Consider the following 115,343-nt stretch of genomic DNA (forward strand, 5'->3'; position numbering starts at 1 on the left):
TCCTCGCTTCCGTCACCGTGACGCAGGTGTTCGAGAACCCATACACCGCTCCCCTTGAAGCGCTCTACGTCTTCCCGCTGCCGGAGCTGGCCGCCGTGGACGGCATGGAGATGCACCTGGGTGAACGCGTCATCCAGGGCGTCATCCAGACCCGCGAGCAGGCCCGCGACACCTACGAGCGCGCCAAGGCCGAGGGCAAGACGGCCGCGCTGCTCGACCAGGAGCGCCCCAACATCTTCACCCAGTCCGTCGCCAACATCCTCCCCGGTGAAACCATCCGCGTCCGCATCCACTACGTGGAGCGCCTCACCTACGACGCGGGCACCTACCGCTTCAGCTTCCCCATGGTCGTCGGCCCCCGCTTCATCGGCGGCCAGCCGCTGCCCACGCGCCAGGGTGAAGGCGTTGAGCCCGACACCACCACCGTCCCCGACGCGAGCCGCATCACGCCCCCGGTGCTCACCGACACGCGCAGCGGCCACGACATCCAGATCACCGTGCGCCTGGACGCGGGCCTCCCGGTCCACTCGCTGCGCTCCACCACCCACCGCGTCGACGTGAAGCGCGACGGACAGTCCCGCGCCACCGTCAGCCTGGGCCGCGATGACCGCATCCCCAACAAGGACTTCATCCTGGAGTACGTCGTCGCCGACGCGCTCATCCGCCCCGCCGTCCTCATGCACCGCGACCCCGGCGCGGACCACGGCTACTTCCTGGTGATGCTCAACCCGCAGCTGTCCCCCACCGAGAAGGAGATCGTCCCCCGCGAGCTCTACATGGTGCTCGACACGTCCTGCTCGCAGTCCGGCCTGGCCATCGAGAAGTCCAAGGCCATCACCAAGGAAGTGCTCAACCACCTGATGCCGGAGGACACCTTCCAGGTCCTCAACTTCGACACGCAGGTGACCAAGTTCGCGCCCACCGCCGTCCCCGCCACGCCGGAGAACATCCAGAACGCCCTGCCCTACGTCGCCAACTTCTGGGGCGGTGGCGGCACCGACGTGAACATCGCCGCCCAGGAGGCCATGGTCCCGGAGAACGACCCGGCCCGCCTGCGCATGGTGCTCTTCATGACGGACGGCCTCATCGGCGCGGATGAGCAGGTGCTCGGCACGCTCCAGGAGCACCTCCGGGAAGAGACGCGCATCTTCTCCGCCGGCGTGGGCTCCAGCACGAACCGATACCTCATCACCAAGATGGGCGAGTTGGGCCGCGGCGCCTCCACCCTCGTCAACCTCAACCGCCCGGAGGAAGACGTCGCCCGCGAGTTCGAGCAGCGCATGCGCGGCCCGGTCCTCACCTCCCTCGTCGTGGACACCGACGGCCTGCCCGTCAGCGACGTGTACCCGAAGTCCGTGCCGGACCTCTTCGCCGGCCAGCCGCTGTTCCTCGTGGGCAAGTTCACTGGCACCGGTGACGGCGTCCTCCGCATCTCCGGCCGCGTGCGCGGCGAGGTCCGCCGCTTCGACGTGCCCGTGCACTTCCCCGAAGTCGCCCCGGAGCACGGCTCGCTCAAGAGCCTCTGGGCCCGCCAGCGCATCGAGGAGCTGACCGTGGCGGGCTACCGTGGCGAGACGCCGGAAATCATCCAGGGCATCACCGAGACCGCGCTCCAGTACCACCTGATGAGCCGCTACACGTCCTTCGTCGCGGTGGAGCAGGTGGCTCGCACGGCCCCCAACGGTGAGACGGTCCGCGAGATGGTCCCCGTGCAGCTCCCTGACGGCATGGTGGCGGGTGCGCTCAGCCGCGAGGAGATTCCCCCCGGCGACCCCATCATCTCCGTGCGCGCCCCGCGCAACGCCCGCCGCGTCACCGCCTACTTCCCCTTCGGACTGGTGAAGCCGCTCACGTTCGACACGCTCACGAAGTCCTGGCGCGGCCGCTTCCTCGTGCCGCTGGGCATCGCGGATGGCTACTACACGGTGTTCATCATCGCGGAGCTGGCGGACGGCCGCGTGGAGCGCAGCGAGGTGCGCTACCGCCTGGACTCCCAGGGCAACGACTTCGACGTCGTCCTCTCCCAGAAGGAAGTGGCCCCCGGTGACACGCTGACGCTGGACGTGGACGCGGTGGAGGCCACGCAGGAGGTCAGCGTGTACGGCGACCTCTTCGGCGAGGACCAGCAGCTCCTCGACACGCAGGACCGCCTGCGCTTCACCAAGGCCCTGGTCATCCCCGAGGGCACACCGGCCGGGACATATGAGCTGGTGTTCGTCGCCCGCGACGCCGCCGGCAACCGCTTCGAGCGCCGGGAGACGCTGCGCGTCATCCACGCCCGGCATGACTGACCCGCGAATCAATCTCGGGTACCCTGGCGGTCCGTTTCTGGCCCCGCGCCTCACCGGCGCGGGGCTGTTTCTTTCGCCCAGGCCGCGAGGAGTCTTCCGATGTCGTCGTCGTCCCTGCACTACACGCCCAACCTCCGCGATATTGAGTTCAACCTCTTCGAGTTCCTGGACATCGGCCGCACGTCGTTGGGCAAGGGCCCCTTCGGGGACCTGGACGAGACGGCGGCCCGGCAGACGCTGGAGACCTTCGCCCAGCTGTGCACGCAGGAACTGGCGAAGAGCTTCGACGAGTCCGAGCACAACCCGCCGAAGCTGGTGAACGGCGAGGTGAAGCTGCCCCCCGGCCTCAAGGCCGCGATGGGCGCCTACTACGACGCGGGCATGCACCTCTTGGAGACGCCCACGCACCTGGGCGGCCTGGGCGCGCCGCCGTCGCTGGGCTGGGCCGCGTTCGAGCTGCTCCTGGGCAGCAACCCCGCGCTGGCGTTCTTCACGCTGGGCAACCTGCTCGCGCGCGTCATCGACAAGCTGGGCACGGAGTCGCAGAAGCAGCGCTTCCTGCCGCACATCCTGGACAAGCGTTGGAGCGGGTCCATGGTGCTGACGGAGCCGGACGCGGGCAGCGACGTGGGCGCCGCGCGCACCAAGGCCCGTCAGGTGAACGGCGACGTCTGGGAGATTGAAGGCGTCAAGCGCTTCATCACCAACGGCGAGTCGGACATCGCGGAGAACATCATCCACATGGTGCTCGCGCGGCCGGACGGCGCGGCGCCGGGCACCAAGGGCCTGTCGCTGTTCGTGGTGCCCAAGTTCTGGGTGAACGAGGACGGCAGCCTGGGCGAGCACAACAACGTCGTCTGCACGAAGCTGGAGAAGAAGATGGGCCTGAAGGGGTCCGTCACGTGCGAGCTGACGTTCGGCGACGGCAAGCCCACGCGCGGCCTGCTGCTGGGCGACGTGCACGACGGCATCCGGCAGATGTTCCACATCATCGAGAACGCGCGCATGGCGGTGGGCCTCAAGTCCATGGCCGCGCTGTCCGCGGGCTACTTCCGCGCGCTGTCGTTCGCGAAGGACCGCGTGCAGGGCAGCGACCTGGCGAAGGCGCGCGACAAGTCCGCGCCGCGCGTGAGCATCCTCCAGCACCCGGACGTGCGCCGCATGCTGATGGCGCAGAAGGCGCACGCGGAGGGCCTGCGCGCGCTGGCGCTGTTCACCGCGTCCGTGCAGGACCAGGTGGAGCTGCAGGGCGGCCACCGCTCCACGGCGGCGGGCGAGGCGGACGTGCTCAACGACATGCTGCTGCCGCTGGTGAAGGGGTACAGCTCGGAGAAGGCGTATGAGCTGTTGTCCCTGTCGCTCCAGGTGCACGGCGGTTCAGGCTTCCTGACGGACTACCCGGTGGAGCAGTACATCCGGGACCAGAAGATCGACTCGCTCTACGAGGGCACCACGCACATCCAGGCGTTGGACCTGCTGATGCGCAAGGTGGCGCGCGACGGCGGCGCGACGCTGTCCGGCCTGCTGGGCCGCATCCGCGAGACGGCGGAAGGCAACGAGGGCGGCCCGGAGCTGAAGACCGAGCGCGCCGCGCTGGCGGAGGCGCTGGGGCACCTGGAGACGCTGCTCGGCACGCTGATGGGCAAGCTGGGCGAGTCCGTCTACCACGTGGGCTTCCAGGGCAACCGCGTGCTGTTCGCCGTGGCGGAGGTGGTCATCGGCTGGCTGCTGGTGCGCCACGCGGCCGTGGCGCTGGAGCGGATGAAGTCGAACCCCGGCGACAAGGCGTTCTACAGCGGCAAGGTGGCCAGCGCCCGGTGGTTCTGCCACGAGGTGCTGCCCGGCATCGCCCACGCCGCGCGCATGGTGGAGAACGGCAACCTGGACCTGATGGACGTGGCGGAAGAGTCGTTCTAGGCGCGCTGGCTCCGGGCCTCGGGTGTGGCTCCGGGGAGACACACGGCCCTGGCCCGGAGTTCGCAGTGGGGGTGGAGCATGATGCTCTCCACCCTCACCGCGCTGACCCTGGCGGCCACCGTCACCAACACCGAGACCGTGCACGACCTGGAGCCGTTCGGCGGCCACGTCGTCGCGTGCACCGAAGGCGGCCTGGAGCTGTTCACTCCGGCCGGCCGGCCGGTGCGGGTGCTCACGGTGGAGGACGGGCTGCCCAGCCACTTCTGCCGCGCGCTGGAGTCCACGGGCGACCGGCTCTTCGTGGCCACGGATGAAGGGCTCGTGTCGCTGGACACGCGCTTCCACGTGACGCCGGTGCTGGACGTGCGCTGGCAGGCGCTGCCCGCCGCCGAGGACGCGAGCACCCCGGACTACGTGAGCCGGCTGGAGTCACTGGCCGCGGTGCTGACGCCGGGCCCCGCGTACACGGCGTTCTCGCCCCGCTTCGCGGGCACGGCGGAGGGGCGCCTGTTCGAACTGGGCACCGGGCGCGCGTGGTCACTGCCGGGACCGGTGCGGTTCATCTCCGACACGCGCGACGGCGTGGACGTGGGCACCACCGAGGGCGCGTTCTCCATCAACGCCAGCGGGCGGCTCACCGCGCTGCGCGACCTGCCCACCGGGCCGCTGTCGTTCGCCATGACGGAGCAGGGCGTGCGCATCGTGGGCAGTCACGGCGAGGTACACGCGTGGGAGACGGAGTCCGTGCCACTCCAGGCCGTGAGCGTTCCCAAGGGCGCCACCGTGCTGCGCGATGGCTGGGCGGGCACGCGGGCCTCTGGCGTGTTCCTCCAGGGCAAGAAGGGGTGGCGCCGTATCACCCCCACCGGGCAGCTCTGCGGCAATCACATCACCGCGCTGGCCCGGCATCAGAACCAGCTCGTGGTGGGCACGTTCGACCGGGGCGTCTGCATCCAGCGTGAGGATGGCCGGTGGCAGACCGTCCGCGCGCCTTCGCTCCCCAGCGACCAGGTGCTGGGCATCACCAGCGACGGCGTGAACCTCTACGTCGCCACCACGTACGGCCTGGGCTTCCATGACGGCAAGGCGTGGACGCAGGTGGCGTATGGGGCTCGCAACCCCGTGGCCCTGGGGAAGCTGTCCGTGCTCAACGTGTCACAGGTCGACGGCGGCGTGGCGCTGGTGGATGGCCGGGGCGTGTCCCTGATCACCCCCGGCGCCTCCCCCCTGTCCCTGGTGAAGCGGATGCCCCTGCCCAAGGAGTGGAGCAAGCATCCCTCCGTGGGTGAAGGCGCGGGCCGCTTCCTGTGGATGGGCAGCGAGGACCGGGGCCTGCTGCGCTGGGACGGCGAGAAGTGGCAGCGCTTCCACGACGGTCGCGACCTCACCGACAACTGGATCACCGCGCTGTCCACCGACGCGCAAGGGCGCGCCGTCGCGGGCACCTGCCAGGACGGCTTCAGCTACTTCGACGGCGCGAAGTGGACCCGCGTGCGCACGGCGTCCGGCCTGCCCTCCCCCGCCATCGTCTCCGCCGCGCTCGTGCCCGGGGGCGCGGTGGTGGGCACGCTGCTCGGCGCGTCGTACTTCGACGCGGGCACGGGCGAGGTGCACGCGCTGCCGAAGCTCGCGGATCCGCGCGTCTACGCGGTGCTCCCGGAGGGCGACTCCGCCCTCTTTGGCACCGAGGGCGGACTCTCGAGCGCTGCCTGGAAGCCCCTGACCGCTCCCGCGCTCAGCCGGCGCTGAATCGTTGAGAAGGTGAGAAGCCCACGAGGCCGCCCCGTCGGTGCCGCGCCGCCCGAACTGGTCCGACAGTCGGACCAGTTCGGAGAACCACGGCCGGGGGAGCCTCCGCCCCATCGGACAACGGAAACCTGTCCGACAGTCGGACCAGTTGGGCCAGGTCGGCCGCCCGGCCCCGTCGCTTATCCCGGTTTTGGCGCCGCGCCACGCGCCGCCAGCTCGCGCTCCACGTACAGGCGCAGGATGTGCATGAAGTCCTGCGCGTTCGTCACCACGCCGAAGGCCTGGTGCGTGCCCCGGTCCTTCAGCTTGCTCACCACGAACTCGGACGAGTCCACGCAGATGGTGGGCAGCTCGCGCAGGCTTCCGTCCTTCTCCGTCACGAACGCCGGCAGCATGTTCCCCGTCGCGATGGCGTGCAGCGCCGTGGCGATGAGCACCGCCATCGTCGCCTTCACCGCGTGCCTGCGCATCGCGTCCTGCGCCGCCAGGTTGTCCGTCACCACGTCCGGCAACGGCCCGTCATCCCGGATGGACCCCGTCAGCACGAACGGCACCCCGTGCTTCACGCACGCGTGCATGATGCCGTTGGTGATGACGCCCGCCTCCACCGCCTTCGCGATAGAGCCCGCCTGCCGCACCCGGTTGATGGCGCGCATGTGCAGCCCGTGCCCACCCGACGTCGCCTCGCCCGCGCCGCTCATCCCCAGCGTCGTGCCGTAGATGGACGCCTCGATGTCGTGCACCGCCACCGCGTTGCCCGCGAGCAGCGCCCCCACGAAGCCGTTCTCCACGAACCACGTCATGTCCGCTCGCGCCCGCGAGTGCACCAGCGCCGGCCCCGTCACCCAGATGGGATAGCCGCCCCGCTCGCGCTCCTCCACCAGCAGCCGCGCCATGTGCGCGTAGTCGATGGGCTTCTCGCGCGACACCTCGCTCGTCATGAACTTGAACTCGCCCTCCCCGCCCTCCGCCAAGTAGGCCATGTTCACGTAGACGCCTTCACTGCCGTCCTCCGCCTTCCCCACCACCACCCGCTCCCCCGCGCGCACCCGCCGGCCCTCGCGCACCCAGAGCTCCCCCTGCGCGTCCAGCACCAGCGCGCCGTCCATGCGCGGCTCGCGCGGCATCCGCCACCGCCCCTCCACCCGCACGTACGTGGGCAGGTTCGTCGTCGTGAAGAAGCCCTCCGGCAGCACGCCGTCCGCTGGCGCCGGGGTGAAGCGCGCGTCCGGGTAGCTGGCGAACCGCGCCGCCGTGAAGTCGGGATGAGCAATGGTCGTCACCCCGCCACCATGCGCGGGCCCTCCCACCCGTTCAAGCGTGGCGCATGCCGCCATCCCCTCGGAATGTTTCCCCTTTCATAAGGCCCACCCACCTGGACGCACCCCGTCAAGCGCACGCCCCGCAACCACCGCGCGAATCCCGGGTTCATTTCCTCAAGAACGACGCGCTGGCACCAACGCCCGCGCACCTGGAGGAGGACACACCATGAAGCGCAACGGACTGGGGATGCTCGCGGCGGTGCTGGGCCTGACGGTGGCGCTGCCGGCCGTGGCCGCGGAGGCCGACAAGCGGCAGGTGAACCAGCAGCAGCGCATCAAGCAGGGCGTGAAGAGCGGCGAGCTCACGGGCCGCGAGGCCGCGCGCCTGGAGCGCCAGCACCGCGCCGTCCAGCGCGAAATCCGCCAGGACCGCCGGGACGACGGCCACCTGGACGCCGCCGAGCGCGCCCGCATCGACGCGAAGCAGGACGCCCTCAGCCGCCGCATCGCCCACCAGAAGCACGACGGCCAGAGCCGCTAGCTCCCCGGGAATTGCGCACCGCGACAGGGCCTCCCCGGGCGGCCCACCGGGGTCCTGTCGCCGGTGCGCAGCTGTTTCAGGGGCCGGATTCCGCTCCGGGTGCGCTTCGTGCACGCCATGTGCGTGCCTGGGGTGAAAAGCAGGTGGGGGACGCAACCCGGGTTCTTGAATGCCGAGAATGGAAACAATCGCAGCCGGTGACCGAGGTCGGGTCACTGCTCCCCTTCCCGGAGCCCCCCATGAGCTACCGCATCCAATCTGGTGACACCCTCTCTGGTCTGGCCAAGCGCTACGGCACCTCCGTGGACGCGCTGATGAAGGCCAATCCGCAGGTCACCAACAAGGACCTCATCTACACGGGCAACACGCTGAACATCCCCGGCTCGCGCGACAGCTTCGAGCCCGGCACCCAGGGCCAGGGCGTGCGCGGCGGCGGCTCCGGCGGCTCCAGCGGCGCCGGCAACGTGACGGCGCCTCCGGGCGGCGCGGGCCCGGGCACGCGGGGCCCCGGTGGCAGCCCGTTCGACATCGCGATGTCGCACATGGGCAAGAACGCCGGCTCGCTGAAGCTGGAGACCAGCGGCGTGGGCGCGGACATGGAGGACTGGGTCCCCAACAACGTCAACTGCGCCAACTTCGTCTCCGCGTGCCTGGAGCAGGCCGGGCAGATCAAGGACAGCCAGCACAGCGCGTCCGTGATGACGCTCCAGGGGAACCTGGACCGCGACCCGAACTTCAAGCGCGTGGACCTGAAGGACGCGAAGCCCGGCGACGTCGTCTCCATGAGGGTGGGCAGCGGCCAGCACGTGGTGATGTTCGCGGGCTGGAAGGACGGCAAGCCCCAGTTCATCGGCTCCAACAACGTGAACTCGGACGGCTCGCAGCGCATCAGCCTCACGTCGATGAACTACCCCATCATGTCCGTGCACCAGTACCAGGGCTGAACAACCCCTGGAGCCGTGGTCCCCGGTGGGGCCTTCGCCTTCCGCGCCCTGGCGCCTGGAAGGGGGAGGCCCCATCCGCTTTTCCAGGGATGGGCCCCGGGTCCGGAGCGCCCGCCTGCCCTCGCGGGCACCCGGACTGGCGCCGGCCGCACATTGCACGTGGCCTAGCGTCCAGGGTTGGACGTTCCCTGGACACGGGGTCTTTGCGGCCGTGGCAAGACGGAGGGAGTCTTCCCACAGCCATGCGAAGCCTCATCCTCCTCGTGGAAGACCATGTCGACAGCCGTGAGATGCTGGAGGAGTTCCTCACGCTGGAAGGATTCGCCGTGGAGGTCGCCGGCAACGGCCTGCACGCCTGGGAGCGCCTCCGGCGCGGCCCCACGCCGGACGTGATGCTGCTGGACCTGATGATGCCGGTGATGAGCGGCTGGGAGCTGATGGAGCGCGTGCAGAAGGAGCCGCGCCTCAAGAACCTGCCCGTCATCGTCGTGTCGGGCGCGGGCGCCACCCGCCCCGTGCCCCAGGGCATCCGGGCGTCCATCCCCAAGCCGCTGGACCTGGACGACCTGATGCGCGCGCTGGAGCCGTTCCGCTCGCAGTCGCAGTTAGCCGCCGCCTACTGAGCCGGCACCGCGGGCGACGCCGGCTCGCGGGGCAGGACGACGCGGAAGACGGTGCCCTCGGACGCACGCGAGCGCACCTCGATGCGGCCCCCGTGGCCCTTCACCACCTGTTCGACGATGTAGAGCCCCAGCCCCAGGCCGCCGTGCGTGTTGCCTCCCGCGCCGCGCCGGAAGGGGTCGAACAGGCGCGGCAGCAGGTCCGGCGGGATGGGGTCTCCGCCGTTCTGCACCTCCAGCACCACGTGCGCGTCCGCGTCCGTCAGGCTGAAGCGCACGGGGGAGTCCGGCGGGCTGTACTGGAGCGCGTTGCCGCCCAGGTTGCTCACCACCTGGAGCAGCCGGTCCGCGTCCCAGGCGCCGTCGTAGCGGCCCGAGCCCACGTGCAGCGTGAGCGAGCGCTCCGGCCACGCCGCCTCCAGCTCCTCCACCGCCTGGCGCACCACCATGCGCACGTCGCCGGGCACCCGCTCGATGGGGATGCCGCCGCCCAGCCGGCTGCGGGTGAAGTCGAGCAGCTCCGAAATCATCCGCGCCATGCGCTCGCCGGAGCGCGCGATGCGGGACACCGCCTTGCGGTCACGCTCCTGGAGCGCGTCGCCGTGCAGGAGCTTGGTGACGGACAGCTGGATGGCGTTGAGGGGGTTTCTCAGGTCGTGGCTGACGATGGCGATGAGCCGCTCGCCGAACTGCGCCGCTTCCCGCGCGGCCTCTTCCGCGCGGCGGCGCTCGGTGACGTCCACCAGCGTGACGACGCCCGCGACAATCTGGTTGTCCCGGTCGCGCACGGGCGCGCTGGAGCCCAGGAGGTGCGCGGTGGTGCCGTCCGGCCGGCGCACCTGGAGCGGCTCCGCCTGGCGCGTCTCGCCGGTGCGCAGCGCACGGGCCATGGGCCACGCGTCGTCCGCCAGCGGCTCGTTCTCCGCGGAGAAGATCTGGTGTGACGACTCGTAGTCCGCGAGGCTGGCCGAGGGCCGGAACGGATGGCCCAGCAGCGACTCCAGCGCGCGGTTGCCCAACAGCAGCCGGCCGCTGGGCGCCTCCGCGATGAGCACTCCCGCGGGGAGCTGGTCCAGCACCGCCGCCAGCCGCGCGCGCTCCGCCTCGATGGTGGCCAGCAGGCGCTGGCGCTCGGCCTCCGCCTGACGGCGCTGGGTGATGTCCAGCACCGTGGCGGCGCGGCCCACGCGGCGGCCCGTCGCGTCCCGCAGGGACGTCACGTGCACGAACGCGGGGAAGCGGCTGCCGTCGCGGCGCAGGTGCAGCGCTTCGTATTCGTGGAACGGCTTGGAGCTGGCGGCGGCCATGTGCCGGGGCAGCGCGCCCCGGGACTCGGGCGCCACCAGGTCCTCCAGCTTCAGGCCCTTCAGCGCTTCGGCGGGCTGCCCGTGCATGCGCGCGAGCGCGGGGTTCGCCGCCATGAACGTGCTGTCCTCCGCGCCCATCACCGCCACGCCCACACCCAGGTGCGTGAAGATGTCCTCCCAGCGCCCGGGCCCGGCCGTGTCCGGGGCGCCCCGCTCGCGCGCCGCCTCCGCCGCCTCGCGCGACGCGAGCAGCCGGGCCTGGACGTGCGCCTCCAGCGCCGCGGCCTCCACCGCGTCCACGGCGTCGTGGAAGCGCTCCACCTGGTCCTCGTCACCCGGGCCCGCGCCGCCGCGCTCGCGCCACAGCCGCAGCACCGTGTCGCGCAGGCGCCGGAAGTTCGTCGTCGTGGGGTGCCCGTCGGAGCCCTGCACCAGGAGCGACAGCTCGCGCGCCAGGGCGTCGGCGACGCGCGCGTCCGGGTTCGCCATCCGGGCCGCCACCGCGGACAGCCCGTGGGAGAAGGTGTCGCCGGAGCCGGGCGCTTCGTGGAGCCATGCGTCCTGGAGGACGTCGCGGGACTGGAAGAGGAAGTCGGCGAGGGACAGGGGCACGGTGCGCGGACTCGGGGGCGAAGGGCCTTGGGGTGGGCAGAGCGAAAGGGCCCCACCGACTTAGGCCCCCGCTCCCGCTGCCACAAGGACCGTCTGTCCCCGTGTCAGGAGGTAGGCGAACGGACGAGTCACAGAGGCCGCAGGGCGGTCAACCGCAGGAGCCCCGTGCCTGGCTCCATGCGGTAGCGGACCTGGAAGCCGCACGCGAGCACCGCCACACCCTCGCGCCCGGACGCCGTCACCGGCAGCGACGGCATCCGGCTGACGAGCGCCCCCAGCTCCCCTTGAAGGCGCTCGCGCACGGCGGGCGGACACGCCGTGAGCGTGCGCACCACCGGGAGTTCCAGCTGGCAGCGGTAGGCCATGAGCGCCGCGAAGGGTGTGCATCTACAGCCCAACTGCAAGATGACAGTGGGGCGGTGACAAAGGCTGTCGGACGCTGAGCGTCTGGGGGGAACAGTCCCCGGGGCACACTGTCGGGCAGGCGACGCTGGGATTCCCGTCAGACCCGGGTCCACTGCAAGAAACCAAGGAAAAGCGGGTCAAATCGAGGGATGGCCCTGGGCGTCCGTCACCTGCTGCTGGTCGAGGACGATCGGACGTGGCGGGAAGGGGTGGGCCGGGCCGCGAGCGAAGCGGGCTTCCGGGTGTCGTCCGTGTCGGACGGCGCGGAGGCGCTGCACTGGCTGCGTCATCGCCCGCGCGCGCAGCACCCGGACCTCATCCTGTTGGACCTGGTGTTGCCCCGGCTGGATGGATGGGAGCTGTACGGCCAGCTGCGCACGGACTCGCGGCTGCGGCACCTGACGGTGATGATGATGTCCACGGGGAGCGGCACGCCGGACGTACCGCTGCAAGGGGTGGCGGGCTTCCTGCACAAGCCGCCGCGGCCGGAGGCGCTGGTGGAGGAGCTGGCGGAGCGGCTGCGCCAGCTGCCCGGGCGCCAGGAGCCGCCGCGCATGCCGTATTCGCTGCGGCTGCCCGACGAATCGCTCTACGCGCTGCACGCGCTGCCGGCCCCGGTCCGTCACGCGGTGCGCGTGCACCTGCTGCGCGCCGCGGAGCTGTCCGCCACGGAGCTGCCGCTGGCGTCGTCCTGGCTGATGGCGCTGCACAGCGAGCAGCCCCTGCTGCTGGTGACGGTGGAGGGCGTGCGCGTGGTGCTGGAGGTGGACGACGACGCCTGCGCGCTGACCGCGAGCATGGTCATCGTGCCCAGCCACCTGCGCTACTCCTGACGCGGGCTCACACCACCGGCACGCGGTGGACCTCACCGGACGTCAGGTCCAGCCACACCACGCGGCCGAACAGGTCGTGCACGGCGCACCACTCCTCCGTGAGGCGCACGACCTGGGGCGGGGTGCCGGAGAACTCCACCGTGGCGCGCGTGTGGCCGGCGAGGTCGCGCAGGACGGCCGTGTGCAGCTCGCCCTTCTGGAAGCGCGTCACGCTCCAGGCCTGCCCGAGCACCGCGCCCACGCGCTCCTCACCCTGCGGGGACGGGATGTGGAAGCGCCGCGCGGCGATGGGGGCCAGGTAGGACCAGGGGCCGGCCCCCGCGCCTTCGGGCACCGCGATGCGCCCGGCCACCGCCTCGCCGTCGGGCGTGAGCGCGAGGGCGTCCGGCGCTCCCGCCAGGTCCGGCATGTTCGTGCGCCCGCGCAGGGTGGGACCGCCCGCCAGCACGTAGCTCCAGCGCTCCAGCCGCTCGAAGTCCTGGCCCGGGGAGAGGTGCAGGACGAGGAAGGACAGGTGCTGCGCGTCGACGGCCAGCTTCAGCACGGTGCCGCCCACCTGGGACACGCGCCACAGGGAGCGCGGCTCGGCGGCGAGCGTGTCCACCATGCTCACGGTGTCGCGCACGGCGGTGAACCACCGCTCCCCGTCGTAGGTGGGGGCCCACGCGTCCAGCTCCGTGTCGCCCCCGCGCGTGGCCCGGCGCTCCACCAGGTCCAGCCGCGACAGGCGCCACAGGTCGCCCCGGCGCGCCAGCGCGAGCGCGCGGTCGCCCTGCGTGGACACGACGAGCGAGAACGCCGGCACGTCGAAGTTCGCGAGCGTGCGTCCGTCCGAGCCCACCAGCCGCGCGCCCGCCTCCCCCAGCGCGAGCAGCACGCGCCGTCCCGGCAGCACCACGGCGTCATGCACGGCGTGGGCGCCCGCGTCGTTGCGGTCCATCCACACGCGCACCGGAGGCAGGTCGTTCGCTTCGGCCCAGGGGCGCCGGAGGGAGGGCAGTGGCGTGGGCAGGTCCGTGCGCAGCGCGTCCATCGCCGGGTCCTTCAGGGCGCGCAGCTGCTGGAGGAGTCTGGCGTTGGAAGGGAGGACGTCCGCGGCTTCGTCGCGCATCAGCGCGCGGAGGGTGGGAACGAGGAGCGAGCTCCGCGCAGGGGAGGCGGCCTCGCGCAGCAGCTCCGTGGCGAAGGCCAGGCGCTCCGGTGCGCGTGCGGGGGCGTCGTCCGACAGCAGGTCCTGGATGTCCTCGCGCGCGGCGCCGAAGCCGTCCGGGAACCCGAGCGACAGGCGCGCCAGGAGCTTCGCGCCGCTCATGCCACCGGCCTGGATGCCTCGGTCCACCCAGGCCCGCGCGAGGTGGCGCGCGAAGCTGACGGGCCACACGGCGTCCACCGCGCGCGCCCAGTCACCGGCCTCCGCGAGCGACTCCGCCCACAGCAGGCGCAGGGCCTGGGCTTCGGCGGGGTGCGTCTTCTCCAGTCGCAGCACCGCGTCCGCGAACACGCCCGAGCGCCGTGCGATGGACACCGCGCGCGCCACGTCCTTCGCGAGGAACCACTGGCGCACCACGAGGCTCGCGGGGAGGTCGCGGCCCTCGGCGAGCTCCGCCGCGAGCTGGAGGCGGCCGTGGCGCTCCAGGAAGGACACGGCCTCCTCGGTCGCGTCCAGCAGCTCCGCGAGCACGAAGGCGGCCTCGTCGATGCGGCCTTCGCGCTCCAGGCGGCGGAAGGTCTCGCGGTAGCGCTCGCGCAGGGCCTCGAACAGGGCGGGGCCACCGCCGAACGATTGCGCGGCACCGCTGCGGCCATGAGGCTGGATGCGCAGCTCCTCACGCGGTCCGGGAACTCCGAGCGCGAGCCGGGCGCGTTCGTCCAGGTCCTTGCCCAGGGGGATGGCATGGCGCAGGGCTTCGTCGAGGTTGCCCTCCTCGAAGAGCTCGAAGAGGCGGCGAAGGTAGTCGCCCTTGCGCTGCCCCACGAGCTGCCCCAGGGGCGTGTTCTGGAGCATCCACGCCTTGAGTCGCTCCAGCGCGCCGGGGCCTTCGGGTTCGGCGGGGCGTGCGCTGGCGCCCGGTGCGGGCAGCGAGCCCTGCCGCGAAGCCGTGGCCCTGTCGCGCCCGCGCATCCCGGCGAGGAGCCGTGAGAACCAACCCGGCCGTGCATCGGCGCCCGAGGCGGACGCGGAGCCAGCGGACGCGGAGCCGGAGCCGAAGAGTCGCTGCCACAAGCCGGGGCTGGATGCGCCCGGGCCGGAGGCACCTGGAGACAACGCGCTCCGCAGCCGGTCGAGCAATCCCGCGCGCCCCACGGTCACGGTGTTCGATGCACCTTCCGTGTCCAAGCGGAAGGCCCGGCGCAGCCGTGTGAACAGGCCTTCACGGCGGACGGTCAGCGTGGCTTCACCGGGCTTCTGTGAGAAGGCCCGTCGCAGGCGCGCGAAGAGGCCCTCGCGTGCCACCGGGACTTCCCTCCCGGCCATGCGCGCCAGCATGCGCTCCGCTTCGGGCGCGAGCGCGGGCACCTTCGGTCCGAACCACTCACGCGTGGGTGGAGGCAGGGGCTCCAGCGCGCTCTGCATGGGCGGAGGCGGCGCTCCGAGTCCCTTCACCCGCACGCGCCGCCACGCCGACACGTCCAGCCACGCCCCCGGATCCACCTGGCGCAGCTCCCCGGGCACGTACATCCGCGCGACGCCCGCATGCACCAGCACGACGGCTCCCGCGGGCGGAGCCAATCGCTCGCGCTCCTTCGCGCTCAGCGGCGCGCTGGTGAGCACGCCGGCCTCCAGCACCAGGGGCAGCCCGGGCGCGGCCTCCACCGCGCACTTGCACGGCGCCGCCAGCTTCAACAGGTGCCCACCCGCCAGCGCCCAGACCGTGGCGCCGGGCCTCCACGCAGCGAGCACGCGGCGGCGTGCCTCGACCTCGCCCAGCGTTCCGGGATGGAACCACCAGGCCGCCGCCACCACGGTGCCCCGATGCACGTGGGCACGAGGACGCACGACTCCGGACACGGGGCTCACGACGTGGCCTCCGGAACGGAGCGGTACAGCACCGCCTGCTCCATCAGGTCCCACAACACGAACTCACCCGCCTGCGTCAGCCACCCGAACGCCGGCTGCCCGTGGCTCGCCGCGGCCTGCACCACGGGGCCACTGGCCACCGCGAGCACCCGTGAAGACTCGCGCGAGAAGAAGTGGAAGGTGCGTTGATCCGGAGCCAACGCGAGCAGGCCGGGCGGTGACGGAGCGGGAGGCTGCACCACGCCCATCACGCGGTATCTCTCTGGCACGGAGAGGACCGACACGCCCGTGTCCAGGAACAGCCGCCAATCCAGCTCCTTGTCACGCACCGCGAGCAACCCCGCATCGGGATGTGCCCCCGACGGCGAGTAGCCGAAGTACGCCTCGCCCTGCCGCGCATTGAGTGGAACCCTGCGGGCCGGCTCCTCGCCCAGCACCTTTATCCGCGAGATGGTGGCCCGTCCCTCGCCCTGGGGCCGCAGCACGCAGACCGGGCGCGAGTTCACCTCCGCCATCGCGGAGACCTGCTCCTCCTCCACCACGAGCGCCGAGGTCCCCTCCGAAGCAGGCGGCGGCAGTGAGAGCAACCGGTCCTTGCCATCCTTCAACCACAGGTGCTCCTGCCCTTGTGGATCCACCCAGCTCAAGAGGCTCAACGGCAGCGCGCCCGCCACGGTGTCCGGCCGCCCGAGCTCATCCGTCGCGTGGTAGCGCGCCTTCCGGAAACCCTTCGGCGTATGCACCTGCCCATGCATCACGTAGGTGCCCAGGTGACGCGCGAGCACCAGCAACCCACCCCTGGAGCGCCATCCCGCCGCGACGACACGCTGCCCGGGAGGCACCTGCACGCGCCGGGGCTTGGGCAGGGTGGCGCGCGGAGAATGCGGCACCGCCATGGCTTCGACGCCGCCATTCGAGGAGAACAGCAGCACGCGCCGGCCCTCTCCGGAGAAGGAGAACTTCACGATGCGCCGGTCGGCCGTGCGTGGCAGCCACGCCGACGGCGCGCGGTTCGAATTGAACGGGTTGCGCAGCAGGCGCAGGCAGTCGTCCGGAGGGGGAAGTTCCAGCACCACCGAACGAGGCACACGCGCCGAGGGCCGCACGTCCACGGTGAGCCGGTGCGCGCCGGGCTCCATCGGTTCGGAGACCTCCACGCGGGACATCCCCTCCGCGCCCTCCAGGCGGCCCAGGCGCGAGGAGCCCACGAGCCACACGTCCTCGGGTGCTCGTGAAAGGTCCAGGGCCTCGCGCCACGTGGCCAGGTGCTGCGCGGACGCGGGCGTGGAGCAACGGGCTTCGAGCCACGCGAGGAGCGACGTGCCGCTCAGTCCCGCATGGGTGGCACGGGCAGGGTCGGTCTGGAGGGCGCCCCAGGTGAAAGCCGCGCCCACGGCCTCCGCCCGGCGCGCGAGCACGACCAGCAGCGCGAGGTGCGCGATGCGCGGCAGGCCCAGTTGATCCGGTCCCACGTCCAGCAGCACCACGGTGCGTCGCGCGCCCTGGGGCTGACGGAACGCGGGCTTGAGGAACGACAGCTCGCCGAACGCCGCGCGGCGCACCAGTTCCTCCGGCGCCTCCAGGGCCCAGAGCCATTCACTGACGAGCAGCCGCTCGAAGCTCCCCCGGCGGGAGAGCCCGTCATATCCCTGGGGCTCACCGCCCTCGGCCTCACCGCGAGGCCGCAGCGTCCCGAGCGCCGCCGACAGCCGCGCCACATGAGGCCCCAGATGCCGCGCCAGATCCTCCGGAAAGAGGGCCAACTGCGTCGCCCACGGTCGCAGCGCGGGAGGCAGCGCGGTCGTCACGAAGCAGCCTCCACGTCCGTGGCGGACAACCACGCGGCCAGAGAGGCACGCGCAACGGGCTTGGCCGCCCCCACGGAGACGAGCACGCCGGACATGGGCAGCACCGCGAGCGGCGCATCACCCTGCCCTGCCAGCAGCGCCCGCTCCAGCAGCGAAGGCGCCACGTCCGGCTCCAGCGCGCAGGGGAGCAACAGCGCGGGCGCCAGCGGATCACGTCCCAGATACACCGCGCCGTCCACCCAGGGCAGCGACGCGGCGCTCCCCAGCAGCACGAGCACGTCCGGCCCGGCGACCCCGCTCCAAGACGCCAGCACCGCGTCCTCCGCCCGCGATGCGCGGTGTCCCAGCGCGAGCGCCACGGGCCCCACGCCCGCTACGCCCAGGGGCTCCAGGGGCAGGGCTCGCGGTCGCCAGCGCACGGGGAGCCCCGCGATGGCCGGTTCCGGTGGCGGCTCCATGACGCCCTGCTTCCGCATCCCGCGCCCGTTGATCACGCCGGCACTCTAGAACGCCTCCCACCGAGGGCGAAGCGGCGTGAGCGCTCCCGCGTGACAGTCCGCCAACCTCCCGCTGTACAGCACACGGGGCCGTTGCCCATGCTCCCCCGCATGAGCACGACCCGGATCCACCACCACCTGAAGGCGCCTCGCTCGAGCGTCTACCGCGCCCTGCTCGACGCCCGCGCGGTCGCGACGTGGATGGTGCCCGACGGCATGACCAGCCACGTGCACGAATTCGAGCCCCGCGAGGGCGGCGCGTTCCGCATCTCGCTCACCTACGACGCGCCCACGGAAACCGGCAAGACGACCGCGCACACCGACACGCATCACGGCCGCTTCGTGAAGCTCGTGCCAGACGAACAGGTCGTCGAGATTACCGAGTTCGAGACCTCCGACCCCGCGCTTCAGGGAGAGATGCGCATCACCTTCACGCTCACCGACGCGCAAGACGGCGGCACCGACCTCGTCGCCGTGCACGAAGGCCTTCCGTCCGTCGTGTCCTCCTCCGACAACGAACTGGGCTGGCGGATGTCCCTGGAGAAGCTTGCCCGGTACGTGGAGTCCCCCGCCTCAGCGTGACGGCAGCTCCCGCGCCGCGAGCTTCGGCAGGGCGCGGTACTCCTCCGTCAGCACGAACCCATCCCCCATGTTGGTGACGCGGGTGAGCGCGTAGAAGTCCTGGAAGCGGTACTCCGCGCTCGCCTGCCGCAAGAGCCCCTGCTTCAGCTCCTCGACGCTGCCCTCCCCGTCCTGCTTCAGGGGCGGGCCCGCCAGCGTCGCGAGCGTCGCGTTCGCCGCGCGGAACGTCGCGCTGATGGGCTCGGCCTCCGCCGCCCGGCTCACGGCAATCAAGGCCACCAGCCGGCCGTCCGCGCCGAACGTCACCCACAGGTTCCGGATGGCCGCCTCGCGATTCAGCCCCGGGAACAGCGACGCCGGGACGTCCGCGCAGTCCAGGTCCCCCTGGCTGCGCGGCACCGTGCACTTCACCCCGTGCGCCTGCGCCCATTCGAGCAGCGCCTCGCGCGTCGTCCGCTCCAGGTCGAACCCCAGCGCGGGCCGGGCCAGCGCCGCGTGCTCTCCCCGGTAGGCGGCAGCGAAGCGCTGCCTCGCGGCCTCCTTCTGCTCGGGGCTCTGCTTCACGTCGTACCCCAGCGGGCACCCCGCCGCGGACGCGGCCTGGGGCATGGACATCCCCATCCACTTCAGGAGCGGCCGGCCGGACGGCGTATGGGCAAAGCCCATCACCGCCGTGAACAGCCCGGCCACGCCCACGGTGGAGACCAGCACGCGGCGCATGGCGCGCGTGAAAACGAAGCGGGTCATGGTGCCCTCCAGGGTGTTGGCTACTTGCCGACGATGGACGCCTTGAACGCCGCGTCCGTCACGATGGGAGCGAAGCAGGAGGACACGTCCGCGCTCGTCACGCCGTTGTCCGTGAGCGCCGGCACCACCATGTTCGCGATGAAGTAGTCGTACTGGGAGTTGGTGATGGCCATGCCCAGGTGCGCCGCCGCCATGTTCTGCGGGCCCGCGTACGTCTTGCCATCCGTGTACATGATGGATTCCGGACCGCCATAGGCATACACGAGGAACGCCGCGAGCTTGCCCTCGAAGGTGGCCGCGTCATCCGCGTAGGCCGGGCCCTTGCTGTCGTCACCGATATGGGTGAAGGACTCGCCCAGGTTCGCCGTGCCGTTGGGGCCGTTCAGCTCCGCCAGCGTCTTCGCGACGATGGCCTTGTTCACCGCGACGAACGCGTTCGCCCCGAACGTGTCCCACGCGTTCTTGTTGCTGCTCGTGCAGCGCAGCGACGTGCCCGGGCCCGTGCCCGTGGGCATGTAGCCGGTGCCCGCGTCCGGCATGTCGTTGTCGTCGTCGCCACAGCCGGCCAGCAGGGCCGCCGAGGCAAGGGCCAGCGCCGCGAAGGTGTTTCGCATGAAGTGTCCTCCCGTGGATGGAATGCCTTCGGCACGCCGCGCCCAAGGCGGCCGTCCCGCTGGCAGCCAAAGGTACGGGCCACCGCAGGGATTGGTTTCCACCGGATTTCCGGAAGGATTTCCGGGCCGCCTCACGCCGCGCGAGTGCTCGCGTCCTCCAGCACCGCCGCCACCGCGCCGCGCAGCGCGCGCAACGCCTCCGGCAGCGCTTCCGGCGCGAAGCCCGCGTCCATCTCGCGCGCCACGCCCTCCAGCTTGAGCCGCCACGCGGCCACCGCGTCCCCGTCCTCGGGCCGGGCCGCCAGCAACGCGTGCCCCGCCTGCGCGATGCGCTGGGCCCGGGCCAGGGGCCCCGCGCTCGCCTCCAGCGCCGCGGCCGGCAGCGCGGGGTTCTCCGACGCGGACAGCACGTCGCGCAGCACGTCGCGCGCCAGCGCCTGCGCCTCCTTCGTGGGCACCGCGTAGACGAGCGGCCACAGGTCCGCCACGCCCGGCGTCGTCCGCCCCGCCAGCGCCGCCGCCGCCGCCACCAGCCGCTGCACCTTCACCGCCCGCCGGTCCGACAGCGCGATGCCCGCCGCGCGCAGCGTCCGCAGCGCCTGCGCCAGGTGCGGCCGCACCGGCCCCAGGTCCGCGCCTCGCGCCGCATGGGCCACCACGTCCAGCGACTCCAGCGACGCCACGCGCGGGGCCGCGTCCGCCCACAGCGACGCGCCCCCCTCCAGCAGCTCCTCCAGGCGCGGGTCGGGCACCGGCTCCACGAAGATGCGCGCGAGGAAGCGGTCCGCGAACGCGGCCAGCGCGTCGTCCTCCGGCAGCGCGTTGGACGCGCCCACGCACACGCGCAGCGGACACTGGATGCGCGTGTGGCCTCGCCGGAAGGTGCGCTCGTTGAGCAGGCCCAGCAGCGTGTTGAGGATGGCGGTGGAGCCCAGGAAGACCTCGTCCAGGAAGGCCACCTCCGCCTCCGGCAGCATGCCCGCCGTCTCCGTCTCCACCCGCCCCTCGCGCAGCTTGCGCAGGTCCACCGGCCCGAAGATTTCGGACGGCTCCGTGAAGCGCCCCAGCAGGTATTCGAAGTAGCCACCGCCCAGGGCGCGCGCCGTCCTGCGCACCGCCTCGCTCTTGGCCGTGCCCGGCGGCCCCACGACGAGCAGGTGCTCGCCCGCCACCGCCGACAGCGCCACCAGCTCCACCATCGCCTCGCGCTCCACCAGCCCCCGGCTTGCGTCGGTGAGCGCGTCGCGGACCTCGGCCGCCGCGACCTCGAAAGAAACGGACATGCCCGCCAGCCTAGCCTCGCCCCCGGTCCGGCATACAGTGGCGGCATGGATACGAAGTGGAAGTGGCTGGCGGTGGTGGGCGTGCTGGGCGCGGGGCCAGCGGGCGCGGACGGGTGGCACGGCTATGCGTCCGTGGGCGCGGGCATCACCCTGGATCATTTCAGCGACTGGCGGGCCAAGGGCCCCGCGCTCCAGGCCTGGCTCGCCGTGGAGACGCCGCCCGGCCTGTCCCTGGGCGCCGTCTTCGAGACGACCCAGACCTGGGGCCAGCAGTTCGCGGAGGCCAACAACCCGTCCGAGCTCAGCCACGTGCAGCTGGACTACACCGCCGTGGGGCTGGAGGCCCGCCTGCGCTTCCTGGGGGACAAGCCGGTGACGCCGTGGGTGGGCGCGCGGCTGGCGAAGAGCTGGTCACAGCCCTTCACCCCCAACAGCGCGGGCCAGCTGCGGCGCGAGGACTTCGACGTCACCAGCATGGCCTTCCGCGTGGGCGTGGACGGCTGGATTTCCGACCGGTGGGGCATCTCCATCGCCACCGCGCTCCAGTTCTGCGACGTGAAGTTCACGAAGGACGCGGACGACACCAGCGCCAGCGCGGGAGTGAGCGTGAACATGTGCGCCAAGCCGCTCCAGAGCATCGTCGCCGGGCCCGTGCTGCGCTTCTAGCGGGCGCGGGGCCGGGGACGGATACAGTGCGCGCCCATGAACGCGCCGCCCTCCACCTCCGCCTCCGGTCCCCGCTGGCTCTACCTGCACGGCTTCGCCTCCGGCCCGGCTTCCGCCAAGGGCGTCTGGCTGGACGCGCACTGGGCGAAGCAGGGCATCACGCTCACGCGCCTCAACCTGCGCGTGCCGTCACTGGAGCACCTGGGCCTGCACGCCATGCTGGACACCGTGCGGGACGCGCTGGGCGCCCCTAATGACCGCGCGGTCGTCATCGGCTCCAGCCTGGGCGGGCTCGTCGCCGCGCGCACCGCGGAAGCGGACGCACGCGTGAGCGCGCTGGTGCTGCTGGCGCCCGCCTTCCACTTCGTGGAGCAGCTCCAGCGCCGCATGGGCCCCAACGCCTGGGCGGAGTGGAAGCGCACGGGCTTCCTGGAGACGGACGACCACGCGGAGAAGCGCCGCGCGCGCGTGCACCACGGCATCGTGGAGGAGGCCCAGGCCCTGGACGCGAAGCGCGGCCCCTGGCCCGACGTGCGCGTGCCCACGCTCATCATCCACGGTCGACAGGATGACACCTGCGACGTGCGCTATTCGCGCGAGTGGGCCAGGGACAAGCGCCACGTCCGGCTGGTGGAGGTGGATGACGGCCACGAACTGACCGCGTCGCTGGAGCTCATCGCGAGGGAGGCGGATGCCTTCCTCACGCCGTGGCGGGGTGTGGAGCCCGCCCGGCAGGTGTTCACTGGCCGCTGACCCGAGCACGTCCGATGTGGCCGGCGGATTCGCGCCCCGGACGCGCCGGTTAATCTGGCGGCCATGAACCGCGAATACCACCGCTGGCACAGCCCGCGGCTGAACCGCGACATGGAAGTGCTGGTGTACGGGCACTCGGGCGAGCCCGTCATCCTGGTGCCCACGAGCAAGGGCCGCTTCTACCAGGCCGAGGACTTCGGCCTCATCGGCGCCATCGCGGACGGCATCGCCGCGGGCCGCTACGTCGTGGTGTGCGTGGACTCGGTGGATGAGGAGTCCTGGTACAACAAGGCCGTCGCCCCCGCCGTGCGCGTGGCCCGCCATGCCCAGTGGGAGGACTACCTGGTGCAGGAGGTGGTGCCGCTCGTGCGGGGCCGCGCCGCCGGAGGCCGCCTCACGCTCGCCGGGTGCAGCCTGGGCGGCTTCCACACGTACAACGTGGGCCTGCGCCACCCGGACGTCTTCCAGCGCCTCATCTCCATGGGCGGCAAGTTCGAGACGGAGGACTTCCTCGACGGCCACCACGACGAACAGGTGTACTTCCACACCGCGCCGCAGTGGCTGCCGGGCCTGAACGACCCCGGGCGCCTGTCCGCCCTGCGCCGCGTGGAGATGACCCTGGCCGTGGGCGAGCACGACTTCTGCCGCCCCTCCAACGAGAACCTCTCCAAGCTCCTCTGGCAGAAGGACATCCGCAACGACCTGTCCATCTGGGACGGCGGCACCCACGACTGGCCCGTGTGGCGGCAGATGATCCGCCAGTACCTGCCGGCCTGAGCGCCGCGCCCCGGGCTCCGGAGCCTGGGGCTCCAGACACGACGAAGCCCCCGGTCGGAAGGACCCGGAGGCTCGCGCGAGGCACCACCGTGGTGGCGCGGCTCAGTTGATGGGCATGAAGATCTTGAGGCCGGTGCGGCCGTTGTTCGTCGTGTTGCGCTCGATGAAGTCGCTGGCGGACGAGTGGCCGTCACCGCTGGTGATGGCCGTGTGGCCGTAGATGCTGCCCGCGGCCGACGAGGTCTTCTCCCACGTGAGGATGAGGCCCGGAATCTTCAGCGCCTCCTCCAGGGTCATGTCCACCTGCTTGAACTTGTCGCGCGGCAGGTTGTTGTCGATCTGGTTGCCGTTGCCCGACACGCCGATGCCCATCGCGTTGCGGATGGCCCGGCTCACGCCCGTGGCGCACAGGCCCTGGCTGTTGTAGCCGCCCATGCCCATCGCCGCCGCGCGGCCCGCTTCCGCCAGCCGGCGCATCGTGGCGCTCGCGTTGCTGGGACCCGCGCCCGTCGGGCCGCCCACGTCCACGCCGCCCGTGTTCCCCGTGCCGCCGCCGCGCACACCCTGACGTCCCCCACCGGAGTCGAAGCTGCTGGTGCCCGAGTGGCCAATCTTCAGGTTGTTGCCCGAGAAGATGAGGTCCGGGTTGGAGATGTTGTTGTCCTTCGCCAGCTTCGAGACGGTGGTGCCGAAGCGCTGCGCGAGTGCGGAGAGGGTGTCGCCAGGACGGATGCGGTAGTTGGACATGTAAGCTCCTGCGCCAATTCTCGGGACTTCCCGATCCAGGTTGCGGCCGTTTCCAAGATTCTTGGAGTTTTCAGCCGCACTGGAAGGCTACACCCTCCTTCAGCCCTCCAGGGGCCGCAGGGTGCCGGCGCTGACGCGCCAGAAGCGCCACAGCACGGCGGCGGCCACGGTGATGAGCCCCGCGCACAGGCCCCACCAGATGCCCAGCACGCCCATGCCCAGGTGGAAGCCCAGGAGCAGGGTCAGGGGCAGGCCCACGGCGTAGTGGCCCACGATGTTGGCCACGAAGGTGAAGCGCGTCTGGCCGGCGCCGCGCAGCACGCCCGCGCCCACGCCCTGCACGCCGTCGAAGACCTGGAAGATGGCGCTCACCATCAGCAGGGGCAGCAGGAGCGGCAGCACCTCCTCCGGGGCTCCGGCCAGCTTCGCCAGGCCCCGGGGGAAGAGCGCGAACACCAGACCGCCGAGCGACATCACCACCGCGCCCAGGGCGAAGGCCATCAGCCCGCTGCGCCGGGCCTGCGGCGTGTCATGCGCGCCCACGGCCCAGCCCACCCGCACGCTGCCCGCGTTGCCAATGCCCAGCGCCATGGTGAAGGTGAGGCTGGCGAAGGAGAGGGCAATCTGGTGCGCGCTCACGCTCACCGTCCCCAGCTTCGCGGCCAGCACGCCCGCGAGCGCGAAGACGCCCACCTCCGCCGCGATGTGCAGGCCAATGGGCAGCCCCACCCTGAAGGCCCGGAGCTGGTCCGCCTTCACCGGCTTGCGCGACGGCGTGCCCGGCACGGGGATGGCCTGCACCGCCCGCGCGACGATGAGCACCTCCATCGCCGTGCACAACAGCGTGGACAGCGCCGCGCCCGCCGCGCCCATGGCCGGCACGTGGGTGAGCGGCCCCGCCCACTCGGGCAGTGACGCGCCGCCGAAGACGAACAGCGGCACCAGCATCACGTTGAGCACGTTGGCCAGCACGGCGGACACCACCAGCGGCCGGGGCATCCCGATGGCCTGCAGGTACGCGCGCACCGTGAGGAAGATGAGCATCAGGGGCAGGCTGGGCGCGCGGAAGTGCAGGAAGGCGCGCACCTGGACGATCTGCTCCTCCGCCACGCCCACCCACGGCAGGCCCGCCGGGGCGGTGATGAGCACCGCCCACAGCACCACGCCCACGAAGGCGGACAGCCACACGCCCTGCCAGAGCACGTCCCGGGCGCGGCGCGGGCTGCCGGCGCCAATCGCCTGGGACACCAGCGGGTCCACGCCCATCATCAGCCCCATGCCGAAGCTGCTGACGGCGAAGAAGAGGGCGTGGCTCAGGCCCACCGCCGCCAGGGCGGACGTGCCCGCCCGGCCGACGATGAAGGTGTCCGTCACACTCATGAGGGACTGGCCCGCCTGCGCGATGCACAGGGGGATGGCCAGGTTCAGCAGGGCGCGCAGCTCCCCCCGGATGCCGCGGGCCGGGGGGGAGGACGGCAGGGAGGGTTCAGCGGCTTCGGGCGGCATGGCGGGCCTATAGGGAAGGGAGCGCGTCTGCGCAAGCGACGCGCTCCCCCCTCCCGCCTGACTGCCCCCCTCTCCGTCAGGGCGTGCTGGCCTGGAACGGCACCGTGACCAGCGGCGTCTGGAGGCTGTCCACCTTCGACACGCGCACGCCCGCGTCGCTGATGGCGTAGACGTAGTCATCCGCCATCACGCTGCGGCGCACGTCCGGCACGTAGTAGTAGCTCCACTGGGGCATCCCCGCGGACTTGAACAGGTCCGACATGGGCACCGCGCCCACCGGGGAGAGGCCCGCCGCCAAGTCCACGCGGAACACGCGCAGCTCCGTGCGGAAGCCCTGCCAGTAGTTCTCCGGGGACGAGTAGGACCCGGAGTAGTCCGTGAACGGGATGGCCACCAGCCCCTTGGCCGCGAAGTAGTTGAAGGCCTTGTGCTCGTAGAGGGCCTCGCTCCAGCCGTAGGCCTGGCCCACCAGCTGCGTGGAGACCTCCGTCGGGTGCTCCAGGTCGCCCACGTCGAAGAGGGACAGCTTCAGCGTGCTCGTGCCGCAGCAGCCGCCGTTGGGCTCCCGGTGGATGCCCAGCGTCAGCAGGTGGTGGTCGCCCACCGGGTGCATGTACGTGGAGAAGCCGGGCACCTTCAGCTCGCCCACCTTGCGCGGGTGGGCGGGGTCGCTCAGGTCGAAGGTGAAGAGCGGATCCACCTGGAGGAAGGTGACGACGTAGCCGCGGTTGCCCACGAAGCGCGCGCTGAAGATGCGCTCGCCGTCGGCCAGGTCCTCGCTGCGGCCCAGCTCCGTCAGGTGGCCGTCCTTCACGCCCAGCGTCGTCACGCGGCTGGCCGTGGTGGTGCGGCCCCACCACCAGTCCTCGTGCTCGGGCTCCGGGAGGCGCGTCGTCACCGTGGTGGCCATGCGCAGCACGCCCTCGTATTCATCCAGGGCGAACTGGTTGACGGGCGTGCCCTCCACCGTGCCGGAGCCCGCGTACACCGCGCGGCCCGGCTGGCTCAGGTCGAACTTGTGCAGGTAGGTGAAGTCCTTCTGCCCGGGCAGCGGCCACCACCAGTAATGCGGGTGCGCCAGGTACAGCGACTGCTTGGACGCGTACACCGTGCCCGGCTCCGCCACCAGGCTGGTGCGCCCCGGCGCCGCGGTGCGCGCGTCCAGGTCCAGCGAGGCCACCGTCACGAAGCCCAGCGCGGACGGCGCGTTGCTCCGGTAGAAGTCACCGCAGGACGTGGGCAGCGCCGTCGTCACGCCCGCCGCGTCCACGTGCCGGCCCGCGGGCAGCCACTGGTCCAGCGTGTTGGCGCGGATGCTCTTCTCGTTGCTCTTGATGAGCGCGTCGATGGCCTGGGTGAGCTTGTCCTCGTCCCTGTAGAGGTCCTCCGAGTAGTCCACCCAGAACTTCACGTCCTCCGGCCAGCGGAACGCGTCCGACAGCACCAGCCGCACGTTGCTGTCCACGCGGCGCGCCTGGTTGAAGACGCCGGGCAGGTAGACCTGATCCACCACCGTGGGGTGCGCCACGTCCGACACGTCCACCGTGGTCACCTTGGTGCTGTCGGCGTTGTAGTAGCCGCAGCCGAAGCCGTAGCAGGCGATGTCCGCGATGGGGGCCATGCCTCCGCCCACCCCTCCGTTCGTCTTCGCCGGGACGCCCGGCAGTGACTGGGCCACCTGCGAGATGATGACCAGCCGCTGGTGCTCGTCGAGCAGCATCTCCCGGGGCCAGCCCTCCACCTCCAGCGTCGAGGCCAGCGTGAGCTGCTCCGCGGGCCACGAGCGGTGCGCGTACAGCCGGTTGCCCGACAGCACGAAGATGCGCGTGCCGTCGTTCTGCACGAAGTCGGACTCGTGCACACCCTCCACCTGGTTGTTGGTGCCGGTGGAGTCCTTGGGCGCCTGGCTGCCGCCGCCGGACGTCACGTTCCCGCCGCCCGCCGAGTCCTCCGCGGGCATCGGGCCGAAGACGACGCCGCCGCGCCCCCGGCCGAAGCGGTCCCAATAGCCGGGCTTCTGCTGCTCCAGGCTCGCGCGCATCTGCTTCGTCGCGGTGTCCTCGATGTACCGCTCCAGCGCCGCGCACTCGTTGAAGGACTCCAGCTTCAGCGACTGCTGCACCGGTTCGTTGTCCAGGCCGTCCGGCGCCTTGTTCCCCCCGCCGCCGCACCCCACCGCCAGGAGCGTGAGCCCCACCGTTCCGAAAAGACTCCAACGCATGCGTGATTCCTCCCTCGAAAGCCTCGCGGGGCGCAGCGCTTTGCCACGCGCATGCCAGGGGGGAATCCGGTGTCCGGTGTGTGTGATTGCGGGGGGTTGGAAGGCGCGCGGAGGTACCCGCCGCTCTCAGAAACCTGAGGCGCGCACCGGACCCGCGGTGGGAAAACCGAGGGTCTGGGGCACGAAGCGCACGAAGCGCTGCTGCAGCTGCGCGTCCATGCCCTCCAGCCGCAGGCCCATGCCCGTCTGCGAGCGGAACGCGCTGCCCATCCCGGGCGGGTTGCACCACGCCACCACCGCCTGCGCCTCGCAGGGCGTGCGCTGCCCGGCCATCACCAGGCGCAGGGACAGCCGCGAGCCCTCGCGCGCGGGCGTGAGCGTGCGCACGAAGAGGCCCTGGGGGCTGGCGTCGTGGCTGAAGCCGCTGAGCGAGGGGCCGCCCTGCGTGTTGAACTCCACCACGGTGAAGAAGGGCACGCGCTCCGCGGCCCTCAGCGGCACCGTGCCCGGCGACAGGCGAGCCATCACCTTCGCCAGCAGCTCGTCCGCGCCCAGCTGCCGCTTGAGCAGCAGCGGCGCGCCGCTCAGCTCCTCCGCGCGCGCCAGCACGTCCGGCGCCTCCTCCACGCGCGACATCAGGACCAGCGGCTTGCGCGGGAACTGCTCGCGCAGGCGCGTGGCCAGCGCCAGGGCCTCGCGCGGCAGCCGCGACACGTCCACCACGAAGCCGTCCAGCCGCTCGCCCTGGGCCACGGCCTGCGTCGCCGCGTCGTCCAGGTCCTTGGCGTAGAGCACGTGCAGCCCCTCGTGCTCCAGCGCTCCGCCCAGGAAGGTGTGCAGGAAGCGGCCGCCCTCCACCAGCAGCACGCCCCGCCCACGCGGCGGGCCCGTCCAGGCGCGCTCGCGCGACAGGCGCACCGCGGCCACCTTCGCCGCCAGCGCCTCCTGGCTCACCGGCTTGGGCAGGAAGTCGTCCGCGCCCGCGCGCCCGCAGTGCATCACCTCATGCGGCTCGTCCGCGGCGGTGAACATCACCACCGGCACGTTGCGCCCGGCGGGGTGCGCCTTCACCGCGCGGCAGGCCTCGTCCCCCTGGAGCTTCTCCAGGTGCAGGTCCATCAGGATCAGCGCCGGCGTCCGCTGCGCGAGCTCCGCCAGGCACGCATCCGCCCCCTCCAGCCCCACCACGTCGCAGCCCATGCGCGACAGGTGCAGCCGCATCACGTCCCGCGCCGTCCGCGAGTCGTCCACCACGAAGACCAGGTCTCTCGGGCGGGGAGAAAAGCCGGGGGTCATCATGACTCCCGGAGATAAACGGACTCCGCGAAAGGCACCACGGACCTGGCGCCACAACGTGCGCTGGTGGACGCCTTTTTCACGTTACGCGGGATGTCAGCCTCGGGGCTCGGCGCGACCGGACAGAAGCTTCGTGAGCTGACGGGCAATCAGGGCGCACTGCGCGGCGTCACCGGCGGCCAGCGCGTCCTTGCCGCCCACCAGCAGCTGCTGCACGGTGCCCACGGCGGACTCGGCCTCCGGGCTGGGGTTCTCCCGGGCGCTCTGCTGGAGCAGGCGGGCGAGCTTCTCCCCGCGCTCCAGCAGCTTGCGGAAGGTCTCCTCCGCCTTGCGCGCGTCCACCACGCCCTGCGCCTGGGCGTAGTGGGACTGCTCCTGGCCCAGCTTCTCCGCCTCGCCCTGCGGCAGGGTGGCCCGCGCCTCCAGGCGCACCAGCTCCATGTGGCCGGAGGTCAGGTCGGTGGCCTTCACCGCGAGGATGCCCTCGCCGGACAGTTCGAAGACGACCTCCAGCGGCGTCTCCCCGCGCGCGGCGACGTGCAGGTTCTTGAGGACCACCTCGCCCAGCTTGTGGTTCTCGTCCTGGAACTCGCTCTCCCCCTGGTACACGGGGATGCGCGCCTCGGCCTGGCCGGAGGTGCCCGGGAAGAAGATGTCGCGCGCCACCACCGGCACGCCCGTGTTCTTGGGGATGAGCCGCTTCACCCGGCCCCCCATCACGCCCACGCCCAGGCTCTGGCTGGCCACGTCCAGGAGCAGCGCCTGGCCCGCCTGCCGGATGAGCTCGTCCGCCTGCACCGCGGCGCCCAGCGCCACGGCCTCGTCCGGGTGCACGTCCGTGGAGGGCGCGCGGCCGAAGAAGTCCGCAACCAGCCGGCGCACCAGCGGGACGCGCGTCATGCCGCCCACCAGCAGCACCACGTCCACCGAGCGCGGATCCATGCGCGCTTCCGCCATCACGCTCTTGCAGACGTCCAGGCACCGGCGCGACAGCGGCTCCGACAGCGTCTCGAAGAAGCTGCGCGTGAGCGCGGTGTTGATCTCCGTGAAGCGCTTCGCGCCGGAGGTGTGGTCGCCCAGGCCGGACACGGAGATGGTGGCCTCCTCGGACTCGGTCAGCTCGCGCTTGGCCGCCTCCGCCGCCACCTTCAGGCGCCTGAGCGACTGCGCGTCCTTGGAGACCGCCTCCTGGAAGGAGTCCTCCACCTGCGCGAGCAGCCACTGGACGATGCGCTGATCAAAGTCCTCGCCGCCCAGCGCGTGGTCGCCGCCGGTGGCCTTCACCTCGAAGACGCCCGCCTTCACGTCCAGGATGGACACGTCGAAGGTGCCGCCGCCCAGGTCGAACACCAGCGCGCTGCCCTCGAAGCCGCGCGACAGGCCGTACGCCAGCGCCGCCGCGGTGGGCTCGTTGACCAGCCGCACCACCTCCAGCCCCGCGATGGCCGCCGCCTCACGCGTGGCCTGGCGCTGGTTGTCGTCGAAGTTCGCGGGGACGGTGATGACGCACTTGCGCACGTCGCGCCCGAAGTGCGCCTGCGCGTCCAGGCGCAGCTCGCCCAGGATGAAGGCGGACACCTGCGCCACGGGCAGCACGCGGCCGGACAGCTTCACGCGCACGTCGCCCGTGGGGCCGGCCACCAGTGGGTAGGGCACCACCGCCTTCGCCTGCTGCACCAGCTCCGGCGTGTAGCGGCGGCCCAGGAAGCGCTTGGTGGCCCACACCACCGCGTCCGGGTGCTCCTCCGCCAGGGCCTGGGCCGGCTGCCCCACCAGGCGGTCGCCCGCCCGGGTGAGGCCCACCACCGAGGGCGTGAGGCGTCCTCCCGAGCGCGAGGGGATGAGGCGCGGACGGCCGTCTTCCACGGTCGCCACGACGCTGTTGGTGGTGCCCAGGTCGATGCCGATGACAGGTTCTTGCATGGCGAGGGGTGGGTCCCACGCTACGGGTAAGGGCCCGCTTCCGCCAAGTCCTGTCGCACCCAGGCCGTCCGTTGCCGGGCGGAGGCCTGCCTCACGGGGCCCCTGGACGGCCACCAGCACACACCCGAAGCGCCCACCCGTGCACGCTTCCCCGCCTGCCACATCCAGACCCCGGGAGGTCCCGGGCGGCCACCGCGCCGGCATCATTGCCGCCAGGGACGCCCCATGCTAAGGGCGCCAGCGTCATGGTGAACGTCTCCATCGCCCGCCGCTACGCCCGCGCCATCCTCGACGTCGCAGCGGAAGGCAACCGCACCGACGCCGTCGCGGAGCAGCTCAACGCCTTCGCCGCCGTCGTGGGCCAGAGCCCCGACCTGTCGGACGTGCTGCTCAACCCCGCCTACAGCCGCGCCCAGCGCAACAGCGTGGTGGAGGCCCTGCTCAAGGCCATGCCCTCCCCCGCGGAGCCCGCGCTGGCCAACGCGCTGCGCCTGCTGGTGGACCGCAACCGCCTGGGCTACCTGCCCGACATCGCCCGGCTCTACCGCGACATGGCGGATGCCCGCGCGGGCCGCATCCGGGGCCAGGTCACCAGCGCCGCGCCGCTGTCGCCCGACGCCGTCTCCCGCCTCCAGCAGTCGCTCCAGCAGCTCACCCAGCGCAACGTGGTGCTGGAGACCAAGGTGGACCCGTCCGTGCTCGGCGGCGTGGCCGCCCAGGTCGGTGGCACCCTCTACGACGGCACCCTGCGCACCCAGCTGGAAGAGATGCGCCGTCAGCTGAAGTAGCCGGCCCCCCTAGGACTCCCGGTGCGCCCCACGTGCCGGGTTGTCCAGGTTGCCCCGCAGTCCTAGTCAAACCTGTATTTCCCGTCGGCTCCGGGAATGGGTATACTTCTGGTCAACGCGGACAAGCCCGCGTTTTCCGAGACGACCCGCCCATGCCGCAGCCTGTGTTCCAACGGCTTCCCGGAGCCCTTCCGTCCCCGGGGATTCCCGAGGAGACCCTGCCCTTCCTGGGAGCGCTGCTCAACGCGCCGGGTTGGGGGGTGGCGCTGGTGGACGGCGACTCCCGCCTCGTGTGGATGAACGACCTGCTGGCGCAGCTTTGCGGCCGGCCGTCGGCGCTCTGCGTGGGGCGCTTCCTGTCGGAGGCGTGGCCGGGGCTGGCGCCGCCCCTGTCGCCGCTGCTCGCGCGGGCGCAGTCCGGTGAGCGCGTGGCGGAGGAGCTGGTGCAGGGCCGCTTCGGCGAGGTGGGCACGCTGCGCCACCTCACCGTGAGCGCGATGCCGGCGGGCCCGGCGGGCGTGATGCTGCTCCTGCGGGACACCTCCGCGCGCCTGCGCGAGGAGGCGGCGCTGCGCGCGAGCGAGGAGCACATGCGCTCCATCGTGGAGATCTCCTGCGACGGGTACTTCTTCCACGACCGCGGGCAGTTCCTGGAGATCAGCCCCGGCCTGGGGCGCCTGCTGGGCTACTACGAGACGGCGGAGCTGATCGGCCGGAGCATCCTGGACTGCGTGGCGCCGGAGTTCCGCGCCCCCGCCCGCGACGTGATGGAGCGCGGCGTGGAGGCCCCGTACGAGCTGGCGGTGCTCCACCGCGACGGCCGCCGCATCCCCGTGGAGGTCATGGGCAGGCACGCGACGTTCCAGGGCCGCGCGGTGCGCATGGGCGCGGTGTGGGACGTGAGCATCCGCAAGGCCGCCGAGGAGCGCCTGATGCGGATGGAGCACTTCCGCGACCAGTTCCTGGACGCGGCGGGGGACGGCTTCAAGGCCCCGCTCCAGATGCTCCACTGCGACGTGCTCGCGCTCCAGCACGCTCCGTCCCTGCCGGACGGCCTGACCGAGCAGGTGGGGCGGGTGGGCCAGGGCGTGCGCCGGGTGGAACGGCTGATCCGCCAGCTGCTGGACTTCACCCGCGCCCGGCTGTCCAACGGCCTGCCCGTGCACCCCGCCCCCGTCCACCTGGGACAGCTGGCGGAGCGCGTGGTGGCGGACCGGCGCACCGCCCACCCGGGCCGCGACCTGCGGCTCGTCACCGGCGGCGACCTGAAGGGCACCTGGGACGGCGAGCGCCTCTTCCAGCTGATGGACGCGCTGGTGGGCAACGCCCTGCACCACGGCCCGGTGTCCTCCTCCGTGGTGCTCCAACTTCAGGGGCGCTGGGACGGCGTGACGGTCCAGGTGCATGACCCGGACTGCCGGGTGCCGCCGGAGTACCAGGGCACCCTCTTCGAGCCGTTCAAGCACCGCGCCGTCTGCGCCGCGGACGACGGGCTGGGGCTGTCGCTCTTCATCGTGAGGCAGATCGCCCTGGCCCACGGCGGGCGCATCTCCGTGGAGTCGGGGGCGGCGGACGGCACCCGCTTCATCGTGTGGCTGCCCCGCGAGGACGCCCCCTCCACGTCCGGCCCCTGAGGCCGGGCGGTCCCCCTCGAGCCAAGCCGTTCCTGACTCCAAGCCGCCGGGCCTGCGGGCGGGCGGGGCCCCCCACGTCCGGGCCACCGGCTTACGTCCGCGATAAAGGGGCGCGGGGGTGGGGGAAGTCCCGGGTGCGTGGTGCGTTGCGATGGGGCCGCTGGCCGTGATAGGGGGCCACCCGGTACATCAAGCTTCGTGGCGGCCCCACCCCGTTCCTCCAGGCCGCCCCCTCCGCAAGGACGCTAGACGCCCATGGAAATCCGCGCCGACGAGATCAGCAGAATCATCCGGGAGCAGATCAAGGACTACGGCAAGAAGGTCACCGTCGCCGAGACCGGCACCGTGCTGTCCGTGGGCGACGGTATCGCCCGCGTGTACGGCCTGGAGGGCGCGCTCGCCGGCGAGCTGGTGGAGTTCTCCAACGCCGTGCAGGGCCTGGTCCTCAACCTGGAAGAGGACAACGTCGGCGTCGCCATCATGGGTGACTTCAAGGACATCCGCGAAGGCGATGTCGTGAAGCGCACCGGGCAGATCGCCTCCGTGCCGGTGGGCAAGGGCCTGCTGGGCCGCGTGGTGAACGCGCTGGGCCAGCCGCTGGACGGCAAGGGGCCCATCGAGTCCACCGAGCAGCGCCGCCTGGAGGTGAAGGCGCCCGGCATCGTGAAGCGCAAGTCCGTGCACGAGCCCCTGCAGACGGGCATCAAGGCGCTGGACGCGCTGGTGCCGGTGGGCCGCGGTCAGCGCGAGCTCATCATCGGTGACCGTCAGACGGGCAAGACGGCCGTCGCGGTGGACGCCATCATCAACCAGAAGGGCCTGGGCGTTTACTGCGTCTACGTCGCCATCGGGCAGAAGCAGTCCACCGTGGCGCAGGTGGTGGAGAAGCTGAACAAGTACGGCGCCATGGAGTACACGGTGGTCGTCGCCGCGAACGCGTCCGACCCGGCGCCCATGCAGTACTTCGCGCCGTACGCGGGCGTCGCCATCGGCGAGTACTTCCGCGACAACAAGATGCACGGCCTCATCGTGTACGACGACCTCTCCAAGCAGGCCGTGGCGTACCGCCAGCTGTCCCTGCTCCTGCGCCGCCCGCCGGGCCGCGAGGCGTACCCCGGCGACGTGTTCTACATCCACAGCCGCCTGCTGGAGCGCGCCGCCAAGCTGTCCGACGAGGAGGGCGCGGGCTCCCTCACGGCGCTCCCCATCATCGAGACGCAGGCGGGTGACGTGTCCGCCTACATCCCGACGAACGTCATCTCCATCACCGACGGGCAGATCTTCCTGGAGACGGACCTGTTCTTCTCCGGCGTCCGCCCGGCCATCAACGTGGGCCTTTCCGTGTCGCGCGTGGGTTCCGCGGCGCAGATCAAGGCCATGAAGCAGGTCGCGGGCTCCATGAAGCTGGAGCTGGCGCAGTACCGCGAGCTGGCCGCCTTCGCCCAGTTCGGCTCCGACCTGGACAAGGCCACGCAGGAGACGCTGGCGCGCGGCGCCCGCATGGTGGAGCTGCTCAAGCAGGGCCAGTACGAGCCCCTGTCCGTCGAGCGTCAGGTCATCCAGATCTACGCCGCGACGAACAAGGACGACGCCGGCAAGCGCGGGTGGATCCGCCAGGTGCCGGTGAGTGACGTGGTCCGCTGGATGAAGGAGATGCTGGAGTTCGTGGACAGCAAGTACCCGAACATCGTCCAGGACCTGGTCGCCAAGCGCGAGCTGACCGCCGACATCAAGGCGAACATCAACAAGGCGCTGGCGGAGTTCAACGACCTGTTCCAGGCGACCCCGGGCGCCAAGGTCTAGTTTCGCGCCCCACGCGCGGTGCTGTAACGACGGCCCCGTCCTCCCTTCACCGGGAGGCGGGGCTTTTCGTTTGCCTTCAGCGCAGCCGGGGCAGGATGGCGCGCAGGCTCTTGTCGGCGCTGCCGCGCGCGCCCAGGCGCTCCACCGCGGCGCGCTCGTAGGGCATCACGTTGGCGCGCTCCACCAGCTGCACGTGCGCGCCCAGCGCGGCGGGCATCGCCAGGTCCAGCTCGTAGATGTCGCCCGCGACGAGCGTGGACTCCGGGCCCGTGTGCGTGGCGTCCCAGATGCGCTTGAGCGCGGAGAAATAGCGCCCGCGCCGCAGGTACACCGGCCGGCCCAGGACGCCGTCCAGGTGGAGCGCCTCCGGCAGCGCGTCGAACCGCGCGTCCTTCGGCTGCGCGTCCTCCAACTGGAACTTGCGCGCGTCGCCGAACACCTTCAGCCGCTCGCGGCCCCTGGGGGCCAGCTTGTCCAGCTTGGCCTCCACCAGCTCCGTGTGCGCGTTCGTCACCACCGACACGGGCAGGCCCGTGGCGAGCAGCGCCTCCAGCACCTCCTTCGCCTCCGCCTTGAAGGCCGTGGCCGAGTGCCGGTACGCGTCCCGGTACAGCGTCTGCACCGTGTCCGTGCGCACCGCCTCGTCGTCGCCCTTGCCGAAGCGCTGGAGCAGCCGGTGCGCGGTGCAGGTGGCCGTCAGGTAGGGGTCCGCGGTGGCCGGCGCCACGATGCGCCCCGCCACCTCCCAGCCGTACTGGTCCACGCCCTCATGCAGGGCGGCGACCTCCTCCGCCCACGCCTGGGACGCGTCCTGCCCCAGCACCCGGTACAGCGCCTCCTGGAAGTGCCGCAGGAAGGGCTCGCCCTCCGCCAGCACGTCCGTGAAGGTCCCATCGAAGTCCAGCACCACGCAAGCAATCGCCATCCACCGGTCCTTGAAGCCCGGCCGCCCGAAGCGCGGCCGTGAACGAAAGCCCCGAATGACGCCCCGTCGGCCGCTCCGAATCAAGTCCCCTGCCCTGCCTCCGGGTGGAGGCCGGTGCCAACTCCCGGAAAGCCGGTTCCAACCCGGGTCGGGTGGTTCCCCGTCCCCACCACCCCCACCCTAGAACCTCCCGCGGGGGAGGGGGGCTCCGCGCCCATGTCCGAGCCGACTGGCACCTTTCTGGCGGAGTCCACACCCGTGCCGCACGAGTGGCTGCGCACGGTGCTGCAGCTGCTGCCCGTGGGGGTGGTCATCGTGGACACGGCGGGCCGCCTGCTCGCGGCCAACGCCGCCGCCGGCGAGCTGTGGGGACAGGCCGCGCTGGCGGGGATGCGGCTGGAGCGCTTCGGCACCTTCGAGGCGTACTGGCCCGGCACCGGCAGGCGGCTGCGCGGCGAGGAGTGGGCCGTGGCGCGCACGCTGAAGAGCCGGCAGACCGTGTCCAACGAGGAGGTGGACATCGTCGGCAGGGACGGCGCGCGCCGCACCATCCTCAACTCCGCGGCACCGCTGTACTCAACCGGGGGCCAGCTGGTGGGCGCGGTGAACATCAACGTGGACATCACCGAGCGCAAGGCCACCGAGCGCGCGGAGTTCTTCGTCAGCGAGGCGAGCCGGCTGCTCGCCGAGTCCCTGGACTGGGAGACGACGCTCAAGGCCGTGGCGCGGCTGGCCACGCTGGAGTGGGCGGACTACTGCATGGTGGACGTGCTGGGCCACGACGGCGAGCTGCACCGGCTCGCGCTCAGCGCGAAGGACCCCCGGAAGCAGGCGCTGCTCGACCAGACGCTGGGGTACCCGCCGCGAACCGGCTCGGACACGCCGCTCGCCCAGGCGTTCGCGCGGGGCAAGCCCATGCTCGTCGCGGACATCACGCCCCAGTGGCTGGACGACGTGGCCCGCTCGCCCGAGCACCGCCGGCTGCTGGAGACGCTGGCGCCGCGCTCCTCCATGCTGCTGCCCCTGGCGGTGGGCCGGCGGCGCTTCGGCATCATCAACCTGGTCTCCGCGTCTCCCGCGCGCCGCTACACCCGGCGCGACCTGGGGTACGCCACGGAGTTCGCGCGCCGCGCGGCCCTGGCGGTGGAGAGCGCCCGGCTGTACCGCGAGGCCCGCGAGGCCCTGCGCGAGCGCGACGCGTCCGCGGCCATGCTGGAGGCCTTCTTCGCCGCGTCGCCGGTGGGCATGGGCTTCGTGAACCAGGACCTGCGCTACGTGCGGCTCAACAAGGTCGTCGCGGAGAACAACGGCATCCCCCTGGAGAAGCACCTGGGCCTCACGCCCCGCGAGCTGATGGGCGAGGCGGGCGGCCCCATCGAGGACCTGCTGCGCGAGGTGCTGGAGTCGCAGGAGGCCGTGGTGGACGACCCGGTGGAGTACGTCGCGGGCCCCGAGCCGCGCACCTTCCTGGCCACGTACTTCCCCGTGCGCTCCGGCAAGGAGCTGCTGGGCGTGGGCGGCGTGGTGCGCGAAATCACCGAACAGCGCCGCATGGAGGACCACCTGCGCTTCCTCACGGACGCGACCACCCAGCTGGCCATGTCCCTGGACTGGCGCACCACCGTGAGCAACGTGGCGGAGCTGGTGGTGGCGCAGCTGGCGGACTACTGCCTGGTGGACATGCTGGCCGAGGACGGCGAACACCTGGAGCGCGTGGAGCACCGCGCCCGCAGCGACGAGCTCCAGGCCAAGCTGGAGAAGTCCATGCCCTTCGCGCCGCCGCCCGGCTCCCGCACCATCCTGCGCCGGGTGCTGGAGACGGGGCGCTCGGAGCTGGTGGGAGAGGTGGACGAGGCCGCCATGCGCGCCTTCGCCGTCAACGACGCGCACCGCAGCGCCCTGGAGGCGCTGGGCCCGCGCTCGGTGATGATCGTCCCGCTGAGGGCGCGCGGGCGCACGCTGGGCCTGGTGAGCGCCGCGACGTGCTCGCCCACGCGGCGCTTCACCATGCGGGACCTGTCGCAGCTGGAGGACCTGGCCTGGCGCGCGGCGCTGGCGGTGGACAACGCGCGGCTGTACCGGCAGGCGGAGCAGGCCGTGGCCGCGCGCGACGAGTTCGTGGCGGTGGCGACGCACGAGCTGCGCACGCCCCTGTCCGCGCTGCACCTGCAGCTGTCGTCGCTGCAGCGCACGATGGACAAGCTGCCGCCGGGGGAGTCGGAGCGGCTGGGCCAGGGGCTCGCGGGGGCGCTGCGGCAGGCGGACCGGCTGACGCGGCTGGTGGCGCACCTGTTCGACGTGGCCCGGCTGGGCACGGGGCAGATGGCACTGGAGCTGGGCGCGGTGGAGCTGTCCTCGTTGGTGCACGCGCTGGTGGCGCGGATGGAGGAGGCGCTGGCCACCGCGGGCTGCGTGGCGGTGGTGCACGCGGACGCGCCGGTGGTGGCGCTGGCGGACCGGCCGCGCGTGGAGCAGGTGCTGATGAACCTGCTCACCAACGCGATGAAGTACGCGCCGGGCCTGCCGGTGGAGCTGCACGTGGAGCGCGAAGGCGACATGGCCGTCATCGCCGTGCGGGACTGGGGCCCCGGCATCCCCCCGGAGGCTCGCGAGCGCATCTTCGAGCGCTTCGCCCGCAACACCGGCGAGCACGCGCGCGCGAGCCTGGGCCTGGGCCTCTACATCTCCCGGCAGCTCGCCCGCGCGCACGGCGGCGACCTGCTCGTGGAGGCGCCGTTGGAGGGCGGGCCCGGTTCACGCTTCGTGCTGCGCCTGCCCCGGTGGAAGAAACCGCCCGGGACGGCGCCGGACTGAGGCAGGCGGGCGCATGTCGCACGGCGCCCACCTTGCCGCCCACCCCTGGGGGGCCATTACCCTTGGGGGCCATGGACGACGCGCGGACCGAAGCAGCGCTCGGCCGCTGGCGGTGGCTGCCCTGGGGGCTGCTGGCCGTCGCGGCGGTGGTGGCCTCCACGGGCGCGTGGCTGGGCTCGCGCTCGCTCCAGGCGCTGGAGGCCCGGAGCGCGCAGCTGGAGCACGAGGCCACCGAGTCCGAGGCCCACGTCGCGCAACTGCAGACGCTGCGGCAGGCCATGGAGCGCAGGCTGCGCGCGCTGGAGCGGCAGCAGCAGGCGCAGGAGTGGGGCGGCGCCGCGGCGGAGCTCCAGGCCAAGAGCGCGGAGGCGCAGCGGACGCGTCGCGAGGCGGCGCTCGAGGCGCTGGGCAAGTCGCTGAAGGACGCGCTCAAGGCGGGCGACGTGGCGCTGGCGCTGGAGGACGACGCCCTGCGCGTGGAGGTGTCCGAACGGCTGCTCTTCGCGCCCGCGAGCACGGCGCTGACCCCGGAAGGGGCCGCCGTGTTGAAGCAGGCCGCGGCCGTGTTCCGGAGCCCGCTCGCGGACCACCGCGTGGCGGTGGAGGCCCACACCGACGAGGTGCTCCCCGCCGGGCCCGGCGGCCCCGCGACCACCGCGTGGGAGCTGTCCGCCGCGCGGGCCGTGGCGGTGGTGCGCCAGCTGGCCGAGCGCGAGAAGCTGGCCCCGGAGCGACTGAGCGCCACGGGCCACGCCGCGTACCGGCCCCTGGTCCCCAACGACAGCCCGCCCCACCGCGCCAGCAACCGGCGCGTCACGCTGCGGCTGTCCCCCACGCCGGTGACGCCGGAGGGCGCGGCCGTGGCCCGCACGGAGCCGCCGTCGCGCCCCGTGAAGCGACAGGCGAAGGCCAAGGCGAAGCAGACCGCGCACCGCTGAAGGGCCCGCGTGGGTTGGGCCTCACGGCGGCCCGGCCGCGAGGGAAGGCCCGGCGTGAATCGACCGCCCGGCGCCGCACCACGGGCGCGGGCCTCGCGGCGGTCCGGCCGTGGGGAAACGACCCGGCGTGAATAAACCGCCCGGCGCCACGTCAGGGGCGCAGTGGGGCCTCTCCCCGCCCCCGCCCCGGAGCCTCCCGTGTCCGCCTTCCGCCCCGCGCTGTGCGCCACCTTCGCCGCCGGCCTCCTCCTGGCCGCGCCCGCCGCGGAGGCCCGCTTCGGCAAGAAGTCGTCAGGCACCTCCGACAGCAAGAAGGACGACGACGACAAGGGCTCCAAGGTCCACGCCGCGACGCCCATCCGCTCCAGCTCACAAGACGAGGCCCCCTCCTATTCGCCGCCCCCGAGCGACGACGACTGCTGCGACACCGCGCCCGCGTACAGCCGGTCTTCGTACTCCGCGGAGTCCTACGGCGAGGCCCTCCTGGCGGCCTCGGAGCTGCTGGCCATCGCCGTGGACACCTCCGAAGGCGCGCGGCCCGTGGACATGGCCGTCCGCCAGCGGGCCCCCTCGCCGCCGCTCGACGTGCGCATGGGCCTCAACGTCGGCGCCATGGGCGGCGGCACCGCCGGAGACGTCTTCCTGGGCATCGAGGGCGAAGCGCTGGGCTTCGCCGTGCAGGGCACGCAACTGACGCTGCCCACCGACGACGGCACGAGCGGCACGGATGAGCTCCGCCTGGCGACCGTGCACCTCACCTGGGCCGCCGTGTCCACCGACCGCATGCGCTGGCGCGTGGAGGGCGGCGTCTCCACCGCGGTGGCGCCGGACATCACCTTCGTGGGCCCCAGCCTCGCCACGTCCCTGGAGGTCTGCGTGGCGGGCCCGCTGGACGTGGAGGCGCGCGTGCAGGGCACCGCCGGCAGCTACCGGCAGCTGGACGCGAGCGCGGGCCTGGCGGTGCACCTGGGCGCCCTCAACCTGCGCGGCGGCGTGCGCGGGCTCATCCTGGACGACGCGGGCAAGGTGGACGGCGTCCAGCACGTGGACCGCTTCGTGGGCCCCTACGCGGGCGCCGGCTTCGTCTTCTAGGACGCCCGGGTGTCCGGGGGTGCACATGCCCCCTTCCGGACACCGCCCCCCACCCCGGGGGCCCTGGTCTCCCGCGGGGTGCCAGGGGTTGAATATTCCGGGCGAGCAGGCGTCCAGATGCCGCGGCCCATCCCGTGGGCCCATGAGGAAGAGGAGGGGTCGCCGTGGGCTTCTGGAAGACGCTGTGTGCCGCGCTCGCCGTCGCTGTCCTGCTGGGGTCCGCGCCCGCGGAGGCCCGCTTCGGCAAGCGCTCCAGGCCGGGCACCTCCGACGCGAAGGGCTCCGACGACAAGGACGACGACAAGCAGGAGCACCGCGCCACCCCGGTGGGCCGCTACGCCTCGGACGCGCCGGTGCGCTCCAGCGTGCGCGCCTCCGGCGTCGGCGTGGGCTGGTTCGACGTCCTCTTCGTCAGCGGCCCGGCCAGCTACCACCGCCGCGCGCGCGTGGCGGCCCCCCGGGGGGCTCGCGCGCCCAGGCCCGCGCCGCTCGTGCACCTGAACGTGCAGGGCGACAGCTTCGGCGACACCGGCGGCGCGCTGGACTTCTTCATGGCCCTGGACGGCCAGCGCTGGGGCATGGACGCGCGCGTGAGCGGCATCGCGCTGAGCGCGGATGACGGCTCGGAGGACACGGACCGGCTGACGCTGCTGGACGCGCACCTGACCATCTCGCCGTGGTCCACCGAGCGCGGCCGCTTCCGCCTGGAGGCCGGCATCGCCAGCGCGCACGCCCCGGACGCCATCTTCGTGGGCCCCAGCTTCGCCGCATCGCTGGAGGCCTGCATCGGCCCGTCGCCCTTCGACATCGAGGCGCGCATCCAGGCGGTGCCCTTCCCGCACCGCCAGGTGGACATGCAGGCCGGGCTCGCGGTGCACCTGGGCGCTCTCAACCTGCGCGGCGGCTGGCGCACCCTGTACCTCAGCGACGCCGGCCAGCTGGACGACGGCGTGGTGCACGCGGACCTGTTCTCCGGTCCCTACCTGGGCCTGGGCCTGTCGTTCTGAAGGCCGGAAGGCTGAAGTAAAAACTCCCGGGGTCCCTCCCGCACCGTGCGGCCCCGGGAGCCTCTTCGCGCGCCGCGCTATTCCTCCGACGACGCCGCGTAGGACGTCGGGGTGGTGTCCGCCCCGGCGCCGTTGGACGCCCCCGCGCGCTTCATGCGCCGCTTGGGCGGCGGGGCCAGCTTGACCTCCGTGCTGAAGACGCGCCCGTAGATCTCCGGCGTGTTGATGTTCACGATGACGCCGGGGTCCTTGACGTTCAGGCGGCGCGGGTTCAGCGCCTTGAGCGCCGCCTCCAGGTCCTCGCCCTCCGCCTCGAACAGCTTGCGCGCCGCGCCCCGGGACAGCACCACCGGCCAGCCCGTGGCGTTGTCGTACTCCGGCCGGAGGGCCATGACGCCCTCGGTGCCGCCGCGCTCCATGTCCTTGAGCATGGACTTCACGGTGGTGACCCGCAGCGCGGGCATGTCCACCGGGTGCAGGAGCACCACGTCCGCGTCCTCGGCCATGGCCGCCTCCAGCCCGGCCTTCACGGACGCCAGCAGGCTCTTCTCCCAGTCCCTGCTCGTCACCAACTCCAGGCTCGGGTGCTGCTCGCGCACCGCGGCCTCTTCACTGCCCACCACGCCCAACACCCCGCACCCCGCCTTCCCGAAGGTGGACGCCAGCGACTGAAGGAAGCTCTTGCCTCCCTCGTGCTCGATGAGCGCCTTGGGGTGGGACATCCGCCGGGCCTTGCCCGCCGCCAGGATGATCGCCACTGCCTTCATGACCCGCCTCCTCGCCCTCGACGGAAAGCCGGGGGCACCGCCAACAGGCTGTTGACCTCCTTCCGGGATTGCAGCCCGCCCGCCAGTACGAGTCGTCAGACAGCCGCCAGTCACACGAGGAGGTGTTGGCTGGAGGCCCATTCGGCAAGGGTGGGTGTCCACCAGCGGTCAGCCGGACGGGCCACCGGGCTTCCCCTCCCCCGCGATGGATGGGCACGCGAAGGCGTTTCAGTGCAGCCAGCCGCTGGAGGCCGCCAGCCGCAGCGGGGCGGCCGTCTCCACGGTCGTTTCTTCCGGCGCCGCCAGCGCCTTGACGGTCAGAATTTCAGCCAGCCGGGCCAGCGGACGGCGGCGGGCCACGCGGTGCAGCTCGTCCTCGGTCACCTCGCCCAGCAGGTCGCCCCCGCGCCCCTCCACCACGGGCAGCACGTGCACGCCGTGGCGGTACATCTGCTGGAGCGCTCCCAGGACGGTGTCCTCCGGGAACAGGGTGATGGCGCGGGAGACGAGGTTCTGGAACTCAGGGCTGCGGCACATCGACACGTGAGGCCTCCGGTGCTCGGCGTTCGGGCGCCGTGTGCCGGAGGGCCTTAGCAATCCGCTTGCCGACGTCCGCGAGCCCCGCGGATCCGCCTGCCCGCCCCTACTTCTTCGGCGCCGGCTTCACCGACTCCAGCATCTTGCGGAAGCCCTTCTCCGCGCCGGTCACCGTCTTCTCCGGCCCGGTGAGCTTGTAGAAGAGGGCGCCCTCCGGCCCCTCCACGATGGCGCCGCGCAGCTTGAAGTTCGGCTTGGGCGTGGACGGGCCCATCATGGGGCCGCCGCCCGCGTACGTGCCCTTCACCTCCACCGTGGTGACGGGCAGCCCGTTCACCTTCTCCTGCTTCGTCTTCGCGTCCTTGTCCTCCAGGGGCTTGCCGTCGGGCTTCTGGAACTGCGCCACCCAGCGCTTCACGTTCGCGTCCACCGCGCCGCCCTGGCCCTGCCCGAAGTAGAAGACAGCCAGTTCCGCGTCTTCCGCGTCTCCCTTCGCCGCGGGCACCTTGTAGGTCGCCGCGCGCATCGGCCGCGTGGGCTGGGCGGCCCACTCCGCGGGCGCACTCCACGTCAGGCCTCCGGCCTCCTCCGCGCTCGCGCCCATCGCCACGGTCATCGCCAACACAGTCAGCAGTCGTCTCATGGGGCGGCAGCGTAGCCCCGTTCCCCCGCGCGTCACGCACCGCTCCCGCACACGCCGCGTAAGACGTCCACCCGTGTGCACGCGGCGCCGCCCCATAGCTGACTCGCCGCGTCAATCCCTCTCACTTTGTGACCGGGAGAGGGCGTGCTACTCACTGCATTGTTTCCAGCAGTTCACCTTGGGCTGGAGGGGATTCCCACCATGAAGAAATCGCTGTTCCTCGGGGCCATGGCCCTGGGAGCCGTTGCCTGCACGCCGGAGATTGCGCAGGACGCTCCGAATACGAACGTCGGCCTCGCGGAGTTCGATCCCACGGGTTCTCCCGCCGTCGTTCCCTCTCCCAACGACCTGGCCATCAACCGGGCCACGGGCCTGGTGAACGCGCCCATCAACCCGGCGGCGTCCGCGGCGGAGCAGGAGTTCACGCGCGACTACCTGAACTCGCTGAACGGCTTCCCGACGTCCGCCATCGCGTCCACGAAGGTGAAGGACCTGGACGCGTTCACGGTGAACGCGCGGACGGTCGTCTTCATCGACCTGTACGCGGGCACGCCGCTGGCGAAGAAGCCGGTGACGCCGACCATCGCGTACAACGAGGACACGGACCTCATCAACCTCATCCCCCCGGTGGATCCGAACACCGGCCTGCCGGCGTGGCCGAAGGGCGGCCGCTACGCGGTGGCGCTCATCGGCGGTGAGAACGGCCTGAAGACCACCTCCGGCCACCCCATCATCGGGTCCGCCACGTGGGCCTTCGCCAGCTCCGCCAAGCCGCTGGTCACCTGCGAGGACCTGACCTCGCCGGACTGCGCCCCGGCCACGGAGATCATCCCCTCCACGGAGACGGATCCGGCCAAGCGCCTGGCGGCCCAGACCCAGAGCGCCATCCAGCTGGAGCAGCTGCGCCGCGGCTACGCGCCCCTCATCGAGGGCCTGGTCGCCAAGGGCTTCAAGCGCGAGGACGTGGTCCTGCTGTGGACCTTCTCCATCGTCAACCAGCCGGAGGCCACCATCAACCTGGCGGCCAACGCGCGCGTCCCCACCATCATCCCCTTCCCCAACGACCTGCTGCGCGTGCCGGCCACGGCCACCACGCCGGCGCACCTGAACTTCCCCGTCCCGACGACGCCGGGCCTGCAGCAGGACCTGTTCACGGGCCTGAACACGCTGGACGGCTTCTCCACCACGGGCGCCATCGTGTCGGAGAACGGCGATGCGCAGGGCGTGCTGGACGGCACCATGTTCCGCGAGGCCGCGGACGGCCCGGTCCCCACCGTGGATCCGGCGTCGCTGGCCGCGGGCGTGAAGTTCTTCAAGCTGTCCAACCTGGACAAGGGCACCAAGCCGGACGTGGCGCCCTGCCTGGTGAACAAGACCGGTGACTGCGGCACCAGCGTGGGCACCGCGGGCGTCGTCGCCGTGCCCCAGCAGCTGCAGATCGTCCCGAAGGCGCCGCTGGATGGCGCCACCCAGTACGGCGCGGCGCTGACCACGGACCTGAAGGACACCCAGGGCCGCAACGTCGCCCCGGCCACGGCGTTCGCGCTGATGCGCCTGGCGAACCCGGTGTTCGCCAACGGCAAGAGCACCATCTCCTCCGTGCCGGACTCGCTCGCGCAGGCGCTGGAGCCGGTGCGCGCGGCCTACAAGCCGTACTTCGACGCGCTGGCCGCCGCGGGCCTGCCGCGCAGCAAGATCGCCCTGGGCTGGTCGTTCACCACCCAGAGCACCACGTCCATCCTGCAGCAGCTGTACGCGCTGCCCGGCGCGCTCGGGGCGGCGGCTTCGCCCAACTACATCCTCCCCATCACCGCGCAGGTGAAGGGCGCGATGACCGGCTCGGGGCTGCCCAGCGACAACGTCGGCGCGGTCTACGAGGTGCAGGCCAACACGCCTCTGCTGCTCACGGGTCCCTTCGGCACGCTGAACCCGGCCGAGCCGCGCCCCACGCGCTTCCCGTTCATGCTGTTCGTGCCGGCCGGCGAGGCGCCCGCCACGGGCTGGCCGGTGCTGGTGTTCGGCCACGGCCTGACGAGCAACCGCACCGCGGTGCTCGGCGTGGCCAACAAGATGAACGGCGCGGGCTACGCGGTGGTCGCGATGGACGCCGTCTACCACGGTGAGCGCACCAGCTGCGTGGGCTCCGCCACGGTGCTGGGCACCACGGGCACGGTGGGCGACGACGGCGCGTGCGCCAACCCCTCCACCCAGCGCTGCGAGAACAACCCCGCCAGCCTGTCCTACGGCCGCTGCGTGTCGCGCACGCCGACGACCGCCGCGGACTGCAGCGCCGCGGCGCTCCCGCCAGGCGTCCCGGCCGACGTGTACTGCTCCAGCGTCGTGTCCCCGTCGCAGGGCCGCTGCGTGGCGGCCACCAACCGCTGCGAGGGTGGTGACTTCACCCGCAACAGCTCCGGCGTCCCGGCCATCTCCGGCTGGAACTTCCTGAACCTGACCAACCTGTTCACCACCCGCGACAACTTCCGCCACCACGTGGTGGACTTCAGCCAGCTGCTGCGCGTGCTGGGCAGCACGGAGCTGAACGCGGCCGTGAAGCTGAACGCGGCGCAGGTGGACTACCTGGGCCAGAGCCTCGGCGGCATCATGGGCACCATGTCCACCGCGGTGTCCCCGCGCGTGCGCCGCTCGGTGCTCAACGTGGCCGGTGGCAACCTGGCCGGCGTGCTGCTGACCGCGCCTGCCTTCGCGGCGCAGCGCACCGCGTTCCTGGGCTCGCTCGCCTCCGCGGGCGTCAACCCGGGCACCCCGGCGTTCGACACGTTCATCAGCCTGGCGGGCACCATCCTGGACCCGGCGGATGCGCGCAACTACGCCTACCTGCTGGACAACGCCGCGGTGGCCGGTACGGACCCCAACGTGCACCGCACGTTCGTCCAGTACATCGAGGGTGACCAGGTCATCCCGAACGCGAACACGCTGGCGCTGATCAACGCGGCCAACCGCACGGGCGCTCCGCGCACGGTGGCCTCGTACATGTTCCCGGAGAGCGTCATCGGCGCCATCCCGGCGGCCGGCCGTCACGCGTTCCTCAACAACCCGCAGATCCCGGAGGCCGTGCGCAACGCGGCCCAGGACCAGATCATCGGCTTCCTGGCGACCGGCACCGTGGCGCAGTAACGGCAACCACTGAGAGAGGAATCAAACACCCATGAAAAAGACACTCTCCCTCGTGGCAATCCTGGCGGCCGGTACCAGCCAGGCCGCGGGCTTCCAGATCGACACCCAGGGCGCACGCGCCACCGGCACGGGCGGCGCGGCCACGGCATGGCTGGAGGACTCGTCCTCCATCTATTACAACGTGGCCAACATGGTCGGCGTGAAGACGCTGGACATCACGCTGGGCGACACGGGCATCCTCCCCAGCATCACGTTCCAGCGGCCGGGCCAGGAGGCGGAAGGGCAGCGCACCACGCTGTCGCCGCCGCCGCACCTGTTCGTCGTCTACAAGCCGTTCGAGAAGGCGGCGTTCGGCGTGGGCGTGTACACGCCCTTCGGCGCGCGCAGCCGGTGGGAAGAGGGCTTCAGCGGCCGCTTCCGCGGCTACGAGTCCTCGCTGGCGACGTACTACATCAACCCGTCGTTCGCGTATGAGCTGCACCCGCGCTTCCGCTTCGGCGCGGGTCTGGACATCGCCCGGGCCACCATCGAGCTGACGCGCGGCCTGGACTTCGTGAACAGCGAGGGCTCCATCCACCTGGGTGGCGCGGACTGGGGCTCCGGCTTCAACGTGGGCGTGCAGGCCAAGGTGCTGGACAACCTGGACATGGGCCTGCACTACCGCAGCGCCGTGGACATCCAGTTCAAGGGCAAGGCGGACTTCCAGAACATCCCGGCGGAGTTCCAGAGCCGGCTGACGGACCAGACCGCCAGCGCGGACGTCACCCTGCCGTCCACCGTGACGGCGGGCCTGGCGTACCGGCCCCTGAACAACCTGATGCTGGCGTTCGACGCGAGCTGGGTGGACTGGTCCTCGTTCGCGGAGCTGGCCATCCGCTTCGAGAACCCGGCCATCGACAACCCGCTGCCCAAGCGCTGGCACGCGAAGTGGAAGTACTCGCTGGGCGCGGAGTACGGCGTGACGGAGGCCCTGCAGGTGCGCGCGGGCTTCGTGTACGACCCGTCCCCCAGCCCCAACAGCACGCTGACGCCGGACCTGCCGGACGCCAACCGCATCAAGGTGACGGCGGGCGTGGGCTACCAGCTCAAGCCGTTCCGCGCGGACCTGGGCTACCAGTTCGTCGCGCTGTCGGACAAGGAGAGCTCCGCGCCGGGCATTCCCGGCACGTACTCCGGCTCCGCGCACGTGTTCGGCCTGACGCTGGGCTTCACCCCCCAGTAACCGGTTGAACGCATCCTGAAGCACCGGGGCGCCCGGCTCCTTCCGTTCGTGGAAGGGCCGGGCGCTTTCGCTTACGGTGCCGGGCCGTGAGCCCTTCCAAGCCCGGCCGCAACGACCCGTGCCCCTGTGGCAGCGGGAAGAAGTACAAGGCCTGTCACGCCGCCGAGGACCGCGCGAAAGCCGCGACGCCTCCTGCCTCCGCCCCCGCCCACCCGCTGAAGCAGGACCTGGAGGGCGCCATGGCCCTGCTGGGTGACGCGGACGTGTCCCGCCTGTCGCAGGCGCTGGAGCACCTGGGCGTGCTGCTCGCGGGCGCGGGGCCCCAACCGGGGCTGCGGTACGACGACAAGGCCTTCAGCGACCACGTGGGCCAGGCGCTCGCGAAGCTGGCCGCGCAGGAGGGCCTGGACGCGATGGAGGCCCGCAACAGCCTGCGCGTGGGCGTGGTGCGCGAGCTGGGCACGCGGAGCTTCCAGGAGAAATTGGGCGCCGGGCTGCTCGCGCAGGCGGCCCGCGCCGGGCGCACGACGGAGGAGCGGCGGGCGCTGTGCGTGGGCGCGCTGCTGGCCACGGCGGCGAAGAAGACGGGCAAGGTGCGGCCGGAGGACAACCCGGTGCTGGACGTCGTCTTCGACGTGCAGTTCCGCGAGTGGAGCCAGAAGCACGCGGAGGTGGTGCGCAAGTACGAGTCCCTGGTCGCCAACATGGAGCCGGAGGCCCTCACGCCGGAGGCCGCGGAGGCCCTGCGGAAGGCGGAGGCGGGCGAGCTGGACGCGCTGGTGAAGCACGTGCAGGCGGACCCCGCGCTGGTGGAGCGCATCTCCCGTGAGGCGAAGGAGCGCGCGCAGCGGGTGGAGGCGAAGCTCAGGGACGCCGCCACGCCGTCCGTCTTCTCCCCGGAGGAGGAGCTGTGGCTCACCTGCGTGCTGTGGGAGCCCCTGCGCGCGATGAAGTCCCAGCCCAAGGACCCGGAGGGCCGGCGGCAGGTCATCGCCGGGCTCTTGCGCGCCGTGAAGGGCGCCGTGGATCCGGAGTTCCTCGAAGGGATGCTGGAGCGGATGCGCGCGGGGGCGAAGGACCCGGCGGCGGACGAGCCCACGCGCGAGTGGCTCACCGACGCGGCCATCGCCTTCGAGGCGGAGCCCGCGCGGCTGGTGCTGGCGGCGCTGCTCACCGCCCGGCAGGAGGCGCGGGGACGGAGCGCGGAGGAAATGGTCGCGCTCGCGGACCTGAAGGCCCTGCCCGCGTGGACGCCGGAGCAGCTGGAGCCCTACCGGCAGCTGCTGGAGAAGGAAGGCCGCGCGGAGGGCGCGGAGCGGATCCGCCGCGCGCAGGACTGGCTGCGCGAGCACCCCGTGCGGCTGGACGCGGAGGCCTGACGCTTCAGGGTCTCAGACGAACAGCGCCTTCGCGGTCTGCTGGAGGCGCTCCGTGCCCATGCGCATGAGCTGGCCCTTGAGGCCGGGCTGGCTCACGACGTGCCGCTCGAAGGCGGCGCGCTCCAGGCGCAGCACCACGCACGCCGTCTTCGTGCGCACCGTCGCGGACACGGGCTTGTCCAGGAGCAGGGAGATTTCGCCGAACACGTCCCCTTCGCGCAGCTCCGGCAGCAACACGATGCGGCCCGGCTGCTCCAGCGACAGCTGCACCTGGCCGCGCAAGAGCAGGTAGAAGGCGTCCCCCGGCTGCCCCTGCGTGAGGAGCACCTGGCCCGCGGGGATGACGCGCAGGTCGAACTCGCGCGACATGGCCTGCTTCAGCGCGGGCGGCAGGTTGGTGAACAGGGGGCTGGTGCGCAGCAGGTTGTCCACCAGCCGGCGCTGGTAGAAGGCCTGCACCGCCGCCTCCACCTCCGGGTGCGCCGCGCTGACGCGGGCCAGGGACTGGCGCTTGAACTCCAGCAGCACGGAGCGCTCGCGCACCTCCACGCTGGCGAGCCTGGGCCCCTCGGACACCAGCGCCACCTCGCCGAAGAAGTCCCCCGGCCCCAGCGTGGCGACGACCTGGCGCGCGTTGCCCTCCACCCGCCGCGCCACCTCCGCGCGGCCCTCCACCAGCGCGAACATGGAGTCGCCCGGCTGGCCCTCCTCCACCACGCGCTGGCCCGGCCAGAAGGCGCGCACCTCCAGCGCGTCCACGAGCGCCACGAAGGCCTCGCGCCCCACGCCGGAGAGGACGGGCACGCCCGCGTCCTTGCCGTCGGGGACCCAGGCGAAGGTCGGGGCCAGCGCGCCGGGCGGCAGGGCGAAGCGCTCCGCCAGGGTGCGCACCGTCTGGGCCCGCGAACCCCTCAGGCCTCGCGACAGCACCGCGGCGGCCACCGCGCGCAAGAGGCCCCCCGCGCGGGTCCAGGCGAGCGCCGCGTCGTCGTAGGCGCGGGCGGCCTCGGGGGTGCGCTCCAGCCACTCGAGCAGCTCCGCGACGCGCTGGTGGATCTCCGCGTCCTCCGGCTCCGCGCGCAGGGCGTCCCGGTAGCCGGCCAGCGCCGCTTCCAGCTTCCCCTCCGCGGCGAGCGTCGCCGCCTGGGCCTTCAACGACCGCGCGTGTGGGGAGTCCGCCATGCGGGCCTCTGTAACCCAGCCGCGCGGCGCACGCATCCGTTCGGAGGGCCCGGCGGGTGTCACCGAACACCACCCGGCGGGGTGTCCTGGTTCACACCCGGCGGCGGGGCCGCCCCGCTGTCAGCTGCTCAAATCCCGCACGCGCTCCGCCAGGCTCTGCGTGAAGAGGCGGTAGATGCGCAGGGCCGCGGCCTCGTGCGTCTCCAGGAAGTATTGGAAGTCCGTCCGCGTGACGCGCAGGGCCCGCACCACCGTGTGCGCGCGCACGTGCGCGGACACCGGACCGTCGAGGATGAGGGAAATCTCCCCCAGGAACGCGCCCGGCCCCAGCATGTTGAGCTGGCGCGCGTCCGGGCCCGGGCCGGTGGACACGCTCACCATGCCCTCCAGCAGCACCACCAGCCCCATCCCCTTGGCGCCCTTCTCCAGCACCGTCGTCCCCGCCGGCAGCAACATGGGCCGGGCCAGGCGGTAGAGGTCGCGCATGTCCTCCAAAGACAGACCATCGAAGATGGGAATGGCTTTCAGATAGCCATAGCCATCCACCACCGGCGGCGCCTTCTCCGCCGCGGCTGCGCCCTCCGGCGCCGACGCCAGCCCCAGCTGCTGGAGCAGCCGCGCCTGCTCCGCCTGGAGCAAGAGCAGCCCCGCCCCCGTCGCGTGCTTGATGCCGTCCGCCAGGAGCACCAGCGCGCGCCACGTCGCGCCCTCCGCGTCCAGCAGCTCGCACATGCGCAGCACCGCCTCCGGCCGCTGCGCGTCGTCCGCGGGCACCGCGCGCAGCATCTCCAGCTCCGCGTGGGCGTTGCCCAGCACCCGGAACACCTGCGCGGCCTCCATGGGCCGGTGCATGCGGCCCAAGAGGTGCGCCAGCGACTCGCGCGCGCCCAGCGCCTGGTACAGCGCCAGCGCCTGCTCCAGCGAACCGGCGCGCTCGAAGGCCGCCGCCGCGCGGGCCTGCTCTCCCACCCTCAGCCACGCCTCCGCCGCCAGGAGCGGCGCTCCGGCCTGTTCGTACAGCGGCGCCGCGCCCGCGTCGTCGCCATCCGCCTCCAGGAGCCGCGCCGCGCCCGCGAAGTCGCGCGCCTGCCGCAGCACCTCCACCAGCCGGGTGCGCGTGTCCGCGGGCACCGCCAGCGCCTCCTCCAGGACCCGCTCGCGCTGCCCCGCCCCCATCGCCTCGTAGGCCCGCACCGCCTCCCCCACCGCGCCCTTCAGCACCCGCGCCCACACCCCGCGCGTGACGCTGGAGCCAGGCCCCACGGCCACGTCGCCCGCCTTCGAATCGTCTGGAGTCACGGCCTTGTCGTTCCCCCCGGACACCCTGGCGGACCATGGACGTCCCCACCGGGGTCCGGGACCTTGATTCCGTAGCATCCTGAAACAGGGAAAGCCAGTCATCACGGGTAGATGGGGCGGGCCTTGGACACACTGTCCACTGCTCGGATTGCTTGCGTGGAACCTGAGAGGTTGGGGGTCGGATGAACCCTGCGCTTCAGGGTGGCTGTCTGGATTGAGAGGGATTCCCCATATTCCGGTCTCCCTTCCCCAAGGGACTCCTACCCAAGGTGTCTTCCCCATGACGACACGCCCCGCTGCCTTCCGTTGCCTCCCGGTCCTGGAGTCGTCCTACCTCCGCCGCGCGCGGGCCGCCGCCGCGCGCGCGGGCTGCCTGCTGCTGCTCGCGTCGGGAGCCGCTGGCGCCCAGGAGCCGGAGCCGCCCGAAGCCCCGGTGCGGGCCGAGGCCCCGGCCGCGAGCGCGGAAGGGGACGCGGCCCCGGCGGAGGACGCGGTGTGGGGCGAGGAGGCGCTGGTCCAGTCGGAGCTGCCGGCGTCGATGAAGGACGCGGCGCGGACGCTGGGGGAGGCGCCGGTGGTGGTGTGCTCGGGGTCGCTCCAGCAGGCCTACCGTCCGGGCCTGCTGCTCACCACGCCCCGGGACACCGTGCAGCGCGAGTCGCTCCAGTTCAGCGGCTGCCCCGTCAACGACGGCGTGGTGGTGGCGTCCGTGGGGCTGGAGACCCTGCACCTGAAGCGCGCGACGTGCATCGGCAACACGGGCGGGGCCTCTATCGCTACGGTGACGTGGTCCACCGGGGAGAGGTCCTCCGTGCGGTTGGACCACGTGGAGGTGCGTGCGGATGGCGCCATGCGGGTCTTCACGTCCGAGGGGACCATCGACGCCGGGCGTCACGCGGGCCACGGGGTGCGCCTGGTCACCGCCGTGCCCACCCTCACCACGCTGGCGGCCTGCGTCCAGCCGTCGGGACTCACGGCGAACGTGGGGGTCGCCACCCTCACCATCCTGGACCGGCCGGGCTCCGAGCCGGAGTCGGAGCCGGAGTCGGAGCGGGAGCGGGAGCCGTGACGGGAGCCGGGAGCGCGCGGTTGCTCCGCTGCTGAGCAGGCCATCCGCGCCGCTATCCAGGCGCGGTCCGGGCGTTATCGTGGGGGGGCCATGAGGCCTGCCCCGGAGCGCCGGATGCGAATGCCACGAGTCACGGGGGGTTGGAGGGGGGCGGCGGTGGCCGGCCTCCTGGGGTCCGGCGCGGCCTGGGCGCACGCGGGCCTGCCGGAGACGTCCAACGTCACGCTGCGCAAGGGCCACCCCGAGGACTACTTCGTCGGCGCCACGTTCGGCGCGGTCATCTCGCGCGACAGTGGGCGGACGTGGCGCTGGGTGTGTCCGGATGCCATGGGGTATGGCGGCTGGCGCCCGGAGTCCTTCGTCTGGCGCGAGTCGGGGGAGCTGCTGGCGGCCACCGGCAACGCGCTGCTGTCCTCGAAGGATGGCGCGTGTTCGTGGGCGTCGCACCCGGCGTTCAAGGACACGTGGGTGACGGGGCTCGCCGTGCACCCCACGGATGACGCGGTGCTGTACGTGACCACGGGCCGATCCACGTCGGCGACGAACGGGGTGTTCCGTTCGGAGGACGGCGGGCAGACGTGGCGGCCCTTGTCGCTCCAGCGCGCCGGCGTCCTCTTCTCCTCCGTGCGCGTGTCCACCGCGGAGCCGCGCACGCTCTACGTGTCCGCGTCGGACACGGCGCACATGTACCTGTTCCGCAGCGACGACGCGGGCGAGACGTGGGAGGAGCTGCCCCAGACCTTCCCGGACCTGGTGCGCCCGTTCGACTTCGTGGTGACGGCCACGGATCCGACGCAGGCGCACGGCGTCTGGGCGCGCGTGTCCGCGCAGGGCGCCACGCACATCCTCCACAGCACGGACGGGGGACGCACCTTCGTCGCGCGCTCGGGGGCGGGCATCGATGACGTCTTCGTCAACATGGACGTCTCCGCCGACGGCGGCACCGCGTGGGTGGCCACGTACAACGCCTTCTTCCGCAGCCAGCAGGGCGGCGCCTTCTCCAAGCTGACGCTGCCCACCGGCAACGCGTGCGTGACGCGCGTGGGGGACGTCCTCTACGGCTGCGGCTCGCCGTGGCTCCATGACTGGTCGCTGGCGCGCAGCAGCGACGAGGGCACCACCTGGGAGCCCCTCTTCAGCCTGGAGCAGATTCAAGGCAGCCATCAGTGCCCGGTGGGAACGCCCGTGCGGGAGCTGTGCCCGTCACGCTGGCCACAGGTCGCGGAGACGATTGGCGCGCCCCTCTACCCGGACGGCGTGCCGGACGCGGGCGTGCCGGATGCGGGCGTGCAGCCCGTGGAAGACGCGGGCACGCCCTCTGCCCCGAAGCCTTCCTCCGGTTGCGCCGCCGCGCCCGCGAGTACGCTGCTTCCCCTGTTCCTCCTTCCCCTGTTGCGTCGCGGCCGGCGGCGCGAGGACCCATGCCCATGAAGCCGATGAAGACGTCCCTGCCGTGGAGCATCACCGCCGTCGCGCTGCTCGCCCTGAGCGCCTGCAACGGCGACGACGACACCGACGCCACGGCGTGCGACGAGCCGCTGTACGCGGGCGGCGCCACGGATGAGGCCTGGCGCACGCTGGTGGATGCGCGGAACCAGCCCCAGGACAGCTCGCGCGCGGTGACGCTCGTGTCGCCCGGGTCCGGGCAGTCGTACTTCACGGACCAGGCCGCGCCGCTGTGGCAGTGGACGTCCCCGCTGCGCGCGTCGCGGGAGCGACCCGGCCGCATGGTGCCCTCGCTGGAGGGCCACCCGCGCGAGTCGAAGCGCTCCGTCCTCGCGTGGCTGGGGAACTGGGTGCTGCCCACCGCCGAGGCCCACCTGCCGCCGTACACGGGCGACCTGTACTGGGTGAAGGTCTACGCGCAGGGGAGCGAGTGCCCCATCGCGCAGGTGTTGACGACCGAATTGCAGTGGCAACTGGATGACGGCTCCTGGCGGACGGTGAAGGACGCGGCGGGCAAGGCGTTGTCGGTGCAGGTGGAGAGCGCGTACCTGGTGCAGAACCGCATCACGGAGGGGCCCTACACGCTGGGGACGCCGGTGCCCTTCTCGATGGGGATGGCCAGGTGAGGCGCCGCGCGAGGCTCGGCGTCTGGCTTTGCGCGCTGGCGCTCGCCGCGTGCAACGACGGCGCGCTCCGGGCGGAGGGCACGCTGGAGGTGCCCGCGCTGACGTACGCGGATGCGGACCCGTGGACGCGGGGAGGCTCGGCGGTGCCGCCTCCGGGGCCTTCCGGGCGGCTGCTGGTGACGAACAGCCTGGATGACTCCGTGAGCCTGCTGGACATGGACGGGCTGGGCACGCCGGGCTGGGGCGAGCTGGCGCGCGTGCCGGTGGGGCTCAACCCGGTGGAACTGGAGGGGCCGCACCACACGGCGGTGTCCCCTGCTGGGGACTTCTATTACGTGGGCATCTCCAACTACGTGCCCGGCGGCGGCTCCGGTCCGCACGGCGCGCACGGCACGGGCACGGCGGACGGCTACTGCCTGAAGCTGAGCGCGAAGGACAACCGGCTGGTGGCGTCCGCGCGCGTGGACCGCAACCCCGGGGACGTCATCGTCAGCGCGGATGGGCGCACGCTGTACCAGACGCACTTCGACCTCTTGCGCATCGCGGACGTGGCGCGGCAGGGCGGGCCGGAGGAGGACATGGTCGCGCGCCTGGCCATCCTCGACGCGGAGACGATGACGGTGAAGGCGCGGGTGAAGGTGTGCCCCGCGCCGCACGCGGTGCGCCTGTCCGCGGACGAGCGCACGGCGTACGTGGCCTGCTGGTCGGACGAGGTCGCGGTGGTGGACCTGGCGGCGGAGGGCATGCCGGTGACGCGCGTGAAGGTGGCGTCAGGCTCCGGCACGGCGACGAACCCGCGCCACCAGCCGTACGCGCTGACGGTGTCGCCCACGACGGGAGACGTGTGGGTCAGCTCGCTGGCGAGCAAGCAGGTGCAGGTGCTGGAGCCCGGGACGCGCACGATGAACCCGGAGCGCACGGTGTACCTGCGCGGCGCGCCCATGTTCGGCGCGTTCACGCGGGACGGGCGCACGCTGTACCTGCCCTATCAGCAGGAGGACGCGGTGGCGGTCATCGACGCGGCGACGTCCACGGTGTCGCGCACGCTGCCGCTGTCGCAGGCGGGCTGTGTCAACGTGCACCAGTTCATGCTGACCCCGGACGAGCGCCACGGGCTCGCGGTCTGCGAGGGGGACCACATCGGCCCGGGCACGTTGCACGTGGTGGACCTGGCGGAGGGCACGGTGGTGTCCACGGTGCAGATGGGCCTCTTCCCGGACTCGGTGAGCCTGCTGCGGGGGCAGCCGTGATGCGGGGCCTGCGTGGGGGTGTGGCGGCGCTGCTCGTGGGCGTGCTGGCCGGGTGCGGCGGAGAGGTGGAGCCCCGGGCCGCGGCGGACTTCGGGGAGGCGCTGTTCCAGGACGCGCGGTTGTCGGAGAGCACGTTCAACCGCTTCTCGTGCGCGACGTGCCACGTGACGACGCCGGAGGCGCCGGCGGGGCGCATCGACTCCGGCCATTCGCTCTACAACGTGGCGGCGCGGCCCAGCTGGTGGGGCGGCTACGAGACGCACCTGCTGGACGCGGTGAACTTCTGCTACGTGAACTTCATGCGCGGGGTGACGAAGCTGGAGGCGGAGGATCCGCGCTCCCGCGCGCTGTACGAGTACCTGTCGCGGATCAGCCCGGACGCGCGGGCGCCCGCGCTGCCGTTCACGGTGGTGAAGGACATCCAGGACGTGCCCCGGGGGGACATCGCGCGAGGAGAAGCGGTGTACCGGGCGGCGTGCCAGAGCTGCCACGGCGCGACGCACACCGGTGAGGGACGGCTGACGGAGCTGGCGTCGCTGCTGCCGGAGGTGACGCAGGACTACGACCGGCTCTTCCCGGGCATCCCGCACGCGCAGGTCGTCATCGAGAAGGTGCGGCACGGGCAGTTCTTCGGCGTGGGAGGCAACATGCCGCCCTACGGCACGGAGGCCCTGTCCGACGCGGACCTGGGCGCGCTGCTCACGTACCTGGGGTTGTAGCCGTCCGGCCGCAGCTCCCTGACAGGTGAACGGGCAAGGAGGGAGGCGTCAGGCTCCCCGCCCCTGCCCATGCGCTCCGGGCCGCCTCACCTCTAAAGCCACTCATGGCTTCGTCGGGTTCACAGGAGCGGGGCCCTTCCGCGGAAGGGCGCACGTCCATGAGGGGCACGGCTGCCTCGTCCCTGGCCAGGTTGCTGGACACCGACCGCGAAGCGCTCGTCGGGGAGTGGGTCGCCCGCGTGACGCCCCTGTTCTCCACCCTGCGCCTGTCACGCGAGCAGATCATCGATGCCCTGCCCGCCTTCCTCGATGAGCTGCACGCCGCGCTCGTGCACGCGGAGGAGGAGCCCGACAGCGGCCCGCTCCACCACAGCGAGGCCGCCGAGGCCCATGGCCGCCAGCGCCTGCGGCTGGGCGCCGACGTGACCCTGGTCACGCGAGAATACGCCCTCCTGCGCGACTGCATCCTCGCGCGGGCCGAGCGCGCGGACGTGGACGTGCCGCTGTCGCAGGTGCGCGTGCTCTGCGCCTCCATCGACGAGGCGATGGCCCTGGCCTCGCTCCCCTTCGCGTCCGACAGCGCCGAGCGCCACCACGCGGAGGCCGAGGAGCGCGAGCGCTTCTTCCAGCTGTCCCCGGACATGTTCAGCATCGCGGGCATGGACGGGTACTTCAAGCGCGTGAACGAGCACTTCGTCCACGTGCTCGGGTGGACCCAGACGGAGCTCTACCAGCGCCCCTTCATGGAGCTCGTCCACCCCGACGACCAGGAGGCCACCCGCGCGGAGCTGCGCAAGCTCTCCCAGGGCATCCCCAGCCTGCGCTTCGAGAACCGCTTCCGCGCCCGCGACGGCCACTACCGGTGGCTCGCGTGGGCCTCGCGCCCCGTGCCCGCGCTGGGCCTCATCTACGCCGCCGCGCGCGACATCACCGAACAGAAGGCCGTCGCCCACGAGCGCGAGCGCCTGCTGGAGGCCGTGCGCGACAGCGAGGCCCGCTTCCGCAACATGGCGGACCACGCCCCCGTCATGCTCTGGGTGACGGACACGCAGGGCGCCACGACCTACATGAACCGGGGCTGGTATGCCTTCACCGGCCAGACGGAGGCCACGGGGCTGGGCTTCGGCTGGCTCGACGCCATCCACCCCGACGACCTGGAGCGCACGCGGCGGACCTTCCTGGACTCCAGCCTCGCCCGGCGGCCCTTCCGGCTGGACTACCGGCTGCGCGGCGCGGACGGCCAGTACCACTGGTCCGTGGACACCGGCTCGCCCCGCTTCGACACGGAGGGGCAGTTCCTGGGCTACATCGGCAGCGTCATCGATATCAGCGACCGCAAGCAGGCGGAGATGGAGCGCGAGGCCCTGCTCTCCCGTGAGAGCGCCGCGCGCAAGGAGGCGGAGGAGGCCAACCAGCTCAAGGACGAGTTCCTCGCCACCGTCAGCCATGAGCTGCGCACGCCGCTCACGGCCATCCTCGGCTGGGTGCAGCTCTTGCGCACCGGCCACCTGCCCGAGTCCCGCCGCGAGCGCGCGCTGGAGACCATGGAGCGCAACGCGCGCGCGCAGGGCCAGCTCATCGAGGACCTGCTCGACGTCAGCCGCATCGTGTCCGGCAAGCTCAAGCTGGACGTGGCGCCGGTGGACCTGTCCATGGTGGTGCGGCAGGCGATGGAGTCCGTGCGGCCCGCGGCGGACGCGCGCGGCATCCAGGTGCGGGCCACGGTGGACACCTCCAGCAGCGTCATGGGTGACACGCACCGGCTCCAGCAGGTGGTGTGGAACCTGCTGTCCAACGCGGTGAAGTTCACGCCCCGGGGCGGCGACGTGAGGCTGGTGGTGGCGCGGCGCAACTCCTCCGTGGAGCTCACCGTGGAGGACAGCGGCCAGGGCATCCCCGAAGCCTTCCTGCCCCACGTCTTCGAGCGCTTCCGCCAGGCCGACAGCGGCACCACGCGCAAGACGGGCGGGCTGGGGCTGGGGCTGTCCATCGTGCGGCACATCGTGGAGATGCACGGCGGCACCGTCTCCGCCGCCAGCGAGGGAGAAGGCCGGGGCGCCACCTTCACGGTGCGCCTGCCCGTGTCCGTCACGCAGCCGCGCGACCCGGCCATGCCGCCCTTGCCACGGCCTCCGGTGCCCGGCCGGGCGCCCATGCCCCCTCCGGAGCTGGGCGGCGTGAAGGTGCTCGTGGTGGACGACGAGGAGGACGCGCGCGAGCTGTTGCGCACGCTCCTGGAGGACAGCGGAGCGCACGTGGCGACGGCGGGCTCCGCGGCGGAGGGGCTCCAGGTGCTCCAGGTGGAGCACCCGGACGTGCTCGTCTCCGACATCGGCATGCCGGGCACGGATGGCTATGGCTTCATCAAGCAGGTGCGCGCGCTGCCGGATGAAAAGGGAGGCCGCACCCCGGCGGTGGCCATCACCGCCTACGCCCGCTCCGAGGACCGCACCCGCGTGCTGCGCGCCGGCTTCCAGAGCCACGTGCCCAAGCCCGTGGAGCCCGGGGAACTGCTCGCCGTGCTCGCGTCGCTCGCGGGCCGGTACCAGCCGCTCCCCAAGGCGTGACGGCCGATCACCCCCGCGCGCCACGTAGGACGCCGGACACGGCGGGCCGCATCCTCCTGGCCAGCGGGCGGGGGCAGGGCTTACCTTCCCGGCATGCGTCCGCCGCCCGGACAACTGGCGATGTTCGACGCCCCGGCGCCCGGGAGTGCCGCGGCGCGCTCGCTGCCCTCGCGCGAGGACGCGCTGCCCCGGGCCGCGGAGCTCGCCCGGCGCGTCTCCGCCCTCCTGGGCCTCCCCGTCCACCTGCGCCTCACCGACAACCGCGCCACCCTGGTGAGCTACCGCCGCCTCGCGGATGGCGTGCGCCTGCGCCTGCACCACCTCTTCCTGGAGGCTCCGGACTCCGTGGTGCGCGCCCTGGCCCTCTACGTGGCCGGCGACACCGCCGCCCGCGAGGTGCTGGAGGCCTTCAGCCACGCCCACCACGGCCAGGTGCGCCGTGAACGCAGGCCCGGCGCCCCCCTGCGCACGCGCGGCCGGTGCTTCGACCTCAAGGCCGTCCACGCCCGGCTCGACGCGACGTACTTCGACGGACGCGTGCACGGCGTGGAGGTGGGCTGGGCCCGCCGCCCCGCCCGCCGCACCCGCCGCACCATCCACCTGGGCGGCTACGACGCGCGCCTGCGCGAGGTGCGCGTCCACCCCGCGCTGGACCGGCCCACCGTGCCCGCCTTCGTCGTGGACTTCATCGTCTTCCACGCCCTGCTGCACGCGGACCTCGCCGCCGCCAATTCCGTCCATGAAGCGGGCCCTGAAGCGGGCCAGGACGCGGGCCAGGACCTCCACGACGCCGCCGGCCGCTGCGCCGCGGCACACACCCCCGCCTTCCTCGCCCGCGAGGCCGCCTTCCCCCTGCGCGAAGCCGCCTGGCGCTGGCTCCTGGAAAACCTGTCATCACTGCGACGCGGGTGACCGTCCGTCCCGTCGGCTGACATGTTTCAGACATGTCGACACCGCCGTGACACACCCACCCCGCCCCACCGGGAAGGTGGTGGTCAGCGGGGGGCGCGCACTGCATGCTGTCCCCTCGATGCGCTTTTTCAGCGTGGAAGAGGCCAGCCGGCTGGTGCCGTTGCTGACGAAGACCTTCGGGCGCGTGCGCCCCTGGGTGGAGCGCGTGCAGAAGCTGGCGGAGGTGCTGGACGCCCCCGAGGCCCCGCCCGACACCGCGGAGACCCGCGCCTTTCGCGAGGAGCGCGAGCAGCTGCTGGAGCGCATCCGCGGCGAGCTGGGCCCGCTCCAGGAGATGGGCCTGGAGATCAAGGGCGCGGACGGCCTGGTGGACTTCCACGCGCGGCGCGGCGAGGAGCCCGTCTACCTCTGCTGGCGCTACGGCGAGGACGCCGTGGCGCACTGGCACGACCTGAAGGCGGGCTTCTCCGGCCGCCGCCCCATCGACAGCCCGGACGACTTCGAGCCCACCTACCTCAGCTGACGCGGACGGCTCACGTCCCCAGGCTCTGGTGCAGCAGGCCCAGCTTGTTGCGCGCGGACAAGAGCTGCTGGCGCAGCGACTCCGCCTGCCGGCCGATGTCCGCGAACCTCGCCTCCTCCGCCGCGGTGGACAGCGTCGCCGCCTCGTCCGCCACCTCCGCCATGCGCGCCTGGAGCGACGTGAAGACCTCCGTGAGCCGCGCGTCCTCCTCCGCCGTGCGCGTGGCCTGCTGGCGCAGCGACGCGAACTCCTGCATGCGCCCGTTGAGGTCCGCCGCGCTCTGCCCCAGCGCCCCGTAGCGCGTGAGCAGGTCCTTGAACACCTCCGTGCGCTGCTGCAGCTCCTGCGCGCGCACGTTGACCGCGTCCGCCTGCGCCTGCTGCCGGTTGCGCACCCCGGTGATGGCCTGCACCAGCGCGCCCACGCGCATGCGCAAGGCGTCGTCCAGGTCCGCCAGGTCCTTGAGCGTCTTCGACGCGCGCTCCAGCTGCTTCTCCGACGTCAGGGGGGCCTCCTTGAGCTGCTCCGACAGCGCCTCGAAGCGCAGCAGCTCGGAGTCGAGCGCCTGGGCGGCGGAGACCAGTTCGGAGGCAGGGGGCGTGTCACGCTTGCTCATGGGGCCGGGAGGATGCCACGCCGCCCGCCCCTCCCCGACGGCCGCCTGCCTGCCTCGGGAGCCTGTGCTCGGGGGCGGACAGTGCGGCTCGCGGCCCTCGCCAATGGGACGGGGCGTCTCCAGTTTTCCGTGACACGTCGCGTCCGGAGGTCTGAAGCCATGCCCGTGGATTTCTCCATCACCGTGCTCGTCACTGGCGCCACCGGCCAGCAGGGCGGTGCCGTCCTCCGCAAGCTCGCCGACCGGGGGCATCACGTGGTGGCGCTGGTGCGGGACGTGGACGCCCCCGTGGCCCGCGCCCTGCGCAGGCCCGGCGTCACCCTGGCCCAGGGGGACTTCGACGACCCCGTCTCCCTGGAGAGCGCCATGCGCGGCGTGGACGCCGTCTACGCCATGGCCACGCCCTTCGGGGCCGGCGGCGTGGACGCGGAGGTCCAGCACGGCAAGAACTTGGCGGACGCGGCGAAGCGCTCCAACGTGCGGCACTTCGTCTACTCCTCCGTGGCGGGCGCGTCCGAGCTGACCGGCATCCCGCACTTCGACAGCAAGCACGCCGTGGAGCTGTACCTGAAGCGGCGGGACATGCCCTTCACCATCCTGGCCCCCACCTTCTTCATGGAGAACCTCCTCCACCCGCCCACGCGCGACCTGCTGGCGGAGGGGAGGCTGGCGCTGGGACTGCCCGCGACGCGCGGGCTCCAGATGGTGGCGGTGGAGGACCTGGCCGGCCTGGCCATGTACGTGCTGGGGGATCCGGAGCGCTTCATCGGCGAGCGCATCGAGGTCGCCTCCGACGAGGTGACGGGCCAGCAGGCCGCCGCGCTGCTCTCCATGGTGGGCGGCCACCGCATCCACTACGAACAGATTCCCCTCGCTCAGCTCCAGCAGCAGAGCGAGGACCTGGCCGCCATGTTCGAGTGGCTGGACCGCGTGGGCTACCACGCGGACATCCTCACCCTGCGCAACAACTACCTGGGCGTGGGCTGGCAGAACTTCGAGACCTGGGCGCGCCACCAGGACTGGGGCTTCGTGAAGGCACCCTCCTGGCCCGCCGCCGCCGCGGAGCCGGTGACGCCCCAGCCCTGAGGGCCCCGGCCGCCCGTCCGCACTCCGGGAGGGAGCGCGAGGCATGTCGTCCCCTGAACGCCGCGCTCCCTAGCTTCAACGCGAGGAGGCATGCGATGCGGGGAGCACTGGGACTGGGGGCGCTGGCGCTGAGCCTGATGGCGGGCTGCGCGGCGGAGACGAAGCTGCGGCCCACGCCGGAGGCGGGGATCCTCCAGAACGGCAAGAGCAGCGCCATCACGGAACAGGAGGGCGTGCGGCTGACGGCGGACGGCTCGGCGTGGAGGGGTTCGCCGTCCGACCTGGAGCGCCGCGTCACCCCCGTCTACGTCCGGCTGGAGAACCAGGGACAACACCCGCTGCGCATCCAGTACCCGGACTTCTCGCTGGTGGGGAAGGAGTCCCGCTTCCGCTACAGCGCCCTGCCACCTCTGTCGCTGCGGGGGACCGTGTCCTCCCGCGACGCGGAGGCGCCCCCGCGCTACAGCCCGGCCCTGGCCACCCGGGGCGGCCTGTGGGTGGGCGGCGGCTACCCCTACAGGCCGTGGGGCTGGGGACCGGGGTGGTACGGCGGCCCCTGGGGCAGCCCCTTCTACTCCCCCTATTACTACCCGCCGTACTACGAGCAGCCGCTGCCCACCGAGGACATGCTCAACAACGCGCTGCCGGAGGGCACGCTGGAGCCCGGCGGCACGCAGGAGGGCTTCCTCTACTTCCAGGGCGTGGCCCGCCGCGAGAACGCGGTGACGCTCCAGGTGAAGCTGGTGGACGCCCAGACGGGGGAGCCGTTCGGTTCGCTCAGCATCCCCTTCCAGGTGAGCACGAAGTAGCTAGTGCAGCAGCGTGCTGGGCGGCGCGTAGGGAGAGCGCCCCCCGTCGTGCGCCAGGTCGAGCAGCCGCGCGTCCTCCGGCTCCCCCAGCGCGCGCCGCAGGTCCGCGCCCCGCAGGGGCAGGCCCATGAGCGGCCCCAGGAGGCACAGGTCCAGCGCGCCGGCCAGCAGCGGAACCAGGCCCGTCAGCGCCACCAGCGCGCCCCGGGGCGTGCCGGAGCCCAGTCCGCCCAGGACCATGCCCGTGCCCGCCAGAATCCGAAGCCACCGTCCGTTGCGCGACGCGATGAAGCCGACCATGAACACCTCCCCACGCCGAAGATGAACACGCGGCGGGAGGCGACCACGGCCGGTGTCCACCCGGCGACCCTCACCGCCCGGGGCCTGTCCGCCCGCTCGCCGCCCGGGGGGCCAGCGGGGGGACGCCCGCGCGGGCATACTGCGGCGCCGTGAGCGAAACGGAAGCGAAGGCGCCGGTGGACGCGGGCCTGCGTGCGGCCCTGGCCGCGTGGCGGGAGGCCGTGGGCGACGCGCACGTCGTCGTGGACCCCGAGGCGCTGGAGGCCGCGCAGACGGCCACCTTCGCCACCACCCAGCGCATCCCCGCCATCGTGCGGCCCGCGGACACCGCCCAGGTGCAGGCGTGCCTGCGCATCGCGAGCGCGCACCGCGTGCCGGTGTACCCGGTGAGCGCCGGCCGCAACTGGGGCTACGGCTCGCGCGTGCCCCCCGGCGACGGCAGCGTGCTGCTGGACCTGGGGCGCATGAACCGCGTCCTCGCGCACGACGAACAGCTCGCGTACCTCACCGTGGAGCCGGGCGTGACGTTCCGCCAGGCCGCCGCGTACCTGCGCGAGCGCCAGTCCTCCAACTTCATCACCACCATCGGCGGCTCGCCGGACGCGAGCCTCGTGGGCAACGCGCTGGAGCGCGGCGACGGGCGCGGCCCCAACGCGGACATCTTCCAGCACGTCTGCGCGCTGGAGGTCGTCCTGCCCACGGGGGAGCGCATCGAGACGGGCCACGCGCGCTTCCCCGGCTCGCGCGCCGCGCCCGTCTTCCGCTGGGGCCTGGGCCCGGTGCTGGACGGGCTGTTCAGCCAGTCGTCCTTCGGCGTGGTGACGCGGATGACGTTCTGGCTGGCGCGCAAGCAGCCCTGGCTGCGCGAGTTCGTCTGCGCCGTGAACGACGACGCGCAGCTCTGGGACATGGTGGACCGGCTCCAGGCGCTGGCCCTGGACGGCACGCTCAAGGGCAGCTTCTTCTTCTGGAACGACATCAAGGCCTTCAGCGTCACCCAGCAGTACCCCTACGCCGCCGTGGGCCGCACGCCCCTGCCGGACTGGGCCCGCGAGAAGTTCCGCGAGGGCTTCGGCCGCTGGGCCATCAGCGGCACCCTCACCGCCCCGGACGCGGAGTTCGGAGCGCTGCTGGAGAAGCGGCTCGCGCGGGCCCTGGAGGGCGCCTTCCGCCCGCTGTCCTTCGGGCCGGAGGTCCTGGACGGCGACGGCGGCTTCCAGGGCGTCCCCTCCGAGGCCAACCTCGCCATGACCTACTGGCGCAAGCGCACGCCCCAGCCCGAAGACCCGAACCCGGACCGGGACCGCTGCGGCTTCATCTGGTGCTGCGTCGCCGTCCCCTTCACCGGACAGGAGGCGAAGCGCGCCACGGACATCGCCGACCGCGTCCCCCGCCTCTTCGGCTTCGAGCCCAACCTGGCCCTCCTCGCCTTCTCCCCGCGCTGCCTCTACCTCATCACCGCGCTCGCCTATGACCGCGACGCGAAGGGCGAGGACGCCCGCGCCCAGGCCTGCTACCGCGCCCTCACCCGCGAGTTGGCGGACGCCGGGTACCACCTGACCCGAGCCGGACTCCAGGCACAGGGCGCCACACCGCCCGTGCGGGACGACTCCCCGGAGGTGCGGCGGCGGCTGAAGGCGGCGCTGGACCCCGAGGGAATCCTGGCTCCCGGGAGATCCGAGTCCTGAGGGGCGGCGCGGATCATCGAAGAAAAAGAGGAGCGGAAACTTTCTGGGGAGCGCCGCCGATAAAGTCTCAAGTCACAAGATTCCCCCACCGCGCCTCGCGCCGCCGGAGCCCGCTTCCATGTCCATCGAGACCAACCGCTACCGCCCCGTGTTCCGGAACACCACGACGACGCCCCCGGAGCACGGCAAGCTGGTGCGGAAGGAGGTCCAGGCGCACAAGGAAGGCCGGGCCCAGGGCGAGGCGACCATCGACCTGAACCGCGGCGTGCAGGGCAACCGCGTCAGCACCAGCAACCAGGCGAACCCCAACACCACCGCGGACATCCACAAGCAGCTGGAGACCAGCCGCTTCGAGAAGACGGTGGCGCAGGGCGAGTGGAACAAGAGCTGGACCGCGGCCTCCGGCTCGCACACCTCCGGTGACGTGAACGGCAACTTCCACAACACGGTGGAAGGCCAGGTGCTGACGGCGGACGTGGCGGCGCAGGGCAACGTCTCCATCGACCCGCTGCACGGCAAGATTGGCGCGCAGGGCTCCGTGGACGCGCGCGCCGACCTGGTGCGCGGCTCCGTGGAAGGCCACGCGGACAGCGCGCTGGGCCGCTCCGAGTGGGGCGCGGAGGGCAACGTGGGCGCCGAGGCGACCGCCACGGGCCAGGTGGTGCTGGACCCGCTGCACGGCCAGGCCGCGGCCTCCGTGCACGGTGAGGCCTTCGCCGGCGCCCGCGCCAGCGCGGAGGTCAGCCAGGAGATTGGCCCCGCGACCGTCACGGCCGGCGCGGAGGCGTTCGCCGGCATCGGCGTGGAGTTCGAGGCCAACGTCGGCCTGAAGGACGGCAAGCTGTCCGCCAACTTCGACGTGGGCGCGGCGCTGGGCATCGGCGCCAGCCTGGAGTTCGGCTTCTCCGTGGACGTGGGCAAGATTGGCGACGCGGCGAAGCACGCCGTCGAGGGCGTGGGCAACGCGGTGCAGAACGTCGGCGAGGGCATCAAGAACGTCGGCGAGGGCATCAAGAACGTGATGAAGCACTGGTAGTCCCAGCGCCCTTCGCACCCGACGCTCCCTCCAGGGCCTCGTCCATCCGGGCGGGGCCCTTCCTTTTTCCCCGTTGCTCGACAGCCCCCGCCCCCTGGGGGACACTTTCCATCATGAACTCTCTGGAAACCCTTCTCGCGCAGGGCCAGGTGGCCCAGGCGAAGGCCGAGGCCGAGAAGCTCCTCGCGAAGAACCCCAACCACCGCGACGCGCTGGTGGTGATGGCCAAGCTGGCGCTGGTGGAGAACAAGGTCCCCCAGGCCGAAGCGCTGCTCGCCAAGGCGGAGGCCCAGGGCGCCACGGGGGAGACCGGCCTCGTGCGCGCGAACATCGCCGCCCAGAAGGGCCAGCTCGACGCCGCCCTCAAGGCCTACCAGGGCGTGCTCGCGCTGGAGCCCAACCGCCCGGAGGCGCACTTCGGCAAGGGCATGATGCTGATCAAGCAGGACAAGGCGCCCCAGGCGCTGGAGGCCCTGTCCCAGGCCGCGAAGCTCGCGCCCCAGAACCCGGTGTTCCGCTACCGGCTGGGCCAGGTGCAGCTGGAGGCGGGCAAGACGGACGCCGGCCTCGCCACGCTGCGCGAGGTCCTCACGCTGGCGCCGCGCTTCGTGCCCGCGTACCTGAGCCTGTCGCACGCGCTGTCCTCCCAGGAGAAGCTGGTGGAGGCGCGCAAGGTGCTGGAGCAGGGCCTCAAGGCGGTGCCCAACCAGCCGCGCCTGCTCGCGTCCGTGACGGTGCTGTCCATGGCGCTGCGCGACCTGCGCACGTCCTACCAGGCGGCCTCCACGCTCGCGGCCCAGCGCCCCAAGGACGCGGACGCCCAGGCGAACCTCGCGCAGCTGATGCTGGCGCGCGGTCAGATAGAACAGGCCCGGCACCTGTGCCAGACCATGGCGTCGCTGGGCGTCGCCAGCGAGTCGCTGAAGATGGCGGAGGCCACCTGCTTCGAGGCGCTGGAGCCGCCCGCGTACGACAAGGCCATCACCGCGTACGAGCAGGGCATGGGCCTGGCGCCGGACGGCTGGCGCGCGGCGAACAACCTGGGCCAGCTGCTGCTGCGCGTCCCCGCGGAGCCGGCGAACGCGAACCTGCCGCGCGCGGTGACGGTGCTGGAGGAGGCCGTGCGCCGCGCCCCGGACCGCCCGGAGCCGCTGCTCAACCTGGCGCTCGCGCAGGCGCGCCTGGGCCAGGAGGCGAAGGCGAAGGAGCTGGTGCAGAAGGTGCTCGCCATGCCGCTGGCGGAGGACACCGACCTGCATGAGGAGGCCGTGCGCCTCTCCCAGGCGCTGTCCAAGGCCTGAAGCCCCCCCGGACACCACCGGCCGGACGTGTCCCGCGCTACGCGTTGAAGTCGAGCGTGGGCACGTCCTCGTCGCCGGACGCCGCCTGGTACACGTGCCAGGCGGTGGCCAGGTCCTGGAAGGGCAGGCCCACCCCGGCGAACACCGTCACCTGCTCCTCTGACGTGCGCCCGGGCTTGAGGCCCGCGAGGACCTCGCCCAGCTCCGCGTGGATGGCGCTCTCCGTGAGCCCCACCGCGCCCGCCGCGCCGGTGGACACGGTGAGCGCGCGGTGGTCACAGATGAACAGCGCTTGCTCCAGCAGGTCCTGGGACAGCTCCGCCTTGCCCGGCTCGTCCGCGCCCAGCGCGGTGATGTGCGTGCCCGGCTTCACCATGCCCGCGTGCAGGAAGGGCTGGTGGCTCCACGTCGCCGTCACGATGATGTCCGCGTCCGCCACGGCGTCCGCCACGGACGTCTCCACGTGCACGGGCAGGCTCAGCTCCTGGTACATGCGCTGCGCGTAGGCGTTCGCGTGCGCGATGTTCGTGTCGTAGACGCGCACCTGGCTGAGTGTGCGCACCAGCCGCAGCTGCTTGAGCTGGAGCACACCCTGCTGGCCGGCGCCAATCACCGCCACGCGCGTCGCGTCCGGCCGGGCCAGCACGTCCGCGGCCAGCGCGCCCACCACGCCGGTGCGCACGGCGGTGAGGTGGCCGGAGTCCATCACCGCGAGCAGCCCTCCCGTCACGAGGTCGTGCAGGTGCACCACGCCCTGGATGGCGGGCTTCTGCCCGGGGAACTTCGCGTGCACCTTCACGGTGTACGCGGGGATGCCGGGCACGCAGCCGGGGAAGAGCACCAGCGCGGTGCCCTCCGCGTGCAGCGGCGCGCGCACGCGCTGCGGGGCCACCGTGCGGGCCAGGACGTCGGTGCGGAAGGCCTCGCGCAGGTCGTCCAGCAGGAGGAGTGCCTGGATGTTGCGGGCCACGGCGGAGCGATTGAGCAGGAGGGTGCGCATGCTTTGCCGGCCACCCTACCCGAGCGCCCGCGTGCCCTGGGGGGTGAACATCCCCGGAGGCGGCCGAGCGCACGAAGGTGAACGGCGCGCCGGGCGGTGCGTCCGGAGGGCCGCGGCGGAGGCCCGCGGCCGAGGGCTCGTGGAAGAGGCCTTCGCCAGACGAAGGGGCGAAGCGCGGCGGGGCCACCGTGCGCAGACTTTGCGCGAGGGGCGGCGCGGCCGGGCGATGGCCTGGGGAGACTGGCGATGCAGGAGCCGGATTCACACTCCGTGGACGAGCATGCGCGTGGCGGGCCCCGCCCGTCCGCGGCGGAGTTCCTGCGCGCGAACCACGACGCGCTGCTGGCGGACTGGCAGCAGGCGGTGCTCGAGCACCTGGGCGACAAGGTGCCCGCCAGCCCGCCCTGGCTCATCGACCACCTGCCGGAGCTGCTCACCACGCTGGCGGACGCGATGGAGCTGGGGCCGGAGGCGCTGGACGAACGCCTGGAGGCGGCGCACGCCGCGGCCCGCCTGGACGCGGGCTTCAACCTGGGCGAGGTGGCGCGGGAGTACGCCCTGCTGCGCCGCTGCATCCTCCACCGCCTGGAGGCACAGGAGCGGATGCTCCGGCCCGGCGACCTCACGCGGCTGGAGGAGACGCTCGACCGGGTGGTCACCCGGACGATGACGTACTTCTGGGAGATGAAGCAGCGCATCCTCCAGACGCTGGACCGCATGGCCGAGGCGACGCTGGACGACCCGGACATGGAGACGCTCCTGGAGCGCCTGCTCACCCGGCTGATGGAGTCCGCGCTCGCCGTGAACACGGCCGCGGTGATGCTGCTGGAAGGCGACGCGCTGGTGGTGCGCGCCGCGGTGGGCCTGGGCACGGACGAGGTGAAGGGCCGGCGCGTGCCGGTGGGGCGCGGCGTCACCGGCCAGGCGGCGCTGGAGCGGCGGCCCTTCTTCGTCCGCTCGGCCGCCACGGACCCGCGTGTCCTCTTCGAACCGCTGCGCAGCGCGGGGCTGCGCGCGCTGTACGGCCTGCCGCTCATGGACGGCGAGCGGCTGCTGGGCATGGCGTACATGGGCTCGCGCACGGCCTTCGCCTTCTCCGACGCGGACGTGCTGCTCTTCCACTCCGTGGCGGAGCGGGCCGCCGCGCACATCGCGCAGGCGGAGCTGCACGCGCGCGAACACGAGGCGCGACAGGAGGCCGAGCGGTCGCTGGCGCTGCTGGACTCGCTGCTGGAGGCGGCGCCCGTGGGCATCGCGTTCCTGGACCACGACCTGCGCTACCTGCGCATCAACGGCACGTTGGCGCGCCTCAACAGCAACCCCGTGGAGGCACACCGGGGCCGCACCCTGCGGGAGATGGTCCGCACCCACTCCGCGGACTCCATCGAGCGCTCGCTGCGCCAGGTGCTGGAGACCGGGCAGCCCGTGCAGGACGTGCTCCTCGAAGGGCCGGATCCGGTGCGGGGCCGCGAGGGCATCTGGCGCGCGGACTACTTCCCGGTGCGCACCCCGGACGGCGTGCTGCTCGGCGTGGGCTCCACGGTGGTGGACATCACCGACCACAAGCGCGCGGAGGCCGCGCTCCAGCAGGCCATCGACTTCCGCGAGGAGCTCATCGCCGTCCTGGGCCACGACCTGCGCAACCCCCTGCACGCGGTGAACGCGTCGGCCTTCATGCTGGGCAAGGCCCCGGACCTGGACACCCCCGCGCGCCGCTCCGTGGACCGCATCCGCAAGGCCACGGCGCGGATGACGCGGATGATCAACGACATCCTCGACTTCGCGCGCAGCCGCCTGGGCGGAGGCATCCCGGTGACGCGCCAGCGCGTGAACATGGTGGAGCTGTGCCAGGGCGTCCTGGACGAATTGCAGGTGGTGTACCCGGAGCGGCCCCTCACGCTGGAGGTGCACGGGGACGACCTGTGGGGGAACTGGGATCCGGACCGGGTGACGCAGGTGCTGGGCAACCTGGTGGTGAACGCGCTGCAACACGCGAGGAACGACACGCCCGTCCTCACCACGCTCACCAGCGAGGTGATGGACGTGGTGATGCGCGTGAGCAACGAGGGCGACCCCATCCCCGAGGAGCTGCTGCCGCACCTGTTCGACCCGTTCAAGGGGTCGCGCCTGCCGCAGCAGGGCACCAAGCACCGCAGCCTGGGCCTGGGGCTCTACATCGTCAGTGAGATCGTCCAGGTGCACCAGGGCAGCGTCCGCGTGGAGACCGCTCCGGACCAGGGCACCGCCTTCACGGTGCGCTGGCCCCGCGTCCCGCCGCCGAAGGGCTACCTGCCGCCATGACCTGGTGCCCTGGTGTCACGGCGCGGCCTTCGCCTCGGAGGCGGGCGCGATGGCGAGCGTGTGCACGGCCTCCGCGAGCATGCGCGTGCTCAGGTCCAGCGTCTCCAGCGCGATGGACTCGTCCGGCGCGTGGCCGGTGTAGGGCTCCTTGGGGAACGCGGGCCCGAAGTCCACGGCGCGGGGGAACAGCCGCGCGTAGGTGCCGCCCCGGATGGAGCCGGGCACCGCGTCCGGTTCCTTGCGCTGCCGCTGGTAGATGCCCATCAGCGTCTTCACCAGCGGGCCGGACGTGTCCGCCACGTGCGGGTCGCCCAGGTAGCGGCCGGAGCCCTCCTTCACCTGGCCGCCGGAGTCCTCGCCCACGCGCTTCGCGGCGGCGTCCAGCGCGGCGTTGAACGCGGCCGCGTCCTGGCCCTGCGGCCTGCGCATGTTGACGCCCAGGGACACGCTGCCGTCCTTCACGCGCAGCACGGTGGGCGCCACGAGCAGCGGCCCCATCAGCGTGTCCTCGTACTTCAAGCCCAGCTTGTCGCCGTGGTGGTCGCCGTCGAAGCGCTTCGCCACCACGCGCAGCAGCGCCGCGATGCCGTTGTCCTCCAATGACAGACGCGCGGCCACGGCGGACAGGTCCCAGAGCGCGTTGTGCCCCTCGTCCGCGGTGGACGAGTGCACCGCCACGCCGTGCGTGGTGAGCACCACGGTGCCGCCCTCGCGCTTCGCCTCCGCCTTCAGGTCCTTGCGCGAGGGGGCTTCGGCGGCGATGGCGGCCTTCACGGCGGCGAGCACCGCCTCCGGCGTCTGGCCCTTCACGGGCGCGAGCTTCAGCGTGGCGGTGCCGGGCACCTGGGTGAGGAACTCGCCCGCGCTCACGTCCACGGCGCGCGCGACGGTGCCTTCCTTCGGCGTCGCGAGCGCGGTGCCCACGGGCGCCTCCAGCGTCCACGCGACGAAGCCGGACTGCGCGGCCATGACCGGGTAGCCGGAGTCCACGGAGATGACGTGCGTGGGCTTGGGCTGCGTGGTCGCGTACTTCTGCATGCCGGACCAGTCGCTCTCCTCGCCGTTGCCGATGATGATCAGCACCTTGCCCTGGGGCTTGAGGCCCAGGTCCTTGGCCATGGCCAGCGCGACGAGCCCGGAGGCGATGGGGCCCTTGTCGTCCTCCACGCCGCGGCCGTACAGGCGGCCCTTCTCCACCACCGGCTTGAAGGGCGCGCGCTTCCACTCGTGGGCGGGCGCGGGCACGACGTCGCCGTGGAACACCAGGCCCAGCAGCGGCTCGCCCTCGCCCCAGGACACTTCGAAGACGTCGTTCTCGCCCACGGTGCGGAAGCCGAAGCCGTGCTGCTTCGCCCAGGCCTCCAGGGAGCGGCCCATGGCGGCCACCTCCGGGTTCTTCGCGGCGGGGGACTCGCTGCTCACCGTCTTGAAGCGGACGAGCGTCTGCGTGAGGGCCACCACGTCCTCCAGCGCACAGGCCTGGACGTAGGCGGCGTAACGCTCCGCGGCGGAGGCGCCCTTAAGGGCGGTGTCGGAGAAGCGGGCGGCGCGGGCGGCGGGCTTGCCGGCGCAGCGGGGGTCCTTGGCGGCGAGGGCGGCGGCGGGCGCCAGGAGGCAGAGGGCGGCGAGGAGGCGGGTGCGCATGGGAGACCTGGGAAACCGTCGGGCGGACGGAGCATTCCTGGTGGGACGGTGGGCAGGTGTGCGGCCGTGCGCCAGGCGTGAAAATGGGGACGGTGGAGGCTAAAGCTAGAGCATGTTCTTCACGTCCCCGAAGAAGTTGAGGCTCCCCACTCCCCAGGAGGCGCTGCCGGGCCGTCCGCAGGAGATGCCGGTTCCGCAGAAGCACACCGTGCTGGGCACCCCGCTGAAGGGTCCGGTGCCGGAAGGCTTTGAGACAGCCGTCTTCGGCATGGGCTGCTTCTGGGGCGTCGAGCGCAAGTTCTGGCAGGTGCCGGGCGTGTACTCCACCGCGGTGGGCTACGCGGGCGGGCTGACGCCGAACCCCACGTATGAAGAGGTCTGCTCGGGCCTCACCGGCCACAACGAAGTGGTGCGCGTGGTGTACGACCCGAAGAAGGTCACGTACGCGCAGCTCCTGAAGGTCTTCTGGGAGAACCACGACCCGACGCAGGGCATGCGTCAGGGCAACGACGCGGGCACCCAGTACCGCTCCGGCATCTACTACGCGAACGACGCGCAGAAGCGCGCCGCGGAGGAGACGCGCCAGACGTACCAGGCCGCGCTCAACGCGAAGGGCCTGGGCGACATCACCACGGAGCTCCTCCCGGCGCCGGACTTCTATTACGCCGAGGACTACCACCAGCAGTACCTGCAGAAGAACCCGGGCGGCTACTGCGGCGTCGGCGGCACCGGCGTGAGCTGCCCCATCGGCGTGGGCGTCAGCGCCTGAGCTTGAGTTGAGCGGCGGGGCCCGCTGTCTTCCAGACACGGGCCCCGCATGCGTCTCAACGCTGGAGCCTCACGCCCGGCGGTGGCTGCGCCGGTACGCGCCGGGAGCGTTGCCGTCCCAGCGCTTGAAGGCCCGGTTGAAGGACGCCTCGCTCCCGTAGCCGATGGCCGGAGCGACCTCGCTCAGGGGCAGCTCGCTTTCGCGCAGCAGCTGGGCGGCCTTGATCATCCGCCAGCCCGCCAGGTACTCCAGCGGCGGCTCACCGACGAGCTCGCTGAAGCGCGCGGCGAACCCGGAGCGCGACAGGGCCACGGCGGACGCCAGGCTCTCCACGGTCCAGGGCTCCTGGGGATGCTCGTGGATGAGCGCGAGCGCCTTGCCAATCTGCGGATCCGTCAGCGCCCGCATCCCGGCCTCCTGGCACCCGTCCTTCGTCATGATGTGCGCGCGCAGGGCCTGCACCAGCAGGATGTCCGCGAGCCGGCTCATGATGACGCTGGCGCCCGGCTGGGACGACGCGCTCTCCACCAGCAGCAGCTGCACCGTGGACGCCAGCGTGGGCGCCGTCACCGCGTCGTCCGCGGCCAGGTGGATGACGCGCGGGAGTTCCTTGAAGAGCAGCGTGCGCGGCGCGACGCCCAGCTCGAACGACGCCGCGACCAGCGCGGTCCGCGCGCCGTCACCGCCCAACCGGATGGGTCCGGCCCCGTGCGAGCGCGCGCAGGCGCCCGGCTCCAGCACGTGGATGGGGCTGCCCGCCGCGTCGCGCAGCGTGTGCCCTCCGCCATGCGGCAGCACGGCCAGGTCCCCCGCCGACAGCACCCGGGCCTCCGGCACGCCCTCCACCTCCAGCCGCGCCCCGCCCCGGGCGATGAGGACGATGTGCGCGCCCGGGATGGTGGGGAACTGGAGGCCCCAGGGGGCGCACAGCTCGAAGCGGCCGTGCATCCGGGTGGAGAGGCGCAGCGTGTCCAGCACGTCCGCGAGGACGTCCACGCCCTTGCACTCCGGGGGTTCTGGACGCTCGGTCAATTTGTTTGGACTGGATGCCATGGCACGTCCATAGCGGCTGGAGCATTTACCGGCCATGGCAAATACCCTCAAGCTCCTCTCCCCCTTCCGTCTGGGCCGGCTCGAACTGAAGAACCGGCTGGTGATGGCGCCCATGACCCGCAGCCGGGCGCTCGTCGACGGCAACGTCCCCAACCCGCTGGCGGTGACCTATTACGCGCAGCGGGCCTCCGCGGGCCTCATCGTCACGGAGGGCACCCAGGTCAGCCCCCAGGGTGTCGGGTACATCCGCACGCCGGGCATGCACTCGCCGGAGCAGGTGGCGGGCTGGAAGAAGGTGACGGACGCCGTGCACGCGGCGGGCGGCGTCATCTTCGCGCAGCTGTGGCACGTGGGGCGCGTCTCGCACCCGGACTTCCACGGCGGTGAGCTGCCGGTGGCGCCCTCCGCCATCGGGGTGAAACAGGACGTCTTCACGTTCCAGGGCAAGAAGCCCGCGGTGGCGCCCCGGGCGTTGGAGACGGATGAGATTCCCGGCGTCGTCGAGCAGTTCCGCCAGGCCGCCCGCAACGCGAAGGAGGCGGGCTTCGACGGCGTGGAGCTGCACGGCAGCAACGGCTACCTGTTGGATCAGTTCCTGCGGGATGGCTCCAACCAGCGCACGGACGCGTACGGCGGCAGCATCGAGAACCGCGTGCGCTTCCCGCTGGAGGTGGCGAAAGCGGTGGCGGAGGTCTGGGGCGCGGAGCGCGTGGGCTACCGGCTCCACCCGCAGAACTTCCCCTACGGCGGCATGACGGACTCCACCCCCGCGGAGACCTTCACGCACATCGCGCGGGAGCTGGGCCGGCTGGGCCTGGGCTACCTGCACGTGACGGAGGCCGTCACGGGCCCCGCAGCCGTGAGCGCCGAGCAGCGCCTCACCCCGCTCATCCGCAAGGCCTTCCCGGGAACGGTCATCGCGAACGGCGGCTACGACGCGCAGGCGGGCGAGGCGGTGCTCGAGCGCGGCGAGGCGGACCTCGTGGCGTACGGCGTGCCGTTCCTCGCCAACCCGGACCTGCCGGAGCGCTTCCAGAAGACGGCCCCGCTCAACCCGCCCGACCCCACCACCTTCTTCGCGGGCGAGGAGAAGGGCTACACGAGCTATCCGACGCTGGCCTGAAGCCGGGAAGGGAGGGAACCGTCATGAGCACGCAACGCGTGGACGTCCTGGAGCGCAGGCTGGAGCGGATCATCGACCTGCCGGAGCCGGCGCCGGGACAGTTCGGACCGGCGCACACGGTGGTGCCGGTCATCTCGCCGGAGGACTACGCGCGGTCGGATCCGTTCATCCTGTTGATGGACGACCGCATCGACGGCCAGCCCATCGGAGGGCCGCATCCGCACGCGGGCTTCGAGACGGTGACGCTCGTGGTGAAGGGCGGGATGACCCACGACAGCGGCAGGCTGGGTGAAGGCGACGTGCAGTGGATGACGGCCGGAAGTGGCGTCATCCACGGCGAGGGGCTGGAGGGCGGCATGAGTCAGGCGCGCATCCTCCAGCTCTGGCTCACGTTGCCGAAGGCACAGCGCTGGGTGCCCGCGGGCTTCCAGGACCTGTCGTACGCGGAGCTGCCGGTGCGGCGTGAGCCGGGCGTGGAGGTGCGGCTGTACAGCGGCAGTTCAGGCGCGGTGCGGTCGGCGACGAAGAACTACGTGCCCGTCACGCTGGCGGAGCTCCAGCTGGAGCCAGGCGCGTCCATCGCGCAGGACCTGCCCGCCTCGTACAACGGCTTCTTCCTCGTGCTGGAGGGCGAGGTCGCGGTGGGGCCGGACCGGAGGGCGCTGAAGCCCGGGCAGGTGGGCTGGCTGGACCGGCCGGTGTCGGGTGGGGACAGCATCGTCCACGTCACCGGGACGACGCGGGCGCGCGTGTTGCTGTACGCGGGCCAGCCGCAGCGGGACCCGCTGGTGAGCCACGGGCCGTTCATCGGGGACACCCAGGCGGACATCCTGAGGTCCATCGAGGGCTACCGCACGGGCCGCTTCGGTCCGCCGCCGCCGAGGTAGCGCAGCGACGGAGCCGCGAGCGTCAGCGGCTCTCGACGGGGGCCGGCGCCAGGGTGGCGGCGGCCGGCGCACCGGAGTTCGCGCGCTCCAGGTGCGGACCCAGCTGGCCGGTGAGCATCAGCGCGGCCATGCGGAAGTCGGAGATGAGCGACCAGAGCGGGTACTTGAAGGTCGCGGGGCGGTTGTGCTCGATCTTGAAGTGGCTGGCCCACGCGAAGCCGTAGGCGGCCACCAGCGCGGCGGGAATCAGCGCACCGCGGCCGGTGACGGCGGCGGTGACACCCAGGCCCACGCCCAGGCTGGTGCCGGCGAAGTGCAGCCAGCGTGTCGACGCATGCGCGTGCTCACGCAGGTAGAACGGCCAGAACTCGCCATAGGTCTGGATGCGGTCGGACATGAAGTGAAGTTGTGTCCAGCTGCCTGCCTCCCGTCAACCCATGCGGGGCCCCTTCGTGCCGACACCGACACCGTTCGGCCCTGGGGACTCGGCAACCCGGAGGGGGTCCGTGGGCAGGAGGGCAGCCAGGCGGTCCTCGACGCGGCCTGTCGTTTTCGGACGGACCGGGAACAATCCGGTGCGGACGGCTGGGCCCGGGAGAGGCGCGAAATACGCGTGTCGTGAAAGACTCGGGGCACGCATGAGTGACTGGACGCCCAAGCTGAACCCGACGGTGGACCTGCGGCGGCTTCCGCTGAACGCGGAGGAGGGCTTCGTGCTGTCGCGGCTGGACGGCCACACCCGCGAGAAGGACCTGCCCGCGCTGACGGGGTTCCCGCCGGACAAGCTGCGGGACATCCTCGCGAGGCTGGTGTCGCAGGGAGCGCTGCTGCCGGGCACGGAGACCGCGAGTGCCGTGAACACGGTGCGGCAGGCCGCGCCCCAGGAGGCTGATCATCCCGCGCCGTCAGTCGACGCGAGCGACACGGAGCCCTTGCCGGAAGCGGAAGCCTCGGACGGCTCCGACGACGAAGCCAGCTCCGCGGACGACGTGCCCGAAGCGGTGCTGGGAGACTTCCGCAAGCTCTTCGAGACGCGGCTGCACGGGCTGCCGGAGGACCAGCGGGCGGCGCTCGCGCACGGGGCGGAGGATCCGGAGCTGTCCGCGCTGTGCTTCGACCCGGTGCCCGCCGTCATCAAGGCCGTGCTGGAGAACTCGCGCGTGGGCCTGACGCACGCGCGGCTCATCGCGAGGCACCACCGCAACCCCGTGGGCCTGGAGGCGCTGGTGGCCCGAGCCGCCTTCGCGTCCGACACGGGAGTGCGTCGCTTCCTCGTGCGCAACCCACAGCTGCCGGTGGCCCTCTTCCGCCGCCTGTGGGCGATGCGCCGCCTGATGGAGCACCACAAGCTCACGGTGGATCGCGACGTGCCGGAGCAGACACGCCGCACCGCTCGCGAGCTCTTGCGCCAGCGCTTCTCCACCGGCCCGTCCGAGGAGAAGGTGGAGCTCATCCTCAACACGGAAGGCCGGGCCCTGGGCGCGCTCGTGGGCATGCCGGTGGACGGCAAGACGACGTCGCTCTTGTGTGGCCGCACGTACCGCTCGCCCATGCTGGTGCAGAACATCGCGCGCTGGAGCGCCGCGCCGCCCGCGCTCATCGCCCACCTGCTCAAGCAGGAGTTGGTCCGCCGTCAGCCCCAGCTGCGCATGATGCTCGCGCGCCACCCCAACGCCCCCGCTGACGCGAAGCGCGCCTGAGCCACATGCCCCACGCCGAGGCCAGGGTCGTCCATTCGCTGAAGCAACACCTGCTCAAGCATGGGCTGCGAAAGTCTCGCGTCCTGCACCTGCTGGTGGACGCGCATCCTTCGTACGTCCACAGCCCGGTCGCCCGGGACCTGGAGCCCATGACGCGGCTCACGCTGGAGGGCACAAGGCCCGACATCCTGTGCAGCGTGGCGCAGCCCGAAGGCGTCCTCGTCACGGGCATCGAGGTGAAGGTTTCCGAGAGGGATTGGGTCCAGGGCCTGGGTCAGGCGCACAGCTATCGCGCGGGCGTCCACCACGCCTACCTCGCCCTGCCCACGCCTGCGGGCGAGCTCCGCGCCCCCACGCTCGCGCAGGCGCGGCGCATCGGTGTCGGCATCCTCGCGCAGGACTCGAAGCACTGGGTGGAGGTCCTTCCGCCCGAAGACCCCTCCCCGCTGCCACGCGCCGTCAGCCAGGCCTCCGCCCTGCTCGAAGGCGTTCCCGCCGCGCGCAGCCTCCAGCTCAACCATCCGCTCAACTACCTCGCGGCCGCGTTCCTCGCGGACCGCGGAACCCCGTCCCAGTCGTTGCTGGAATCGCTTGCGGCTCATTGGGAGGCCCTGAAGAGCGAAGGAACCCGGAAGCAGGCCGCGACGGGAGCCAACACGCTCGGACTGCTGGACCTGGATTGGAAGCCGACAGTCGAGGGCCGGGCCGTGGCGGACCTCTTGGCCGCGCTCCACTTCGACCCGGACGCGCACTATGAGAAGCGCAAGCGGTTGATGGAGGTCCATCCAGCCTTCGCCGCCGTCGCGCGCTTCGTCCTCATCCGTCAGCCTGCGGTGCGCCTCATCCACCGGACGCTCATGGACCACGGAGGCAGTCTCACCCTGCCGAAGCTGGCGGTGGCCGCCGGCCGGGAGGACCTCGCACTGGCGACAGCCCTCTTCCTCGCGGATCCGTCCATCGAGCTCAAACCCGGCCTGCGCGGCCCGGACATCTATCCGTCCAATGTCTTCAAGCTGAAGCAGAACCTGTGGCACGCGGGGCTGCTCGATACCAAGGCGCACAGCTCCTCCGGCAAGAAGGCCAGCGTCTACAGGCCAGATGAAGACGTCTGGGCTCTGCCGCGCGACAAGCACGACACTCGCCACACGGCCACTTGACTACAACTGTAGCCATGACATATCGCTCCTGACTACAACTGTCGTCAGGAGGCGTGCGATGGACAGACCGCTGCGAGGACCGCCGACCTTCCGTGAGGGCCTGGGCTGGCTGCTGGCCCTCCACCTCCTGTTCGCGCTGACGCCTCCCCTGCACCTGGCTGAGACGCTGAGCACCGGGGCGCACAAGGCCCGCGTCTGGTGGAAGGTCGCGGACACCGTGCGCCGTCACGCGGCGCCACTCATGCGCGCGGAGCTGGAGTCCTGGTGGTGCGAGGCGCTGGCGGCCCGGAGCACTCCCGAGACGTCATGCGCGAGCTGAGCCTCGTCCTGGCCCTGCTGGGCGTCACGGCCTCCGCCCTGCCCCCGGACCCCTTCCTGCTCCAGTACGCCCAGACGCGCCAGTTCAACAACGGCCGCCCCACGGTGCTGCGCATCACGCCGGACGCGCGGACGGTCTTCTTCCTTCGCAGCCCGCCCACCTCCAGCGTGATGACGCTGTTCTCGTTCGACGTGGCCACCGGCCAGACGCGCGAATGGCTCACGCCGGAGCGCCTCCTCCAGGGCGCGGAGGAGACGCTGAGCGCGCAGGAGAAGGCCCGCCGCGAACGCACGCGCACCACGACGCGGGGCTTCACCACCTACGCCCTCTCCGAGGACGGCACGAAGCTGCTGCTTCCCCTGTCCGGCAGGCTCTACGTCGTGGAGCGCGCCACCGGAAGGGTCTCCGAGCTGCCCACGGGCCCCGGCGCCTTCGACGCGCAGCTCTCCCTGGACGGACAGCAGGTGGCCTACGTGCGCGGCCACGACGTCTACCGCATCGACCTCCGGACTCGCACCGAGCACGCCGTCACGCGCGGCGGCACGGCGGACGTGTCGCACGGGCTGGCGGAGTTCGTCGCCCAGGAGGAGATGGGCCGCCTGTCCGGCTTCTGGTGGAGCCCTGACGCGAAGGCCATCGCCTTCACCGAAGTGGACACGCGCGACGTCGAGAAGCTCTCCGTCGTGGACGTGATGCACCCCGAGCAGCCCGCGGACGCCTTCCCCTTCCCTCGCGCGGGCCGGGCGAACGCGAAGGTCCGGCTGGGCATCGCGTCCCTCCCCGGGAACAAGACGGTCTGGGTGAGGTGGGACGCGGAGCGCTACCCCTACCTCGCCACCGTGCGCTGGCCCGCGAAGGGCCCCCTGACGGTGCTCGTGCAGAACCGCGCGCAGACGGAGGAGTGCCTGCTCGCGGTGGACCCGCGCACGGGCGCCACGCGCACCCTGCTGGTGGAGCGGGATGACGCGTGGCTCAACCTGGATCAACGCTTCCCCTCCTGGCTGGAGGATGGCTCCGGCTTCCTCTGGCTCACCGAACGCAACGGCGCGCCCGAGGTCGAGCTGCGCCACCCGGACGGCGGCCTCGCGCGCACCTGGGTGGGCCCCGAGGCCGGCTTCCGGCACCTCGTGCAGTTCGTGGGGCGGACCCGCACGCTCTACTTCCTCGGAGGCCCCAACCCCACCGAGCGCTACCTGTACCGGATGACCGCGGACGGAAGGGCCACACGCGTCACGCAGGCGTCGGCGGGCCGCGCGCTGGAGAGCGCCGTCGTGTCCACGGACGGAGCGCTCGTCGCCCTCTCCACGGAAGGCCCCGAGCGGATGAGGCAGGTCCACCTGCTCCAGGCGGATGGGACCCGGGTGGGCCAGCTCCCGTCCGTGGCGCTGGAGCCCTCCACGCGCCTCCAGCTCGACGTGCGGCAGGTCGGCGCGGAGCGCTTCTGGGCCGCGCTCGTGAGGCCTCGCGACTTCAAGCCCGGCGTGAAGCTGCCCGTCATCGTCCAGGTGTACGGCGGGCCCACGGTCACCGTCGTCCACCAGTCCCTGGCGCAGAACCTCCTCTCGCAGTGGATCGCCGACCACGGCTTCCTGGTCGTGAAGTTCGACGGGCACGGGACGCCCCTGCGGGGCCGCGCCTGGGAGCGCGCCCTGAAGTACGACGTCTACGGCATCACGCTGGATGATCAGGTGTCCGCGCTCCGGGCGCTCGCCGCGGAGGTCCCCGAGCTGGACCTGGACCGCGTGGGCATCGAGGGCTGGAGCTTCGGCGGGGACCTGGCCGCGCTCGCGGCGCTCCACCGGCCCGACGTCTTCAAGGCCGCCGTGGCCGGGGCCGCGACCGCGGATGAGCGCGACTACGACACGCACTACACCGAGCGCTACCTGGGGCTGCCCCAGGAACATCCCGACGCCTACGCGAAGGGCTCACTGCTCACGTACATCCGGGAGGACCGGCCCATCGCCAGGCTGCTGCTCGTGCACGGCACGGCGGACGACAACGTCCTCTTCTTCCACACGCTCAAGCTGTCGGACGCGCTGCTGCGCGCGGGCAAGGACCACGACGTCCTTCCGCTCAGCGGAGCCACGCACCGGGTGACGGATCCGCTCGTCACCGCGAGGCAGTGGGAGCGCGTGATGCGGCACTTCCAGTCCGCGCTCAAGGCTTCCGCGCCGTGATGAGCGGCTGGTTGAAGCCCGTCTCCTCCGGCGTGTACCAGCGCGGATCCACGAGCCCCGCCTTCGTGAGCGCCTGCTCCAGCTCCACGGGTTGCAGCAGCCGGTAGACGCCGGTGTGCTCGGTGGTGTGCCAGACGCCGGACTCCTGGCGCAGGATGAACTGGCGCACCGTGTACTGCCTCTCATCCACCGCCCAATCCCAGACCTGGAAGAGCACGCGGCGGCCCAGCGGGGTGTCCAGCACGCGCTCGGCGGTGAAGCGCGGCCGCTTCTCCAAGAGCGCGGTGTGGTCGCGCAGGCTCGCCACCAGCAGGCCCCCGGGCACCAGGCGCGACGCCATCGCGTGCGCGGCGTCATCCAGGTCCGAGTCCTCCAGCAGGTGCGCCATCGCGTTGTCGCACGACATCACCACGTGGAAGGTGCCCGGCACCTGCCAGTCCAGCATCCGCATGTCCGCCACGCCGGTGGTGAGGCTTACGTGCATGGCGCGGGCCTCCCGCTCCGCGCGCGCCACGGCCGAAGGGCTCAGGTCCGTGGCGTGCACCGCGTAGCCCCGCGCCGCCAGCCCCAGCGCCTGCGTGCCGATGCCGCACGCGCAGTCCAGCACCCGGCGCGGCGGCGGCGCGCCCGAGCGGCGCAAGAGCGCGTCCAGCACCGCGCCCTGCCGGTCCACCGACTGCTCCCAGTCCGCGAAGAGCAGGTGGTACTCCTCGGCCAGCCCTTCGTAGAAGTCCAGGACGCTGTCAGACATGACGGCTTCCCCTTTAACACCCCCATGCGGGCCGTCACGCGCAGGGACGCCGGACGTCGGCTGTCCGTCATGTCGCTGGCGGGAGGTCTTCCCCTCTGGGAGCTGTTACCAGGAAGACGGGACTCGGGAAGCCCGCGCGGCAGGGGCGGACACCGGGCAGGATGCACCGTCGTTCCCCGCGTGAAGCCCGCGCGCACCCGAAGCAAGGAGCCCCGATGTTGATGCTGACGCCCTCGCAGGTCCGCCTGGGATGGGCCGCCGCGAACAAGGCGGAGGCCATCCGCCTGGTCGGACAGGTGATGGTGGAGTCCGGCTTCATCTCGCCCGGCTACGTGGACAGCATGCTCAAGCGCGAGCAGGTGGCCGCGACCTTCCTCGGCCACGGCATCGCCATTCCGCACGGCCTGCCGGAGGCGCGCGACCTGGTGCTGCGCACGGGCGTCGTCGTGGTGCAGTTCCCCACCGGGGTCGTCTGGAGCGAGGACGGCCACGCGCACCTCGTGGTGGGCATCGCGGCGAAGTCCGATGAACACCTCCAGGTGCTCGCCAACCTCACCGGAGTGCTGGACGACGAGGCCCAGGCCGTGGCCCTGGCCTCCACCCTGGACACGGCCGCCATCATCCAGGCGCTCAACGGCCCCGGCGCGGATCCGCGGCCGGAGCCCCAAGCCGCTCCCGTGCTCGACGGCCGCGCGCTCCAGGTCCTGTCCCCTTCACCGCATGGCCTGCATGCGCGGCCCGCCACGGTGCTGGTGGAGGTGGTGCGCCGCTTCCGCGCGGACGTCACCGTCCACCACGAAGGGCGGCAGGCGAACGCCCGCAGCCTCCTGTCGCTCCTGCGCCTGGGCGCGGGGGGCGGCTCGACGCTGACGCTCACGGCGGCGGGGGAAGACGCGGACGCGGTGCTCCGCGCGCTGCGAGACGCCTTCGACGCGGGCCTGGGCGAGACCACCACCAACGCTCCCACTCCGGAGCCAATCCCCACCGGGGTGCTCGACTACGAGGGGACGCTGGTCGCGGGCCTGTCCGCGTCGCCGGGCATCGCGGCCGGGCCCATCTGGGCCTTCCAGCGTGAACGGCTGGAGGTGGACGAGCGGGCCGCCGACGCCGCGCGGGAACACCTGCTGCTGGAGGAGGCGCTGGCCGGGGCGGCGGCGGAGCTGCGCCAGCTGCACGAGGGCTTCCTCCTGAAGGCCGGAGCGCAGCGGGCCGCCATCTTCAAGGCGCACCTGGAGCTGCTGGACGACCCGGAGATGCTGGCGGAGTCGCACGGCCTCATCGACACGGGCCTGAGCGCGGGCGCGTCCTGGCGCCGCGTCTTCGAGAGCCGCGCGGAGGCGCTGGCCGCGCTGGATGAGCCGGTGATGGCCGCGCGCTCCGCCGACCTGCGGGACGTGGGCCGGCGCGTGCTGCGGCCGCTGGCCCGGGTGCTGGAGGGCACGCCCGCCTTCCCGGACCACCCCGTGGTGCTGCTGGCGGAGGACCTGGCGCCGTCGGACACCGCGAAGCTGGACCCCGCCATGGTGCTGGGCCTGTGCACGGCGAGCGGCGGCACCACGTCGCACACGGCCATCATCGCGCGCTCGCTGGACCTGCCGGCGGTGGTGGCGGTGGGGCCGTCGGTGCTGGACCTGCGGGATGGCCAGCACTGCATCCTGGACGGGGACGCGGGCGTGCTCGTCGTGGGCCCTTCGGAGCGGGACCGGACGAAGGCCGCGCACCAGCGCGAGCGGATCCGCACGCGGCGCGAGGAGGAGAAGCTGGAGCGCTACCGGCCCGCCATCACGCTCGACGGCAAGCGCGTGGAGGTGGCCGCGAACATCAGCGAGGCCGCGGATGCGCGCAAGGCCGTGGACGCGGGCGGCGAGGGCGTGGGGCTGATGCGCACGGAGTTCCTCTTCCTCAAGCGCGACGAACCGCCCGGCGAGGAGGAGCAGTTCCACGCGTACCGCACCATGGTCCACGCGCTGAACGGCCTGCCGCTCATCCTGCGCACCCTGGACATCGGCGGGGACAAGCACGTGCCCTACCTGTCGCTGCCAGCGGAACAGAACCCGTTCCTCGGCGTGCGCGGCATCCGGCTGTGCTTCGAACGGGAGGACCTGTTCCGCACGCAGCTGCGCGCCATCCTGCGAGCGTCGAAGGAGGGGCCGGTCCGCATCATGTATCCGATGGTGGCCATGCCCGAGGAGCTGGCGAAGGCCCGCGCCATCACCGAGTCCGTGCGCCGCGAGGTCGGCGCGGCGCCGGTGGAGACGGGCATCATGATTGAAGTGCCCTCGGCGGTGATGATGGCGGAGCGGCTGGCGCGCGACGTGTCGTTCTTCTCCATCGGCACCAACGACCTGACGCAGTACGTGCTGGCCATGGACCGGCAGCACCCGGTGCTCGCGCCCCAGGCGGACGGCCTGCATCCGGCCGTCTTGCGCATGGTGGACCTCACGGTGAAGGCGGCGAGGCGGGCGGGCATCTGGGTGGGCGCGTGCGGTGGCATCGCGGGGGACCCGTCCGGCGCCGTGGTGCTGTCCGGACTGGGCGTCACGGAGCTGAGCGTGGCCATCCCCAGCATCCCAGCGGTGAAGGCGCTGCTCCGGGGCATCTCCATGGCGGACGCGGAGGGGCTGGCGCGGCTGGCGCTGGAGTGTGGCAACGCCGCCGAGGTGCGAGGCCTGGTGCGCGGCCTGCTGGCCCGGAAGGAAGCGAAGGCATGAGGCCGACGAAGCCGGGCGTGGTGACGGTCACGTTGAACGCGGCCATCGACCAGACGCTGGAGTGTCCGGGGTTCACTGCGGGCGCGGTGAACCGTGTGGTGGCGGAGACGCGCACGCCCGGAGGCAAGGGCATCAACGTGGCGGCGTTCCTCGCGGGAGGTGCCCGGCCCGTGACGGCGGCGGGCTTCCTGGGCACGGACACCGTTGCGCTGTTCGAGGCGCTGTTCCGCGAGCGCGGCATCCAGGACCACTGCCTCCGGCTGCCCGGCTCCAGCCGCGTGAACATCAAGGTCGTGGACCGCACGAGCGGCGCGGTGACGGACCTGAACCTGCCCGGCCTGCGCGTGCCGGAGGAGGCGCTGGCCGCGCTGATGGCGACGCTGGATGCATTGGCGGAGGACCACGGCTGCTTCGTGCTGTCGGGCAGCGTACCGGCGGGAGTGCCCGCGTCCATCTACGCCACGTTGACGGAGCGCCTGCGAGCGAAGGGAGCACTGGTCGCGGTCGACACCAGCGGAGAGCCCCTGCGCCACGCGGTGGCCGCGAAGCCGGACTTCGTGAAGCCGAACGCGCACGAACTGGGCGAGCTGGTGGAGCGTCCGTTGAGGAACCCGGGCGACGTGGCGCGCGCCGCGCGGGAGCTGCACGCGGGAGGCATCGGGCTGGTGGTGGTGTCACTGGGAGCGGACGGCGCGCTGTTCGTGTCGCACGACGGCGCGTGGCGGGCGCTGCCGCCGCCCGTGGAGGTGGCGAGCACCGTGGGCGCGGGCGACGCGCTGGTGGCGGGCGTGCTGGCGGCGAGGCTGGACGGGCACGACCTGGAGACCTGCGCGAGGAGGAGCACGGCCTTCGCGGCGGGGAAGCTCGCGAAGGTGGGCCCGGTGCCCCCGGCGCCGGAGCGGGTGGCGGAGCTGGTCCACGCGGTGCGGATGCACCCGCTGGGCACGGCCTGAGAGACAGCGGCACGACAAGGACTCGACGACGATGGCGAAACTGGTGGCGGTCACCGCCTGTCCCACGGGCATCGCGCATACCTTCATGGCGGCCGAGGCGCTGCGCCGCGTGGCGGACCTCAAGGGCCACGAGCTCTGGGTGGAGTCGCGCGGCGCGGAGGGCGTGCGCACGCCGCTGGATGAAGCCGTGGTGGCGCAGGCAGAGGCCGTCATCCTCGCCACGGACATCACCGTGGACGAGTCGCGCTTCCAGGGCAAACCGCTGGTCCGCACCTCCACGGCGGTGGCCATCCGCGACACCGAGCGCATCATCGACGAGGCCGTGGCCCGCGCCACGCTGCACCGCAAGACAGCGGCCTCCGAAGCCCCCGCCACGGACGCATCCCGCGCCGGCCCCGAGTCACCGCACGGGGAGACTTCGCGCACGCCTCCGGCACCCGCCACCGGAACAACGCGCCGTGCGGACACTCCAGGCGAAGGCGCTGCCCCACCCTCGGTCGCGCACGGCGTCGCCTCACGCAGCGCGGATGCCTCGGGAGGCGTCTCCTCACGCCGCGCGGACGCCGCCGCGCCCACGCGCACGCCGCCGTCCTCCACGCCCGCGGGCACCCTGGTCGCGGTGACGGCCTGCCCCACGGGCATCGCGCACACCTTCATGGCCGCGGAGGCCCTCACGCGCGCCGCCCGCGCCCGGGGCTACGCCATCCGCGTGGAGACCCAGGGCTCCGTGGGCGCGAAGAACACGCTGACCCCGGAGGAGATCGCCCAGGCGGACGCGGTCATCATCGGCGCGGACACCCACGTCTCCACCGAACGCTTCGCCGGCAAGCGCCTGCTCCAGACCTCCGTGGGCGAGGCCCTGAAACAGGCCGACCGCGTCGTGGAGCAGGCCCTCACCCTGCCCCCTCCGCCGGGCTCCCTTCCTTCCCTCCCCGCCGCCCCGGTACGCGCGGAGCCCGCGGGCGCGTACAAGCACCTGCTCACGGGCGTGTCTTTCATGCTCCCGTTCGTCGTCGCGGGCGGCCTGCTGCTGGCGCTGTCGTTCGTCTTCGGCATCGACGCGTACAAGCAACCCGGCACGCTGCCCGCCGCGCTGAAGGGCATTGGCGACGCGGCCTTCGCGCTCATGGTGCCCGCGCTCGCGGGCTACCTCGCGTACTCCATCGCGGACCGCCCCGGCCTCGCGCCGGGCTTCATCGGCGGCATGCTGGCGAACCAGCTCAACGCGGGGTTCCTCGGCGGCATCGCGGCGGGCTTCCTCGCGGGCTACGTGACGCGCCTGCTGCGCGACCGCATCCGGCTGCCCGCGAACCTGGAGGGCCTCAAGCCGGTGCTCGTCCTCCCGCTCCTGTCCGCGCTCATCGTCGGCCTGCTGATGACCTACGTCATCGGCGCGCCCGTGGCCGCGCTCATGGGCGCCCTCACCCGCTTCCTCCATGGCCTGTCCGGCACCAACGCCGTGCTCCTGGGCCTGCTGCTGGGCGCGATGATGGCCGTCGACACCGGGGGCCCCATCAACAAGGCCGCCTATGCCTTCGGCGTGGGCCTGCTCGGCTCCAACACCTTCACCCCCATGGCCGCGGTGATGGTCGCGGGCATGACGCCGCCGCTGGGCATCGCCCTCGCCACCGTGGTCTCGAAGCGCCGCTTCACCCTCCAGGAGCGCGAGGCCGGCAAGGCCGCCGCCGTGCTGGGGCTCGCCTTCATCACCGAGGGCGCCATCCCCTACGCGGCCCGCGACCCGCTGCGCGTCATCCCCGCCATGGCCTTCGGCTCCGCCATCGCGGGCGCCGTGTCCATGGGCTTCGGCTGCGCGCTGCGAGCCCCCCACGGCGGCGTCTTCGTCTTCGCCATCCCCAACGCCGTGCAGCCGCTGGGCCCCTACGTGCTGGCGCTCGTCGCGGGCACGCTGGCCACCACGCTGGCGCTCGTCGTGCTCAAGCGGCCCCTGCCAGACGCGGGCTGACTAGCACCCGCGAGGCAGGTGCACGCGGAAGGTGGTGCCCGCCTCCGCCGTGGACTCCACCTCCACCTCGCCGCCGTGCGCGCGGACGATTTGATTCACGATGAAGAGGCCCAGCCCCACGCTGCGGTGCTCGCTGCCCTCCGTGGTGCCCCGGGTCATCGGCTCGAAGAGCACGGGCAGCAGCGCGGGCGGGATGGGCGTCCCCGCGTTCGTCACCGCCAGCACCACCTCGCGCGCGTCGCCGCGCGCCTCCACCCGGATGTTCGCGCCCGGAGCGCTGTACTGCACGGCGTTGGTGAGCAGGTTGGTCAGCACCTGCGCGATGCGGTCCGGGTCCCACTTCCCGCGCCCGCTGCCCTCGCACACCAGGTCCAGCGCGCGTCCCTGCGCGGTGAGCCGCACCTCGTCCACCACCTGCTCGGCGACTTCATGCAGGTCCATGGGCTGGGGCTTCACCGGCAGGGGCATGCCCGTGCGAACGTGGGTGAAGTCCAGCAGGTCGCGGATGAGCCGGTTCGCCCGGTCCGACGAGTCGAGGATGCGCCGCAGCCCGCGCCGCGCGCGGTCATCCAGGTCCGTCCTGCGCATCAGCGTCGCCGCAGCCAGCGAGATGGCGTTGAGCGGGTTGCGCAGGTCGTGGCTGACGATGCCCATCAACTGCTCGCGCAGGACCGACGTCTCGTGGGCGCCCAGCAGCTGCGAGTCGCGCTCGGAGAGCGCCTCCTCCTGCTCCAGCTGGTGGCCCACCAGGTCGCCCAGGTGGCGGAAGATCTCCAGCGCATCGTCGGTCAGGTCCGCGGGCCTCGAGTCCAGCGCGCACATCACGCCGAAGAAGTCCCCGTTGCGCCGGTACAGCGGCACCGCGATGTAGCTCTCCACGTTGTACAGCTTCGGCGCGGGGTGGTCCTGGAAGCGCGGGTCCTGGCTCGCCTGGTTCACCCGCAGCGGCGTCCCCAGGTTCCGCACGGTGTTGCAGAACGTGGTGCTGACGGCCAGCGTGTCCCCGGGCGTCAGCCCGAAGCCCATCTCGTCCAGCACCGCGCAGCACGTCCACGACTCCGCCGTCACGCGCGCCACCACCGCCAGGCGCAGCCCCGTGGTCCGCGCCAGCACCCGCAGCACCGTCTTCACCGCTTCGATGCGCCCCACGGCCTCCACATCCGCGGAGAGCGAAGCCAGGGGACGGATCCGCGCGTTCGCGGGCTGGGGAGGGCTCATGGATTTGCTCACGCCCGAGTCTAGCCAGCACGTCCCAGCGATGCCCGTGGACTTCGGTCCAGGGTGGCGCGCGCCCGCTCGTGGCCTACGCCTGGCCCCCCACCGTGCGGCCCTCGAGCTTCTCGATGGCCGCACGCACGGCGGGCGGCACCGGCACCTTCTCGTGCGTCGTGTAGCGAAGGGTCACGATGATGGAGCCGCCGCGCGTGTAGAGGACTCCGTCGTCCGCGCCCGCCACCACGTGCTCGAAGGTGATGGAGGAGTTGCCCACCCGCGTGACGCGCGCGCCCGCCACCAGGTTCACCGGGAACACCACCGGCTTGAGGTAGTCCGCGTGCGTGTTCGCCAGGATGGGGCCCACCCCGTCCGCCGTCGTCATGTCGGCCCCCGCGGCGGACGGCCCCACCAGCCCGATGCGGGCCAGGTACGCGATGCGCGCGGACTCGAACCAGGTGAACGTGCGGGCGTTGTTGACGTGCCCGTACGCGTCCATCTCGCTCCAGTGCACGGGGAAGGGCACGACGACGGGGAAGTCCTTCAGGGCAGCGTTCGACATGCCCCCAGGCTCTCAAGGACCGTCCCGCCAGGGAACGGAAACCACGCCTGCCTGCCCTCCAGGAGCCCCGGGCAGGCATGCTAAGCCAGGGGTCCATGGCTCTCCGGTCCACACTGGCGCCGCCCGCCTTCCCGTCCCTTCCCTCCGCCGCCCGGGGTCCCCGCGATGGCCGGTGAGCCCCTGCGCCCTGAAGCGGAGCGCCCCTACGACGCGCCCGCGCCCTGGGAGGAACAGGGCCCCACGCCTCCGCCGCAGGTGGTGCGCGAGCGTGGCAGCGCCACCGCCACCAAGCCCCAGAAGCACGCGGACATGGTGCGCTGGCTGCACCCCACGCAGGTGCTGCGCACGGGCCTGGACGCGGTGGTGGCCACGGTGTTCGGTGCGCGAGCGGACCACCGGCTCATCGAAGCGGTGGTGCGTCCGCAGCAGCCCTACTTCGACTACTCGGAGGAGAGCGGCGCGGACGGAGACTTCTGGCTCGACTACGTCTCCGACATCGGCGACGGCTGGGACTCCACCTACGCGGTGGCGCGCCTGCTGGCGCTGCCGGAGCTGCGGCTCCCGGAGGAGGACGGCAGGACGGCCCACGTGACGCCGCGAGGCCGCGTCCTGGTGTTCGGCGGGGATGAGGTCTACCCGGGCGCCAGCCGCGAGACGTACGAGGAGCGCACGGTGCAGCCCTACGAGGCCGCCATGCGCCGCTCGCAGGCGCCCCACCCGGACCTGTTCGTCATCCCGGGCAACCACGACTGGTACGACGGCCTGTCCGCCTTCATGCGGCTGTTCTGCGCGCAGCGCTGGGTGGCCGGGCGCCGCACGAAGCAGAGCCGCAGCTACTTCGCGCTGAAGCTGCCGAAGAACTGGTGGCTCATCGGCACGGACGTGCAGCTCAACAGCGACATCGACGTGCCGCAGGTGGAGTACTTCCGCCACGTCGCGGAGCAGATGGGCCCCGACGACCGCGTCATCCTCTGCAACGCGGAGCCCGCGTGGGTGCTGGCGGCGGCCGCGCGGCGCGCCAAGGGCAGCTACCTGGAGAACAACCTGGAGTACCTGGAGGAGAAGGTGCTCGGGCGGCGCATTGCTGTCTTCCTCGCGGGCGACCTGCACCACTACCGCCGGCACGAGGACGACACCGGCCAGCACCGCATCACCGCGGGCGGCGGCGGCGCCTTCATGCACCCCACGCACGCGCCCGCGGCGCCCGTGCTGCGCGACGGCTCCACGCTGCGCAAGAGCTTCCCGGACGAGGCCACGTCGCGGAAGCTGGCGCGCAAGAACCTGTTCCTCATCCGGTACAGCCCGCTGTTCGGGCTCATCACCGGCCTGTGGTACCTGCTGCTCGCGCTGGCGGCCTACGCGGAGGTGGGCTCGCTGGGCCTGTCCCACCTGCCGGAGGTGGTGACGGCGGTGGCCAACAGCATGGTCAACCGGCCCTGGACGCTCATCCTGGGGATGGTGACGGTGGGCGGCCTCGCGGGGCTGGCGGACGCGGCGCTCGGGAAGTGGCGGGCGCTGCTGGGCGGCCTGCACGGCGCGGCGCACATCGTGGCGGCGTTCTTCATCGCCTGGGGGGCCACGTACTTCACGGTGACCAGGCTGGGCGTGTGTCCGGTGCTGACGGCGGATGGCGCGCACTGCGCGGACGGCTGGCTGCACCTCGCGGGCAAGTTCTTCTTCTCCTGCGCGTTCACCTTCGTGGGCGGCTTCCTCGTGGGCCCGTTCATCACGGGCGTGTACCTCTGGCTGAGCGTGAACTTCTTCGGCGCGCACTCCAACGAGGCCTTCGGGTCGCTGGCGCTGCCGGACTGGAAGAACTTCCTGCGCATGCGCATCGGGAAGGACGGGGCGCTGACCATCTACCCCGTGGGCCTGGAGCGCGTGCCGCGCAAGTGGAAGCCCACCGGCGCGGGGCCCATGTCGCCCGCGTTCGACCCGGACGACCCCCGCGCCACCGAGCCGTTCCTCATCGAGCCGCCCATCCGCGTCTGCCGCTGACGCTACCCGGCCGTGCCCGTGGCGGGAGGCGCGCGAGGAGCGTCCTCCCCTTCCGCGCTGGAGCTCGCGGCCCGCGCCGCGTCCTCCAGCAGCGGCGCGATGCCGGGCTGCTTGCGGGTGAGCGCCACGTAGTCCTGGAGGGCCGCGTCCAGGCCCACGTCGCGCTTCGCGCGCTCGGACAGGAACCACTTGTGCTCCAGCACCTGGCAGTAGAGCTCCGCGGTGTCCGCCGCGCGGCCCAGGTCCTTCTGCAGGCGTGACAGCGTGGGGTGGTAGCGCTCGTCCAGCCAGCGGAACGCGGCCACGCTCAGGGGCACGCTGCGGTCCAGCTTGCGCGTGAGCGTGGCCTTCATCTCCTGCATCTCGTTGAGCAGCAGGCTCGCCTGGCGCTCCTCCGCGACGATGCCGGTGAGCGTGTGCAGCTGGTGCCGGTGGTACTCGCGGTCCGTGACGATGGTGCGCATGCGCAGCTGGCTGCCCTCCCCGCTCGCCAGCAGCTCCACCTCGCCCACGGAGAAGCCCAGGTCGTTGAGCGTGCGGATCCGCTCGTGGATGCGGTAGCTCTCGTGCGGTTGGAGGATGAGCTCGCGGTTGATCTCCGCCCACAGCCGCTCGTAGCGCTGGCGGATGCTGGCGGCGGTCTCCTGCCAGGCCTCCAGCTCCTGGGGCAGCTCCTCCGCCAGCTCCACGCGAGCGGCCAGGTCCGCCAGGCCTCCGGCGACGTTCTCCTCCATGATCTGCAGGTCCAGCTCGCGCTGGCCGGCGGAGAGCTGCTCGTGCAGCTCGGACGTCTCCGCGTCCACCGCGTACGCCTGCAATTCGCCCGCGTCGCGGCGGAAGAGCACGTTGGACAGCGAGCAGTCCCCCCAGAAGAAGCCGCCCAGGTGCAGCCGCACCAGCAGGCCCGCCATCGCGTCCAGGAGCCGCGAGCGGTAGCGCTCCAGTCCCTGGTGCATGAACAGCGCGCGGTACGGCAGCGACGACGCGAGGTATTGGGTGATGAGCAGCCCGGGCCTGTCGCCGGGCGCGGACTCCAGCCCCTCTTCCGTCTGGACCGCCAGCCCCACGGGGCACACCGACGGCAGCCGGCGGTCCTCCAGGCCGCGCAGCAGGTCGTACTCGCGCTGCGCCACGCGCGCGGGCGTCTCCTTGAAGGCGTAGATGGTGGCGCCGTAGCTGACGAAGACGACGACGTGCCGGGACAGGCCGCGCGGCACCTCCACCACGCGCGGTGAGCGCTCCGGCCACGCCTCCAGCGGCAGCTCCCACGGCAGGTCGAGGAAGTCCGGGTGCCCCTGCCGGATATGCAGGGAATGGAGGCGGCGCGCGGGGTGGGACATGGCGGCCACAAGCCTACTGTCCGGGTGAGCGCGCGGCATCCAGGCCCCGCGCTGGCCCGCGTGGAACGTTCGCTGTTAGAGGGAGGAGCCATGCGCCCCCTCCGCGGACTCTCCCTCTGCGGCGCGGCCCTGCTGTCGGCCTGCGCCGGTTCCTCGCCTTCGCCCGCTGTCGCTCCACCCGCGTCCGGAAACATCACGCTCGCCGCGCCCGCGGGAGACGCGTGGTACCGGGGCGCGGTGTTCTACGAGGTGTTCGTGCGCAGCTTCCAGGACTCCAACGGCGACGGCGTGGGGGACCTGCCGGGGCTCATCTCGCGGCTGGACTACCTGAACGACGGCAACCCGGCGACGACGGACGACCTGGGCGTGGACGCGCTGTGGCTGATGCCGGTGTTCGCGTCGCCCAGCTACCACGGCTACGACGTGGTGGACTACGAGCGCATCCAGACGGCGTACGGCTCGCTGGAGGACCTGCAGCGGCTGTGTGACGAGGCGCACCGTCGGGGCATGCGCGTCATCCTCGACTTCGTCATCAACCACACCAGCGCGTCGCATCCGTGGTTCGTGGACTCGGCGTCCTCGGCGCAGTCGGCGAAGCGAGACTGGTACCAGTGGCGCGCGAACAACCCGGGATGGGCGCAGCCGTGGGACACGTACTCGCAGACCAACACGTGGCATCAGCGGGACACGGGCTGGTACTACGGCGTCTTCTGGGGCGGCATGCCGGACCTGAACTTCCAGACGCCCGCGGTGCGCGACGAGGTGAAGCGCCTGGCGACGCTGTGGCTCCAGCGCGGCGTGGACGGCTTCCGGCTGGACGCCGCGCGCTACCTCATCGAGACGGGCGGAGGCGTGGGACAGGCGGACACGCCGGAGACGCACGCGTTCTGGAAGGAGTTCTCCGCGCACGTGCGGTCGGTGAAGCCGGACGCGGTGCTGGTGGGTGAGAACTGGAGCGAGACGCCGTCGGTGGCGAAGTACTACGGCTCCACGGCGACGGTGCCGGGCGGGGACGAGCTGCCGCTCAACTTCAACTTCCCCCTGTCCGCGCGAGTGATTGAAGGCATCAACGCGGGCAATGGCGGGGGTGTGGCGTCGAAGCTGCTGGAGATGAAGAACAACTATCCGGCCGGCGTGGCGGACGCGCCCTTCCTCACCAACCACGACATGGTGCGGCTGGCGACGCAGTTCACGAACGACGGGTCGAAGCTGGGGCTCGCGGCGTCGGTGTTGCTGACGCTGCCGGGAGCACCGTTCCTCTACTACGGCGAGGAGGTGGGCCTGGGGAACGGCAACGCCAACAACGACGAGTCCAAGCGCACGCCGATGCCGTGGACGGCCGCCGCGGGTGGAGGCTTCACCACGGGGTCGCCCTGGTACGGCTTCTCCAGTGGCCGGGAGACGGCGAACGTGGAGGCGCAGCGGAGCAACCCGGGGTCGTTGCTGTCGCGCTACCGGGCGCTCATCCACGCGCGCCAGGGTTCGGAGGCGCTGCGCAACGGAGGCCTGCGGTTGTTCACGCCGACGACGGGCGTGTCGCGCTCGCTGGCGTTCGTGAGGACGCTGGGAGACGAGCAGGTGCTGGTGGTCCACAACTTCTCCACCGCGCCGGAGTCCGTGGGCCCGTTCGACGTGGAGGCCACGACGGCGGAGCCGCTGTTCCTGGACAACGGCGTGACACCGCTCTCGGGTGGGTCGGGAGCGTGGAAGACGAGCATCCCAGCGCGCGGCACGGGCATCTGGCGGCTGCGTTAGCTGACGACGGGCTGGCGCCAGGAGCGGGAGAGGTGGCCTTCTCCCGCTTCGTTGAAGCGGCGGATCAAGTCGGCCGCCGCACCCTTGCCCTGGCGGAGCAGCCACTTGAGCTCCGCGGGCATCAGCACCTTCACGGTGAGCAGCCGGACCTCGCCCCCGGGAAGCATGAAGCGAGAGGGCAGCGAGTCCGTCTCCATGCCGATGAGCACGGCCACGCGGCCCTCGGGGGTGATGAGGCTTTCGGGCATGCCCACGCCGTCCACTTCCATGGACAAAGTGCCGTTGGCCAGGGAGACACGGAGCTTCTCGAACTCGGCGACTTCGTAGGCGACACGTTCGAGCAGGTGCACCGGCCAGCTCTTCCACACCTCCCCGAGCGGCTCCGGCGTCTCGATGGCGAGCTCCAGCCCGAAGCCAGCGGTGGGCCGGTCCAGGATGTCATTGAACGGGTCGGACAGGCCGTCGGTAACGATGAGCATGCCGCCGTCAGCACGTCGCATGGCGATCCAGTGCTGGCTCTTGGCGGGCCATGGGCCACCCACGACGGGAGGGATGTAGAAGTCGTCGGACATGGTGCCGAGCCCGCGCCACACGGCCGCGCGGGCATGGTGAGCCTGGTCCCACAATTCGCCTCGCCGCTTCGTCTCCGCGCGGCGCACAGGGTCAAAGGTCGGTGGCCCCGTGACCGCTTCGAATTTCGCGCCCGTGATGCCCGCACGCGCCATCGCGTCCTTGATGTCCTCGGAGACGATAAGGGAGATATCCCATTCCGAGGGGCGGAACACCTTTACATCCCCCACCTTCGACGGGTCGATGCGCATGCCGTAGATGGACCTGAGGGTGCCGACCTTCTCCGGAACCCCATCCTCTTCGGTCCAGTAATAGGCCTCTTCCGAAGCCTCGATATCGACGCACGGAATGGTGCGGAGGGCATTGAGGATGAAGTATGGCCCTGCGCGGGAGTCGACCTTGACGGGGATCAATTCCACGTCGTTCGGAGCCAACTCCTGAAAAAGAGCCGCGAGCTTCGCATTGATGACCGGGGTACCGAACGCCGCATGTGAGTAATCACGGGATGCTCCCTCCAGGTCCAATGGAAGCCGAATCGGGTCCTTGAAATGCGCGGGTTTTCCACCCGTGAACTGCCAGGGATCGTCGAGTTCGCGCCCTTGGAGGTCGAGCGGATGCCCCAGGCACCAGAATCCTTCCGCGACATCCTCATAAAGGTCGAAGTATTCCATGGTCCTCACGGGATTCCCGCATCACTCAAGGCCAGTCACCCATCGATTCAGCAAGGTTCCTTCTTTTCGAATCTGGCTTGCGAGGCTTCTCAACTCCTTCGTCAAAAGCGCTCTGCAACTTTCCATGGAACTGCAGTCCTTCGTTGCCCGGCGGAGCGCGTTCAAGACTCTCTGATGGTACGCCTCTGGGTGAGGCCCCCTATGTCCCGGCACACGAACCTTGTTCGCGGGATCATCAAGCGACATCCCGGCCTTGTCGAAGATCTTCTGGAACTGGGGAGACCACGGGCCACCACGGTTCGTGGCGCTCCACCACTTGTTGGATGCGATGTGGTGCTCATGTCCCTCCGCATCCGCGCCACTCGCGACGGGGCTCTTCTCGTCCCGAGCGGACATGGCCACCGCGTTCGGCGCCAGCACCAGGGTGATGACACCCGCGGAGGACACGGCCGCGGACTCCACCTGCGCCGCCGCGCCCAGCCGGAAGCCCCCCACCTCTGCGGCCACCAACGAGGCCTGTCCTGAACCCGGGAGCGTCGCGACCTTCGCCGCGAACGTCTCCGCCGTGCTGCCCACCGCCGCCAGCGCCAGCATCACGAATGCCCGCGCCGCGTTCTTCCCCATCACCTCGCCGTACTCCTCCCCCGCATCGCGCAGCTCATCGAACGTCCGGGCCATCCGCGCCTGCTCGGACAGCTCGATCCAGCCCTGGATGAGGTTCCACACCGTGTCGATACCCAGGTAGGCGATGAGACACGCCGTCATCGTCGCCGCGACGCCCTTGGAAACGGGCTCGGGCATCAACCACAGCGCCAGGTACATCGTCCCCGTCGCGACGATGGTCGTGAGCACCGCCCGCTGATCCGTCATCCCCACCAGCGCTTCCGACGTCTCGTCCCACACCGAGTCCAGCGCGATGGCGAACGCCAGCGAACGCCGTCCGTCCTCATCCAGCGTGGTTCCAGTCTCCAGCAACTGGAGGCAGTCCCCCGGAGTCTGCTTGCGCTGGCACCACCGCCCATAGGCGCTCGCCAGCTCCCGGTCAGCATCATCCACCAGCAGTCGAGCACGCGTCGGCTCCTCCACGGAGACCAATCCCAGGCGCCCGCGCACGTGGGCATACGCCTTCGTGGAGAACGAGCCCGCGAACTGCCGATACGCAGCCTCACGAGGATGCGGGGACACCGGCGCGTCCTCCGCCAGCGTCCGCACCGCCTCCGTGAACGCCTCCTCCTCCAGAGGCTCAGGCGCGACCTCCGCCCCAGGCACATGGACGACCGGCGCCCCACGCCCCGTCTTCAGCCGGACGCCGCGCGTCGCTGAACACCCCGTGCCCAGCAACAACAACAGCACCGCGACCGCCCAGCTCCGACACGAGGACATGGATGCCTCCAGGGCATCCATCCTCGGCCGCGCGGGCTCACCGCAACCAGGACCTCCCGAGCACCCCGCGGGAGCCCTCCATCACGGGGCGGGCGACGACGGACCCACGCTTCCCGCGTCCACAGCAGGCGCGTCCACGGGCGCCCCGGCGTCCTCCACCGTGCCCGCATCCGGAGCCACGGCCGCCGGCGCCACGGCCTTCCCCGACGGAACCACCAGGTCCCACGCCGGCTTCGTGGCCCCCAGCACCTCTTCCTGCGTGGTGCCCGGCGCCACCAGCAGATCCACCACCGGCGACTGCGACGGGTCTCCCTTGCGCCCGCCACCGAAGCGGTCGTTGTACGGCTCCCCCGCCATGATGCCCATGGCCATGAGTTGCTGATTCGCGGTCGTGTCCCCGCCAAACATCCCGCCCAGCGACACGCGCCGCTCGAGCGTCGCGCCCGTCACCGCGACGCCGTAGCCCCAGTCCGCGCTCGCGTGCGCGCCGAGGAAACGGTCCGGCACCGTGAACATCACCGTGCGCCCGCTCACCTGGATGATCGTGGGGAAGAACACCCGCGCCTCCAGCTCCTGCTCCACGGCCGCGTTCAGCTCCGACTCCACCTTGCCGCCAATCCCGCCCGACTTCTTCTCGTACGCATCCAGCGCCACCTGCCGCCAGTGCTTGCGCAGCGTCTCGCGCGCCTCGTACGGACGCGGCGTCAGCACCACCGCCTTCTCCCACCCCGAGTCCGCCGCCAGCGTGAGCCCCCGCCCCGGCAGCGTGTCCGTGCGTCCGGATCCCGGCTTGCGGTCCTGGTCCACGTACAGGTCCACGTTGAACGTGTAGAAGCCGTGCCGCGCGCGCTCCGCGACCGTCGCGCCCTCCAGGTCCACCGACTGCGCGCGCGAGGGCCTCGCGATGGGGTGTGAGAACGTCACCTCGAACCGCGTCGCCTCGCCGTCCGCGAACGCCGCCACCGACACCACGTCCAGGTCCCCGGGCCCCAGGTCCGTCCGGCGCGGATACACCAGCTCGCCGTCGCCGTGGTCGTCCCCCACCGGGTCCGTCAGCCGGAACAGCAGCGCGTCCTCGCGCGTCTTGCCGCCGGAACACGCGGCCAGGGTGGAGGCGAGCAGGAGCGCGGACACGCGAGAACGCACGAACATGGAGGGGCACCTCATGCACGAAGGAACGGCCCGTCAGGTGTACCGCGCGGTGCCCCAAACGCAAGGAGCCCGGAGTGCCTTCACAGGCGCCCCGGGCTCCCACTGCCGCCTCACGCCCCGCCGGAAGCGGGGCGCGCGGTGACTAGAACTGCGCCTTCATGAACGCCTTGACGCGCATCTGCTCGAAGTTGCGCTCCTCCAGGCTGTTCCAACCGCCGTTGCGGTTGGTGAAGCCGCGCGAACCCACCGCCACGCCGTGGTCGGCCGCGATGGTGTCGTCCGCGTACTGCACCACGAAGCCGTCGCCGAAGTCGGGACGGAAGGTGCCGAACGCGTACTGGCCCTCCAGACCGAACTCCACGCCGGACAGGATGTAGCGCGCCTTCACCAGCACCTGGTTCTTGTTGTGCTTGCCGGACGCCATCTCGTGGTTGTTGTACGCCTGGAACGCCGTGTTGCCGTCCAGCAGGTCCGCGAAGAACTTGGAGTAGCTGGCGGACACGTACAGGTCGTCCGTGAACTGGTAGCCCGCGCCGGCCGTGAACGTCGTGTAGTCCAGCAGGCGGTCGTCGTCGCCGATGTTGTCGAACGGCTTGAACTGGTAGCCCGTCTCACCCTGGCTGTTCGTGATGACGCTCGGGTTGCTGTAGACGCCGGAGGTGCTGTTGCCCGCGCTGTACTCGTTGACCAGCGTGTTGTCGCACGCCACGCCGCCGCCCGCGCACGCGCCGGACTGGAACGGCAGGAAGCGCGGGTCGTTCAGGCGCTTGTCCGTCTCGTGGATGTACTTGAACTTGCCGAACACATCGATGCCCTTCAGCACGTCCACCACGTACTTGGCGCGCAGCGCGACCAGGTGCGTCTTCTTGTCCTGGAAGGGCTGGTAGGCCGTGCGGAAGTTGTGGCCCACGCCAGAGTCCAGCTCCGTGCCGGGGTACGTGGTGTTGTTCAGCGACTCCTGGTCGTTGCCGTACGCCTGCCAGTTGGTGTTGTAGGTGATGAAGGAATACTCACCGCCCAGCTCCAGCGCGCCGTTGGTGTAGACCGGGTTCGCCGTCACGCCCTTCCAACCGATGGCCGTCTCCGCCATGGGCTCGTCGAAGTCCGTGAAGTCGTTGTCCACGTTGATGGTCGCGACCTGCTGGGCCTCGCTCGTCCAGCCGCCGTAGCCGATGCGGGTGGGGTTGCCCTTGTAGATGCCGTAGGCCGCGTTGGACGGACCGGGGAACGCGAAGCTGCCGTCGTGACCTTCCGTGAGCAGCACGTCCGCCTCGCGGCGGCTGGCCATCACCGCCACGTAGTCCGCGCCGATGCTGAACAGCTGGAAGTTGAACGACAGGCCCACGTCCAGCGGGTCGTTGAGGGACGCGTTCAGCATGTACGTCTGGTCGGTGTGGTGGCCCGCCAGCACCGCGCTGTAGCCGCCGATGCCGCCGAAGTTCGCCGGCGACAGCACGGGGTCCGCGTTGGAGTACGACGAGTACACCGCGCCGCGCACGTCCAGCCACGAGCCCATGTGCAGGCCCGCCTTCAGACCGCCCACGCCGTTGCGGTAGCGCGGCGTCAGGTCGCGGCCGTCGTCGAAGTTGGTGTCCTCGGTGTTGACCTCCTGGTCGTTGGCGTACTGGAAGATGCCGCCCACGTCGAAGAGCTCGGAGGCCGTGTACTTCGCCTGGAAGCCGTAGGCCGCGTCACGCGCGTGGAAGGCGCCCGTGCTGAAGTTCGGGCCGGCCCACAAGCGGGGCAGCGAGATGCGCGCCGCGTCCCACGTGAGCTTCCGGTCGAAGTTGGAGCCCTGCAGCATGATGGCCGCCGCGTTGTCGCGGTCGATGTAACGGACGCGGCCGATGACGAACGGGTCGAACTGGCCCAGGTCCGTCGCGCCGATGAGCGCCGAGTCGATGAGGTAGCCCGGACGCAGCGTCACGGACATGCCGCGCAGCTTGATGTACTGGTTGGAGCGCGGGTCGAACTCGCCGCAGTCGCCCGCGGTGCAGTTCGTCGGCGGGTTGCGGCCGCCGAAGCCGCCGAAGTTCGTCCAGAAGTTCTGGTTGAAGCGGCTGTGGATGCGGCCGTTGACCTCCACCTGCGGGGAGATCTTCGCGTTCAGCAGGAGCTCCAGCTCCGTGCCGATGCCGTTGTCGCCGTAGCCCTCACCGGGCACGGTCGTGAAGTTGTAGAGGGCGCCCTGGTCGCGCTGCGTGCCCCAGAGGTACTTCGTATAGGTCGTGCCACCAATGGTGAGCTTGGGGCCGCTGTCCTGCGCCATGGCCGCCCCGGGAATGAGGCCGACCGCCACGGTGAGCGCACACGCTCCCCGCACCACGTTCTTGCGATTCTTCATGATGTCCGGAAAACCCTTGTCGAAAGCTTTGAACCAGAGGGGGGTCATCCCCTCTCCCGGGCCGCCGCGGGGTCACCACGGCAGCCCTCCCCGTGTCACATCAAACCTTGAAACGGACTGTTTTGAACAGTCCACCACCGACTACTTCGTCGGCGTGGCCGTCGTCGGCGCCGGAGCGACCGACGTTCCAGCCGGAGCGGCCGGCGTGGGCGCCGGAGCCGGGGCCGGAGCCGCGGGGGCCGGAGCGGCCGGAGCCGGGGCCGGAGCCGCCGCCGCCGCGCCACCCTGCGCCGCCGGGCGCTTCTCGCCGGAGACCATCTTCAGCGTGGCCTTCTTCGTGGCGGAGCCGTCACCCGCGCACTCGTAGGCGAGCATGTCGTACTGGGCCTTGATTTCAGAGCTGTCGCCCTTGCCCTGGCCCGCGAGCACGTCAATCACGTGCGGGTCGCAGTTGAAGTCGGAGCCGCCGCCGAAGCGGTGCTGGCCCTCGTACTCGTTGACGCGGCGGGTGAGCAGGTCGTTGTCCGCGGGGAAGCCCTCGTTGGACTGCATCACGACCTGGTAGCCCCAGGTGGAGGGGTCACCGGCGCCCAGGTCCGCGTTCATGACCGTGGCGGTGATCTTGTTGCCGGAGGCGCGCACCTTGGTGGGCACCACGACGGCGCCCTTCATCGCGCCGGCCTTGTTGTTGGCCTCCGCGCGCACGCGCGACGAGCCCTGCGGCGAGATGATGATGACCTTGTCCCACGCGTCTTCCGGGGCGAAGGACACGTTGAGGCCCGGGGGGCTGTCCGTGAAGCCGCTGCCGGCCTTGTGGTCCGTGTCGATGAAGATGAAGACCTCCTGCACGGAGAAGCCGTCCGCCATCTTCCAGGGGTTCTCCAGCGACGCCTTCAGCTGGATCTCCACGTCCGTCTTGTTGCCGCCCTGGTCCAGCTTGAAGCCGGTCAGGTCGAACGAGCCCGGCTTGTACACGGGGTCCGTCGGGTAGGTGTACTTGCCCGGGCCCTTGTCGTCGCCGGTGGGGTCCTTGAACGACACCTTGTCGGCCAGGGCCGGGGCCGCGGACAGGGAAGCGGCCAGGGTGAGGACTGCGATGCGGGGGTTGATCATGGGGGTGTTTGCTCCTTGCAACGACAGACGAAAGGACTGCGAAGAACGACCGCGGGACTAACCCTTCACGCCACCGGCGGTGAGCCCGGAGACGAGGTACTTCTGCAGGAAGAGGAAGAGGAACACGACGGGCACGGACACGATGATGGAGCCGGCCGCGAAGTAGCCCCACTGCTGGCTGAAGCCGCCCACGAAGAAGCGCAGGCCCACCGGCGCCGTGTACATGGCTTCCTGGTCCATGAACGTCGCCGCGAGGATGAACTCGTTCCACGCCGTCATGAAGCTGAACAGCGCCGTCACCGCCACCGCGGGCTTGGCCAGCGGCAGGATGATGCTCCAGAAGATGCGCCCCGGGGACGCGCCGTCCATCAGCGCCGCCTCCTCCAGGTCCTTGGGGATGGTGTCGAAGTAGCCCTTGAGCATCCACACGCTGAACGGGATGGACGTGGTGGCGTACACGATGATGAGGCCCAGCCGGCTGCTGCCCAGCCCCAGCCACTGCACCAGGATGATGTAGAGCGGGATGAGCATCAGCGTGCCCGGGAACATCTGGGACACGAGGAACGCCATCATGCCCGCGCGCTGGCCGGGGAACTTGAAGCGGCTGAAGGCATACGCCGCCGTGCACGCCATGAAGACGCCCAGCACCGTGGTGCCAATGGCCACGATGGCGCTGTTGAGCATCCACTTCGCGAACGGCTGATCCGACATCACCGACACGAAGTTGGAGACGGAGAAGCTCTCCGGCCACGGCGTCACCGCGCGCAGCCGGTCCCAGAAGGTGGGGTTCTCCGGCAGCGTGGCGATGGCCAGGCTCTGCTTGCCGGAGAAGGCCAGGCTCACCACCCAGAGGATGGGGTAGATGGTGAAGAGGGTGAAGGCGATGAGCACCGCGTGCAGCGGCAGGTGCGGGATGCCTTCGCGACGTTCAGAGAAGAGCGCCATGGGGTTTACGCGGCCTCCGTGGCGCGGCTCATGCGGTTCTGCACCATGCTGTAGAGCAGCAGGATGCCGAAGATGACGGTGGAGTACGCCGCCGCGTAGCCGTGGCGGTAGCGCTCGAAGGCGAACTTGTACGCCTGGGTGACGAGGATCTCCGTGGAGCCGCCCGGGTCGCCGCCCGTCACCAGGAAGATGATGTTGAACATGTTGAAGGTCCACACCACCGACAGGATGACCGCGGGCACCAGCGCGGGCTTCAGCGCGGGCAGCGTGATGGCGGTGAACTGCTGCCACCGGTTGGCGCCGTCCACGCGCGCCGCCTCGTAGAGCTCACCGGGGATGGACTGGAGCGCGCCCAGCGACACCACCATCATGAACGGGAAGGACAGCCAGCCATTGGTGGCGAGCGCCGTGAAGAACGACGTGAAGGGGGAATCGAACCACGCCAGCCCTTCCCCACCGAACATCCGGATGACGTGGTTCACCACGCCGAACTGCTGGTGGAACATGCCCTTCCAGATGAGCGCGGTGATGTAGTTGGGCATGGCCCACGGCAGGATGAGCAGCACGCGGTACACCGGCCGCATCTTCAGCTTCGGCACGTTGAGCGCCAGCGCGAGCAGCAGGCCCACCGTCACGCCGATGGTGACGTTCGTCACCGTCCACACGATGGTGAAGAGCAGCGTGTAGTAGAAGTTCAGGTAGTTGAAGACCCACGAGCCATCCGCGGCCGTCTTCGCGAAGCTGAAGTCGCCCAGGATGTCCGCGTAGTTGCGGAAGCCCACCCACAGCTCCGACAACGGCTGGCTGCTGTTGTAGAGGTTGGCGTCCGTGAACGACAGCGTGATGCCGTAGGCGAAGGGGAAGAACACCAGCACCACCATGCCCACCATGGCCGGCGCGATGTACGCGTACGCCTGCCGGTACTCCACCGTCGTCCGCACCGCCCGGTGCAGCGCGCCCAGGCCGATGAACAGCAGCACCGCCAGGCCCAGCACGCCCAGCGCGCCCAGCGCCTTGCCCGCGTTGCCGCGCACCTGCGCGCCCGCCGCCGCCAGCTTGTCCGCGTCCGGCGCGCCGGAGTCCGTCAGCCGCCCCAGCGGACGGCGCATCATGTCCGCGTCCCACGCGCCGGGCTTCAGCGCCGGGTCCGCCTTCAGGTTGTTGGCGGCGATGAGCGACTGGGCCTTCTCGCCGCGCGTGCGCAGCTCCGCGCTGACGGCGTTCTCCGTCTCCCGCAGCTCCGCGTCCAGCGCGCGCAGCGAGTACACGGTGTAGCCACCCAGGCCCGCCAGGAACAGCGCCGCCGCCACCGCCACGCGCACGCCCTGGCGCGACAGCGCGAACACCGCGGCCGCGCACGCCGCCAGCGGCAGCAGGAACGCCAGCAGCACCGCCGTCCACGACGGCGCGTCAGCCTTCACCACCGCCGGGGTGAGGGACTCCACGGAGCCCACCACCTGCCCGTCCACCTCCACGGGCGCGGACAGCAGGCGGCTGGCGCCCGCGTCGAGCAGCTCCGACTCCACCTCCGGCTTGCGCGCCCCGCCCTCCTCGCGGTTCGTCTCCACCGCGGTGCGCAGGCGCTGGCCGCGGTCGTACAGCGGCTTCTCGTCGCGCGACAGCTTGCGCGGCGCCGCCTTCTCCCCGGTGTCCTGCGGGAAGGTGGACGCCTCCAGCCGGATGCCGCTGAAGGCGATGACGCGCACGGCGCTGCCCGGCATGCCGGGCCAGCCCGCCACCACGGCACGCACGGCGTCGCCCGTGCCTCCCGCGCGCTGCACCAGGTCCGCCAGCCCCAGCAGGGACACGGCGGCGGTGCGCTGCTCGCGCTCCGCCGCGCGCTCCTGGTTGGCGCGCGCCAGCAGGCCGTGCGCCAGCAGCAGGGACACGCCCAGCGCCAGGGCGAGCCCCACCAGCACGCGCCCCCGGTGCCCGCCCGCACGGCCGGACGGGCCCGCGGTGGAGGGGCCTGTCGCGGCGTTGTTCAGCGGAGTGCCGGCCGGCGTGGGGGCGCCGGCCTGGGAGGGCGACTGCTGGGGGGCGTTCTGGCTCACTTCAGGTCCTCACTTACTTCTTGCGCAGGCCGGCGACGTCCTTCGCCACGCTCTTCTGGGCCGCGTCCAGCGCCGCCTTGGGGGTGGCGGTGTTCTTGAACACGGTGTTCATCGCGCTGGTGGCGGGGGTCCAGACCATGGACATCTCCGGCAGGTTGGGCATGGGCACCGCCACGTCCACCTGGGCCTTCATCGCCTTGAGCAGCGGATCCGCGGCCACCTTCGCGTCCTGGTACACCGCCGTGTTGGACGGGCTCTGGCGGCCTTCCAGCGCCAGCGTCTTCTCCGCGCCCGCGTCGGTGAGGAACTTCGCGAAGTCGTACGCCGCTTCCTTGTTCTTGGACGGGGCGGCCACGTACACGCCCTCCACCGTCATCCAGGGCTTCAGCGGCGTGCCCTTGTTCTCATCCAGCGTGGGCAGTGGCGCCAGGCCGTACTCCACGTTCTTGGCGACCTCGCCCAGGAACCACGGGCCGGAGAACACCATCGCGGCCTTGCCCTCGTTGAAGAGGGAGGTGATGAGCGCGCTGGAGGGCTCCGCGGGGAGGATGCCGTCCTTGTTCTTCCACTTGAGGACCTGCTCCACCGACTTCACGTTGGCGGGCGAGTTCATCGTGGGGGCGCCCTTCGCGTCGAACACGCCACCGCCGAAGCCGTTCATCACCGCCGCGTGGTAGTAGAAGTCGTTGTACGCGTACGCCAGCCCGAAGCGGCCCGCCTTGGAGTCGGTGAGCTTCTTGGCCATCGTCACCAGCTCGCCGGACGTCTTGGGCGGCGTGGGGACCAGCTTCTTGTTGTAGATGAGCGTGATGACCTTGTAGTTCAGCGGCAGGCCGTACGTCGTCCCCCGGTACGTCATCGCCTCCATCGTCGTGGGGATGAAGCGCTTCTTCGTGGCATCATCCAGGAAGAAGTCGATGGGCTCCACCGTGTTGCCCGCTTCAATCCAGCCGCCCAGCCGGTCCTGCGCGAAGATGAAGAGGTCCGGGCCCTTGCCGCGCGGCACGGTGGCGCTGATTTTATCCGCGTAGGCGTCGTAGGGCACCGCCAGCGTGGTGACCTTGACCTTGCCTTCGTTCGCCTTGTTGTACTCGGCGACCACCTTCTCCAGCGCGGCCTTCTCCTCCGCGCGGTAGGCGTGCCAGAGCACCAGCTCCGTGGCGGCGAAGGACGGGACGGGCAACAGGCCGACTGCGCACAGACAGAGGGCCGCGAGCAACGTTCGCAGGTGCGTCATTGGGGAAAGCCTCCGGGATATCAAACGGACAGCCGCAGCTCGGATTCAGCGTCGAAGAGGTGCAGGGACTCCAGCTCCACCGTCACGGGCACGGCGACGCCCGGCTCCGGGGTGGCCTGGGGCGGCAGGCGGAAGACCAGCGGGTTGTCCCCCAGGCGGGCGTGCACGATGAGCTCGTTGCCCAGCGGCTCCACCAGCTCCACGCGCGCCTCCACCGGCGAGGACTCGCCGCGCGCCGTGGCGCCCGCGGGCAGGATGTTGTCCGGACGCAGGCCCACCTTCACCTTGCGGCCGCCCTTCCCCGCCGTCGCCGCGCGCAGCTTCTGCGGCACCGGCAACCGGAAGCCGTCACCGGACAGCGACGTGCCGTCCGCGTCCAGCGTGGCGGCGAGCATGTTGATGGGCGGCGTGCCGATGAACTGCGCCACGAACACGTTGACCGGCTTCTCGTAGACCTCCAGCGGGGTGCCCAGTTGCTGGAGCTTGCCGTCCTTCATCACCGCGATGCGGTGGCCCATGGTCATCGCTTCGATCTGGTCGTGCGTGACGTAGACGGACGTGACCTGGAGCCGGTGCTGCAGCTTCTTGATCTCCGAGCGCATCTGCACGCGCAGCTTCGCGTCCAGGTTGGAGAGCGGCTCGTCGAAGAGGAACACCGCCGGCTTGCGCACGATGGCGCGGCCCAGGGCCACGCGCTGGCGCTGGCCGCCGGACAGCGCCTTGGGCTTGCGGTCCAAGAGGTGCGTGATGCCCAGAATCTCCGCCGCCTCGTCCACCAGCTTGTCCATCTCCGGCTTGGGCGTCTTGCGGATCTTGAGGCCGAACTCCAGGTTCTGCCGCACGGACATGTGCGGGTAGAGCGCGTAGTTCTGGAACACCATGGAGACGTCCCGGTCCTTCGGTGGCAGCGCGTTCACCGCGCGCTCACCGATGGAGATGGTGCCTCCCGAAATCTCCTCCAGGCCGGCGATCATCCGGAGCGCCGTGGACTTGCCGCACCCGGACGGCCCCACGAGGACCATGAACTCATGGTCGCGGATATCGAGGTTGAGCCCCTCGATGACCGACACGTCTCCGTACCGCTTCGCCACGTCCTTGAACGACACGCCGGCCATCAGGCCCTCCAGCAAGAGCCCCGCTCGCGCCGGTGACAACAGCACGTCCGGGTCAGGTTCTGCGCACGCTCCGCCGGGTGCCTCACGGCACGCGTCCGAGGATGCGCGCGGACAGCGGCGGCAGCGCCAGGTCCAGCGTGGCGCCCGCCTTCGTCCGCCCTCCGTTCAGCAGGTCCTCCACCTCGCCGACGCCCGTCCAACCGTCCGGCCACGGCACCGACGCCGTGCCCTTCGTCTTGCCGCGGTTCACCGCCACCACCACCGTGTCGCCCGACGCTTCGTCCCGCCGCTGGAAGACATACACATCGCCCTCCGTGGAGAGCGGCGCGTGCACGCCCCGCGACAGGGCCGGATGCGCGCGGCGGATGGCGATGAGGCGCTTGTAATACTCGCGCAGGGACTCGTCGCGTTTCTTGCCCGCGCCCGGCTTCACCGCTTGCTTGCCCCACGGCATGTCGCCGCGGTTCTGCGGCCAGTCCCCGCCCGCGCGGCCCACTTCCTCGCCGTAGTAGATGACGGGGATGCCGGCCGTCGTGAGCTGCAGCGTGGCGGCCAGGCGGAAGAGGGGCACGTTGCCCTGGAGCTGGTGCAGCGCCCCGTCCACGTCGTGCGACGACAGGAAGTGCGCCAGGTGGTGCCCCGCCGTCACCTTCGCGCGCGACTGGAGATAGCGGTCGAACGCCACCGTGCGGCCGCGCCCCTGGATGAAGCCGAGCGTGTTGCCCTGGAAGGCGAAGTCGAACCCGGCGTCCATCTCATCCGGGGTGAAGTACGACGCCAGTGACTCCACGTCGCCGCCCCACAGCTCGCCCAGCAGGAAGAAGTCCGGGGAGACCTCCGCGCGCGTGCGGCGGCGGTGCTCCTTCCAGAAGTCGTGCGACACGTGCTTCACGGTGTCCAGCCGGAAGCCGTCCACGCCGGAGCGCTTCGCCCAGTCAAGCTGCGCGTCCAGCAGGTACTTCGCCACCTCCGGCCGCTCCGTCTTGAAGTCCGGCAGGCCCGCCACGCACGACGTCAGGTCGTCCGAGCCGCAGGTGCCCTTGTCCTCGGAGCGCAGCCAGTCCGGGTGGTCCTTCAGGTAGCGCGAGTTGTAGCCCGGGTGGTTGTAGACGACGTCCAGCAGCACGCGGATGCCGCGCGCGTGCGCCGCGTCCACCAGCGCCTTGAAGTCCGCCTCCGTGCCGAAGCGCGGATCCAACGCGTGGAAGTCGTCCGCCCAGTAGCCGTGGTAGCCCCAGTCCGGGAAGCCGGAGCCGGTCACGAAGCCGGGGATCTGCTGGAGCAGCGGCGTCACCCACAGCGCCGTCACGCCCAGCGACGACAGCTCGTCCAGGTTCGCGGTGAGCCCCTTCAGGTCGCCGCCGTGGAAGGTGCCCGGCGCCTTCACGTCGCCCTTCTCGTTGTTGGAAGGGTCGCCGTCCGCGAACCGGTCCACCACCACGAAGTACAGCACCTCGTCCGCCCAGGGCCGCGCGGGCTCCTTCTTCGCCGGAGCCTGGAGGGGCTGCGCGGGCGCGGCCTCCTTCACGGGTTCCGGCGCGGGGGTGGCGGCAGCCTCCGTCGCGGGCGCGGCGGGCTGCGTCGCGGCGGCCTCCGGCGCGGGTTGCGTCGGCGTGGGGGCCGTGGCGCACCCCGCCAGACACAAGGCGACCAGGCCCTGGAACATCGGGCGCCACCGACCGCGGTGGGAGACAGCGTTCGGTTGTGGGCAGGGGAGGCGTGAGGCCATCTGGGCGCGGCACTGTATCCAACAGTCTTGAAATGGGTGAAGGGGCGTCGGAACAATCGGCTGATGCCGCAACGCGCCATGTCCAGGATGTCTTCCTCTGCACATCCGTGTGACGCATGGCGTGAGCGGACTCAACGGAGCGCGCGGTTCCTGCCGCACCGCGTCTCGTTTTCGGGCCCCGTTGGCATCCGACGTCACGGGGTGGATGCGCCGGTCCCGACGCGGATCATCCAGAGGGTCACGCAAACCGCGAAAGCGCTCCGCGATCACCCGTGACAGGACCGGCTGCTACCGTGCCCGGGATTTACACCCCCTCTGGAGGTTTCCCCTGAGAGTTCCATTCGCAGTCCCCCGCATGACGCGAGCGCTCGCGTTCGGCGGGCTCTTCGCCGCGCTGCTTCCCATGTCCTCGCTGGCGGCGCCCACGTCGGTGACGGTCGTTGGCGATCTGCAGAGCGAGGCAGGCTGTGCCGCGGACAACGACCCCGGCTGCGCGCAGACGGCGCTGACGTATGACGCGGCGGACGACAAGTGGCAGGGCTCGTTCAACGTGCCGGTGGGCACGTGGCACTTCAAGGTCGCGCTGGACGGTTCGCTGTCGCAGACACACGGCGGCCCCGGCGGCGCGGACGTGGTGCTGAACCAGACGGCGGCGGGCGCGGTGAAGTTCTACTTCGACGCGAACACGCTGTACGTGACGAGCAACCGCTCCAGCACCATCGCCACGGTGGCGGGCACGCTCCAGAGCGAGCTGGGCTGTCCCGGTGACTGGTCCCCGGACTGCCTGCGCACGATGATGCAGGACCCGGACGGCGACGGCGTCTACACCTTCACCACGAAGGCGCTGGCGAAGGGCACCTACGAGTGCAAGGTCGCGCTGAACGAGGGCTGGGCGGAGGCCTACCCCAGCAGCAACTACACGTTCGCCGTGGAGCAGGACCTCCAGGAGATGCTCTTCACGTGGAACAACGACCCGAAGTCGACCAACTACCACAAGGTGACCGTGCGGCCCGCTGACGCTCCCGCGGGCAACCTGCTGCTGGCGCGGGCGCACTGGGTGGCGCGCGACACGTTCGTGTGGAGCCCGGAGGTCGCGGTGCCCGAGGGCACGGTGTTCAAGCTGCACACGGCGCCCACGGGCGGCATGACGCTCACGGGCGAGGGCGTGCAGGGCGGCACCGCCGTGACCCTGACGGTGGATCCAGCCGGCCTCACCGCGGCGCAGGCGGCGCGCTTCCCGAACCTGGCGGGCAAGCCGGTGCTGAAGCTGTCGCAGGCGGACGCGGCGAACGCCGCCACGTGGCTCAAGGGCCAGCTGGCGCTGTCCGCCACGAACGCGGAGGGCAAGCCGCTGGACGCCACCAGCGCGCAGCTCGCGGGCGCGCTGGACGACCTGTACGCGTATGACGGCCCGCTGGGCGCCACGTTCGAGAACGGCATCCCCACGCTGCGCCTGTGGGCCCCCACGGCGAAGAGCGTGAACCTGCTCCTGTTCGCGGAAGGCAGCCCCACGTCCACCTTCACCCGCGTGCCCATGACGGCCGGCGACAAGGGCGTCTGGAGCGCGACGGGCGACGCGACGTGGAAGGGCCGCTACTTCCTCTACGAGGTGGAGGTCTACGCCCGCAAGGAGAGCAAGGTCGTCACCAACCGCGTCACCGACCCGTACTCGGTGGCCCTCTCCATCAACAGCGAGCTGAGCCAGATCGTGGACCTTTCGGACCCGGCGCTCGCGCCGCAGGGCTGGAGCACGCTGGCGAAGCCGGCGCTGGAGGCCCCGGAGGACATCGTCCTCTACGAGCTGCACGCGCGCGACTTCAGCATCAACGACCTGACGGTGCCGGAGAACGAGCGCGGCACGTTCAAGGCGTTCACGCACGAGTCCGACGGCATGAAGCACCTGACCCGGCTGGCGAAGGCGGGCCTCACGCATGTGCACCTGCTGCCGGTGTTCGACATCGCGACCATCAACGAGGACCGCGCGGGGCAGCAGCACCCGGCGGGCGACCTGGTGTCGCTGCCGCCGGACTCCGACCAGCAGCAGGCGGCGGTGAAGGCCGTGTCGGACCTGGACGGCTACAACTGGGGCTATGACCCGTACCACTACACGGTGCCGGAGGGCAGCTACTCCACCAACGCGCAGGGCACGACGCGCACGGTGGAGTTCCGGCAGATGGTGCAGGCGCTCAACCAGCACGGCCTGCGCGTGGTGATGGACGTGGTCTACAACCACACCAACTCCTCCGGGCAGGACGCCAAGAGCGTGCTGGACCGCATCGTCCCGGGCTACTACCACCGCCTCAGCGAAGACGGGAACGTGGAGACCAGCACCTGCTGCCAGAACACCGCGTCCGAGAACGCGATGATGGAGAAGCTGCTCATCGACTCCGTGGTGACGTGGGCCAAGGCGTACAAGGTGGACGGCTTCCGCTTCGACCTGATGGGCCACCACATGAAGTCCAACATGGTGAAGCTGCGCGCCACGCTGGACGCGCTCACCGTGGAGAAGGACGGCGTGGACGGCAAGGCCATCTACGTCTACGGCGAGGGCTGGGACTTCGGCGAGGTGCAGAACAACGCGCGCGGCACCAACGCCACGCAGGCCAACATGGCGGGCACGGGCATCGGCACGTTCAACGACCGCCTGCGCGACGGCGCTCGCGGCGGTGGCCCCTTCAGCGGGCTCCAGGAGCAGGGCTTCATCAGCGGCCTGCTGTCCGACCCGAACGGCACGGACCAGGGCACGGAGGCGGCGCAGAAGGACAAGCTGCTGCGCTACAGCGATTGGATCCGCGTGGGCCTCGCCGGCAACCTGAAGGACTACTCGCTGGTGGACCGCACCGGCGCCACCGTCACGGGTGAAGGCGTGGACTACAACGGCGCCAAGGCCGGCTACACCCTGGACCCGCAGGAGGTCATCACCTACGTCTCCGCGCACGACAACGAGACGCTGTTCGACGCGGTCCAGCTGAAGGCGCGGCGCGACCTGCCCATGGCGGAGCGCGTGCGGATGAACAACCTGGGCGTGTCGCTGGTGGCGCTGGGCCAGGGCATCCCGTTCTTCCACGCGGGCGACGAGCTGCTGCGCTCCAAGTCGCTGGACCGCAACAGCTACAACTCCGGTGACTGGTTCAACAAGATTGACTGGACCTACCAGTCCAACAACTGGGGCGTGGGCCTGCCCCCGGCCGCGGACAACCAGGGCAACTGGCCGCTCTTCGGGCCGCTGCTGGCGGACGCGGCGCTGAAGCCGGCGTCGGCGGACATCGTCCGGGCGCGCGACCACTTCGAGGAGATGCTGACCATCCGCAAGAGCTCGCGGCTGTTCCGCCTGCGCACCGGTGACGAGGTGAAGCAGTTGGTGCACTTCGAGAACACCGGCCCGGACCAGATCCCGGGCCTCATCGTGATGGCCATGCAGGACCACGGCACGAACGCGGAGGGCAAGCGCGCCATCGTGCTGTTCAACGGCACGGACGACGCGCAGACGTTCAAGGCGGACGCGTACAAGTCCCTGAAGCTGAAGCTCCACCCGGCGCAGCAGGCGTCCACGGACCCCGTGGTGCGCACGTCCGCGTACGACGCGGCCACGGGCGGCTTCACGGTGCCCGCGCGCACCACCGCGGTGTTCGTCACCGACGACGCGGTGGTGGACCCGGATCCGGATCCGCAGGACCCGGGCGAGTCCGACGGCTGCAACTGCCAGAGCACGGTGCCCGGCCCGCTGGGCGCCACCAGCCTGCTGATGCTGTGCGGCCTGGCGCTGAAGCTGCGCCGCCGCCGGGCGTAGTCCCGGAAGCCACCGGCTGGAAATGAAGCGGGCCCCGGATGCGGCAAGCGCGTCCGGGGCCCGTGGTGTTTCAGGGGTGGGGAGCCTCAGGGGACGGTGAGGATCTCCGCGCCCGTGTCGGTGACGAGCAGGGTGTGCTCGAACTGGGCGCTGCGCAGGCCGTCCGCGGTGACGACGGTCCAGTCGTCGTTCCACGTGCGGTGGTCCCAGTGGCCCTGGTTGATCATCGGCTCCACGGTGAAGACCATCCCGGGCTTCATGATGGTGTCAGCTTCCGGCTCGTAATAGTGGGGCACCTGGAGGGCCGTGTGGAACGTCTCACCGATGCCGTGGCCGCAGTAGGCGCGCACCACGCTGGTGCCGTTCTTCACGGCGTGGGCCTCCACCGCGCGGCCGATGTCGCTGATCGGCCGGCCGGGCTTCACCGCGGCGATGCCGATGTCCAGGCACTCCTTCGCGATCTGCACCAGGCGCTGGTGCTGCGGCTCCACGTTGCCCACCAGGTACGTGGCCGAGCAGTCGCCGTGGACGCCATCCAGGTAGATGGTGATGTCCAGGTTGACGATGTCGCCGTCCTCCAGCGCGCGGCTGTCGGGGATGCCGTGGCAGATGACCTCGTTGACGGAGGTGCAGAGCGACTTGGGGAACTTGTGGTAGTTGAGCGTGCTGGGGTAGCCGCCGCGCTTGAGGTAGGCCTCGTGCGCGATGGCGTCCAGTTCGTCCGTGGTGATGCCCACGCGCACGTGCTGGGCGGTCTCCACCAGCACCTGGGCTGCGGCCTGACAGGCGCGGCGCATGCGGGCGATGACGTCCGGCGACTTCACGTCCGGCTCGTTGCGCGAGCGCGAGGGACGGCCGGCCATGGAGTCCGCGTAGTCCGGCCGGGCGATGGTGATGGGCACCACGCGGCGGGGGCTGACGATGCCGGGGCGGACGCCCTTGCGGTTGGTGTCGGGGCCCTTCTTGCGGGCCTCCACGGTGTCCGCGCCGCGGTGGCACTTCTTGTACTTGGAGCCACTGCCGCACCAGCAGGCGTCATTGGGCCCGGGGAGGACGGCGGGGGCGGTTCGGGGGGTGGCGGTGGTCATCGGGAACCTCGGGAGCTTGTGTCGGTGATGGCGGCCTGGCGGGCGCGGGCCCAGCGGAGCATCTGGGGTTTGAGCCAGAGGCGCGGGCGCCCGGCGCCCAGGTCGAGCACCGGACGGGGCATGTCCGGATAACGGCGCAGGTACGTGCTGACGCTGTTGGGGTGGGCCAGGCGCAGGAGGCCCGCCACCTCCTGGGCGTCAATCAGGTCCTTCGTGTTCACCAGGGGGCACATGGGGCGTGTCTATACCCATAGACACCTGGGGATGCACGGTTTCCTTCCCGCGCGCGGGGCCGGGAGACCTGCCGGCCAGGGGCCTGCCTGCTTCCGGACACGACAAAGCCCCGGGCTCCATGGAGGAACCCGGGGCTTCGGGACGGCAGGGACGTCAGGTGGGGAGGACTACTCCGCCCACCAGGTCTCGGTCATCACGCTGAAGCCGTTCACGGTGTCCACGTAGATGTGGACGGTGTTGCGGCTCCAGGGGTCGTTCTCGTAGGTGATGATGCAGCCCTTGAACGACCGGCCCGCGATGAGCGAGTCCAGGTTCGCGTAGCCCGCGGTGCGGACCGAGGCGGGGATGAGGGTGTTGCCGTTGACGTAGGCGACGGCGTTCTGGACCGCGGCGCGCACCTCGGCGGCGTCGGCCAGGTTCGGGCGGATGGCGGCGCCGGACGGGACGCTGGAGGGCTCCAGGCCGAAGCACGTCTTGTCATCGCGGTAGGCGTGGCCGGCGGAC

The 115,343-nt window shown here is 71.6% G+C and carries 91 protein-coding genes (2 of these 91 only partly in view); 48 read left to right on the top strand and 43 right to left on the bottom strand.

All coding sequences use genetic code 11. The features are described 5' to 3' along the window. From AABA78_RS31425 to AABA78_RS31435, 3 genes are all read left to right on the top strand, one after another. On the top strand, nt 1-2,291 hold the 3' portion of the coding sequence (locus AABA78_RS31425; protein WP_338268837.1) for a VIT domain-containing protein. It extends 223 nt beyond the left edge of the window; 2,291 of the gene's 2,514 nt are visible here — the last part of the coding sequence; its start codon lies off the left edge, out of view; it ends in the stop codon at nt 2,289-2,291. Nucleotides 2,292-2,390: 99 nt separating this feature from the next. Continuing rightward, nucleotides 2,391-4,208 carry an acyl-CoA dehydrogenase gene (locus AABA78_RS31430; protein WP_338268839.1) on the top strand — a complete coding sequence of 606 codons (1,818 nt, stop codon included), beginning with the start codon at nt 2,391-2,393 and terminating at the stop codon, nt 4,206-4,208. A 78-nt stretch (nt 4,209-4,286) separates the two neighbouring features. Continuing rightward, entirely contained in the window at nt 4,287-5,957 is a 1,671-nt protein-coding gene (locus AABA78_RS31435) for a ligand-binding sensor domain-containing protein (protein WP_338268841.1), read from the top strand. A gap of 179 nt (nt 5,958-6,136) precedes the next feature. On the opposite strand, the gene AABA78_RS31440 is transcribed toward AABA78_RS31435, so the two are convergent. After that, entirely contained in the window at nt 6,137-7,240 is a 1,104-nt protein-coding gene (locus AABA78_RS31440) for a putative NPN-dependent ornithine cyclodeaminase (RefSeq protein ID WP_338268843.1), read from the bottom strand. Between the two features lie 205 nt (nt 7,241-7,445). Here AABA78_RS31440 and AABA78_RS31445 point away from each other — a divergent pair, with 205 nt between their 5' ends. From AABA78_RS31445 to AABA78_RS31455, 3 genes are all read left to right on the top strand, one after another. Continuing rightward, the gene (locus tag AABA78_RS31445) at nt 7,446-7,760 is read left to right on the top strand and encodes a hypothetical protein (protein ID WP_338268845.1); all 315 of its coding nucleotides are present in this window, start codon (nt 7,446-7,448) and stop codon (nt 7,758-7,760) included. A 239-nt stretch (nt 7,761-7,999) separates the two neighbouring features. Next, on the top strand, nt 8,000-8,704 hold the full coding sequence (locus tag AABA78_RS31450; RefSeq protein WP_338268847.1) for a LysM peptidoglycan-binding domain-containing protein: 705 nt from the start codon (nt 8,000-8,002) through the stop codon (nt 8,702-8,704). Nucleotides 8,705-8,946: 242 nt separating this feature from the next. Next, nucleotides 8,947-9,327: a response regulator gene (locus tag AABA78_RS31455; protein ID WP_171415060.1), complete on the top strand. Its 381-nt coding sequence runs from the start codon at nt 8,947-8,949 to the stop codon at nt 9,325-9,327. Here AABA78_RS31455 and AABA78_RS31460 read toward each other — a convergent pair. Continuing rightward, on the bottom strand, nt 9,321-11,243 hold the full coding sequence (locus AABA78_RS31460) for a sensor histidine kinase (RefSeq protein ID WP_338268850.1): 1,923 nt from the start codon (nt 11,241-11,243) through the stop codon (nt 9,321-9,323). The genes AABA78_RS31455 and AABA78_RS31460 overlap by 7 nt on opposite strands. A 128-nt stretch (nt 11,244-11,371) precedes the next feature. Continuing rightward, nucleotides 11,372-11,608 (bottom strand): hypothetical protein, encoded by a 237-nt coding sequence (locus tag AABA78_RS31465; protein ID WP_338268852.1) that lies wholly within the window; start codon nt 11,606-11,608, stop codon nt 11,372-11,374. A 189-nt stretch (nt 11,609-11,797) separates the two neighbouring features. Between AABA78_RS31465 and AABA78_RS31470 the strand changes: the two genes are divergently transcribed. Then, nucleotides 11,798-12,481 carry a response regulator gene (locus tag AABA78_RS31470; protein ID WP_338268853.1) on the top strand — a complete coding sequence of 228 codons (684 nt, stop codon included), beginning with the start codon at nt 11,798-11,800 and terminating at the stop codon, nt 12,479-12,481. 7 nt (nt 12,482-12,488) lie between these two features. Here the strand turns inward: AABA78_RS31470 and AABA78_RS31475 are convergent, their stop codons facing one another. Genes AABA78_RS31475 through AABA78_RS31485 form a run of 3 tightly spaced genes read right to left on the bottom strand, consistent with a single transcriptional unit; the run spans nt 12,489 to nt 17,766 of the window. Further along, a complete protein-coding gene (locus AABA78_RS31475; RefSeq protein ID WP_338268855.1) occupies nt 12,489-15,500 on the bottom strand; it encodes a bpX6 domain-containing protein in 3,012 nt (1,003 codons plus the stop codon). Further along, nucleotides 15,497-17,308 carry a hypothetical protein gene (locus AABA78_RS31480; protein ID WP_338268857.1) on the bottom strand — a complete coding sequence of 604 codons (1,812 nt, stop codon included), beginning with the start codon at nt 17,306-17,308 and terminating at the stop codon, nt 15,497-15,499. The genes AABA78_RS31475 and AABA78_RS31480 overlap by 4 nt, the downstream gene beginning before the upstream one ends. Beyond that, complete coding sequence (locus AABA78_RS31485) at nt 17,305-17,766, bottom strand: bpX5 domain-containing protein (RefSeq protein ID WP_338268858.1); 462 nt, start codon at nt 17,764-17,766, stop codon at nt 17,305-17,307. Before AABA78_RS31485 ends, AABA78_RS31480 begins: the two co-directional genes overlap by 4 nt. Before the next feature lie 150 nt (nt 17,767-17,916). Between AABA78_RS31485 and AABA78_RS31490 the strand changes: the two genes are divergently transcribed. After that, nucleotides 17,917-18,387, top strand: a complete 471-nt coding sequence (locus AABA78_RS31490; protein ID WP_338268860.1) for an SRPBCC family protein — start codon at nt 17,917-17,919, stop codon at nt 18,385-18,387. Here AABA78_RS31490 and AABA78_RS31495 read toward each other — a convergent pair. The 3 genes from AABA78_RS31495 to AABA78_RS31505 form a co-directional block, all read right to left on the bottom strand. Further along, complete coding sequence (locus AABA78_RS31495) at nt 18,379-19,134, bottom strand: hypothetical protein (protein ID WP_338268862.1); 756 nt, start codon at nt 19,132-19,134, stop codon at nt 18,379-18,381. The genes AABA78_RS31490 and AABA78_RS31495 overlap by 9 nt on opposite strands. A 20-nt stretch (nt 19,135-19,154) precedes the next feature. Then, nucleotides 19,155-19,748, bottom strand: coding sequence for a globin family protein (locus AABA78_RS31500; protein WP_338268864.1), 594 nt, complete (start codon nt 19,746-19,748; stop codon nt 19,155-19,157). A gap of 131 nt (nt 19,749-19,879) precedes the next feature. Next, nucleotides 19,880-21,031, bottom strand: coding sequence for an AAA family ATPase (locus AABA78_RS31505; RefSeq protein WP_338268865.1), 1,152 nt, complete (start codon nt 21,029-21,031; stop codon nt 19,880-19,882). Between the two features lie 45 nt (nt 21,032-21,076). Between AABA78_RS31505 and AABA78_RS31510 the strand changes: the two genes are divergently transcribed. The 3 genes from AABA78_RS31510 to AABA78_RS31520 all read left to right on the top strand — a co-directional run bounded on the left by AABA78_RS31510 (nt 21,077) and on the right by AABA78_RS31520 (nt 23,227). Then, a complete protein-coding gene (locus AABA78_RS31510) occupies nt 21,077-21,697 on the top strand; it encodes a hypothetical protein (RefSeq protein ID WP_338268867.1) in 621 nt (206 codons plus the stop codon). 36 nt (nt 21,698-21,733) lie between these two features. Continuing rightward, on the top strand, nt 21,734-22,450 hold the full coding sequence (locus AABA78_RS31515; protein ID WP_338268869.1) for a YqiA/YcfP family alpha/beta fold hydrolase: 717 nt from the start codon (nt 21,734-21,736) through the stop codon (nt 22,448-22,450). Between the two features lie 63 nt (nt 22,451-22,513). Further along, complete coding sequence (locus tag AABA78_RS31520) at nt 22,514-23,227, top strand: esterase family protein (RefSeq protein WP_338268871.1); 714 nt, start codon at nt 22,514-22,516, stop codon at nt 23,225-23,227. 102 nt (nt 23,228-23,329) lie between these two features. Here AABA78_RS31520 and AABA78_RS31525 read toward each other — a convergent pair whose 3' ends face one another. From AABA78_RS31525 to AABA78_RS31545, 5 genes are all read right to left on the bottom strand, one after another. Further along, on the bottom strand, nt 23,330-23,974 hold the full coding sequence (locus AABA78_RS31525) for a LysM peptidoglycan-binding domain-containing protein (protein WP_171415034.1): 645 nt from the start codon (nt 23,972-23,974) through the stop codon (nt 23,330-23,332). 99 nt (nt 23,975-24,073) lie between these two features. After that, the gene (locus AABA78_RS31530) at nt 24,074-25,480 is read right to left on the bottom strand and encodes an MATE family efflux transporter (RefSeq protein WP_338268874.1); all 1,407 of its coding nucleotides are present in this window, start codon (nt 25,478-25,480) and stop codon (nt 24,074-24,076) included. Nucleotides 25,481-25,556: 76 nt separating this feature from the next. After that, on the bottom strand, nt 25,557-27,701 hold the full coding sequence (locus AABA78_RS31535) for a beta-propeller domain-containing protein (protein WP_338268876.1): 2,145 nt from the start codon (nt 27,699-27,701) through the stop codon (nt 25,557-25,559). A 126-nt stretch (nt 27,702-27,827) separates the two neighbouring features. Beyond that, nucleotides 27,828-29,000, bottom strand: a complete 1,173-nt coding sequence (locus tag AABA78_RS31540; protein WP_338268878.1) for a TIGR02266 family protein — start codon at nt 28,998-29,000, stop codon at nt 27,828-27,830. A gap of 93 nt (nt 29,001-29,093) precedes the next feature. After that, nucleotides 29,094-30,920: an Hsp70 family protein gene (locus tag AABA78_RS31545; RefSeq protein WP_338268880.1), complete on the bottom strand. Its 1,827-nt coding sequence runs from the start codon at nt 30,918-30,920 to the stop codon at nt 29,094-29,096. A gap of 245 nt (nt 30,921-31,165) precedes the next feature. Here AABA78_RS31545 and atpH point away from each other — a divergent pair, with 245 nt between their 5' ends. From atpH to atpA, 3 genes are all read left to right on the top strand, one after another. Continuing rightward, on the top strand, nt 31,166-31,708 hold the full coding sequence (gene atpH / locus AABA78_RS31550; RefSeq protein WP_338268882.1) for an ATP synthase F1 subunit delta: 543 nt from the start codon (nt 31,166-31,168) through the stop codon (nt 31,706-31,708). A 152-nt stretch (nt 31,709-31,860) separates the two neighbouring features. Then, entirely contained in the window at nt 31,861-33,342 is a 1,482-nt protein-coding gene (locus tag AABA78_RS31555) for a PAS domain-containing sensor histidine kinase (protein WP_338268884.1), read from the top strand. 255 nt (nt 33,343-33,597) lie between these two features. Then, nucleotides 33,598-35,145: a F0F1 ATP synthase subunit alpha gene (gene atpA, locus AABA78_RS31560; RefSeq protein WP_338268886.1), complete on the top strand. Its 1,548-nt coding sequence runs from the start codon at nt 33,598-33,600 to the stop codon at nt 35,143-35,145. 76 nt (nt 35,146-35,221) lie between these two features. Here atpA and AABA78_RS31565 read toward each other — a convergent pair whose 3' ends face one another. Then, nucleotides 35,222-36,070 carry an HAD family hydrolase gene (locus AABA78_RS31565; RefSeq protein ID WP_338268888.1) on the bottom strand — a complete coding sequence of 283 codons (849 nt, stop codon included), beginning with the start codon at nt 36,068-36,070 and terminating at the stop codon, nt 35,222-35,224. A 216-nt stretch (nt 36,071-36,286) separates the two neighbouring features. Between AABA78_RS31565 and AABA78_RS31570 the strand changes: the two genes are divergently transcribed. From AABA78_RS31570 to AABA78_RS31585, 4 genes are all read left to right on the top strand, one after another. Further along, entirely contained in the window at nt 36,287-38,884 is a 2,598-nt protein-coding gene (locus AABA78_RS31570; protein ID WP_338268890.1) for a PAS domain-containing protein, read from the top strand. 71 nt (nt 38,885-38,955) lie between these two features. Then, nucleotides 38,956-39,822, top strand: coding sequence for an OmpA/MotB family protein (locus AABA78_RS31575; protein WP_338268892.1), 867 nt, complete (start codon nt 38,956-38,958; stop codon nt 39,820-39,822). A gap of 198 nt (nt 39,823-40,020) precedes the next feature. Then, nucleotides 40,021-40,914, top strand: coding sequence for a hypothetical protein (locus AABA78_RS31580; RefSeq protein WP_338268894.1), 894 nt, complete (start codon nt 40,021-40,023; stop codon nt 40,912-40,914). Between the two features lie 164 nt (nt 40,915-41,078). Continuing rightward, nucleotides 41,079-41,921 carry a hypothetical protein gene (locus tag AABA78_RS31585; RefSeq protein ID WP_338268896.1) on the top strand — a complete coding sequence of 281 codons (843 nt, stop codon included), beginning with the start codon at nt 41,079-41,081 and terminating at the stop codon, nt 41,919-41,921. A gap of 77 nt (nt 41,922-41,998) precedes the next feature. Here the strand turns inward: AABA78_RS31585 and AABA78_RS31590 are convergent, their stop codons facing one another. The 3 genes from AABA78_RS31590 to AABA78_RS31600 form a co-directional block, all read right to left on the bottom strand. Beyond that, nucleotides 41,999-42,688, bottom strand: a complete 690-nt coding sequence (locus tag AABA78_RS31590; protein ID WP_338268898.1) for a nucleotidyltransferase family protein — start codon at nt 42,686-42,688, stop codon at nt 41,999-42,001. Between the two features lie 228 nt (nt 42,689-42,916). Further along, nucleotides 42,917-43,225 carry a CBS domain-containing protein gene (locus tag AABA78_RS31595; protein WP_014393223.1) on the bottom strand — a complete coding sequence of 103 codons (309 nt, stop codon included), beginning with the start codon at nt 43,223-43,225 and terminating at the stop codon, nt 42,917-42,919. A 106-nt stretch (nt 43,226-43,331) separates the two neighbouring features. Further along, on the bottom strand, nt 43,332-43,868 hold the full coding sequence (locus AABA78_RS31600) for a hypothetical protein (RefSeq protein ID WP_338268900.1): 537 nt from the start codon (nt 43,866-43,868) through the stop codon (nt 43,332-43,334). Nucleotides 43,869-44,069: 201 nt separating this feature from the next. On the opposite strand from AABA78_RS31600, the gene AABA78_RS31605 reads away from it, so the two are divergent. From AABA78_RS31605 to AABA78_RS31615, 3 genes are all read left to right on the top strand, one after another. After that, nucleotides 44,070-47,006 carry a hypothetical protein gene (locus AABA78_RS31605; protein ID WP_338268902.1) on the top strand — a complete coding sequence of 979 codons (2,937 nt, stop codon included), beginning with the start codon at nt 44,070-44,072 and terminating at the stop codon, nt 47,004-47,006. Between the two features lie 31 nt (nt 47,007-47,037). Next, complete coding sequence (locus AABA78_RS31610; RefSeq protein WP_338268905.1) at nt 47,038-48,228, top strand: OmpP1/FadL family transporter; 1,191 nt, start codon at nt 47,038-47,040, stop codon at nt 48,226-48,228. An 86-nt stretch (nt 48,229-48,314) separates the two neighbouring features. Further along, entirely contained in the window at nt 48,315-49,607 is a 1,293-nt protein-coding gene (locus AABA78_RS31615) for a YecA family protein (RefSeq protein ID WP_338268907.1), read from the top strand. A gap of 12 nt (nt 49,608-49,619) precedes the next feature. Here the strand turns inward: AABA78_RS31615 and AABA78_RS31620 are convergent, their stop codons facing one another. Together AABA78_RS31620 and AABA78_RS31625 are read right to left on the bottom strand one after the other, a co-directional pair. Beyond that, nucleotides 49,620-50,789, bottom strand: a complete 1,170-nt coding sequence (locus tag AABA78_RS31620) for a cyclic nucleotide-binding domain-containing protein (protein ID WP_338268908.1) — start codon at nt 50,787-50,789, stop codon at nt 49,620-49,622. 120 nt (nt 50,790-50,909) lie between these two features. Next, a complete protein-coding gene (locus AABA78_RS31625; protein WP_338268910.1) occupies nt 50,910-52,088 on the bottom strand; it encodes a cyclic nucleotide-binding domain-containing protein in 1,179 nt (392 codons plus the stop codon). 280 nt (nt 52,089-52,368) lie between these two features. Here AABA78_RS31625 and AABA78_RS31630 point away from each other — a divergent pair, with 280 nt between their 5' ends. From AABA78_RS31630 to AABA78_RS31665, 8 genes are all read left to right on the top strand, one after another. Then, a complete protein-coding gene (locus AABA78_RS31630; RefSeq protein ID WP_338268912.1) occupies nt 52,369-53,157 on the top strand; it encodes a hypothetical protein in 789 nt (262 codons plus the stop codon). A gap of 156 nt (nt 53,158-53,313) precedes the next feature. Then, the gene (locus AABA78_RS31635; RefSeq protein ID WP_338268914.1) at nt 53,314-54,588 is read left to right on the top strand and encodes a WD40/YVTN/BNR-like repeat-containing protein; all 1,275 of its coding nucleotides are present in this window, start codon (nt 53,314-53,316) and stop codon (nt 54,586-54,588) included. After that, nucleotides 54,585-55,229: a hypothetical protein gene (locus AABA78_RS31640; protein ID WP_338268916.1), complete on the top strand. Its 645-nt coding sequence runs from the start codon at nt 54,585-54,587 to the stop codon at nt 55,227-55,229. The genes AABA78_RS31635 and AABA78_RS31640 overlap by 4 nt, the downstream gene beginning before the upstream one ends. After that, a complete protein-coding gene (locus AABA78_RS31645; RefSeq protein WP_338268918.1) occupies nt 55,226-56,479 on the top strand; it encodes a YncE family protein in 1,254 nt (417 codons plus the stop codon). Before AABA78_RS31640 ends, AABA78_RS31645 begins: the two co-directional genes overlap by 4 nt. Beyond that, nucleotides 56,479-57,198: a c-type cytochrome gene (locus AABA78_RS31650; RefSeq protein ID WP_338268920.1), complete on the top strand. Its 720-nt coding sequence runs from the start codon at nt 56,479-56,481 to the stop codon at nt 57,196-57,198. The genes AABA78_RS31645 and AABA78_RS31650 overlap by 1 nt, the downstream gene beginning before the upstream one ends. Nucleotides 57,199-57,356: 158 nt before the next feature. After that, on the top strand, nt 57,357-59,765 hold the full coding sequence (locus AABA78_RS31655) for a hybrid sensor histidine kinase/response regulator (protein ID WP_338268923.1): 2,409 nt from the start codon (nt 57,357-57,359) through the stop codon (nt 59,763-59,765). A gap of 93 nt (nt 59,766-59,858) precedes the next feature. Further along, complete coding sequence (locus tag AABA78_RS31660) at nt 59,859-60,677, top strand: hypothetical protein (RefSeq protein WP_338268925.1); 819 nt, start codon at nt 59,859-59,861, stop codon at nt 60,675-60,677. A gap of 118 nt (nt 60,678-60,795) precedes the next feature. Continuing rightward, nucleotides 60,796-61,200 (top strand): DUF2203 domain-containing protein, encoded by a 405-nt coding sequence (locus AABA78_RS31665; protein ID WP_171419080.1) that lies wholly within the window; start codon nt 60,796-60,798, stop codon nt 61,198-61,200. A 10-nt stretch (nt 61,201-61,210) separates the two neighbouring features. On the opposite strand, the gene AABA78_RS31670 is transcribed toward AABA78_RS31665, so the two are convergent. Next, nucleotides 61,211-61,816, bottom strand: coding sequence for a hypothetical protein (locus AABA78_RS31670; protein WP_338268927.1), 606 nt, complete (start codon nt 61,814-61,816; stop codon nt 61,211-61,213). Between the two features lie 159 nt (nt 61,817-61,975). Here AABA78_RS31670 and AABA78_RS31675 point away from each other — a divergent pair, with 159 nt between their 5' ends. Then, complete coding sequence (locus AABA78_RS31675) at nt 61,976-62,902, top strand: NmrA/HSCARG family protein (RefSeq protein WP_338268929.1); 927 nt, start codon at nt 61,976-61,978, stop codon at nt 62,900-62,902. 95 nt (nt 62,903-62,997) lie between these two features. Beyond that, a complete protein-coding gene (locus AABA78_RS31680; RefSeq protein WP_338268931.1) occupies nt 62,998-63,711 on the top strand; it encodes a hypothetical protein in 714 nt (237 codons plus the stop codon). Here AABA78_RS31680 and AABA78_RS31685 read toward each other — a convergent pair whose 3' ends face one another. Further along, nucleotides 63,712-64,011, bottom strand: coding sequence for a hypothetical protein (locus AABA78_RS31685; protein ID WP_338268933.1), 300 nt, complete (start codon nt 64,009-64,011; stop codon nt 63,712-63,714). It abuts the gene before it with no gap. A 149-nt stretch (nt 64,012-64,160) separates the two neighbouring features. Between AABA78_RS31685 and AABA78_RS31690 the strand changes: the two genes are divergently transcribed. The 3 genes from AABA78_RS31690 to AABA78_RS31700 all read left to right on the top strand — a co-directional run bounded on the left by AABA78_RS31690 (nt 64,161) and on the right by AABA78_RS31700 (nt 68,036). Next, nucleotides 64,161-65,699, top strand: coding sequence for an FAD-binding oxidoreductase (locus tag AABA78_RS31690; protein WP_338268935.1), 1,539 nt, complete (start codon nt 64,161-64,163; stop codon nt 65,697-65,699). Nucleotides 65,700-65,817: 118 nt separating this feature from the next. Further along, nucleotides 65,818-66,735, top strand: a complete 918-nt coding sequence (locus AABA78_RS31695) for a hypothetical protein (protein ID WP_171419092.1) — start codon at nt 65,818-65,820, stop codon at nt 66,733-66,735. Nucleotides 66,736-66,848: 113 nt separating this feature from the next. After that, complete coding sequence (locus tag AABA78_RS31700) at nt 66,849-68,036, top strand: tetratricopeptide repeat protein (protein WP_338268936.1); 1,188 nt, start codon at nt 66,849-66,851, stop codon at nt 68,034-68,036. A 37-nt stretch (nt 68,037-68,073) separates the two neighbouring features. Here AABA78_RS31700 and AABA78_RS31705 read toward each other — a convergent pair whose 3' ends face one another. Beyond that, nucleotides 68,074-69,036 carry an ornithine cyclodeaminase family protein gene (locus tag AABA78_RS31705; RefSeq protein WP_338268938.1) on the bottom strand — a complete coding sequence of 321 codons (963 nt, stop codon included), beginning with the start codon at nt 69,034-69,036 and terminating at the stop codon, nt 68,074-68,076. 270 nt (nt 69,037-69,306) lie between these two features. On the opposite strand from AABA78_RS31705, the gene AABA78_RS31710 reads away from it, so the two are divergent. Then, a complete protein-coding gene (locus tag AABA78_RS31710; RefSeq protein WP_338268940.1) occupies nt 69,307-71,337 on the top strand; it encodes an ATP-binding protein in 2,031 nt (676 codons plus the stop codon). Nucleotides 71,338-71,352: 15 nt separating this feature from the next. On the opposite strand, the gene AABA78_RS31715 is transcribed toward AABA78_RS31710, so the two are convergent. Further along, entirely contained in the window at nt 71,353-72,981 is a 1,629-nt protein-coding gene (locus AABA78_RS31715; RefSeq protein WP_338268942.1) for a Sapep family Mn(2+)-dependent dipeptidase, read from the bottom strand. Nucleotides 72,982-73,093: 112 nt separating this feature from the next. Between AABA78_RS31715 and msrA the strand changes: the two genes are divergently transcribed. Further along, nucleotides 73,094-73,750 carry a peptide-methionine (S)-S-oxide reductase MsrA gene (gene msrA, locus AABA78_RS31720; protein ID WP_338268944.1) on the top strand — a complete coding sequence of 219 codons (657 nt, stop codon included), beginning with the start codon at nt 73,094-73,096 and terminating at the stop codon, nt 73,748-73,750. Nucleotides 73,751-73,819: 69 nt separating this feature from the next. Here the strand turns inward: msrA and AABA78_RS31725 are convergent, their stop codons facing one another. Next, entirely contained in the window at nt 73,820-74,746 is a 927-nt protein-coding gene (locus tag AABA78_RS31725) for an AraC family transcriptional regulator (RefSeq protein ID WP_338268945.1), read from the bottom strand. Nucleotides 74,747-74,837: 91 nt separating this feature from the next. On the opposite strand from AABA78_RS31725, the gene AABA78_RS31730 reads away from it, so the two are divergent. Both AABA78_RS31730 and AABA78_RS31735 read left to right on the top strand, forming a co-directional pair. Continuing rightward, nucleotides 74,838-75,926 carry an alkene reductase gene (locus tag AABA78_RS31730; protein WP_338268947.1) on the top strand — a complete coding sequence of 363 codons (1,089 nt, stop codon included), beginning with the start codon at nt 74,838-74,840 and terminating at the stop codon, nt 75,924-75,926. Between the two features lie 23 nt (nt 75,927-75,949). Then, the gene (locus tag AABA78_RS31735) at nt 75,950-76,813 is read left to right on the top strand and encodes a pirin family protein (RefSeq protein WP_338268949.1); all 864 of its coding nucleotides are present in this window, start codon (nt 75,950-75,952) and stop codon (nt 76,811-76,813) included. Nucleotides 76,814-76,835: 22 nt separating this feature from the next. Here AABA78_RS31735 and AABA78_RS31740 read toward each other — a convergent pair whose 3' ends face one another. Further along, nucleotides 76,836-77,210 (bottom strand): Mpo1-like protein, encoded by a 375-nt coding sequence (locus AABA78_RS31740; protein ID WP_120527630.1) that lies wholly within the window; start codon nt 77,208-77,210, stop codon nt 76,836-76,838. 241 nt (nt 77,211-77,451) lie between these two features. On the opposite strand from AABA78_RS31740, the gene AABA78_RS31745 reads away from it, so the two are divergent. From AABA78_RS31745 to AABA78_RS31760, 4 genes are read left to right on the top strand one after another with little or no spacing between them, the layout of a single operon-like run. Next, nucleotides 77,452-78,513: a hypothetical protein gene (locus AABA78_RS31745; RefSeq protein WP_338268953.1), complete on the top strand. Its 1,062-nt coding sequence runs from the start codon at nt 77,452-77,454 to the stop codon at nt 78,511-78,513. Nucleotides 78,514-78,518: 5 nt separating this feature from the next. Beyond that, nucleotides 78,519-79,670, top strand: coding sequence for a hypothetical protein (locus AABA78_RS31750; protein ID WP_338268955.1), 1,152 nt, complete (start codon nt 78,519-78,521; stop codon nt 79,668-79,670). 58 nt (nt 79,671-79,728) lie between these two features. Beyond that, on the top strand, nt 79,729-79,989 hold the full coding sequence (locus AABA78_RS31755) for a hypothetical protein (RefSeq protein ID WP_338268957.1): 261 nt from the start codon (nt 79,729-79,731) through the stop codon (nt 79,987-79,989). Then, nucleotides 79,977-82,166: a S9 family peptidase gene (locus tag AABA78_RS31760; RefSeq protein ID WP_338268958.1), complete on the top strand. Its 2,190-nt coding sequence runs from the start codon at nt 79,977-79,979 to the stop codon at nt 82,164-82,166. The genes AABA78_RS31755 and AABA78_RS31760 overlap by 13 nt, the downstream gene beginning before the upstream one ends. On the opposite strand, the gene AABA78_RS31765 is transcribed toward AABA78_RS31760, so the two are convergent. Beyond that, a complete protein-coding gene (locus tag AABA78_RS31765; protein ID WP_171436611.1) occupies nt 82,147-82,917 on the bottom strand; it encodes a class I SAM-dependent methyltransferase in 771 nt (256 codons plus the stop codon). The genes AABA78_RS31760 and AABA78_RS31765 overlap by 20 nt on opposite strands. 221 nt (nt 82,918-83,138) lie before the next feature. Between AABA78_RS31765 and ptsP the strand changes: the two genes are divergently transcribed. The 3 genes from ptsP to AABA78_RS31780 are packed head-to-tail and all read left to right on the top strand — an operon-like array spanning nt 83,139 to nt 88,547. Beyond that, complete coding sequence (gene ptsP, locus AABA78_RS31770) at nt 83,139-85,628, top strand: phosphoenolpyruvate--protein phosphotransferase (protein WP_338268960.1); 2,490 nt, start codon at nt 83,139-83,141, stop codon at nt 85,626-85,628. After that, nucleotides 85,625-86,581 (top strand): 1-phosphofructokinase, encoded by a 957-nt coding sequence (gene pfkB, locus AABA78_RS31775; RefSeq protein ID WP_338268962.1) that lies wholly within the window; start codon nt 85,625-85,627, stop codon nt 86,579-86,581. Before ptsP ends, pfkB begins: the two co-directional genes overlap by 4 nt. 31 nt (nt 86,582-86,612) lie before the next feature. After that, a complete protein-coding gene (locus AABA78_RS31780; protein ID WP_338268963.1) occupies nt 86,613-88,547 on the top strand; it encodes a PTS fructose-like transporter subunit IIB in 1,935 nt (644 codons plus the stop codon). Here the strand turns inward: AABA78_RS31780 and AABA78_RS31785 are convergent, their stop codons facing one another. Then, a complete protein-coding gene (locus AABA78_RS31785) occupies nt 88,548-89,765 on the bottom strand; it encodes a GAF domain-containing sensor histidine kinase (protein ID WP_338268965.1) in 1,218 nt (405 codons plus the stop codon). It lies immediately after the preceding gene. Nucleotides 89,766-89,850: 85 nt separating this feature from the next. Then, the gene (locus AABA78_RS31790; RefSeq protein ID WP_338268967.1) at nt 89,851-90,321 is read right to left on the bottom strand and encodes an acyl-CoA thioesterase; all 471 of its coding nucleotides are present in this window, start codon (nt 90,319-90,321) and stop codon (nt 89,851-89,853) included. A 165-nt stretch (nt 90,322-90,486) separates the two neighbouring features. On the opposite strand from AABA78_RS31790, the gene AABA78_RS31795 reads away from it, so the two are divergent. Beyond that, nucleotides 90,487-92,319 (top strand): metallophosphoesterase, encoded by a 1,833-nt coding sequence (locus AABA78_RS31795; protein ID WP_370469495.1) that lies wholly within the window; start codon nt 90,487-90,489, stop codon nt 92,317-92,319. 2 nt (nt 92,320-92,321) lie between these two features. On the opposite strand, the gene AABA78_RS31800 is transcribed toward AABA78_RS31795, so the two are convergent. Further along, a complete protein-coding gene (locus AABA78_RS31800) occupies nt 92,322-93,659 on the bottom strand; it encodes a DUF4032 domain-containing protein (protein ID WP_338268968.1) in 1,338 nt (445 codons plus the stop codon). Between the two features lie 90 nt (nt 93,660-93,749). Here AABA78_RS31800 and AABA78_RS31805 point away from each other — a divergent pair, with 90 nt between their 5' ends. Beyond that, a complete protein-coding gene (locus AABA78_RS31805; RefSeq protein ID WP_338268970.1) occupies nt 93,750-95,414 on the top strand; it encodes an alpha-amylase family glycosyl hydrolase in 1,665 nt (554 codons plus the stop codon). Here the strand turns inward: AABA78_RS31805 and AABA78_RS31810 are convergent. The 10 genes from AABA78_RS31810 to AABA78_RS31855 all read right to left on the bottom strand — a co-directional run bounded on the left by AABA78_RS31810 (nt 95,411) and on the right by AABA78_RS31855 (nt 109,664). Beyond that, nucleotides 95,411-96,655, bottom strand: coding sequence for an imm11 family protein (locus AABA78_RS31810; protein ID WP_338268972.1), 1,245 nt, complete (start codon nt 96,653-96,655; stop codon nt 95,411-95,413). The genes AABA78_RS31805 and AABA78_RS31810 overlap by 4 nt on opposite strands. 21 nt (nt 96,656-96,676) lie before the next feature. Further along, nucleotides 96,677-98,038, bottom strand: coding sequence for an AHH domain-containing protein (locus AABA78_RS31815; RefSeq protein WP_338268974.1), 1,362 nt, complete (start codon nt 98,036-98,038; stop codon nt 96,677-96,679). Nucleotides 98,039-98,119: 81 nt separating this feature from the next. Further along, the gene (locus tag AABA78_RS31820) at nt 98,120-99,190 is read right to left on the bottom strand and encodes a glucodextranase DOMON-like domain-containing protein (protein WP_338268976.1); all 1,071 of its coding nucleotides are present in this window, start codon (nt 99,188-99,190) and stop codon (nt 98,120-98,122) included. 142 nt (nt 99,191-99,332) lie between these two features. Beyond that, nucleotides 99,333-101,534, bottom strand: coding sequence for a hypothetical protein (locus AABA78_RS31825; RefSeq protein WP_338268977.1), 2,202 nt, complete (start codon nt 101,532-101,534; stop codon nt 99,333-99,335). Between the two features lie 141 nt (nt 101,535-101,675). Next, nucleotides 101,676-102,647: a glucodextranase DOMON-like domain-containing protein gene (locus tag AABA78_RS31830; RefSeq protein WP_338268979.1), complete on the bottom strand. Its 972-nt coding sequence runs from the start codon at nt 102,645-102,647 to the stop codon at nt 101,676-101,678. A 57-nt stretch (nt 102,648-102,704) separates the two neighbouring features. Next, a complete protein-coding gene (locus AABA78_RS31835) occupies nt 102,705-103,592 on the bottom strand; it encodes a sugar ABC transporter permease (RefSeq protein ID WP_121722852.1) in 888 nt (295 codons plus the stop codon). Between the two features lie 5 nt (nt 103,593-103,597). Further along, nucleotides 103,598-105,646, bottom strand: coding sequence for a carbohydrate ABC transporter permease (locus AABA78_RS31840; RefSeq protein ID WP_338268981.1), 2,049 nt, complete (start codon nt 105,644-105,646; stop codon nt 103,598-103,600). Between the two features lie 13 nt (nt 105,647-105,659). Then, entirely contained in the window at nt 105,660-106,883 is a 1,224-nt protein-coding gene (locus AABA78_RS31845) for an extracellular solute-binding protein (protein ID WP_338268983.1), read from the bottom strand. A gap of 20 nt (nt 106,884-106,903) precedes the next feature. Next, a complete protein-coding gene (locus tag AABA78_RS31850) occupies nt 106,904-107,998 on the bottom strand; it encodes an ABC transporter ATP-binding protein (protein ID WP_338269277.1) in 1,095 nt (364 codons plus the stop codon). A gap of 82 nt (nt 107,999-108,080) precedes the next feature. Continuing rightward, on the bottom strand, nt 108,081-109,664 hold the full coding sequence (locus tag AABA78_RS31855) for an alpha-amylase family glycosyl hydrolase (RefSeq protein ID WP_338268984.1): 1,584 nt from the start codon (nt 109,662-109,664) through the stop codon (nt 108,081-108,083). Nucleotides 109,665-110,082: 418 nt separating this feature from the next. Between AABA78_RS31855 and pulA the strand changes: the two genes are divergently transcribed. Further along, nucleotides 110,083-113,517 carry a pullulanase-type alpha-1,6-glucosidase gene (pulA, locus tag AABA78_RS31860; RefSeq protein WP_338268986.1) on the top strand — a complete coding sequence of 1,145 codons (3,435 nt, stop codon included), beginning with the start codon at nt 110,083-110,085 and terminating at the stop codon, nt 113,515-113,517. Between the two features lie 86 nt (nt 113,518-113,603). Here the strand turns inward: pulA and map are convergent, their stop codons facing one another. The 3 genes from map to AABA78_RS31875 form a co-directional block, all read right to left on the bottom strand. Continuing rightward, nucleotides 113,604-114,605 carry a type I methionyl aminopeptidase gene (gene map, locus AABA78_RS31865; protein WP_338268988.1) on the bottom strand — a complete coding sequence of 334 codons (1,002 nt, stop codon included), beginning with the start codon at nt 114,603-114,605 and terminating at the stop codon, nt 113,604-113,606. Beyond that, nucleotides 114,602-114,838, bottom strand: a complete 237-nt coding sequence (locus tag AABA78_RS31870) for a hypothetical protein (protein ID WP_207053304.1) — start codon at nt 114,836-114,838, stop codon at nt 114,602-114,604. The genes map and AABA78_RS31870 overlap by 4 nt, the downstream gene beginning before the upstream one ends. A gap of 168 nt (nt 114,839-115,006) precedes the next feature. Further along, nucleotides 115,007-115,343, bottom strand: the end of a protein-coding gene (locus AABA78_RS31875) for a hypothetical protein (protein ID WP_338268990.1). Its footprint extends 701 nt past the window's final position; 337 of the gene's 1,038 nt are visible here — the last part of the coding sequence; its start codon lies beyond the right edge, outside the window; it ends in the stop codon at nt 115,007-115,009.

It is taken from the genome of Corallococcus caeni (assembly GCF_036245865.1).
Lineage (GTDB): Bacteria > Myxococcota > Myxococcia > Myxococcales > Myxococcaceae > Corallococcus > Corallococcus caeni.

Bases quoted from the DNA above. Each gene is read 5' to 3' on its own strand.
- AABA78_RS31430 (WP_338268839.1), top strand. From the start codon at position 2,391: ATGTCGTCGTCGTCCCTGCACTACACGCCCAACCTCCGCGATATTGAG.
- AABA78_RS31435 (WP_338268841.1), top strand. From the start codon at position 4,287: ATGATGCTCTCCACCCTCACCGCGCTGACCCTGGCGGCCACCGTCACC.
- AABA78_RS31445 (WP_338268845.1), top strand. From the start codon at position 7,446: ATGAAGCGCAACGGACTGGGGATGCTCGCGGCGGTGCTGGGCCTGACG.
- AABA78_RS31450 (WP_338268847.1), top strand. From the start codon at position 8,000: ATGAGCTACCGCATCCAATCTGGTGACACCCTCTCTGGTCTGGCCAAG.
- AABA78_RS31455 (WP_171415060.1), top strand. From the start codon at position 8,947: ATGCGAAGCCTCATCCTCCTCGTGGAAGACCATGTCGACAGCCGTGAG.
- AABA78_RS31465 (WP_338268852.1), bottom strand. From the start codon at position 11,608: ATGGCCTACCGCTGCCAGCTGGAACTCCCGGTGGTGCGCACGCTCACG.
- AABA78_RS31470 (WP_338268853.1), top strand. From the start codon at position 11,798: ATGGCCCTGGGCGTCCGTCACCTGCTGCTGGTCGAGGACGATCGGACG.
- AABA78_RS31485 (WP_338268858.1), bottom strand. From the start codon at position 17,766: ATGGAGCCGCCACCGGAACCGGCCATCGCGGGGCTCCCCGTGCGCTGG.
- AABA78_RS31490 (WP_338268860.1), top strand. From the start codon at position 17,917: ATGAGCACGACCCGGATCCACCACCACCTGAAGGCGCCTCGCTCGAGC.
- AABA78_RS31495 (WP_338268862.1), bottom strand. From the start codon at position 19,134: ATGACCCGCTTCGTTTTCACGCGCGCCATGCGCCGCGTGCTGGTCTCC.
- AABA78_RS31500 (WP_338268864.1), bottom strand. From the start codon at position 19,748: ATGCGAAACACCTTCGCGGCGCTGGCCCTTGCCTCGGCGGCCCTGCTG.
- AABA78_RS31505 (WP_338268865.1), bottom strand. From the start codon at position 21,031: ATGTCCGTTTCTTTCGAGGTCGCGGCGGCCGAGGTCCGCGACGCGCTC.
- AABA78_RS31510 (WP_338268867.1), top strand. From the start codon at position 21,077: ATGGATACGAAGTGGAAGTGGCTGGCGGTGGTGGGCGTGCTGGGCGCG.
- AABA78_RS31515 (WP_338268869.1), top strand. From the start codon at position 21,734: ATGAACGCGCCGCCCTCCACCTCCGCCTCCGGTCCCCGCTGGCTCTAC.
- AABA78_RS31520 (WP_338268871.1), top strand. From the start codon at position 22,514: ATGAACCGCGAATACCACCGCTGGCACAGCCCGCGGCTGAACCGCGAC.
- AABA78_RS31525 (WP_171415034.1), bottom strand. From the start codon at position 23,974: ATGTCCAACTACCGCATCCGTCCTGGCGACACCCTCTCCGCACTCGCG.
- AABA78_RS31530 (WP_338268874.1), bottom strand. From the start codon at position 25,480: ATGCCGCCCGAAGCCGCTGAACCCTCCCTGCCGTCCTCCCCCCCGGCC.
- AABA78_RS31535 (WP_338268876.1), bottom strand. From the start codon at position 27,701: ATGCGTTGGAGTCTTTTCGGAACGGTGGGGCTCACGCTCCTGGCGGTG.
- AABA78_RS31540 (WP_338268878.1), bottom strand. From the start codon at position 29,000: ATGATGACCCCCGGCTTTTCTCCCCGCCCGAGAGACCTGGTCTTCGTG.
- AABA78_RS31545 (WP_338268880.1), bottom strand. From the start codon at position 30,920: ATGCAAGAACCTGTCATCGGCATCGACCTGGGCACCACCAACAGCGTC.
- atpH (WP_338268882.1), top strand. From the start codon at position 31,166: ATGGTGAACGTCTCCATCGCCCGCCGCTACGCCCGCGCCATCCTCGAC.
- AABA78_RS31555 (WP_338268884.1), top strand. From the start codon at position 31,861: ATGCCGCAGCCTGTGTTCCAACGGCTTCCCGGAGCCCTTCCGTCCCCG.
- atpA (WP_338268886.1), top strand. From the start codon at position 33,598: ATGGAAATCCGCGCCGACGAGATCAGCAGAATCATCCGGGAGCAGATC.
- AABA78_RS31565 (WP_338268888.1), bottom strand. From the start codon at position 36,070: ATGGCGATTGCTTGCGTGGTGCTGGACTTCGATGGGACCTTCACGGAC.
- AABA78_RS31570 (WP_338268890.1), top strand. From the start codon at position 36,287: ATGTCCGAGCCGACTGGCACCTTTCTGGCGGAGTCCACACCCGTGCCG.
- AABA78_RS31575 (WP_338268892.1), top strand. From the start codon at position 38,956: ATGGACGACGCGCGGACCGAAGCAGCGCTCGGCCGCTGGCGGTGGCTG.
- AABA78_RS31590 (WP_338268898.1), bottom strand. From the start codon at position 42,688: ATGAAGGCAGTGGCGATCATCCTGGCGGCGGGCAAGGCCCGGCGGATG.
- AABA78_RS31595 (WP_014393223.1), bottom strand. From the start codon at position 43,225: ATGTGCCGCAGCCCTGAGTTCCAGAACCTCGTCTCCCGCGCCATCACC.
- AABA78_RS31600 (WP_338268900.1), bottom strand. From the start codon at position 43,868: ATGAGACGACTGCTGACTGTGTTGGCGATGACCGTGGCGATGGGCGCG.
- AABA78_RS31605 (WP_338268902.1), top strand. From the start codon at position 44,070: ATGAAGAAATCGCTGTTCCTCGGGGCCATGGCCCTGGGAGCCGTTGCC.
- AABA78_RS31610 (WP_338268905.1), top strand. From the start codon at position 47,038: ATGAAAAAGACACTCTCCCTCGTGGCAATCCTGGCGGCCGGTACCAGC.
- AABA78_RS31620 (WP_338268908.1), bottom strand. From the start codon at position 50,789: ATGGCGGACTCCCCACACGCGCGGTCGTTGAAGGCCCAGGCGGCGACG.
- AABA78_RS31630 (WP_338268912.1), top strand. From the start codon at position 52,369: ATGACGACACGCCCCGCTGCCTTCCGTTGCCTCCCGGTCCTGGAGTCG.
- AABA78_RS31640 (WP_338268916.1), top strand. From the start codon at position 54,585: ATGAAGCCGATGAAGACGTCCCTGCCGTGGAGCATCACCGCCGTCGCG.
- AABA78_RS31650 (WP_338268920.1), top strand. From the start codon at position 56,479: ATGCGGGGCCTGCGTGGGGGTGTGGCGGCGCTGCTCGTGGGCGTGCTG.
- AABA78_RS31655 (WP_338268923.1), top strand. From the start codon at position 57,357: ATGAGGGGCACGGCTGCCTCGTCCCTGGCCAGGTTGCTGGACACCGAC.
- AABA78_RS31660 (WP_338268925.1), top strand. From the start codon at position 59,859: ATGCGTCCGCCGCCCGGACAACTGGCGATGTTCGACGCCCCGGCGCCC.
- AABA78_RS31665 (WP_171419080.1), top strand. From the start codon at position 60,796: ATGCGCTTTTTCAGCGTGGAAGAGGCCAGCCGGCTGGTGCCGTTGCTG.
- AABA78_RS31670 (WP_338268927.1), bottom strand. From the start codon at position 61,816: ATGAGCAAGCGTGACACGCCCCCTGCCTCCGAACTGGTCTCCGCCGCC.
- AABA78_RS31675 (WP_338268929.1), top strand. From the start codon at position 61,976: ATGCCCGTGGATTTCTCCATCACCGTGCTCGTCACTGGCGCCACCGGC.
- AABA78_RS31680 (WP_338268931.1), top strand. From the start codon at position 62,998: ATGCGGGGAGCACTGGGACTGGGGGCGCTGGCGCTGAGCCTGATGGCG.
- AABA78_RS31685 (WP_338268933.1), bottom strand. From the start codon at position 64,011: ATGGTCGGCTTCATCGCGTCGCGCAACGGACGGTGGCTTCGGATTCTG.
- AABA78_RS31695 (WP_171419092.1), top strand. From the start codon at position 65,818: ATGTCCATCGAGACCAACCGCTACCGCCCCGTGTTCCGGAACACCACG.
- AABA78_RS31700 (WP_338268936.1), top strand. From the start codon at position 66,849: ATGAACTCTCTGGAAACCCTTCTCGCGCAGGGCCAGGTGGCCCAGGCG.
- AABA78_RS31705 (WP_338268938.1), bottom strand. From the start codon at position 69,036: ATGCGCACCCTCCTGCTCAATCGCTCCGCCGTGGCCCGCAACATCCAG.
- AABA78_RS31715 (WP_338268942.1), bottom strand. From the start codon at position 72,981: ATGCGCACCCGCCTCCTCGCCGCCCTCTGCCTCCTGGCGCCCGCCGCC.
- msrA (WP_338268944.1), top strand. From the start codon at position 73,094: ATGTTCTTCACGTCCCCGAAGAAGTTGAGGCTCCCCACTCCCCAGGAG.
- AABA78_RS31730 (WP_338268947.1), top strand. From the start codon at position 74,838: ATGGCAAATACCCTCAAGCTCCTCTCCCCCTTCCGTCTGGGCCGGCTC.
- AABA78_RS31735 (WP_338268949.1), top strand. From the start codon at position 75,950: ATGAGCACGCAACGCGTGGACGTCCTGGAGCGCAGGCTGGAGCGGATC.
- AABA78_RS31740 (WP_120527630.1), bottom strand. From the start codon at position 77,210: ATGTCCGACCGCATCCAGACCTATGGCGAGTTCTGGCCGTTCTACCTG.
- AABA78_RS31745 (WP_338268953.1), top strand. From the start codon at position 77,452: ATGAGTGACTGGACGCCCAAGCTGAACCCGACGGTGGACCTGCGGCGG.
- AABA78_RS31750 (WP_338268955.1), top strand. From the start codon at position 78,519: ATGCCCCACGCCGAGGCCAGGGTCGTCCATTCGCTGAAGCAACACCTG.
- AABA78_RS31755 (WP_338268957.1), top strand. From the start codon at position 79,729: ATGGACAGACCGCTGCGAGGACCGCCGACCTTCCGTGAGGGCCTGGGC.
- AABA78_RS31760 (WP_338268958.1), top strand. From the start codon at position 79,977: ATGCGCGAGCTGAGCCTCGTCCTGGCCCTGCTGGGCGTCACGGCCTCC.
- AABA78_RS31765 (WP_171436611.1), bottom strand. From the start codon at position 82,917: ATGTCTGACAGCGTCCTGGACTTCTACGAAGGGCTGGCCGAGGAGTAC.
- ptsP (WP_338268960.1), top strand. From the start codon at position 83,139: ATGCTGACGCCCTCGCAGGTCCGCCTGGGATGGGCCGCCGCGAACAAG.
- pfkB (WP_338268962.1), top strand. From the start codon at position 85,625: ATGAGGCCGACGAAGCCGGGCGTGGTGACGGTCACGTTGAACGCGGCC.
- AABA78_RS31780 (WP_338268963.1), top strand. From the start codon at position 86,613: ATGGCGAAACTGGTGGCGGTCACCGCCTGTCCCACGGGCATCGCGCAT.
- AABA78_RS31785 (WP_338268965.1), bottom strand. From the start codon at position 89,765: ATGAGCCCTCCCCAGCCCGCGAACGCGCGGATCCGTCCCCTGGCTTCG.
- AABA78_RS31790 (WP_338268967.1), bottom strand. From the start codon at position 90,321: ATGTCGAACGCTGCCCTGAAGGACTTCCCCGTCGTCGTGCCCTTCCCC.
- AABA78_RS31795 (WP_370469495.1), top strand. From the start codon at position 90,487: ATGGCCGGTGAGCCCCTGCGCCCTGAAGCGGAGCGCCCCTACGACGCG.
- AABA78_RS31800 (WP_338268968.1), bottom strand. From the start codon at position 93,659: ATGTCCCACCCCGCGCGCCGCCTCCATTCCCTGCATATCCGGCAGGGG.
- AABA78_RS31805 (WP_338268970.1), top strand. From the start codon at position 93,750: ATGCGCCCCCTCCGCGGACTCTCCCTCTGCGGCGCGGCCCTGCTGTCG.
- AABA78_RS31810 (WP_338268972.1), bottom strand. From the start codon at position 96,655: ATGGAATACTTCGACCTTTATGAGGATGTCGCGGAAGGATTCTGGTGC.
- AABA78_RS31815 (WP_338268974.1), bottom strand. From the start codon at position 98,038: ATGTCCTCGTGTCGGAGCTGGGCGGTCGCGGTGCTGTTGTTGTTGCTG.
- AABA78_RS31820 (WP_338268976.1), bottom strand. From the start codon at position 99,190: ATGTTCGTGCGTTCTCGCGTGTCCGCGCTCCTGCTCGCCTCCACCCTG.
- AABA78_RS31825 (WP_338268977.1), bottom strand. From the start codon at position 101,534: ATGAAGAATCGCAAGAACGTGGTGCGGGGAGCGTGTGCGCTCACCGTG.
- AABA78_RS31830 (WP_338268979.1), bottom strand. From the start codon at position 102,647: ATGATCAACCCCCGCATCGCAGTCCTCACCCTGGCCGCTTCCCTGTCC.
- AABA78_RS31835 (WP_121722852.1), bottom strand. From the start codon at position 103,592: ATGGCGCTCTTCTCTGAACGTCGCGAAGGCATCCCGCACCTGCCGCTG.
- AABA78_RS31845 (WP_338268983.1), bottom strand. From the start codon at position 106,883: ATGACGCACCTGCGAACGTTGCTCGCGGCCCTCTGTCTGTGCGCAGTC.
- AABA78_RS31850 (WP_338269277.1), bottom strand. From the start codon at position 107,998: ATGGCCGGCGTGTCGTTCAAGGACGTGGCGAAGCGGTACGGAGACGTG.
- AABA78_RS31855 (WP_338268984.1), bottom strand. From the start codon at position 109,664: ATGTTCCAGGGCCTGGTCGCCTTGTGTCTGGCGGGGTGCGCCACGGCC.
- pulA (WP_338268986.1), top strand. From the start codon at position 110,083: ATGACGCGAGCGCTCGCGTTCGGCGGGCTCTTCGCCGCGCTGCTTCCC.
- map (WP_338268988.1), bottom strand. From the start codon at position 114,605: ATGACCACCGCCACCCCCCGAACCGCCCCCGCCGTCCTCCCCGGGCCC.
- AABA78_RS31870 (WP_207053304.1), bottom strand. From the start codon at position 114,838: ATGTGCCCCCTGGTGAACACGAAGGACCTGATTGACGCCCAGGAGGTG.